This window comes from Mesorhizobium sp. B2-7-3, assembly GCF_006440715.1.
Classification (GTDB): domain Bacteria; phylum Pseudomonadota; class Alphaproteobacteria; order Rhizobiales; family Rhizobiaceae; genus Mesorhizobium; species Mesorhizobium australicum.
Window position 1 is genome coordinate 114,537 of sequence record NZ_VFTY01000005.1, and the last position, 110,578, is coordinate 225,114.

Annotated in this window: 109 protein-coding genes, 2 other RNA genes and 2 pseudogenes (1 of these 113 running past the window's edge); 68 read left to right on the forward strand and 45 right to left on the reverse strand. The window is 63.8% G+C overall.

The genetic code is table 11. From position 1 onward, the window contains the following. Positions 1–264: the 5' portion of a lytic murein transglycosylase gene (locus FJW04_RS13085; protein ID WP_140714555.1), read on the reverse strand. It extends 915 nt beyond the left edge of the window; the window shows 264 of its 1,179 coding nt (coding positions 1–264); its start codon is at positions 262–264; its stop codon lies beyond the left edge, outside the window. A 345-nt stretch (positions 265–609) separates the two neighbouring features. Next, complete coding sequence (locus FJW04_RS13090) at positions 610–1,410, reverse strand: GH25 family lysozyme (protein ID WP_140714557.1); 801 nt, start codon at positions 1,408–1,410, stop codon at positions 610–612. Positions 1,411–1,699: 289 nt separating this feature from the next. Between FJW04_RS13090 and FJW04_RS13095 the strand changes: the two genes are divergently transcribed. Beyond that, positions 1,700–3,079, forward strand: a complete 1,380-nt coding sequence (locus FJW04_RS13095) for a serine hydrolase (protein ID WP_140714559.1) — start codon at positions 1,700–1,702, stop codon at positions 3,077–3,079. A gap of 28 nt (positions 3,080–3,107) precedes the next feature. On the opposite strand, the gene FJW04_RS13100 is transcribed toward FJW04_RS13095, so the two are convergent. The 5 genes from FJW04_RS13100 to FJW04_RS13120 all read right to left on the reverse strand — a co-directional run bounded on the left by FJW04_RS13100 (position 3,108) and on the right by FJW04_RS13120 (position 9,528). Beyond that, positions 3,108–3,416: a HigA family addiction module antitoxin gene (locus FJW04_RS13100; RefSeq protein WP_015317189.1), complete on the reverse strand. Its 309-nt coding sequence runs from the start codon at positions 3,414–3,416 to the stop codon at positions 3,108–3,110. Between the two features lie 8 nt (positions 3,417–3,424). Further along, positions 3,425–3,721, reverse strand: a complete 297-nt coding sequence (locus FJW04_RS13105; protein WP_140615608.1) for a type II toxin-antitoxin system RelE/ParE family toxin — start codon at positions 3,719–3,721, stop codon at positions 3,425–3,427. A gap of 163 nt (positions 3,722–3,884) precedes the next feature. Further along, positions 3,885–4,550, reverse strand: a complete 666-nt coding sequence (locus tag FJW04_RS13110; RefSeq protein ID WP_140714561.1) for a class I SAM-dependent methyltransferase — start codon at positions 4,548–4,550, stop codon at positions 3,885–3,887. Further along, a complete protein-coding gene (locus FJW04_RS13115) occupies positions 4,547–5,845 on the reverse strand; it encodes a DUF3419 family protein (RefSeq protein ID WP_140714563.1) in 1,299 nt (432 codons plus the stop codon). The genes FJW04_RS13110 and FJW04_RS13115 overlap by 4 nt, the downstream gene beginning before the upstream one ends. A 32-nt stretch (positions 5,846–5,877) precedes the next feature. After that, positions 5,878–9,528: a hydantoinase B/oxoprolinase family protein gene (locus FJW04_RS13120; protein WP_140714565.1), complete on the reverse strand. Its 3,651-nt coding sequence runs from the start codon at positions 9,526–9,528 to the stop codon at positions 5,878–5,880. Positions 9,529–9,711: 183 nt separating this feature from the next. Here FJW04_RS13120 and FJW04_RS13125 point away from each other — a divergent pair, with 183 nt between their 5' ends. From FJW04_RS13125 to FJW04_RS30555, 8 genes are all read left to right on the forward strand, one after another. Beyond that, a complete protein-coding gene (locus FJW04_RS13125) occupies positions 9,712–9,924 on the forward strand; it encodes a hypothetical protein (protein WP_015317194.1) in 213 nt (70 codons plus the stop codon). A 160-nt stretch (positions 9,925–10,084) separates the two neighbouring features. Then, positions 10,085–10,804 carry a DnaJ family molecular chaperone gene (locus FJW04_RS13130; RefSeq protein WP_041163805.1) on the forward strand — a complete coding sequence of 240 codons (720 nt, stop codon included), beginning with the start codon at positions 10,085–10,087 and terminating at the stop codon, positions 10,802–10,804. Next, the gene (locus tag FJW04_RS13135; protein WP_140714567.1) at positions 10,801–11,556 is read left to right on the forward strand and encodes an N-acetylmuramoyl-L-alanine amidase; all 756 of its coding nucleotides are present in this window, start codon (positions 10,801–10,803) and stop codon (positions 11,554–11,556) included. Before FJW04_RS13130 ends, FJW04_RS13135 begins: the two co-directional genes overlap by 4 nt. Before the next feature lie 212 nt (positions 11,557–11,768). Beyond that, positions 11,769–12,506 carry a transglycosylase SLT domain-containing protein gene (locus FJW04_RS13140; protein ID WP_140615616.1) on the forward strand — a complete coding sequence of 246 codons (738 nt, stop codon included), beginning with the start codon at positions 11,769–11,771 and terminating at the stop codon, positions 12,504–12,506. A 64-nt stretch (positions 12,507–12,570) separates the two neighbouring features. Then, an RNA gene (rnpB, locus tag FJW04_RS13145) (RNase P RNA component class A) lies at positions 12,571–12,970 on the forward strand. 179 nt (positions 12,971–13,149) lie between these two features. Continuing rightward, positions 13,150–13,425: a type II toxin-antitoxin system ParD family antitoxin gene (locus FJW04_RS13150; RefSeq protein ID WP_140615618.1), complete on the forward strand. Its 276-nt coding sequence runs from the start codon at positions 13,150–13,152 to the stop codon at positions 13,423–13,425. Further along, positions 13,422–13,565 (forward strand): type II toxin-antitoxin system RelE/ParE family toxin, encoded by a 144-nt coding sequence (locus FJW04_RS30550; protein WP_263485734.1) that lies wholly within the window; start codon positions 13,422–13,424, stop codon positions 13,563–13,565. Before FJW04_RS13150 ends, FJW04_RS30550 begins: the two co-directional genes overlap by 4 nt. Positions 13,566–13,617: 52 nt before the next feature. After that, positions 13,618–13,725 carry a hypothetical protein gene (locus FJW04_RS30555; protein ID WP_281405543.1) on the forward strand — a complete coding sequence of 36 codons (108 nt, stop codon included), beginning with the start codon at positions 13,618–13,620 and terminating at the stop codon, positions 13,723–13,725. A gap of 115 nt (positions 13,726–13,840) precedes the next feature. Here the strand turns inward: FJW04_RS30555 and FJW04_RS13160 are convergent, their stop codons facing one another. Continuing rightward, positions 13,841–14,956 (reverse strand): cystathionine gamma-lyase, encoded by a 1,116-nt coding sequence (locus tag FJW04_RS13160; protein ID WP_140714569.1) that lies wholly within the window; start codon positions 14,954–14,956, stop codon positions 13,841–13,843. A gap of 408 nt (positions 14,957–15,364) precedes the next feature. On the opposite strand from FJW04_RS13160, the gene mraZ reads away from it, so the two are divergent. The 21 genes from mraZ to FJW04_RS13265 all read left to right on the forward strand — a co-directional run bounded on the left by mraZ (position 15,365) and on the right by FJW04_RS13265 (position 41,586). Continuing rightward, entirely contained in the window at positions 15,365–15,838 is a 474-nt protein-coding gene (gene mraZ, locus FJW04_RS13165; RefSeq protein WP_140714571.1) for a division/cell wall cluster transcriptional repressor MraZ, read from the forward strand. Continuing rightward, complete coding sequence (gene rsmH, locus FJW04_RS13170) at positions 15,835–16,851, forward strand: 16S rRNA (cytosine(1402)-N(4))-methyltransferase RsmH (protein WP_140714573.1); 1,017 nt, start codon at positions 15,835–15,837, stop codon at positions 16,849–16,851. The genes mraZ and rsmH overlap by 4 nt, the downstream gene beginning before the upstream one ends. A 4-nt stretch (positions 16,852–16,855) precedes the next feature. Next, entirely contained in the window at positions 16,856–17,251 is a 396-nt protein-coding gene (locus FJW04_RS13175; RefSeq protein WP_140714575.1) for a hypothetical protein, read from the forward strand. After that, positions 17,248–18,972, forward strand: coding sequence for a penicillin-binding protein 2 (locus tag FJW04_RS13180; protein WP_015317204.1), 1,725 nt, complete (start codon positions 17,248–17,250; stop codon positions 18,970–18,972). The genes FJW04_RS13175 and FJW04_RS13180 overlap by 4 nt, the downstream gene beginning before the upstream one ends. Positions 18,973–19,026: 54 nt before the next feature. Continuing rightward, a complete protein-coding gene (locus FJW04_RS13185) occupies positions 19,027–20,481 on the forward strand; it encodes a UDP-N-acetylmuramoyl-L-alanyl-D-glutamate--2,6-diaminopimelate ligase (protein ID WP_140714577.1) in 1,455 nt (484 codons plus the stop codon). Next, complete coding sequence (locus FJW04_RS13190; protein ID WP_140714579.1) at positions 20,478–21,959, forward strand: UDP-N-acetylmuramoylalanyl-D-glutamyl-2,6-diaminopimelate--D-alanyl-D-alanine ligase; 1,482 nt, start codon at positions 20,478–20,480, stop codon at positions 21,957–21,959. Before FJW04_RS13185 ends, FJW04_RS13190 begins: the two co-directional genes overlap by 4 nt. 17 nt (positions 21,960–21,976) lie before the next feature. After that, positions 21,977–23,059, forward strand: coding sequence for a phospho-N-acetylmuramoyl-pentapeptide-transferase (gene mraY / locus FJW04_RS13195; protein WP_015317207.1), 1,083 nt, complete (start codon positions 21,977–21,979; stop codon positions 23,057–23,059). 8 nt (positions 23,060–23,067) lie between these two features. Beyond that, the gene (murD, locus tag FJW04_RS13200) at positions 23,068–24,468 is read left to right on the forward strand and encodes a UDP-N-acetylmuramoyl-L-alanine--D-glutamate ligase (protein ID WP_140660917.1); all 1,401 of its coding nucleotides are present in this window, start codon (positions 23,068–23,070) and stop codon (positions 24,466–24,468) included. Continuing rightward, the gene (gene ftsW / locus FJW04_RS13205) at positions 24,468–25,619 is read left to right on the forward strand and encodes a putative lipid II flippase FtsW (protein WP_015317209.1); all 1,152 of its coding nucleotides are present in this window, start codon (positions 24,468–24,470) and stop codon (positions 25,617–25,619) included. Before murD ends, ftsW begins: the two co-directional genes overlap by 1 nt. A 1-nt stretch (position 25,620) precedes the next feature. Then, positions 25,621–26,748 carry an undecaprenyldiphospho-muramoylpentapeptide beta-N-acetylglucosaminyltransferase gene (murG, locus tag FJW04_RS13210; protein WP_140660918.1) on the forward strand — a complete coding sequence of 376 codons (1,128 nt, stop codon included), beginning with the start codon at positions 25,621–25,623 and terminating at the stop codon, positions 26,746–26,748. Then, positions 26,745–28,145, forward strand: a complete 1,401-nt coding sequence (murC, locus tag FJW04_RS13215) for a UDP-N-acetylmuramate--L-alanine ligase (RefSeq protein WP_015317211.1) — start codon at positions 26,745–26,747, stop codon at positions 28,143–28,145. Before murG ends, murC begins: the two co-directional genes overlap by 4 nt. Beyond that, on the forward strand, positions 28,142–29,107 hold the full coding sequence (gene murB, locus FJW04_RS13220) for a UDP-N-acetylmuramate dehydrogenase (RefSeq protein WP_140714581.1): 966 nt from the start codon (positions 28,142–28,144) through the stop codon (positions 29,105–29,107). Before murC ends, murB begins: the two co-directional genes overlap by 4 nt. Positions 29,108–29,408: 301 nt before the next feature. After that, positions 29,409–30,335, forward strand: coding sequence for a D-alanine--D-alanine ligase (locus tag FJW04_RS13225; RefSeq protein ID WP_015317213.1), 927 nt, complete (start codon positions 29,409–29,411; stop codon positions 30,333–30,335). Continuing rightward, positions 30,323–31,264, forward strand: coding sequence for a cell division protein FtsQ/DivIB (locus tag FJW04_RS13230; protein WP_140714583.1), 942 nt, complete (start codon positions 30,323–30,325; stop codon positions 31,262–31,264). The genes FJW04_RS13225 and FJW04_RS13230 overlap by 13 nt, the downstream gene beginning before the upstream one ends. Then, on the forward strand, positions 31,261–32,568 hold the full coding sequence (gene ftsA / locus FJW04_RS13235) for a cell division protein FtsA (protein WP_015317215.1): 1,308 nt from the start codon (positions 31,261–31,263) through the stop codon (positions 32,566–32,568). The genes FJW04_RS13230 and ftsA overlap by 4 nt, the downstream gene beginning before the upstream one ends. Before the next feature lie 66 nt (positions 32,569–32,634). Then, a complete protein-coding gene (gene ftsZ / locus FJW04_RS13240; RefSeq protein WP_140714585.1) occupies positions 32,635–34,320 on the forward strand; it encodes a cell division protein FtsZ in 1,686 nt (561 codons plus the stop codon). A 279-nt stretch (positions 34,321–34,599) separates the two neighbouring features. Next, on the forward strand, positions 34,600–35,550 hold the full coding sequence (gene lpxC, locus FJW04_RS13245; protein ID WP_140714587.1) for a UDP-3-O-acyl-N-acetylglucosamine deacetylase: 951 nt from the start codon (positions 34,600–34,602) through the stop codon (positions 35,548–35,550). Positions 35,551–35,812: 262 nt separating this feature from the next. Then, positions 35,813–36,682 carry an outer membrane protein assembly factor BamD gene (locus tag FJW04_RS13250; RefSeq protein WP_015317218.1) on the forward strand — a complete coding sequence of 290 codons (870 nt, stop codon included), beginning with the start codon at positions 35,813–35,815 and terminating at the stop codon, positions 36,680–36,682. Between the two features lie 184 nt (positions 36,683–36,866). Beyond that, positions 36,867–38,540 (forward strand): DNA repair protein RecN, encoded by a 1,674-nt coding sequence (recN, locus tag FJW04_RS13255; RefSeq protein WP_140714589.1) that lies wholly within the window; start codon positions 36,867–36,869, stop codon positions 38,538–38,540. Positions 38,541–38,692: 152 nt separating this feature from the next. Continuing rightward, positions 38,693–40,897, forward strand: a complete 2,205-nt coding sequence (gene ligA / locus FJW04_RS13260) for an NAD-dependent DNA ligase LigA (protein ID WP_140714591.1) — start codon at positions 38,693–38,695, stop codon at positions 40,895–40,897. Beyond that, positions 40,894–41,586 carry a TIGR02453 family protein gene (locus FJW04_RS13265; RefSeq protein ID WP_246673818.1) on the forward strand — a complete coding sequence of 231 codons (693 nt, stop codon included), beginning with the start codon at positions 40,894–40,896 and terminating at the stop codon, positions 41,584–41,586. The genes ligA and FJW04_RS13265 overlap by 4 nt, the downstream gene beginning before the upstream one ends. A 26-nt stretch (positions 41,587–41,612) precedes the next feature. Here FJW04_RS13265 and FJW04_RS13270 read toward each other — a convergent pair whose 3' ends face one another. Further along, entirely contained in the window at positions 41,613–42,371 is a 759-nt protein-coding gene (locus FJW04_RS13270) for an SDR family oxidoreductase (protein WP_140615645.1), read from the reverse strand. A gap of 161 nt (positions 42,372–42,532) precedes the next feature. Between FJW04_RS13270 and FJW04_RS13275 the strand changes: the two genes are divergently transcribed. Both FJW04_RS13275 and FJW04_RS13280 read left to right on the forward strand, forming a co-directional pair. Then, the gene (locus tag FJW04_RS13275; protein WP_140615647.1) at positions 42,533–43,261 is read left to right on the forward strand and encodes an AzlC family ABC transporter permease; all 729 of its coding nucleotides are present in this window, start codon (positions 42,533–42,535) and stop codon (positions 43,259–43,261) included. Beyond that, positions 43,258–43,554 carry an AzlD family protein gene (locus FJW04_RS13280; RefSeq protein ID WP_023769676.1) on the forward strand — a complete coding sequence of 99 codons (297 nt, stop codon included), beginning with the start codon at positions 43,258–43,260 and terminating at the stop codon, positions 43,552–43,554. Before FJW04_RS13275 ends, FJW04_RS13280 begins: the two co-directional genes overlap by 4 nt. 138 nt (positions 43,555–43,692) lie before the next feature. Here FJW04_RS13280 and FJW04_RS13285 read toward each other — a convergent pair whose 3' ends face one another. The 3 genes from FJW04_RS13285 to FJW04_RS13295 form a co-directional block, all read right to left on the reverse strand. Next, entirely contained in the window at positions 43,693–45,537 is a 1,845-nt protein-coding gene (locus FJW04_RS13285) for an aminopeptidase P family protein (protein WP_140714593.1), read from the reverse strand. Positions 45,538–45,753: 216 nt separating this feature from the next. Further along, positions 45,754–46,626: a 50S ribosomal protein L11 methyltransferase gene (locus FJW04_RS13290; protein ID WP_140714595.1), complete on the reverse strand. Its 873-nt coding sequence runs from the start codon at positions 46,624–46,626 to the stop codon at positions 45,754–45,756. Between the two features lie 11 nt (positions 46,627–46,637). Next, positions 46,638–47,216 (reverse strand): SCO family protein, encoded by a 579-nt coding sequence (locus tag FJW04_RS13295; RefSeq protein ID WP_140714597.1) that lies wholly within the window; start codon positions 47,214–47,216, stop codon positions 46,638–46,640. Positions 47,217–47,474: 258 nt separating this feature from the next. Here FJW04_RS13295 and FJW04_RS13300 point away from each other — a divergent pair, with 258 nt between their 5' ends. The 3 genes from FJW04_RS13300 to FJW04_RS13310 all read left to right on the forward strand — a co-directional run bounded on the left by FJW04_RS13300 (position 47,475) and on the right by FJW04_RS13310 (position 49,394). Beyond that, entirely contained in the window at positions 47,475–47,966 is a 492-nt protein-coding gene (locus tag FJW04_RS13300) for a CreA family protein (RefSeq protein WP_181172942.1), read from the forward strand. Positions 47,967–48,050: 84 nt separating this feature from the next. After that, complete coding sequence (locus FJW04_RS13305; RefSeq protein WP_140615655.1) at positions 48,051–48,692, forward strand: DapH/DapD/GlmU-related protein; 642 nt, start codon at positions 48,051–48,053, stop codon at positions 48,690–48,692. A gap of 258 nt (positions 48,693–48,950) precedes the next feature. After that, entirely contained in the window at positions 48,951–49,394 is a 444-nt protein-coding gene (locus FJW04_RS13310) for a low affinity iron permease family protein (protein WP_181166289.1), read from the forward strand. Positions 49,395–49,470: 76 nt separating this feature from the next. Here the strand turns inward: FJW04_RS13310 and FJW04_RS13315 are convergent, their stop codons facing one another. Then, entirely contained in the window at positions 49,471–50,337 is an 867-nt protein-coding gene (locus FJW04_RS13315) for an SDR family NAD(P)-dependent oxidoreductase (RefSeq protein WP_140714601.1), read from the reverse strand. Positions 50,338–50,472: 135 nt separating this feature from the next. On the opposite strand from FJW04_RS13315, the gene FJW04_RS13320 reads away from it, so the two are divergent. Next, the gene (locus FJW04_RS13320) at positions 50,473–50,754 is read left to right on the forward strand and encodes a hypothetical protein (protein ID WP_140714603.1); all 282 of its coding nucleotides are present in this window, start codon (positions 50,473–50,475) and stop codon (positions 50,752–50,754) included. Between the two features lie 57 nt (positions 50,755–50,811). On the opposite strand, the gene FJW04_RS13325 is transcribed toward FJW04_RS13320, so the two are convergent. From FJW04_RS13325 to FJW04_RS30285, 3 genes are all read right to left on the reverse strand, one after another. After that, the gene (locus FJW04_RS13325; protein ID WP_140615661.1) at positions 50,812–51,387 is read right to left on the reverse strand and encodes a TMEM175 family protein; all 576 of its coding nucleotides are present in this window, start codon (positions 51,385–51,387) and stop codon (positions 50,812–50,814) included. A gap of 183 nt (positions 51,388–51,570) precedes the next feature. Next, positions 51,571–52,470: a hypothetical protein gene (locus FJW04_RS13330; protein WP_181172930.1), complete on the reverse strand. Its 900-nt coding sequence runs from the start codon at positions 52,468–52,470 to the stop codon at positions 51,571–51,573. After that, the gene (locus FJW04_RS30285; protein WP_140714607.1) at positions 52,425–52,652 is read right to left on the reverse strand and encodes a DUF6471 domain-containing protein; all 228 of its coding nucleotides are present in this window, start codon (positions 52,650–52,652) and stop codon (positions 52,425–52,427) included. Before FJW04_RS30285 ends, FJW04_RS13330 begins: the two co-directional genes overlap by 46 nt. A gap of 129 nt (positions 52,653–52,781) precedes the next feature. Between FJW04_RS30285 and FJW04_RS13340 the strand changes: the two genes are divergently transcribed. Next, on the forward strand, positions 52,782–53,990 hold the full coding sequence (locus FJW04_RS13340) for an MFS transporter (RefSeq protein ID WP_140714609.1): 1,209 nt from the start codon (positions 52,782–52,784) through the stop codon (positions 53,988–53,990). Between the two features lie 46 nt (positions 53,991–54,036). On the opposite strand, the gene FJW04_RS13345 is transcribed toward FJW04_RS13340, so the two are convergent. The 3 genes from FJW04_RS13345 to FJW04_RS13355 all read right to left on the reverse strand — a co-directional run bounded on the left by FJW04_RS13345 (position 54,037) and on the right by FJW04_RS13355 (position 57,332). After that, positions 54,037–55,497, reverse strand: a complete 1,461-nt coding sequence (locus tag FJW04_RS13345) for an MATE family efflux transporter (protein WP_246673820.1) — start codon at positions 55,495–55,497, stop codon at positions 54,037–54,039. 194 nt (positions 55,498–55,691) lie between these two features. Beyond that, a complete protein-coding gene (locus FJW04_RS30560; RefSeq protein WP_281405542.1) occupies positions 55,692–55,823 on the reverse strand; it encodes a hypothetical protein in 132 nt (43 codons plus the stop codon). Positions 55,824–55,862: 39 nt separating this feature from the next. Further along, a complete protein-coding gene (locus FJW04_RS13355) occupies positions 55,863–57,332 on the reverse strand; it encodes an esterase-like activity of phytase family protein (protein ID WP_140714614.1) in 1,470 nt (489 codons plus the stop codon). Positions 57,333–57,610: 278 nt separating this feature from the next. Between FJW04_RS13355 and FJW04_RS13360 the strand changes: the two genes are divergently transcribed. The 3 genes from FJW04_RS13360 to FJW04_RS13370 all read left to right on the forward strand — a co-directional run bounded on the left by FJW04_RS13360 (position 57,611) and on the right by FJW04_RS13370 (position 59,837). Then, positions 57,611–57,832 carry a glycine cleavage T C-terminal barrel domain-containing protein gene (locus tag FJW04_RS13360; protein ID WP_246673821.1) on the forward strand — a complete coding sequence of 74 codons (222 nt, stop codon included), beginning with the start codon at positions 57,611–57,613 and terminating at the stop codon, positions 57,830–57,832. 13 nt (positions 57,833–57,845) lie between these two features. After that, the gene (locus FJW04_RS13365; protein ID WP_140714616.1) at positions 57,846–59,399 is read left to right on the forward strand and encodes a trimethylamine methyltransferase family protein; all 1,554 of its coding nucleotides are present in this window, start codon (positions 57,846–57,848) and stop codon (positions 59,397–59,399) included. A gap of 123 nt (positions 59,400–59,522) precedes the next feature. Beyond that, on the forward strand, positions 59,523–59,837 hold the full coding sequence (locus tag FJW04_RS13370; RefSeq protein ID WP_140661187.1) for a hypothetical protein: 315 nt from the start codon (positions 59,523–59,525) through the stop codon (positions 59,835–59,837). Between the two features lie 31 nt (positions 59,838–59,868). Here FJW04_RS13370 and FJW04_RS13375 read toward each other — a convergent pair whose 3' ends face one another. Continuing rightward, a complete protein-coding gene (locus FJW04_RS13375; protein ID WP_140714618.1) occupies positions 59,869–62,640 on the reverse strand; it encodes a UvrD-helicase domain-containing protein in 2,772 nt (923 codons plus the stop codon). A gap of 256 nt (positions 62,641–62,896) precedes the next feature. Between FJW04_RS13375 and FJW04_RS13380 the strand changes: the two genes are divergently transcribed. Continuing rightward, on the forward strand, positions 62,897–65,212 hold the full coding sequence (locus FJW04_RS13380) for a glucose/quinate/shikimate family membrane-bound PQQ-dependent dehydrogenase (RefSeq protein WP_140714620.1): 2,316 nt from the start codon (positions 62,897–62,899) through the stop codon (positions 65,210–65,212). A gap of 34 nt (positions 65,213–65,246) precedes the next feature. Here FJW04_RS13380 and FJW04_RS13385 read toward each other — a convergent pair whose 3' ends face one another. After that, positions 65,247–65,681 (reverse strand): hypothetical protein, encoded by a 435-nt coding sequence (locus FJW04_RS13385; RefSeq protein WP_015317242.1) that lies wholly within the window; start codon positions 65,679–65,681, stop codon positions 65,247–65,249. Between the two features lie 9 nt (positions 65,682–65,690). Further along, positions 65,691–65,846: a hypothetical protein gene (locus FJW04_RS29930; RefSeq protein WP_181171173.1), complete on the reverse strand. Its 156-nt coding sequence runs from the start codon at positions 65,844–65,846 to the stop codon at positions 65,691–65,693. Between the two features lie 254 nt (positions 65,847–66,100). Between FJW04_RS29930 and FJW04_RS13390 the strand changes: the two genes are divergently transcribed. Further along, positions 66,101–66,988: a dienelactone hydrolase family protein gene (locus tag FJW04_RS13390; protein ID WP_140714622.1), complete on the forward strand. Its 888-nt coding sequence runs from the start codon at positions 66,101–66,103 to the stop codon at positions 66,986–66,988. Positions 66,989–66,997: 9 nt separating this feature from the next. Here the strand turns inward: FJW04_RS13390 and FJW04_RS13395 are convergent, their stop codons facing one another. The 3 genes from FJW04_RS13395 to FJW04_RS13405 form a co-directional block, all read right to left on the reverse strand. Continuing rightward, a complete protein-coding gene (locus FJW04_RS13395) occupies positions 66,998–67,444 on the reverse strand; it encodes a response regulator (protein ID WP_015317245.1) in 447 nt (148 codons plus the stop codon). Beyond that, positions 67,441–68,547 (reverse strand): histidine kinase dimerization/phosphoacceptor domain -containing protein, encoded by a 1,107-nt coding sequence (locus FJW04_RS13400; protein WP_181172931.1) that lies wholly within the window; start codon positions 68,545–68,547, stop codon positions 67,441–67,443. Before FJW04_RS13400 ends, FJW04_RS13395 begins: the two co-directional genes overlap by 4 nt. 185 nt (positions 68,548–68,732) lie before the next feature. Then, entirely contained in the window at positions 68,733–69,656 is a 924-nt protein-coding gene (locus FJW04_RS13405) for an EamA family transporter (RefSeq protein ID WP_140714626.1), read from the reverse strand. 89 nt (positions 69,657–69,745) lie between these two features. Here FJW04_RS13405 and FJW04_RS13410 point away from each other — a divergent pair, with 89 nt between their 5' ends. Beyond that, positions 69,746–70,225 carry an Lrp/AsnC family transcriptional regulator gene (locus tag FJW04_RS13410; RefSeq protein WP_140615683.1) on the forward strand — a complete coding sequence of 160 codons (480 nt, stop codon included), beginning with the start codon at positions 69,746–69,748 and terminating at the stop codon, positions 70,223–70,225. On the opposite strand, the gene FJW04_RS13415 is transcribed toward FJW04_RS13410, so the two are convergent. Together FJW04_RS13415 and FJW04_RS13420 are read right to left on the reverse strand one after the other, a co-directional pair. Then, on the reverse strand, positions 70,222–70,419 hold the full coding sequence (locus FJW04_RS13415; RefSeq protein WP_015317249.1) for a hypothetical protein: 198 nt from the start codon (positions 70,417–70,419) through the stop codon (positions 70,222–70,224). The two genes, FJW04_RS13410 and FJW04_RS13415, sit on opposite strands and share 4 nt — an antisense overlap. Positions 70,420–70,655: 236 nt before the next feature. Further along, a complete protein-coding gene (locus FJW04_RS13420; protein ID WP_140714628.1) occupies positions 70,656–71,135 on the reverse strand; it encodes a thioesterase family protein in 480 nt (159 codons plus the stop codon). Between the two features lie 161 nt (positions 71,136–71,296). On the opposite strand from FJW04_RS13420, the gene FJW04_RS13425 reads away from it, so the two are divergent. Beyond that, the gene (locus tag FJW04_RS13425) at positions 71,297–72,712 is read left to right on the forward strand and encodes an FAD-linked oxidase C-terminal domain-containing protein (RefSeq protein WP_140714630.1); all 1,416 of its coding nucleotides are present in this window, start codon (positions 71,297–71,299) and stop codon (positions 72,710–72,712) included. Positions 72,713–72,759: 47 nt separating this feature from the next. After that, positions 72,760–73,029, forward strand: a pseudogene (locus FJW04_RS13430) (hypothetical protein); the annotation flags it as partial. A 19-nt stretch (positions 73,030–73,048) separates the two neighbouring features. On the opposite strand, the gene FJW04_RS13435 reads toward FJW04_RS13430, so the two are convergent. Further along, a complete protein-coding gene (locus FJW04_RS13435; RefSeq protein WP_140714632.1) occupies positions 73,049–74,035 on the reverse strand; it encodes a Dyp-type peroxidase in 987 nt (328 codons plus the stop codon). Between the two features lie 132 nt (positions 74,036–74,167). Between FJW04_RS13435 and FJW04_RS13440 the strand changes: the two genes are divergently transcribed. Then, positions 74,168–78,196 carry an AsmA family protein gene (locus FJW04_RS13440; RefSeq protein WP_140714634.1) on the forward strand — a complete coding sequence of 1,343 codons (4,029 nt, stop codon included), beginning with the start codon at positions 74,168–74,170 and terminating at the stop codon, positions 78,194–78,196. 9 nt (positions 78,197–78,205) lie between these two features. Here the strand turns inward: FJW04_RS13440 and FJW04_RS13445 are convergent, their stop codons facing one another. The 3 genes from FJW04_RS13445 to FJW04_RS13455 all read right to left on the reverse strand — a co-directional run bounded on the left by FJW04_RS13445 (position 78,206) and on the right by FJW04_RS13455 (position 79,996). Then, on the reverse strand, positions 78,206–79,123 hold the full coding sequence (locus FJW04_RS13445; protein WP_140714636.1) for a sigma-70 family RNA polymerase sigma factor: 918 nt from the start codon (positions 79,121–79,123) through the stop codon (positions 78,206–78,208). A 33-nt stretch (positions 79,124–79,156) separates the two neighbouring features. Continuing rightward, the gene (locus FJW04_RS13450; protein WP_140714638.1) at positions 79,157–79,462 is read right to left on the reverse strand and encodes a hypothetical protein; all 306 of its coding nucleotides are present in this window, start codon (positions 79,460–79,462) and stop codon (positions 79,157–79,159) included. Positions 79,463–79,567: 105 nt separating this feature from the next. Then, the gene (locus tag FJW04_RS13455; RefSeq protein WP_181172932.1) at positions 79,568–79,996 is read right to left on the reverse strand and encodes a helix-turn-helix domain-containing protein; all 429 of its coding nucleotides are present in this window, start codon (positions 79,994–79,996) and stop codon (positions 79,568–79,570) included. A 157-nt stretch (positions 79,997–80,153) separates the two neighbouring features. Here FJW04_RS13455 and FJW04_RS13460 point away from each other — a divergent pair, with 157 nt between their 5' ends. Then, positions 80,154–81,950, forward strand: a complete 1,797-nt coding sequence (locus FJW04_RS13460; RefSeq protein ID WP_140714640.1) for a chloride channel protein — start codon at positions 80,154–80,156, stop codon at positions 81,948–81,950. A 2-nt stretch (positions 81,951–81,952) separates the two neighbouring features. Here FJW04_RS13460 and FJW04_RS13465 read toward each other — a convergent pair whose 3' ends face one another. The 4 genes from FJW04_RS13465 to FJW04_RS13480 all read right to left on the reverse strand — a co-directional run bounded on the left by FJW04_RS13465 (position 81,953) and on the right by FJW04_RS13480 (position 83,755). After that, positions 81,953–82,177 carry a ribbon-helix-helix domain-containing protein gene (locus FJW04_RS13465; protein WP_015317259.1) on the reverse strand — a complete coding sequence of 75 codons (225 nt, stop codon included), beginning with the start codon at positions 82,175–82,177 and terminating at the stop codon, positions 81,953–81,955. Then, positions 82,174–82,371 (reverse strand): DUF4169 family protein, encoded by a 198-nt coding sequence (locus FJW04_RS13470; protein WP_140714642.1) that lies wholly within the window; start codon positions 82,369–82,371, stop codon positions 82,174–82,176. The genes FJW04_RS13465 and FJW04_RS13470 overlap by 4 nt, the downstream gene beginning before the upstream one ends. A gap of 11 nt (positions 82,372–82,382) precedes the next feature. Beyond that, a complete protein-coding gene (locus tag FJW04_RS13475) occupies positions 82,383–82,919 on the reverse strand; it encodes an SspB family protein (RefSeq protein ID WP_140714644.1) in 537 nt (178 codons plus the stop codon). Between the two features lie 146 nt (positions 82,920–83,065). Further along, a complete protein-coding gene (locus tag FJW04_RS13480) occupies positions 83,066–83,755 on the reverse strand; it encodes a TetR/AcrR family transcriptional regulator (RefSeq protein ID WP_140714646.1) in 690 nt (229 codons plus the stop codon). A 184-nt stretch (positions 83,756–83,939) separates the two neighbouring features. On the opposite strand from FJW04_RS13480, the gene FJW04_RS13485 reads away from it, so the two are divergent. Beyond that, on the forward strand, positions 83,940–85,145 hold the full coding sequence (locus FJW04_RS13485; protein ID WP_140714648.1) for a multidrug effflux MFS transporter: 1,206 nt from the start codon (positions 83,940–83,942) through the stop codon (positions 85,143–85,145). Positions 85,146–85,249: 104 nt separating this feature from the next. On the opposite strand, the gene FJW04_RS13490 is transcribed toward FJW04_RS13485, so the two are convergent. The 3 genes and pseudogenes from FJW04_RS13490 to ssrA form a co-directional block, all read right to left on the reverse strand. Further along, entirely contained in the window at positions 85,250–85,687 is a 438-nt protein-coding gene (locus tag FJW04_RS13490) for a VOC family protein (RefSeq protein ID WP_015317264.1), read from the reverse strand. A gap of 89 nt (positions 85,688–85,776) precedes the next feature. After that, positions 85,777–86,351, reverse strand: a pseudogene (locus tag FJW04_RS13495) (AAA family ATPase). A 95-nt stretch (positions 86,352–86,446) separates the two neighbouring features. Further along, positions 86,447–86,807, reverse strand: a transfer-messenger RNA (tmRNA) gene (gene ssrA / locus FJW04_RS13500). 168 nt (positions 86,808–86,975) lie between these two features. Between ssrA and FJW04_RS13505 the strand changes: the two genes are divergently transcribed. After that, on the forward strand, positions 86,976–87,287 hold the full coding sequence (locus tag FJW04_RS13505; protein WP_015317265.1) for a DUF2853 family protein: 312 nt from the start codon (positions 86,976–86,978) through the stop codon (positions 87,285–87,287). Positions 87,288–87,460: 173 nt separating this feature from the next. Then, positions 87,461–88,255 carry a thymidylate synthase gene (locus FJW04_RS13510; protein ID WP_140714944.1) on the forward strand — a complete coding sequence of 265 codons (795 nt, stop codon included), beginning with the start codon at positions 87,461–87,463 and terminating at the stop codon, positions 88,253–88,255. 11 nt (positions 88,256–88,266) lie between these two features. Here the strand turns inward: FJW04_RS13510 and FJW04_RS13515 are convergent, their stop codons facing one another. Further along, entirely contained in the window at positions 88,267–88,476 is a 210-nt protein-coding gene (locus FJW04_RS13515) for a molybdopterin-binding protein (RefSeq protein ID WP_140714650.1), read from the reverse strand. Positions 88,477–88,629: 153 nt separating this feature from the next. On the opposite strand from FJW04_RS13515, the gene modA reads away from it, so the two are divergent. The 4 genes from modA (at position 88,630) to FJW04_RS13535 (ending at position 91,685) form a co-directional block, all read left to right on the forward strand. Then, on the forward strand, positions 88,630–89,415 hold the full coding sequence (gene modA / locus FJW04_RS13520; RefSeq protein ID WP_140714652.1) for a molybdate ABC transporter substrate-binding protein: 786 nt from the start codon (positions 88,630–88,632) through the stop codon (positions 89,413–89,415). A gap of 41 nt (positions 89,416–89,456) precedes the next feature. Continuing rightward, positions 89,457–90,161 (forward strand): molybdate ABC transporter permease subunit, encoded by a 705-nt coding sequence (modB, locus tag FJW04_RS13525; RefSeq protein ID WP_140714654.1) that lies wholly within the window; start codon positions 89,457–89,459, stop codon positions 90,159–90,161. Beyond that, the gene (gene modC, locus FJW04_RS13530) at positions 90,158–91,270 is read left to right on the forward strand and encodes a molybdenum ABC transporter ATP-binding protein (protein ID WP_140714656.1); all 1,113 of its coding nucleotides are present in this window, start codon (positions 90,158–90,160) and stop codon (positions 91,268–91,270) included. The genes modB and modC overlap by 4 nt, the downstream gene beginning before the upstream one ends. 73 nt (positions 91,271–91,343) lie before the next feature. Next, positions 91,344–91,685: a winged helix-turn-helix domain-containing protein gene (locus FJW04_RS13535; RefSeq protein ID WP_140615713.1), complete on the forward strand. Its 342-nt coding sequence runs from the start codon at positions 91,344–91,346 to the stop codon at positions 91,683–91,685. A gap of 108 nt (positions 91,686–91,793) precedes the next feature. Here the strand turns inward: FJW04_RS13535 and cobF are convergent, their stop codons facing one another. Further along, complete coding sequence (cobF, locus tag FJW04_RS13540) at positions 91,794–92,555, reverse strand: precorrin-6A synthase (deacetylating) (RefSeq protein ID WP_140714658.1); 762 nt, start codon at positions 92,553–92,555, stop codon at positions 91,794–91,796. A 181-nt stretch (positions 92,556–92,736) separates the two neighbouring features. Here cobF and FJW04_RS13545 point away from each other — a divergent pair, with 181 nt between their 5' ends. The 6 genes from FJW04_RS13545 (at position 92,737) to FJW04_RS13570 (ending at position 98,656) form a co-directional block, all read left to right on the forward strand. Continuing rightward, positions 92,737–93,750: a DUF4424 domain-containing protein gene (locus tag FJW04_RS13545; RefSeq protein WP_140714660.1), complete on the forward strand. Its 1,014-nt coding sequence runs from the start codon at positions 92,737–92,739 to the stop codon at positions 93,748–93,750. Between the two features lie 195 nt (positions 93,751–93,945). Continuing rightward, a complete protein-coding gene (locus FJW04_RS13550; protein ID WP_140714662.1) occupies positions 93,946–94,596 on the forward strand; it encodes a dihydrofolate reductase in 651 nt (216 codons plus the stop codon). Positions 94,597–94,712: 116 nt separating this feature from the next. Continuing rightward, the gene (hflK, locus tag FJW04_RS13555; protein WP_140660953.1) at positions 94,713–95,828 is read left to right on the forward strand and encodes an FtsH protease activity modulator HflK; all 1,116 of its coding nucleotides are present in this window, start codon (positions 94,713–94,715) and stop codon (positions 95,826–95,828) included. Continuing rightward, on the forward strand, positions 95,828–96,799 hold the full coding sequence (locus FJW04_RS13560) for a protease modulator HflC (protein ID WP_140714664.1): 972 nt from the start codon (positions 95,828–95,830) through the stop codon (positions 96,797–96,799). The genes hflK and FJW04_RS13560 overlap by 1 nt, the downstream gene beginning before the upstream one ends. A 6-nt stretch (positions 96,800–96,805) precedes the next feature. After that, a complete protein-coding gene (locus FJW04_RS13565; RefSeq protein ID WP_015317277.1) occupies positions 96,806–96,994 on the forward strand; it encodes a DUF2065 domain-containing protein in 189 nt (62 codons plus the stop codon). A 144-nt stretch (positions 96,995–97,138) separates the two neighbouring features. Then, complete coding sequence (locus tag FJW04_RS13570) at positions 97,139–98,656, forward strand: DegQ family serine endoprotease (protein WP_140714666.1); 1,518 nt, start codon at positions 97,139–97,141, stop codon at positions 98,654–98,656. 41 nt (positions 98,657–98,697) lie between these two features. Here the strand turns inward: FJW04_RS13570 and FJW04_RS13575 are convergent, their stop codons facing one another. Both FJW04_RS13575 and serB read right to left on the reverse strand, forming a co-directional pair. After that, positions 98,698–99,270: a GNAT family N-acetyltransferase gene (locus FJW04_RS13575; protein WP_140714668.1), complete on the reverse strand. Its 573-nt coding sequence runs from the start codon at positions 99,268–99,270 to the stop codon at positions 98,698–98,700. Next, positions 99,267–100,154: a phosphoserine phosphatase SerB gene (gene serB / locus FJW04_RS13580; protein WP_140714670.1), complete on the reverse strand. Its 888-nt coding sequence runs from the start codon at positions 100,152–100,154 to the stop codon at positions 99,267–99,269. Before serB ends, FJW04_RS13575 begins: the two co-directional genes overlap by 4 nt. On the opposite strand from serB, the gene miaA reads away from it, so the two are divergent. Then, positions 100,144–101,109: a tRNA (adenosine(37)-N6)-dimethylallyltransferase MiaA gene (gene miaA / locus FJW04_RS13585; RefSeq protein ID WP_140714672.1), complete on the forward strand. Its 966-nt coding sequence runs from the start codon at positions 100,144–100,146 to the stop codon at positions 101,107–101,109. The genes serB and miaA overlap by 11 nt on opposite strands. Positions 101,110–101,214: 105 nt before the next feature. Continuing rightward, positions 101,215–102,009 (forward strand): GGDEF domain-containing protein, encoded by a 795-nt coding sequence (locus tag FJW04_RS13590; protein ID WP_140660958.1) that lies wholly within the window; start codon positions 101,215–101,217, stop codon positions 102,007–102,009. 253 nt (positions 102,010–102,262) lie between these two features. Here FJW04_RS13590 and FJW04_RS13595 read toward each other — a convergent pair whose 3' ends face one another. Further along, complete coding sequence (locus tag FJW04_RS13595) at positions 102,263–104,086, reverse strand: ATP-binding protein (protein WP_140714674.1); 1,824 nt, start codon at positions 104,084–104,086, stop codon at positions 102,263–102,265. Positions 104,087–104,240: 154 nt separating this feature from the next. Here FJW04_RS13595 and FJW04_RS13600 point away from each other — a divergent pair, with 154 nt between their 5' ends. From FJW04_RS13600 to FJW04_RS13610, 3 genes are read left to right on the forward strand one after another with little or no spacing between them, the layout of a single operon-like run. Beyond that, positions 104,241–104,804: an XRE family transcriptional regulator gene (locus tag FJW04_RS13600; protein WP_140714676.1), complete on the forward strand. Its 564-nt coding sequence runs from the start codon at positions 104,241–104,243 to the stop codon at positions 104,802–104,804. Between the two features lie 4 nt (positions 104,805–104,808). Further along, positions 104,809–105,117 carry a hypothetical protein gene (locus FJW04_RS13605; RefSeq protein ID WP_140615734.1) on the forward strand — a complete coding sequence of 103 codons (309 nt, stop codon included), beginning with the start codon at positions 104,809–104,811 and terminating at the stop codon, positions 105,115–105,117. A 41-nt stretch (positions 105,118–105,158) separates the two neighbouring features. After that, entirely contained in the window at positions 105,159–105,689 is a 531-nt protein-coding gene (locus FJW04_RS13610; protein WP_015317286.1) for a GNAT family N-acetyltransferase, read from the forward strand. A 10-nt stretch (positions 105,690–105,699) separates the two neighbouring features. On the opposite strand, the gene FJW04_RS13615 is transcribed toward FJW04_RS13610, so the two are convergent. Then, positions 105,700–106,581, reverse strand: a complete 882-nt coding sequence (locus tag FJW04_RS13615; RefSeq protein ID WP_140714678.1) for a LysR substrate-binding domain-containing protein — start codon at positions 106,579–106,581, stop codon at positions 105,700–105,702. 118 nt (positions 106,582–106,699) lie between these two features. Here FJW04_RS13615 and FJW04_RS13620 point away from each other — a divergent pair, with 118 nt between their 5' ends. From FJW04_RS13620 to FJW04_RS13630, 3 genes are read left to right on the forward strand one after another with little or no spacing between them, the layout of a single operon-like run. Continuing rightward, entirely contained in the window at positions 106,700–107,851 is a 1,152-nt protein-coding gene (locus tag FJW04_RS13620; RefSeq protein WP_140714680.1) for a gamma-butyrobetaine dioxygenase, read from the forward strand. Continuing rightward, positions 107,848–108,432 carry an HD domain-containing protein gene (locus FJW04_RS13625; RefSeq protein WP_015317289.1) on the forward strand — a complete coding sequence of 195 codons (585 nt, stop codon included), beginning with the start codon at positions 107,848–107,850 and terminating at the stop codon, positions 108,430–108,432. The genes FJW04_RS13620 and FJW04_RS13625 overlap by 4 nt, the downstream gene beginning before the upstream one ends. 28 nt (positions 108,433–108,460) lie before the next feature. Next, positions 108,461–108,655, forward strand: coding sequence for a hypothetical protein (locus FJW04_RS13630; RefSeq protein WP_140714681.1), 195 nt, complete (start codon positions 108,461–108,463; stop codon positions 108,653–108,655). Here FJW04_RS13630 and FJW04_RS13635 read toward each other — a convergent pair. Continuing rightward, the gene (locus tag FJW04_RS13635; protein WP_140714683.1) at positions 108,643–110,451 is read right to left on the reverse strand and encodes an NAD(P)/FAD-dependent oxidoreductase; all 1,809 of its coding nucleotides are present in this window, start codon (positions 110,449–110,451) and stop codon (positions 108,643–108,645) included. The genes FJW04_RS13630 and FJW04_RS13635 overlap by 13 nt on opposite strands. Between the last annotated feature and the right edge of the window lie 127 nt (positions 110,452–110,578).

The window sequence follows — 110,578 nt, forward strand, 5'->3', positions numbered from 1 at the left end:
CCGGTAGGCCGAGATCATGCGGTTGGAAAACTGGACGAAGGTTTGCGTGAAGACGCCCTGCGCACGGTCGCGCGCCAGAGCCCTCTCGTCGATCCTGGCGTCCTCCAGCGCATCAAGACCGACCGCGCCGACACCGGCAGCCTTGGCTTCCGCCGCCACACCCTGCTTCCAGGTTTCAAAATCGCCGCCGCATTCCTGCGCCATCGCCGGCAAGGCCGTGGCGCACAAGAACAGCGCCGCGAGGGCTTGGGAACGCAGTCGCATCAGCTTCCTTTCGAAACGAGAGGGCATTGTCGTGCCTGAAAGCGCAACGCCCTGAATTACCAGCGGTTGCACCCTTTAGCGCTGGCTGTGTCGAAAGCAGGCGGCAGGCCCGGTGTCAACGGCTGATCTGTCGCAATCACTATTCCCGCGGCTTGCTGCCGTTGTCACGGTGTCAACGGGTGATCTGCCGCAACCCCCATTCCCGCGGCCTCGCTGCCGTTGTCACGGTGTCAACGGGTCTTCTGCCGCAACCACCTTTCCCGCGGCTTCGCTGCCGTTGCCACGGCGTCAACGGGTGATCTGCCGCAACCCCCATTCCCGCGGCTTGCTGCCGTTGCCACGGCGTCAACGGGTGTTCTGCCGCAGCCACTTGTTCCAGGCGGATTCCGAGCCGTTGAAGACGTTGATGTCGGACTTGCCGGTCATGCCGGGAACGATGCCGGTTCCGGTGTACTGCCAGAAGGTGAAAGGGTGGCCACCATATTTCTCGCGCGGGTGTCCGGCGACGGAGCGCAGCCAGTAGGGATAGCCGCGGAAGGTCGACAGTTCATTGTCGTCGAAGAAGTCGACCGAGGTGTAGATGATCGGCTTCTTGCCGTAATGCCGCTCCACGATTTCGAGGAAGGTGGTCATCTCCGCGCGCACCGTGGCGGCGTCGGGGCGCAGCCGGCAGGTCGGCGAGTTCGGGTTCCATTCCATGTCGAGAACCGGCGGCATGGCGGAGCGGTCGACGGGGACATTCTGGATGAACCAGCGCGCCTGGGTGGCTGCCGGAGTGCAGAAATAGAAGAAATGATAGGCCGCGCGTGGAATCCCATTGGCTTTCGTGCGCGCCCAGTGCTCGCTGAAATACTCATCGAAACGGTCACCGCCTTCCGTTGCCTTGATGAAAGCGAAGGAGATGCCGCTGGCCTTGGCCGCCGGCCAATCGACCGAGGTCTGGTATTTGGACACGTCGGTACCATGGACGGCATAGTTCCACGGCGCACCGCTGTCCCACTCATGCGGCTTTGAATCGGCAAAGCGCGGCGCGCGCACGGCCACCGTCGGACTGCTCGACGCGGACGGCGACAGCGGCGAGAGATCGTCCACGGTCGAGCAGGCGCCGAGCAGCGTCAGCATGAAAAGGGCCGCAAGACGGCGCATCCGCAACTTCCAAGCCGGAATCAGCCGGTCGCTGATGGGTCTGTGCACTGATGGCCGAAGCTGGTCTGGCCCCCTCCAGGCGATCGCCCCACGCATCGCCTGGCATATTCGTTTTTCGTGCATGTCGTTGTCCCAAAACCGCTGAGCGCTTTTGGCCGACATGCACCCCTGTGATCGCCGATCATGGTTGATATCTGGTTTATGGCGGTCGACAAGAGGCCCGATTTTGCGGAAGCAATGGCGGCAATTCGATGACATAAACGTCAGGCGAATGCCTGGGAGGCAATGGATGCGGTTCGTCGTCAAGATCGTCAAATGGCTGCTTGGCCTGATCGTGCTGGCTATCGCCGCGCTGTTTGCCTGGCTCTATATCGCGCCGCCGGAACTGATCCGCGTCGGCTCGGGCTATTCGGCCAAGATCGTCTGCTCCAACGTCTTCATCGCCGGCCGCGACGCCAACGAGGTGCTGGCCGTCGATGTGCAGGCGCCGGGCCACCCGCTGCTGCGCTTGATGCGGGTTTCGGTCGACAAGAACCGGGGGACGGTTTCGGCCGGCCTGCTCGGCTTCCTCGGCAAGAGCGAGGCGGTTGCCCGCGACGGGTTGGGCTGCGCCTCCGTCCCCGACGGCGATGTCGGCAAGGCGCGGCGCACGGCAATCCATGCCTCGCCATCGCCGACCAATCAGGACGCGCTGTGGCCTGAGGGCGAGCGAGTCGATGCCTCGCAGAAGCCCGAGGTCTCGAAGATTGTCGGGGACGCCGCGCTGGCCGGCACCGGCATGCGCGCGATCGTGGTGATCAAGAACGGCCGCGTCGTCGCCGAACGCTACGGCGACGGTTTTTCGGCCAAGACGCCGCTGCTCGGCTGGTCGATGACCAAGACAGTAAATGCCGCTATCGTCGGCACGCTGGTCAAGGATGGGAAGATGACGGTCGACAACAAGGGCCTGTTCACGCCGTGGAAGGCCGACGGCCGCGCCGCGATCAGCCTTGCCGACATGATGGCGATGTCGAGCGGGCTGGAGTTCAACGAGGATTATGGCGACGTCGCCGACGTCACGCGCATGCTCTATCTCGAACCTGACATGGCGGGCTTTGCCGCAACCAAACCCCTCACCGGTGAGGTCGGCAAGACGTTTTCCTATTCGAGTGGCACGGCGGTGATGCTGTCGCGCCTCTGGCAGGACGCGATCGGCGACAAGGCCAAGGCATTGACGTGGCCGCGCATGGCGCTGTTCGAGCCGCTCGGCATGCGTAGCGCGGTGCTCGAGACCGACGAGCAGGGCACTTTCGTCGGCTCGTCCTATCTCTACGCCACAGCGCATGACTGGGCCCGCTTCGGCCAGTTCCTGCTGCAGGGCGGTGTATGGAACGGCAACCAAATCCTGCCGGCCGGCTTCGTGGAATGGATGCGCGAGCCGGCATCCGCCTCGAAGGTCTACGGCAAGGGCCAGTTATGGATCGAAGCGCCGGGCGACGAGGAAAACCCCGGCGCCGGCGTCGCGGCCGGGCTGCCGAAGGACACTTACTGGATGGAGGGCCATGACGGACAGACCGTCGCCATCATTCCGTCTGAGCAATTGGTGGTGGTGCGGCTCGGGCTAACGCCGGCCACGTTCAACTACCGCCCGCAAGCAATGGTGGGGGCGCTCGTGAAGGCGCTGCATTAAGCGGCAGTCGGTTGCTGTAGAGTTTCTTCTAGGCTGCGGTCGCCAAAGGCTTGGCGCGATCAATCCGCGCCCGCTCCTCGGGTGAATTCATGACCTGCCAAAGATCGCTGCGGCGCTGCACGTTGAGCCAGAAATCCGGGCTGTTGCCAAAGACCCGCGCCAGAATGAGCGCGGTCGCGGCCGTCACGTTGCGGCGGTCGTTGCACAATTCGTTGACATGCTTGCGCTGAACCCCCATCGCTTCCGCCAAAGCAGCCTGTGTCAGGCCAAGTGGTTGCATAAATTCTTCCGTGAGGATTTCACCCACCGTTGCCGGCTTGCGTGTGGTCATCAACATGTGTCGTCTCATCTGTAGCTATGATCGTCGAGATGGATATCCGACGCTTCACCACGGCCGCCATTCCACCGAAAGATCAGCCGCCATTGGTTGTTGACGCGGATTGAGTGGAAGCCATCGAGACTACCACGCAACTTTTCGAAGTGATTGCTCGGCGGTACGCGCAAATCCTGATCGGTCGTCGCGTCATCGATCATCTGGAGCTTGCGGAACAACCGGCCTTCAAGATCGGACGGAATGTTGCGGGAATGGATGTCTTCCACGAAAAAGGCTCGCAGCCATCCGTCCCGAAACCCGACGATCACTTTCTATCTCCAGCATGGAGATAGTGTACCACCCTTTGGGTCATTCTGCAATCGCGAAGGGCGAACCCTGCTGATCGCGTTCACCGGATTGACCTTGGAATTGGAGCGTTGGGCCGCCGATGGCGAAAGCGCGCCGGGTTCTACGGCTGTTTTGTCTGCGATGTCAGGTGCCGAGCTTGATCACAGCCAGCCAGGAATAACCGTGATAAAGCGTGCGGAAACGGAAGGTTGCGCCGGTTCGCTCGGCTTCCGATTCCAGAACGTCGCGCAGGGATTCACGCGGCGTGACGTGGAATTTTTTCAGCCAGCCGCGCAGCAAGGTGCGGAACCAGCCTGGCAGACCTTCCTGCTGGCCGAAATCGACGACGTGCAGCGAGCCCATCGGGGCCAGCGCGGCAAGTGCTGCCGATACCGTCTTCTCCCAGCCCGGGATCATCGACAGCGAATAGGATACGAAGACGCGGTCGAAGCTGCCTTGGCCAAACAGCGCCTTCGCGTTGAAATCCGTGGCATCGCCCCTTGCCAGCATGACGCGATCAGAGAGGCCTTCGCGGGCAACCGCGGCGCCTGCCGTCTCCAGCATTTCGGCCGAAATATCGAGGCCGAAGAAGCGCGCGTCTGGATAGGCGCGGGCGGCGAGGATGATGTTGCGGCCGGTGCCGCAGCCGAGTTCCAGTACGGTGCCGCCCGATGGCACGTCCAGTCCCGATATCAGCTTGTCGCGGCCGAGCAGGTAGTATTTGCGGGTCAGGTCGTAGATGTGGCGCTGCCAGCGGTAGACGCCGTCCATCAGTTCGGCGTGGCTGGCCGGCAGCTCCGTCGTGCTCATGCGGCGCGCTTCACATAGAGGTGGAAGCCGCCATAGATGGCCGAGCGGTCGCGGGCCGAGAATTCGCGCGAGGCCTCGTTCTGGTAATCCCACTGGTCGAGAAGCGAGGTGGAAACGCGGCCCGGCAGCAGGCTGGGCTCGGCAGCGGTGCGGAAAATGACGCGCGCCCCAGTGGAGGCGGAGCGGGTGATTTCCGACCACAGTGCATTGAGCTGGTCATCGGTCATCCAGTCCTGCGCGTCGAGCAGGATGAAGCGGTCGACGGCGCCGGCATCCTTGCCGGCGAGGAATTCGATCAGGTTGGCGTGATGGATGGCGACGCGGTCGACATTGCCGCGGATGGTCTCGTAATTGTGCTTTTCCAGATAGGCGGGCAGGGCGGCCTCGCCTGGTTCCGGGTAGCGGCGAGCAAAGGCCTGCCAGGCGAAGTAATTGTTTTCCAAGGGGAAGTCGCAGGCAAGCTTTTCCAAGCGGGCCTTAAGCACGCTGGCCATGGTGCCGTCGCCGGAGGTGATCAGCGAATCATACTGCGCCGGCGGAATGCCGAGACCGAACAGCGAGGCTTTTCGCGAGGTCGCCCATTTCAGAAGTTTCCTGTCGAAGACCGGCGCCAGCTCCTCGTTGAAGAAGCGGCGCTGTTCGCCGATATTCCTGGCTTCCATCATGCGGGCCGGGTTGACGCCGAAGAACTTCGCCGTGCGATGGCCCATGGCGATGAACAGGCCAAGCAGGCCGGTCTGGTAGAAATTGCGGTCGAAGACACCAATGCGTCGGCGGCCGCGCAAGTTGCGGTGTTCCCAATAGTGGCGGCTGACCGGGTCGAGATGCGGCGCGATGAAACGGTCGTAAGCTTCCGAATTGTGACTGGTGTCGGCGGCGCCGAAGAAGCGGAACAGGTCGCCCTGCGAGGGCAGGCGGCGCACCGCTTCCAGCTTCATGCGGTTCAGCGCGATGTGGGCGGCGTTAAGGTCGACAGCGTCGATCCGTGCCGGCGAGCGGGTAAGGTAAGCCAGGATGTTGCATCCGCCCGAGGCGATGGTGACGATCCGATGGCCCTGGCCAAGCTGCATCGCGTCCATGTCGACGTCAGGGTCTTCCCAGATCTGCGGATAGACAAGGCCGGAAAACAGGAAGGCGAACAGCCGCTCGGAAATGCCGGCTTTCGAAAGCGCGCGGTTCTGGTAGACCGCTTTTCCAACTTCCTTGCCGCGGCGAAAAACCAGGTCCGAGGAGACGTCCGTCATGGCAAAGTGATTCCCCATTTGCTTTGCCGCAAGCGGGTACCGCAGGGTCATGACAGGCCGGTGACAGCCTGTTGACGTCTCCCTTACAGCTTGCCAAACCCGCCCGGCGTCGGCGTCGTCACGATCACCGCCTCGCCAGCGTCGAGCACGGTCTGGTCGCAGGCCTTCAGCACCTCGACCGTGCCGTCGTTGCGGCGGACCTTGGTCGAGCCGACTTCGCCGTCGTCGCCGCCATCCAGCCCCCGTGGCGGGCGGTTGCGGTGCGAGGACAGGATGGCGCATTCCATTTTCTCGAGGAAGCGGATGGTGCGTTTGGTGCCGTCGCCAGCGTTCCATTTGCCCTTGCCGCCCGAGCCTTCGCGGATGTGAAAATCCTCCAGCACCACGGGAAAGCGCAGTTCAAGCACCTCCGGATCGGTTAGGCGCGAATTGGTCATATGGGTGTGCACGCCGGAGGTGCCGGCAAAGCCGCGGCCGGAGTTCATATGGCCGGCCGGCGAGCCGGAACAGATGGTCTCGTAATATTGGTACTTCTTGTTGCCGAAAGTCAGGTTGTTCATCGTGCCCTGCGCATTGGCCATCGCGCCCATGGCGCCGAACAGCGCATTGGTTACGTGCTGCGAGGTCTCGACATTGCCGGCGACGACGGCGGCAGGATAGGTGGGCTTCAGCATACAGCCGTCGGGAATGACGATGTTGATCGGCCTGAGGCAGCCGGCATTCATCGGGATCATGTCCTCGACCATGACGCGGAAGGCGTAGAGCACGGCCGCGCGCGCCACCGGCTCAGGGGCGTTGAAATTGTTCTTCATGACAGGCGACGTGCCGGTGAAGTCGACGGTCGCCTCGCGCCTTTGGCGATCGACCGTGATCTTCACCTTGATGACCTGGCCGGTATCGGTCGGATATTCATATTCCGACGTGTCCGGCAGCCGCTCCAGCACCCGGCGCACGCTCTCGGCGGCATTGTCCTGGACATGGCCCATATAGGCCTCGACGACATCAAGCCCGAAATGGGAGACCATCTTGCGCAGTTCGGCGACACCCTTCTCGTTGGCGGCAATCTGTGCCTTGAGATCGGCGATGTTCTGGTGCGGATTGCGGGCGGGGTAGCGATGGTCGGTGAGCAGCGTATGCAGCTCCGTCTCGCGGAATTTTCCGCGGTCGACGATGCGGAAATTGTCGAACAGAACGCCTTCCTCGTCGACCGTGGTGGCGAGCGGCGTCATCGAGCCCGGGGCGGTGCCGCCAATGTCGGCATGGTGGCCGCGCGAGGCCGCCCAGAAGAGGATGTTTTTCCTGATGTCGTCGAACACCGGTGTCACCACGGTGATGTCGGGCAGATGCGTGCCGCCATTATAGGGGGCATTCAAGGCAAAGACGTCGCCGGGGTGGATGTCGCCGGAGTTCAGCCGGATGATGGTTTCGACCGAACGGTCCATGGAGCCGAGATGCACCGGCATGTGCGGCGCATTGGCGACCAGCGCCCCGGTGTGGTCGAAGACGGCGCAGGAAAAATCCAGCCTTTCCTTGATGTTGACGGAATAGGCGGTGTTCTGCAGCGTCACGCCCATTTGCTCGGCGATCGACATGAAGAGATTGTTGAAGACTTCGAGCATCACCGGATCGGCTTGCGTGCCCAGGGCAGCGGCGCGCGCTTTCTTTTCCGTGCGGCGTATAACGACGTGATCGAGGTTGGTGATTTCGGCCCGCCAGCCCGGCTCGACGACGATGGTCTGGTTTGGCTCGATGATCAAGGCGGGGCCGGCGACCAGATTGGACGGTCCGAGGGTCTCGCGACGGTAGACGCCAGCTTCATGCCACTGGCCTTCCGTGTAGATTAGCCGGGTCTCGGAAGCGGCTGGATGGACCCTTGCCGGTCCGGCAGGCGCATGGGCCTCGGCGCTGGTCTGGCCGGTTTCGGTACCCTCGACGCCGACGGTCTCGACCATCATCGGCTTGTCGTCGTAGACGAAACCGAATTGCGCTTTGTGGGCGATTTCGAAATCGCGCTTTGCTTGGAAAATCGAGTCGTTCTCAAAACTTACCGGCAGCGTCGTATCGGTGCCGTCATAGCGAATGTGCAGCACCGGCCTGGTGGCAACCGCGTCCTCGGCGATGCCTTGCGCCGCCAGTTCCGCGATCACGGCCTTTTTCAAGGTGGCGATGAGGCCGCCAATCTCCGTTCTGGACTCTTCGGCGAGCGGCTTGAGCAGCGCCTGCTGGCGCGAGGCGAACAAGGAGGCCAGGCCGATGCCATAGGCCGAAAGCAGGCCGGAGAAGGGATGGATCAGCACGGCCTCCATGCCAAGCGCGTCCGCGACCAGGCACGCGTGCTGTCCGCCGGCGCCGCCGAAGCAGTTCAGGAGGTATTCGGTGACGTCGTAGCCGCGCTGTACGGAAATCTTCTTGATCGCATTGGCCATGTTCTCGACCGCGATGGTGACGAAGCCCTCAGCGACCGATTCGGGCGGCCGGCCATCGCCGATCTCGGTGGCAAGTGCCGCGAATTTCGCATGCACGGTTTCCGCGTCGAGCGGCGCGTCCTGGCCGGAACCGAAGATCGACGGGAAGAAGTCGGGCTGCAGCTTGCCGAGCATCACATTGGCATCGGTCACCGCCAACGGGCCGCCGCGCCGGTAGGCGGCGGGGCCGGGATTGGCGCCCGCGGAGTCTGGTCCGACGCGGAAACGGCCGGGCTCGTAGTGCAGGATCGAGCCGCCACCGGCGGCGACCGTGTGGATGCGCATCATCGGCGCGCGGACGCGCACACCGGCGACTTCGGTGTCGAAGGCCCGTTCATACTCGCCGTCATAGTGGGCGACGTCGGTGGACGTGCCGCCCATGTCGAAGCCGATGACCTTGTCGAAACCGGCGAGCTTCGCCGTCTCGACCATGCCGACCACGCCGCCGGCCGGGCCCGACAGCAATGCGTCCTTGCCCTGGAACATGTCGGCGGCGGTGAGCCCGCCAGAAGACATCATGAACATCAGGCGAGGGGATTCGTTGTTTTTTCCCGCCGCACCCGGTTCTCCCGCCACCCCCAGTTCTCCCGCCACCCTTTGCACATAGCGCGACAGGATCGGCGACAGATAGGCGTCGACCACCGCGGTGTCGCCGCGGCCGACCAGCTTGATCAGCGGCGAGACCTCGTGGCTGACCGAGACCTGTCCGAAACCAAGCTTGCGGCAGACCTTGGCCACGGCCTTCTCGTGATCGGGATATTTCCAGGCATGCATGAAGACGATCGCCACGGCGTCGATACCATCGGCTTTCGCTTGTTCTATGGCCGGCCGGCAGGCTGATATGTCGAGCAGCCGCTCGACGCGGCCGTCGGCGAGCACGCGCTCGTCGACCTCGATGACGCGCTCATAGAGCTGTTCGGGAAGGATGATCTCCTTGGCGAAGATGTCCGGTCGCGCCTGGTACGCAATCCCTAACGCATCGCGAAACCCCTTGGTGATGAGCAACAACACGCGGTCGCCCTTGCGCTCCAGGAGGGCATTGGTGGCCACGGTCGTGCCCATCTTGATGTCGCCGATCAGGCTGGACGGGATCGCGGCGGCCGCTTCAAGGTCGAGCAGGTCGCGGATACCCTGAATGGCCGCATCGGCATAGGCTTCAGGATTCTCCGACAGCAATTTGCGCGGATGCAGCCCGCCTTGCGGGTCACGGCCGATAATATCGGTGAAGGTGCCGCCGCGATCGATCCAGAAATCCCATTTCGCGGTCATGCGGCTGTCTCCGGTATTCGTTTTCGTTATCGTTGTTAAAGCGCCCAAGCGCCGGCAGCAATGTCGCCTGCATGCCATTGATGTTACAGGCGGAAACGCAACGTTATGAAACCCATGGCCGTCCGGGGCATTTCTCCTTCGACCGTTCACCGCAACGTGAACGTGTGTTGAAGGAGAGACGTAATGAAAAAGCTCATTCTTGCTTCGGTGTCCGCCCTGGCCCTGCTGGGCGTTGCCGCCTGCAGCGACAGTGGCACAGGCACTGACAACACCACCACGCAGAGCACCAATCCGCCGGCTGCCGAGCAGCCGATGAAGCCCGCGGCCCCGGCCGATAATTCGACCAAGCCTGCCGAGCCGGCTCCGGCAACGCCCGCTCCTGCGCCCGCGCAGTAGTTTGTAAGCAGTAGGTGTCTTGGGAGGAAGGCCGGCTTCATGCCGGCCTTTCTCGTGGAGACCGCGCTCGGGACCGTGGATCGTCGGTGGCCACGGACCCGATAGAGAGTGGCCGTTATTGGCTTGATAGCGGGGACCGGTTGGCTCTATGAAGCTGGCCATGTCGATTTGGGACCGCCTCGGCGACTTCATCACGCGCGTTTCGTCTTCGACCACGTCAGGCGTCGCCGACGTGGTCGAAGCTGTGCGCACGGTTTTCTCCGGCGATGCCGACCTGCGCCGCCGCGTCGCCTTCTCGGTGGCGATGATCGCGCTGTCGGCCAAGATGGCCAAGGCCGACGGTATCGTCACCCAGGATGAGGTGCGCGCCTTCCAGGAAATCTTCGAAGTGCCGCCGAAGGAGACGCGCAACGTCGCGCGGCTGTTCGATCTGGCCCAGCGGGACGTCGCCGGTTTCGAGACCTACGCCGAGCGCATGGCGCAGCTCTGCGGCTCCGGGCACTCCAATTGCGTGATGCTGGAAGACATACTCGACGGCCTGTTCCACATCGCCAAGGCCGATGGGTTGGTGCATGAGCGCGAAGGCATCTTCCTGCACCGTATCGCCGAGATCTTCCGCATTGACGAAACGCATTACGAATCGATCATGGCACGGCACGTCAATCTTGGTGCCGGCGACCCCTATGTCGTCCTCGGCATCGAGCGGGGCAAGCCGTTCGAGGAGGTCAGGAAACGCTATCGCAAGCTGGTGTCGGACAACCACCCGGATCGGCTGATCGCGCGCGGGCTGCCGCAGGAATTCATCAAGATCGCGACGACCAGGGTCGCGGCGATCAACGCCGCCTACGAGATGATCGAGCGGGGCCTGCGGCACGCATGAGCGGCTTCCTGCCCGACGAGCCGAGCGCCGAGGTCAGGGTATCGCCGAATTTCGGGCCAAGGCGCGACTCGCAGAAGCCCGACATGATTGTGCTGCACTACACGGGCATGGCAACCGGGGCCGCGGCCGAAGCCTGGCTGTGCGCTCCGGCGAGTGAAGTCTCGTCGCATTATCTCGTCCATGAGAATGGTCACGTCGTGCAGATGGTGCGGGAAAGCGATCGCGCGTGGCACGCCGGCCAGAGTTCCTGGTTCGGACGCACCGACATCAATTCCTGCTCGATCAGCATCGAAATCGTCAATCCCGGCCATTCACTGGGCTATCCCGGCTTTCCGAAACGTCAGATCACGGCGGTCATCGAGCTGTGCAAGGGGATTGTCACGCGGCACGCGATCACCCCCCAGCGGGTGTTGGCGCACTCCGACGTGGCGCCGGGGCGCAAGATCGATCCCGGCGAGAAGTTCCCATGGGCCGCGCTGTTTAAGGCCGGTGTCGGCCATCTCGTGCCGGCCGCTCCCGTCAGGCGCGGAGCCGCGCTGAAGTCCGGTGACCGCGGTGCCGATGTGGAGACGCTGCAGTCGATGCTGTCGCTTTATGGCTATGGCGTCGAGATATCGGGCATTTTCGACGACCGGACACGAATTGTCGTTGAGGCCTTTCAACGGCATTTTCGACCGCGCCGGATCGACGGCGCCGCCGACGGCTCGACGATGCGCACGCTGCAGAAACTGCTTGCTTCCGCGAGGAATTGACCTCAGGTCAAGAGCGGGTCCAAGTAATCCTCGCTGGTCATAAAGTTACAAACTGTCACTGAAAGTGACTTGCCTCGCCTTCATTGGCGCCAAATCGGACTTCAAAGGGCGTTTCGTACAGTTTGTCGGACGTCCATCCCCCCGGGTGTTCCGATATTGATCAAGCGATGCCACGCGAAGATCTTCGCGTGGCCCCAACAGAACAGGATCACATGCAGAAATTGACCGTTTTAACGGCAGCTCTTGCTGCCGGGGTAATGAGTTTTGCCTTCAGTGCGGCCGACGCCGCGCCGTTAAGCCCACGGGCCGACCAGGGCCTCGTCGCGGCATCCGCCAAAGGCAAGGCCATTTCGGCCAAAAGCAACAAGACGACGAAGCAGGTTTCCGCGAAAGTGGAAAAGGCAAGCTGGGCCAAGGCAAGTGGGACCAAGGCAAGTAAGACCGGGGCAGGGAAATCCTCCGCCAAGAGGCAGACAAAGCGCGGCCGCAAAACCGTGGACATGACGACGACAGCATCGATCGGTCTCGGCAACGTCGCTGCGGCGACCGCGGCGGTGACGAGCGGTGGCCAGTATTCCGCGATTGTCGGCCGCTACGCGGCGACCTACGGGGTTCCGGTGTCGCTGGCCCAGGCCGTGATCAAGATCGAAAGCAACTACCGGCCGAACATGGTCGGCGGCGCCGGCGAGATCGGACTGATGCAGATCAAGCCGGCAACCGCGCGCATGATGGGTTACAGCGGGTCGGCCAAGGGCCTGTTCGATCCCGACACCAACATCAAATACGGCATGAAGTACCTCGCCATGGCGCGCGACCTCGGCGGCGGCACGACCTGCGGCACCATCCTGAAATACAATGCCGGCCATGGCGCCACCCGCATGAACCCGGTTTCGGCGGCCTATTGCAGCAAGGTCAAGGTCCAGTTGGCGGCTGTCGGCGCACCGGCTTGACAAGAACCGGGCACGACGGCTTTTTCGGTTGCGTTTTGCGGTGTGAACCCCTTTATACGCCCTGCCAGCTGGCCGGGCGGCCGCACCCGCAAACGCCGAAAGGCCGCGGGTGAGGAAAGTCCGGGCTCCATGGAAACACGGTGCCGGTTAATGGCCGGCGGGGGCGACCCCAGGGAAAGTGCCACAGAAAGCAAACCGCCACGACTTTGTCGGGGTAAGGGTGAAAGGGTGGGGTAAGAGCCCACCGCGCGACTGGCAACAGGAGCGGCACGGTAAACCCCACCGGGAGCAAGACCGAATAGGGGCGGTGCGAGGGGAAACCCTCGAGGGCTGTTTCCGGCCCACCGTCCGGGTAGGTTGCGTGAGGTGCATGGCAACATGCGCCCAAGATGAATGGCCGCCACGTTCTCGCCTCGCAAGGGGCGAGGGCCATACAAAACCCGGCTTACAGGCCAGCTGGCAGTTTCTCTCCACGACATCTGGGATAAAGCCTTTGGTATCAGAAGGTTACGCCCATGGGCGCAGCTTCTGATTCAAAGGCACGGGGCTGATTTGCCCCGCCACAAGACAGAGATATCCGCCGACTTTCTTGAAATTGGTGCGATTAAATCGTACCGTCACGGCTCATCATCAGGAGCCTATCATGGGTCAGGTCGACAAACGCAGCATCACGCTTTCGCCGGAATTGGCTCAGGCGGTCGACGATGTGGTCGCGGCTGGAGAATACGCCTCGGCGAGCGAGGTGATCCGCGATGCGTTGAGGCAATGGAAGGACCGCCGCGACCTGATGGGCTACACGGTTGAGGAACTGCGCAAGCTGGTGCAGGAGGGGATCGACAGCGGGCCTGGTCGGTTTGCCTCGATGGACGAAATCAAGGCGGAGGCCCGCAGGCGTCTGCGATCTGACGACGCGGCATGAAGTTGCTGCCAATCGACCGCAGCGCTCGTGCGGAAGAGGATTTGGTTGCGATCTGGCTTCATATTGCGGGCAACAACGAGGCAGCAGCGGACCGGTTGCTTGATCGTTTAGCGGCAAGATGGCAGCAATTGTCGACTTAATCCCTTCTCAGGTGCGCCACGCGACGACATTGCGCCGGGTATCCGCCATCTGATTGTCGGCGAATATCTCACCTTGTACCGGGTCGGCGGTGATGCGATCGAAGTTCTTCGCGTGCTGCATGGTCGGCGCAACATCGAAGCCAATGACCTCGGCTCCTAAGCAATCCAGGAGAAGCGCTAGCGCTTTCCCTTGCGGAATCGCGTAATTGCGTAAAACAAGGAGTTAGGGCGGTTCGGCGATCCCATCAAACGCTGACCCGCTCGTGGTCGATTTGTCAGTCGCTGATCCTGTCCAGCGAGGCCTCGATCGCCTTCCAGAGTTCTTCCACCGGCTCACAACCGACCGACAGGCGAACGAAGCCGGCCGGAACCGCGTCGCCTCGCTTCAAGCGCCGCTCGGCCGAGGTGTGGACGCCGCCGAAGGAGGTTGCGGCCTGCATCAGGTCGCAATTGTTGATGAAATCCTCGGCTTTCTGCTCGGAAGCGAGTTCGAAGGAGATGAGGAAGCCGAAGCGCTCCATCTGGGCGCGGGCAAGATTGTGCGAGGGATCGCCTTCCAGGCCGGGATAGCGCAGGCCGTTGATCGCCCGATGGCCTTGCAGGCGCCGCGCGATCACTTCCGCCGACGAACACATGCGGTCGAAGCGCACATCCAATGTTTCCAGGCCGCGATGCACCAGCCAGGCTTCGAACGGCCCGGGGATGCTGCCCGAGACCTCGCGCCAGCCGGTCACGGCGGCGATGATATCCGCATTGCGGCTGGCAACATGTCCGAACAGCACGTCGGAATGGCCATTGGGTGCCTTGGTGTCGGCGGCGACAACGATATCGGCGCCGTGATCGAGAGGACGCTGGCCGAAGGGCGTCATCGTCGTGTTGTCGACCACCAGCAGCGCGCCGGCCTTGTGGACGGCTTCGGCGACAGCGGCGATATCGCAGATGTCCAGCCCCGGATTGGCCGGCGTTTCGACGAAGGCCAGGCGATAGCCCGCAAAACCGCCGTCAAGGAAAGTCGATGTCGGCCGGACATCGTAGGAGACGCCGAGCGGTTTCAGGAAGCGATCAGCCAGCGCCCTGGTGGTGTGATAACCGTCCGAAGGCAGCAGGACATGGTCGCCGGCCTTGAGCACGGCAAAGAATGCCGCCGAGATCGCTGCCATACCCGAGGGAAAACCGACGCAGGGCGCGTCTTCCAAATGGGACAACATGTGTTCGACGGCATCCCAGGTCGGGTTGCTGAAACGGCCGTACTGGTTGAAGCCGGTGGCATCGCCCGGTGCATGGAAGATGGCGGCCATGGTCAGTGGCAGGGGAATGGAATCGCCCATGGCAAACCCGCTGCGACGCAAATGGGGAAGGGCCGCAGCGCGCGATTTGGCAGTTTCAGACATCGAGTTTCAAATCCCTTGGCGATCAGTGAGATGGGGGAGACGCTATGCCCGGCCGCGGCTCGCGGCAAGGCGCCTCCAGTTGGACCAGCGAGGCTCTAAACGGTTCGTTAGGCTTAATAGACCATAAAGACGAGACGTGCCGTCAAAGCCTTCTCGTCGCCGTGATGCGCATGTTTGTGAAGCCCTATTCCCGTTGACGCCCATAGTGCCCCATGGTATCCCATTTCGACATCAAAGCCTTCGTTCCGCGTCAGGGTAAAGCGTACGCCAATCGGGCAGCCGCGGCGGCTGCGCGTTTGCCGTTTTTTGCCCCTGTGGACGAGGTTGGTGCGGGGCGGGCGCAGCGCTGCGGTGGCGCGTGCGACACGATGAAGAGGGGTGCGGCCGCGCAGGCGGCTGCAACGTGTGATGGACCGGTTTCTGTCGAACACGGTGAGCAGGATCGATGCGAAGGGGCGGGTGTCCGTTCCGGCGCATTTCCGTGCCGTGGTGCAGAAGCGCGGCTATTCGGAACTCTATGCACTGCGGTGCCTGGATCTGCCGGCGATGGATGTCGGCGGGCTCGATCTGCTCGATCGCTACGAGCAACGCATCGCGCGGGAAGACCCGTTCCTGCAGGCTGCGGACGACATGTCGTTCTTCTGCCATGGCGACGGAGCGTTCCTGAAACTCGACCAGGACGGCCGCATCACCATGACCGATTTCATTCGCGAACATGCCGGCATTTCCGCGGAGGTGGCCTTTGTCGGGCGCGGCAATTTCTTTCAGATCTGGGAGCCGGGACGGCTTGCGACCTACGGCGCGCAGGCGCGGGCCAGGCTTTTGCAGCTTCGGCAGGGCACGAAGACTCACGAGGCCAAGGCTGGGGAGCGACCGGAATGACGGTGGGCCACGGCGATGATATCAACGCCGTTGGCGGATCGGTCCGCCACATTCCGGTCCTCCTTGGCGAAGTGCTGGAAGCGCTGGCGCCGGCGGAGGGCGACATCGTCATCGACGGCACGTTCGGCGCCGGCGGCTATACCAAGGCCATCCTGGCGGCGGGCGCGTCCGTGATTGCCATCGACCGCGATCCGGATGCCATCGCGGCCGGCCGCGACATCGAGGCGCAATCCGGCGGCCGGCTGAAGCTGGTGCAGGCGCCGTTCTCGACGCTCGACGAACACGTCGAAAGCGTTGATGGCGTCGTGCTCGACATCGGCGTTTCCTCCATGCAGCTCGACCAGGCCGAGCGCGGCTTTTCCTTCCGCAACGACGGACCGCTCGACATGCGCATGGCGCAGGCGGGCCTGAGTGCTGCCGATGTCGTCAACAGTTTCAAGCCGGGCGACCTTGCCCGCATCTTCGGCTTCCTCGGCGAAGAGCGTCACGCCGGCCGCATCGCCCGCATGATCGAGGCGCGCCGGGAAAAACGCCCATTCGAGCGCACGCTCGAACTCGCCGATGCGATCGAAACGCATATTGGACGCGCGCCGAAGGACAAGATCCATCCGGCGACCCGCGTCTTCCAGGCGCTGCGCATCTTCGTCAATGACGAGCTCGGCGAACTGGCCAGGGCGCTGTTCGCGGCCGAACGCGCGCTGAAGCCTGGTGGACGGCTCGCCGTGGTGACGTTCCATTCGCTGGAAGACCGCATCGTCAAGCGCTTCATCGCCGACCGCGCCGACACCATGACCGGCTCGCGCCACATGCCGGAGGCGCAGGCGCGCACCGCGACATTCCGCAAGGCTGGTGGCGGGGTGACCGCAGGCGATGCCGAGGTTGCGGCCAACCCACGCGCCCGCTCGGCCAGGTTGCGTGCCGCGATCCGCACCGAGGCTCCGGCGCGCGGCGACGATTTTTCGATTTTCGGCCTTCCAAAACTTCCCGGCATCGACCGGCCGGGGGAGAGGTAAGCACGTGTTTCGTACCAGCGACATTGTCCTGATCGCCGTCATGGTTTCGGCGGCCGCCCTGACCTACAAGGCCAAGCGCGAGGCCGAGGACCAGTTGACGGCCGTGCAGAAGATCCATGCCGAGATCCGTTACGAGGAGGACACGATCGACCTGCTCAAGGCCGACTGGAGCCTGCTCACCCAGCCGTCGCGCCTGCAGAAGCTGGCCGAACTCTATAAGTCGCAGCTCGCGCTGGAGCCGGTCAGTGCCCGCCAGATCGTGGGCCTGGGCGACCTGCCGGCCAAGGCCCTCGATATCCAGGACATCCTGAACGGGCGCCAGGGCGCGATGGCCGACAATTCCGATAAGGCGCCTTCAGGCGACAAGGATCCCGTCGTGACCGGAGACATCGCCCAATGATCGGCAAACTGCTGAAGCGCTTCGCGTCGGTGAGGCGCGCCAGGACGGGCGAGGACAGATCGATCGTGGTCGAAGGCGCCCGCAAGGCGACAGGCGGCAAGGGCAAGGCGCGCATCGTGATGACGATGGCCGTGTTCTTCGGCATCTTCTCGACCATATCCGGGCGGCTGGTCTATCTCGGTTTCCAGACACCCGACCTGTCGGGCGGGCCGCAGAGCCGGGTGACCGCCTCGCGGCCCGACATTGTCGACCGCAACGGCGAAGTGCTGGCCACCGACATCAAGACGGCGTCGCTGTTCGCCGAGCCGCGCCGCATCGTCGATGCCGACGAGGCGATCGAGAAGCTGTCGACGGTGCTGCCCGAAATCGACTACGAGCAGACCTATCACAAGCTGAAGAGCGGCGCCGGCTTCGTCTGGCTGCAGCGGCAGCTGACGCCCAAGCAGCAGGCCGACATCATGCAGCTCGGCATTCCCGGTTTTGGCTTCCGCACCGAAAAGCGCCGTTTCTATCCAAGCGGCGAAACCTCGTCCTACGTTGTCGGCCTGACCAACATCGACAACCAGGGCATCTCCGGCATGGAGAAATATATCGATGAGCAGGGCTTGAGCGACCTGCAGGCGTCGGGCCTGGCGGTGGCGAAGGATCTCAGGCCGGTGAAGCTTTCGATCGACCTGCGCGTCCAGCATGTGGTGCGCGACGAGATCGCCGCCGGCCTGGAACGCTATCGCGCCATGGGCGCAGGCGCGGTCGTGCTCAACGTCAAGACCGGCGAAGTGGTGGCCATGGCCTCGGTGCCGGATTTCGATCCGAACAATCCCTACAATGCGCAGGACAAGGACCGGCTCAACCGGATGTCGGCGGGGCTCTATGAAATGGGCTCGACGTTCAAAAGCTTCACCTCGGCCATGGCGCTCGATTCCGGCAAGGCGACGATGTCGAGCCGCTTCGACGCTTCGCATCCAATCCGCGTCGGCCACCAGGCCATTCACGATTTCCACGGCAAGAACCGCGTGCTGTCGTTGCCGGAGGTGTTCCTCTATTCGTCCAACATCGGATCGGCCAGGGAAGCAGAGCTGGTCGGCATCGAGGCGCACCGCGAATTCCTGCACCGCCTCGGCATTCTGGAGAAGATGCAGACCGAACTGCCCGAAGTCGCCCGCCCGACCGAGCCGAAAGTCTGGAAGCAGGTCAATTCGTTCACCATCGCCTTCGGCCATGGCGTGTCGACGACGCCGCTGCAAGCGGCTGTCGGCTGCGCGGCGCTGGTCAATGGCGGCTTCCTGATGCAGCCGACATTCCTGGTCCGCAGCCAGGAGGACGCGATGGCGGCGGCCAAGAAAGTGGTTACCGAAAAGACCGTCGAGGGCATGCGCTACCTCTATTCGCTCAACGCCGAGAAGGGTTCGGCCAGAAACGCCCGCGTTCCCGGCTACCGCGTCGGCGGCAAGACCGGAACGGCCGAGAAGGTCATCAACGGCCGTTACTCGAAGGAGTTGAATTTCAACACCTTCGTCGCCGCCTTCCCGATGGACGATCCGCAATATCTGGTGTTCACGATCGCCGATGCCCCGCATCCGGAAAAGCCCGGGATGACCGACGTCGCCGCCAACAATGCTGGGGTTATGGCCGGCAATATCATCAGGCGTTCAGCGGCCATGCTTGGCGTGAAGCCAGATTTCAGCCATGAAAATGGTGCAACGCTGGTTTCCTATCAGTGATTCTTAGGGCGCGCCGGCAACTGCGCGCTATTTTGTTGCGGTGAACGGGACTCGATGAAGCTCAAAGATCTAGCCGGTATCCTGCCAGTCGAAGGAACAGCTTCCGCCGATCTGGAGGTTACCGGCATCTCGTCCGATTCCCGCCAGGTAAAACCGGGCGTCGTCTTTTTCGCGCTTGCCGGAACCAAGGCCGATGGCGCGAGCTACGCCGCCGACGCGGCCCGGCGTGGCGCCGCCATGATCGTCCTGGGCAAAGGCAGCGCCCTTACCGATTTGCCGGTTCCGGTGCTGGCGGTCGATGATCCGCGCCTGGCACTGGCGTTGAGTGCCGCCCGCTACTTCGGCAAACAGCCGCAAACCATGGTCGCGGTTACCGGCACCAGCGGCAAGACGTCGGTTGCCGCCTTCACCAGGCAGATATGGGAGCAGGCGGGATACGCCGCCGCCTCGATCGGCACCACTGGCGTGGTCGCGCCCGGCCGCAACGAATATGGTTCGCTGACGACACCCGATCCGGTCGCCCTGCACCGGTTGCTCAGGGAATTGGCCGATGCCGGCGTTACCCACGCCTCGATGGAGGCCTCCAGCCACGGGCTCGACCAGCGCCGCCTCGATGGGGTGAAGCTCTCGGCCGGGGGCTTCACCAATCTCGGCCGCGACCACATGGATTACCATCCGACGATCGAGGATTATCATCGCGCCAAATTGCGCCTGTTCGACACGCTGCTGCCGAAGGGCGCACCCGCCATCGTCTTCGCCGACGATCCGTGGTCGGAACCGACGATAAAGGCGGCGCGGGCCGCCGGGCTCGACGTGCTGACGGTTGGCCGCCATGGCGATTTCCTCAGGCTGAAGCGGGTCGAGCATGAGCGTCATCGCCAGCGTGCCGAGGTCGAGGCCGACGGTGTGATCCACGAGATCGACCTGCCGCTCGCCGGCGATTTCCAGATCGCGAATGCGCTGGTTTCGGCGGGGCTGGCCATTTCCACTGGAACGCCTGTCGCCAAAGCCTTGGCGGCATTGGAGAAATTGAAAGGGGCGCCGGGCCGGCTCGATCTCGTCGGCACCACGGCGAGCGGCGCGCCGGTCTATGTCGATTACGCGCACAAGCCCGATGCGCTGGAGAACGTGCTGGCCTCGGTGCGTCCGTTCACCACCGGCCGTGTCATGGTCGTCTTCGGCTGTGGTGGCGACCGCGACCGTGGCAAACGACCGATCATGGGCGAGATCGCGACACGGCTTGCAGATGTCGTCATCGTCACCGACGACAATCCGCGCTCGGAAGTGCCCGAAACCATCCGCGCCGCCATTCTTGGGGCCGCGCCCGGCGCCATGGAGATCGGCGACCGGCGCAAGGCTATCCACGAGGCTGTCGGCATGCTGCATGCCGGCGATACGCTGATCGTGGCCGGCAAGGGTCATGAGGAAGGCCAGACGATCGGCTCGGAAACGCTGCATTTCTCCGACCACGAGGAAGTGCGCGCCGCGCTCCGGGAGCATGCCGCATGAGCTTGCAGTGGACGTCGGAAGCGCTGGTTGCCGCCACGGACGGGCGGCCGCTCGGCCCCATGCCCGAAGGCATATCGGGCATTTCGATCGACAGCCGCAGCCTGCAGCCGGGCGATGCTTTCTTTGCCATCAAGGGCGAGGCGATGGACGGCCATGACTTCGTCACCGCGGCCATCAAGGCCGGCGCCGGCGTGCTGGTGGTGGCCGAAGGCAAGCTGCCCTCACTTGGCCGGTTGACCGCGCCGATCATCGTCGTCGACGACGTCCTGGTTGCGCTGGAAAAGCTCGGTGTCGCGGCGCGCGCCCGCTCGCAAGCCAAGATCATCGCGGTGACCGGCTCGGCGGGCAAGACCACGACCAAGGAGGCGCTGCGCCACGTGCTTTCGGCTGTCGGCAAGGTGCATGCCTCGGCGCAGTCCTTCAACAACCATTGGGGCGTGCCGCTGACCTTGGCGCGCATGCCCGCCGATTGCGATTATGCCGTGTTCGAGATCGGCATGAACCATCCCGATGAGATCCGGCCGCTGGTGAAGATGGTGCGGCCGCATGTCGCCATCGTCACCATGATCGCGGCCGCGCATCTTGGCTTCTTCCGCAACCTGGACGAGATCGCCAAGGCCAAGGCCGAGATTTTCGAGGGCCTGGAGCCCGATGGTGCCGCCGTCCTCAACCGCGACGATGCGCGTTTCAAGCTGCTGTACAAGATGGCACAGGCTGCCAGCGTCGAGCATATCCATGGCTTCGGCGAGAATGCGCGCTCGACCTTCAAGCTGGTCAAGTGCGAGTTGCATGCCGACCATTCCGACATCGCCGCCAGGATCAGCGGCCACGATATCATCGCCCGTATCGGCGCGCCCGGCCGGCACATGGTGCAGAACGTGCTGGCGGTGCTTGGCGCCGCCCATCTGGTTGGCGCCGATCTCGACAAGGTTGCATTGGCGCTGGCCGATCTCTCGGCCGAGCGCGGGCGCGGCAAGCGCCACGTGCTGCGGCATCCCGGGGGGCCGATTTCGGGCCGGGCCGGGGGCCCGATTTCGAGCCAGGCCGGTGGCTCGATCACGCTGATCGACGAGAGCTACAACGCCAATCCTGCCTCGATGGCGGCCGCGATGGCGCTGCTCAACGCGACGCCGGTAACGGGCGAGGGCAGGCGCATCGCCGTGCTTGGCGACATGCTCGAGCTCGGCGATCACTCGGCCAAGCTGCACGCCGCTCTTGCCGATCTCATCGTCGGCACCGGCACGCGGACGGTCTTTCTCGGCGGCCCGGAAATGCGGTCGCTGGCGGAAGCGCTGCCGGACGATATCAGGACGGAATACCGCGCCGGCGTCGAGGAGTTGAAGCCGGTGCTGCTCGCCGCGCTGAAGCCGGGCGACGTGGTGATGATCAAATCGTCGAAGGGCATCGGTTTTGCAAAACTGGTCGATGCGCTGCTGGGCAAATTCCCGGCTGAAACGACAACAAGCAACCAGACCTAGTCGGGGGACGAAAGCGCATGTTCACACTGCTGGTCGATTTCGCGGACAAGGTCTCTGTCTTCAATGTCTTCCGCTACATCACGTTCCGCACCGGCGGGGCGCTGATCACCTCCGCCCTGATCGTCTTCATCTTCGGGCCGACCATCATCAATTCGCTGCGGCTCAGGCAAGGCAAGGGCCAACCGATCCGCGCCGACGGGCCGCAGACCCATTTCAAGAAGGCAGGCACGCCGACCATGGGCGGACTGATGATCCTGTCCGGCATCATCGGCTCGTCGCTTTTATGGGCGAACCTGTCCAGCATCTATGTTTGGGTGGTGCTTTTGGTGACACTCGGCTTCGGCTCGATCGGCTTTTACGACGACTATCTGAAGGTGACGAAGCAGTCGCATCTCGGCTTCTCCGGCAAGGCGCGGCTTGCGCTGGAATTCGTTATCGCCGGCATCGCCGCCTGGGCGATCATGCACAATGGCCAGGCGCCCTTCTCGTCGTCGCTGACATTCCCCTTCGCCAAGGAATTCATCATCAACCTCGGCTGGTTCTTCATTCCATTCTCCTGCTTCGTCATCGTCGGCGCCGGCAATGCGGTGAACCTGACCGATGGCCTCGACGGCCTGGCGATCGTGCCGATCATGATCGCGGCGGCGTCCTTCGGCGTCATCGCCTATCTCTCGGGCAACGCGGTTTTCGCCGAATATCTGCAGATCCATTTCGTGCCCGGCACTGGTGAACTGGCGGTCGTGCTTGGCGCGGTCATCGGCGCCGGCCTCGGCTTCCTGTGGTTCAACGCGCCGCCCGCGGCGATCTTCATGGGCGACACCGGATCGCTGGCCATGGGCGGCCTGATCGGCACGGTCGCGGTCGCCACCAAGCACGAGATCGTGCTCGTCATCGTCGGCGGCCTGTTCGTGGTCGAGATTCTCTCGGTCATCATCCAGGTCGGCTACTTCAAGATGACCGGCAAGCGCGTGTTCCTGATGGCGCCGATCCACCATCATTTCGAAAAGCTCGGCTGGACCGAAAGCCAGGTGGTGATCCGCTTCTGGATCATCGCCGTCATCCTGGCGCTGGTCGGTCTTTCCACCCTCAAGCTCAGATAGGCCGCCACTTGATCCCCGCCGCATCCTTCGCTGGCAAGCGTGTATCGCTCTTCGGGCTCGGCGGCTCGGGGATCGCCACGGCGCGCGCGCTGATCGAGGGCGGCGCCGAGGTGCTGGCCTGGGACGACAATCCCGGCAGCGTCGCCAAGGCGGCCGCCACCGGCATCGCCACCGGCGATCTGCGTGGCGCCGACTGGGCCGGTTTTTCCGCCTTCGTGCTGTCACCCGGCGTGCCGCTGACCCATCCCAAGCCGCACTGGACCGTGGAGTTGGCGCGCGGGGCCGGCGTCGAGGTCATCGGCGATATCGAGCTGTTCTGCAGGGAACGGACGCAGCGTGCGCCGGATGCTCCCTTCATCGCCATCACCGGCACCAACGGCAAGTCGACGACGACGGCGCTGACGGCGCATATCCTTCAAGCCTCCGGGCGCGACACGCAGATGGGTGGCAATATCGGCCGTGCGGTGATGACGCTCGATCCGCCGAAGCCTGGCCGGCATTATGTAGTCGAATGCTCGTCCTACCAGATCGACCTTGCGCCCTCGATCAATCCTACGGCCGGCATCCTGCTCAATCTGACGCCCGACCATCTCGACCGCCACGGCACCATGCAGCACTACGCTTCGATCAAGGAGCGACTGGTGGCGGGCAGCGAGACGGCGATCATCGGCATCGACGATTCCTGGTGCGCGCAGATCGCCGATCGGCTGGAGCGGGCAGGGCGGCAGGTCGTCCGCATTTCCAAGCGCCTGCCGCTGACCGACGGCTATTTCGCCGACGGCACCAATCTGATGGAAGCCGTGCACGGCCGCTACAGCCGGGTAGCCTTCCTCGAAGGCATTGGCTCGCTGCGTGGTCAGCACAATGCGCAAAACGCGTTGGCCGCCGTCGCCGCTTGCCTCAAGGTCGGGCTCAACCTTGGCGAGATCCAGTCTGGGCTGGAAAGCTTCCCGGGTCTGGCGCACCGCATGGAGCAGGTTGGCCGCAAGGACCATGTGCTGTTCGTCAACGATTCCAAGGCGACCAATGCCGATGCCGCCGCACCCGCGCTGTCCAGCTTCAATCGCATCTACTGGATCGCCGGCGGCCTGCCCAAGGAAGGCGGCATCGAGCCGCTACGCGGTTTCTTCCCGCGCATCGCCAAGGCTTATCTGATCGGCGAGGCGGCGCCCGCCTTTTCGGCGACGCTCGGCGAGGCCGTGCCCTACGAGATCTCGGGCACGCTGGCGGCAGCGGTGGAGCATGCCGCGCATGACGCGGCCAAGGACGACAGTGGCGAGGCGGTGGTGCTGTTGTCGCCGGCCTGCGCCAGTTTCGACCAGTTCAAGAATTTCGAGGTCCGCGGCGAAGCCTTCAGGCAAGCTGCGAGCGCTATGGATGGCGTCAAACCCATCGGAGGGGCACGATAATGCAGAGCCGTCTCGACAAAAGTCCGGTCGCAACCTGGTGGTGGACCATCGATCGCTGGTTCCTGGCGGCGTTCCTGTCGCTGATGGGGCTCGGCATCGTGTTGTCCTTCGCGGCAAGTCCCGCGGTGGCCGAACGCATCGGCCTCGACAGTTTCCATTTCGCCACCCGGCAGATCATCTTCACCGTGCCTGCGCTCGGCGTGATGCTGGCGGTCTCGTTCCTGGATTCCAGGCAGATCCGGCGCATGTCGCTGATCATGCTGTGCCTGATGCTGGTGCTGATGGTGGCGGTGCTCTATGTCGGCGTCGAGGTGAAGGGCGCGCGCCGCTGGGTGTCGCTCGCCGGCCTGTCCATCCAGCCGTCCGAGTTCCTGAAGCCAGCCTTCGTCATCATGTGCGCGTGGCTGTTCGCCGAGCACAAGCGCCAGCCCGACATTCCGGGCAATCTGTTCGCCATGCTGCTCCTGGTGCTGGTCGTGTCGCTGCTGGTGGCGCAGCCGGACCTCGGCCAGACCATGCTGACCACCGGCACCTGGGGCATCATGTTCTTCATGGCGGGGCTGCCATGGCTTTGGATCATCGTGCTGGGCGCTGCCGGCGTCGGCGGCGTCTTCGCCGCCTATACGGTGTTTCCGCACGTCGCGCTGCGCATCGACAAATTCCTCACCGGCGAAGGCGACACGTTCCAGGTCGACATGGGCCGCGATGCGCTGATCAATGGCGGCTGGTTCGGCGTTGGGCCGGGCGAGGGCACGGTCAAGCGGGTCATCCCCGACAGCCATGCCGACTTCGTCTTCTCGGTCGCGGGCGAAGAATTTGGGCTGATCATGTGTTTCTTCATCATGTCGATCTTCGCCTTCATCGTGCTGCGCGGTCTCAACACGGCGCTCAAGGAGCATGACGACTTCACCCGTTATGCGGTCGGCGGTCTGGTCACCGTGTTCGGCCTGCAGGCCGTCATCAACATGTGCGTCAACCTGCAGCTGGTGCCGGCGAAGGGCATGACGCTGCCCTTCATCTCCTACGGCGGCTCCTCGCAGATCGCCATCGCCATCTCGATGGGGATGGTGCTGGCGCTGACGCGCAAGCGGCCGGAAAAGCGCAAGCAGATGGGCTTTACCCTGCCGCAGCGCGCCATGCCGGCGGAGTGACATGGCCAGAGGCGTTATCCTTCTCGCGGCGGGCGGAACCGGCGGACATCTGTTTCCAGCCGAAGCGCTGGCGCATGAACTCCTCGATCGCGGCTGGGCGGTGCATCTGGCGACCGACACCCGGGCCGAACGGTTTGCCGCCCATTTTCCTGCGGCGGCCGTCCATCCGATCCAGTCGGCGACGTTAGGCTCGAAAAATCCCTTCGCCCTGCTCGGCGCCTTCTGGAAAATCTGGAGCGGCGTGCGTCAGGCCTCCGCCATCATCGGCAGGGTCAAGCCGGAGGCCGTGGTCGGCTTTGGCGGCTATCCGACCTTGCCGCCGCTCTACGCGGCGACGCGGCGCAAGGTGCCGACGCTGATCCACGAGCAGAACGCGGTGATGGGGCGCGCCAACCGGGCGCTGGCCGGCCGTGTCGACGCGATCGCCGGCGGCTTCCTGCCGCAGGATGAAAGCGCGGCCGGCGCCAAGACTGTGACGACCGGCAATCCGGTCCGGCCGGCTGTGCTCGAAGCGGCCAGGACGCCTTACGCGGCTTCAACCGGGGATGAGCCTTTCCGCCTGCTGGTGTTCGGCGGCAGCCAGGGCGCACAGTTCTTTTCCGATGCCATGCCAGGGGCCATCGCGCTGCTTTCCGACGCACAGCGCAAGCGCCTTGTCGTGACCCAACAAGCTCGCGCGGACGACGTGGCGCGGGTGAAGGCGGCCTATGCCGCGCTCGGCGTCGCCGTCGAGGTCTCGCCGTTCTTCACCGACATGGCGGCGCGCATAGCGGCGGCGCATCTTGTAATCTCTCGTTCCGGCGCCTCGACCGTGTCGGAAATCGCCGTCATCGGCCGGCCGGCGCTGCTGGTGCCCTATCCCTTCGCGCTCGACCACGACCAGGCGGCCAATGCAGCCGCCCTTGCGGCCGCCGGCGGTGGCGAAGTGCATGTGCAATCCTCGCTTTCGCCCGAGCGCATCGCGGCACTGCTCGGCGCCCTGATAGACCAACCGGAGCGGCTGGCGACGATGGCTGCCGCGGCCAAGTCGGTCGGCAGGCCCGACGCGGCGCGGTTGCTCGCCGACCTCACAGAGGCTATTGCGTCCCGCAAAACAGTATCGGATTTCAGGAAGGGGACGCACCCATGAAGATGCCGCAGACCATCGGCCTCGTGCATTTCATTGGCATTGGCGGCATCGGCATGAGCGGCATCGCCGAGGTGCTGCACAATCTCGGCTACAAGGTGCAGGGGTCCGACCAGGCCGACAGCGCCAATGTGCAGCGGCTGCGCGACAAGGGCATCGAATGCTTCGTCGGCCACAAGGCGGAGAATCTCGGTGACGCCGAGGTCATCGTCGTCTCGACGGCGATCAAGAAGTCGAATCCGGAGCTGAAGGCGGCGCGTGAAAAGCTGTTGCCGATCGTGCGCCGCGCGGAGATGCTGGCCGAGCTGATGCGTTTCCGCCAGGCGGTGGCGATCGGCGGCACGCATGGCAAGACGACGACGACCTCGATGGTGGCGACGCTGCTGGAGGCCGGCGGGCTCGACCCGACCGTCATCAATGGCGGCATCATCAATGCCTACGGCACCAATGCCCGCATGGGCGATGGCGAGTGGATGGTGGTCGAAGCCGACGAAAGCGACGGCACCTTCCTTAAGCTGCCGGCCGACATCGCCGTCGTCACCAACATCGACCCCGAGCATCTCGATCATTACGGCAATTTCGACAATGTGCGCGAAGCGTTCCGCCAGTTCGTCGAGAACGTGCCTTTCTATGGCTTTGGGGTGATGTGCACCGATCACCCGGAAGTGCAGGCGCTGGTCGGGCGCATCGAGGATCGGCGTGTCATCACCTATGGCGAGAACGCACAGGCCGATGTGCGCTTCACCAACCATCGCATGGCGGGGGCGACCTCGGAGTTCGACGTGATCATCCGCGACCGCAAGGGGCGCGGCCAGACGGCGATTTCGGGCCTGCGCCTGCCGATGCCCGGCCGCCACAATGTTTCCAACGCGACCGCCGCGATCGCGGTCGCGCACGAACTCGGCCTGTCGGCCGAGGCGATCAAGAAAGGCCTTTCGTCCTTCGCGGGCGTCAAGCGCCGTTTCACCCACACCGGTTCCTGGAACGGTGTCGACGTGTTCGACGATTACGGCCACCACCCGGTCGAAATCTCGGCGGTGCTGAAGGCGGCGCGCAGCGCCACCAACGGGCGTGTTATCGCCATTGCCCAGCCGCACCGCTTCACCCGGTTGCATGATCTGTTCAACGAGTTCTCCGCCTGCTTCAACGACGCCGACACGGTGATGGTCGCCCCGGTCTATGCCGCCGGCGAAGAGCCGATGGACGGCGTGACATCGGACGCGCTGGTGTCGCGTATCCGAGCCGGCGGTCATCGGGACGCCCGCTACATCGAGGGGCCGGCCGACATCGCGCCCGTCATCCGCGACATCGCCAAGCCCGGCGACTTCGTCGTCTTTCTCGGCGCCGGCAATATCACTCAGTGGGCCTATGCGCTGCCGAAGGAGCTTGCCGCCCCATGATGAACGGCCAGGCCCTGATCGACAGACTTGGCGACCGGCTAGCCGGCCTGCGCGGCCGCATCACGCCGAATGCCGAGATGGACAAGATCACCTGGTTCCGGGCTGGCGGCCTTGCCGAGGCGCTGTTCCAGCCTGCGGACGAGGAGGATCTGTCGGCCTTCCTCAGAGCCGTTCCCGAAGAGATACCCCTGACCATCGTTGGCGTCGGTTCGAACCTTCTGGTCCGCGACGGCGGCATTCCGGGTTTCGTTATCAGGCTTTCGGCCAAGGGCTTTGGCGAGGCCGAAGTCGTTTCCCCGATCAGGATCAAGGCAGGTGCCGCCACGCCAGACAAGCGCATGGCGGCGGTGGCGCTCGAGGCCGGCATTGGCGGCTTCCATTTCTATCACGGCATTCCAGGCGCTATCGGCGGCGCGCTCAGGATGAATGCCGGCGCCAACGGCGTCGAGACGCGCGAGCGCGTCGTCGAGGTGCGGGCGCTCGACCGCGCGGGCAACGCCCAAACGCTGAGCAATGCCGAGATGGGCTATGCCTACCGCCATTCGGCGGCGCCCGCCGGGCTGATCTTCACTTCGGCCGTTTTCGAAGGCTTTGTCGAGGACAGGGCGGTGATCAAGGCGGCGATGGATGCGGTGCAGAACCATCGCGAGACCGTGCAGCCGATCCGCGAGAAGACGGGCGGCTCGACCTTCAAGAATCCGGAAGGCACGTCGGCCTGGAAGGAGATCGACAAGGCGGGTTGCCGCGGGCTGATGATCGGCGGTGCGCAGATGTCGCCGATGCACTGCAACTTTATGATCAACACCGGAACGGCGACCGGCTACGACCTCGAATATCTCGGCGAGACGGTGCGCGCGCGGGTGCTCGAGCATTCCGGCATCCGGTTGCAGTGGGAGATCAAGCGCATCGGCAATTTCCGTTCCGGATATGCCGTCCAGGAGTTCCTCGGCCAGCTTCTCTAGCGCCTCTTGAAGTTCACGTGATGCGTGAACTTCAACCGGATCGAAATGCCGTGAAATCGTTGCCGCAAAGACTCAGCGACACGGTTTTCGCATCCATTTTCTCAGAAAGTGAATCTCTCGGAATCATAAGTGCTTGCCAGTGAATCAACTCTCTGATTCTCTGCCCTGAAGCGTTTCCTGATTTGAGTCGTTCGACGCGTTTTCAGCGTTTTCCGTCTGGGGGGCAACCTGCCGGGAGACTCAGACTCAATGTTGCGGAAATCTTGTGTTTTTGGTCCGCGGTGAGAGGGGATGACGGGGAATGAAAAGCAAGCATGTGGCCGTATTGCTGGGAGGTTTCTCGTCCGAGCGGCCCGTGTCTCTGTCTTCCGGAAAGGCCTGTGCCGATGCGCTGGAGCAGGAGGGTTACCAGGTCACCCGCGTCGATGTCGGGCGCGATGTCGGCTCGGTGCTTGCCGAGCTCAAGCCTGACGTCGCCTTCAATGCGCTGCATGGGCCTTTTGGTGAGGACGGTACCATCCAGGGCATCCTCGAATATCTCGGCATTCCCTACAGCCATTCCGGCGTGCTCGCCTCGGCGCTTGCCATGAACAAGGAGCAGGCGAAGAAGATCGTCAAATCGGTCGGCGTCCCCGTTGCCGAATCGAAGGTCTCCAATCGGTTCTCCATCCAGAACAAGCATCCGATGAAGCCGCCCTATGTGGTCAAGCCGGTCAGCGAGGGGTCGAGCTTTGGCGTCGTCATCGTGTCGGAGGGGCAGTCGCACCCGCCGCAGGTGATCGGGTCGTCCGAATGGAAATATGGCGATACCGTCATGGTCGAGCGCTACATCCATGGGCGCGAGCTGACCTGCGCCGTCATGGGCGATGTGGCGCTTGGCGTCTGCGAGATCATCCCGACGGGCCATTCCTTCTACGACTATGATTCAAAATATGTCGCGGGCGGATCAAAACACGAATGCCCCGCAAAAGTTTCACCGAATATTTACCAAAAAATACAGACACTGGCGCTCAAGGCTCACCAAGCTGTCGGCTGTCGGGGCGTTTCCCGGTCGGACTTCCGTTATGACGATCGTCACTCCGAAAATGGCGAGGTTGTATGGCTCGAGGTCAACACTCAGCCGGGCATGACGCCGACGTCTCTGGTGCCTGAAATTGCCGCCCATGCCGGGCATTCGTTTGGTGAATTGTTGAGTTGGATGGTGGAGGACGCTTCGTGTCTGCGTTGAAATGGGGACAGGGTAAGGTGAGGGGCGCGGCCGGGCCGTCGCTGTTCGGCCTGCCATTGTCGTTGGACCATTTCGTTCTGCCGCGCGTGCTTCGCCGCCCGGTACGCATCCTGACGCGCCTGGGCGATGGCGAATTCCAGGCACCGCGCTTCTCCGCCGCGATCATGTCGTCGGTGCTGCTGGCCTCGAGTGGCGCCTATGGCGCCTACCTCGGCGGTCACGCCGACGGCATCATTCAAAGCATCACCGCCCGCACCGGCTTCGCGGTCGACCAGGTCAAGGTGGTCGGCAACCGTCAGACTTCGGAGATCGACATTCTCGACAGGCTGGAACTCGATGGCTGGACGTCGCTGATCGGCTTCGACGCCGAGGCCGCGCGGGAGCGTATCGCCACCTTGCCCTGGATCCAGGTTGCCGCGGTGCGCAAGGTCTATCCGCACACGCTGGAAGTGCGCGTCGAGGAGCGTGCGGCTTTCGCGCTCTGGCAGCAGGGCAACGACCTTTCCGTCATCGAGAAGGATGGCGCCGTCATCGCGCCGTTCTCGGGCGGCAAGCAGGTGCTCCTGCCGCTGTTGATCGGCACCGGCGCGCCCGCCAAGGCGCCCGATTTCCTGGCCAGGATCGAACACTATCCCGACCTCGCCGGCCGCATCATAGGCTATGTCCGTGTTGGCGAACGGCGCTGGGACCTGAAGCTGGACAACGGCATCACCATCAAGTTGCCCGAGGATGACGAGGACCAGGCGCTCGCCGAACTCGTCAAGATGGACCATGACAAGGGGCTGTTGTCGCGCGACATCGCCGCCGTCGACATGCGCCTGACAGACCGGCTGGTCGTGGAGCTGACGCCGCAGGCGGCGACGCAGCGCGAAGCCGCGCTCAACGAGAAGCCGAAAACCCTCAAGCGCAAGCCGGAGACGAAGATATGAGCTGGCTTGGCGGTTCTGGCGATGCCTCGTCGCGCCGGTCGGGCACCCTGACGGTGCTGGATGTCGGCTCGAACAAGGTCTGCTGCATGGTGGCCAAGCTGAAGCCGAACGATGACGGCAAGCTCCTGCGCGGCCGCTCGCATCGCATCCAGGTCATCGGCATCGGCCACCAGAAATCGCAAGGCGTGAAGTCCGGCGTCATCGTCGATCTCGACCGAGCCGAGCATGCCATTCGCCTCTCCGTCGACGCCGCCGAACGCATGGCCGGGCTGACGGTCGATTCGCTGATCGTCAACATGACCGCCGGCCGGCTGAAGAGCGAAAGCTTCTCGGCGACCATCAATCTTGGCGGCCACGAGGCCGACGAAGCCGACATCAAGCGCGTGCTCGGCGCCGGTGCCAAGCAGGCGCTGAAGGCCGAGCGCGAGGTGGTCCATTCGCTGCCCGTCGGCTTCTCGCTCGATGCCGAGCGTGGCGTGCGCGATCCGCGTGGCATGGTGGGCGACACGCTTGGCGTCGACATGCATGTGCTGACGGGCGATGCGGCGCCGATGCGCAATCTGGAGCTCTCCATCAACCGCTCGCATTTGTCGGTCGAGCGCATGGTGGCGACGCCCTATGCCAGCGGGCTGGCGGCACTGGTCGACGACGAGCTGGAACTCGGAGCCGCCTGCATCGACATGGGCGGCGGCACGACGACGATCTCGGTGTTTTCGGAAGGCAAGTTCGTCCATGGCGACGCCATCGCCATCGGCGGTAACCATGTGACGCTCGACATGGCCAAGGGACTTTCGACCTCGCTCGACGCCGCCGAACGGCTGAAGGTGATGCACGGCTCGGCGCTGCCGGGCAGCGCCGACGACCGCGACCTGGTCTCGATCCAGCCGATCGGCGACGATGGCGACGTGCCGCTGCAGATCCCGCGTTCGGTGATGACGCGCATCGTGCGCGCCCGCATCGACGAGACGCTCGAACTCCTGCGCGACCGGTTGAACAAGTCCGGCTACGGCAATGCGGTCGGCAAGCGGGTCGTGCTCACCGGCGGCGCCAGCCAGCTGGCCGGCCTGCCGGAAGCGGCGCGCCGCATCCTGGGGCGCAATGTACGCATCGGTCGCCCGCTCGGCGTGGCGGGCCTGCCCGAAGCGGCGAAGGGCCCTGCTTTCTCGGCCGCGGTCGGGCTTCTGATCTATCCGCAGATGGCGAGCTTCGAGAGCCATCCGGCGAAAGGCATTTCCGGTCTCAGAATGACCGGAACGGGTGGAAAACTGCATCGCATGAGTCAGTGGTTGAGAGACAGTTTCTAATTGACGGGGACAGCCCCATAGGCGGCCGCGGCGGCGAAGCGGCGTGAAAGGCAAAGGACGGAGACAATGACCATCAATCTGCAGAAGCCGGACATCACCGAGCTTAAGCCGCGCATCACCGTGTTCGGTGTGGGCGGCGGCGGCGGCAATGCCGTGAACAACATGATCACCGCCGGACTGCGCGGTGTCGAGTTCGTCGTGGCCAACACCGACGCGCAGGCGCTGACCATGTCGAAGGCCTCTCGGCTGATCCAGCTTGGCGCGCATGTCACCGAGGGGCTCGGTGCCGGATCGCAGCCGGAAGTCGGCCGCGCGGCGGCGGAAGAGTGCATCGACGAGATTCTCGACCATCTCACCAACACCCATATGTGCTTCGTCACCGCCGGCATGGGCGGCGGCACCGGTACGGGTGCTGCTCCGGTCGTTGCCCGCGCAGCGCGCGAGAAGGGCATTCTCACTGTCGGCGTCGTCACCAAGCCGTTCCACTTCGAAGGCCAGCGCCGCATGAAGACGGCCGACTTCGGCATCGAGGAGCTGCAGAAATGCGTCGACACCTTGATCGTCATCCCCAACCAGAACCTGTTCCGGCTGGCCAATGACAAGACCACCTTCGCCGACGCCTTCGCGATGGCGGACCAGGTGCTCTACTCCGGTGTGGCCTGCATCACCGACCTGATGGTCAAGGAAGGCCTGATCAACCTCGACTTCGCCGACGTGCGTTCGGTGATGCGCGAGATGGGCAAGGCGATGATGGGCACCGGCGAGGCTTCGGGCGAGGGCCGCGCGATGGCGGCGGCGGAAGCCGCGATCGCCAACCCGCTGCTCGACGAGACCTCGATGAAGGGCGCCAAGGGCTTGCTGATCTCGATCACCGGCGGCCGCGACCTGACCCTGTTCGAAGTCGACGAAGCGGCGACCCGCATCCGCGAGGAAGTCGACCAGGACGCCAACATCATCCTGGGCGCCACGTTCGACGAGGAACTCGAAGGCGTCATCCGCGTCTCGGTGGTCGCCACCGGCATCGACAAGTCGGCGGCCGAAATCGCCGCCGCGCCGATCTCGATCCGGGCCGCCCCGCCGAAGCAGGCTGCCCGGCCGGCCGTCGCTCCTGTGGAAAGCCGCCCGGCACCGGTCCAGCAGACGGTGTATGAGCCACGCGCCGCCGATCCGGTCGCCGAAGCCATCCAGTTGGCCGAAGCCAATGCCGCGGCCATGGCGCAGGCTCGTCCGGTTCCGGTCGCCCATGCGGACGATTTCCGCCCGCAGAGCAAGATCTTCCAGGCGCCGCCCGCACAACCGCAGCCGATGGTGCAGCCGGTCGTCCAGCAGATGATGCAGCCGGCTCCGCAGCCGCGCGAAATGCTGCGTGAAGTCCAGCAGCCGGTGGCGATGGCGCCGCAGCGCATGCCGCGCGTCGAGGACTTTCCGCCGGTCGTCAAGGCGGAGGTCGACGCCAAGAGCCGTCCGGCCGACCACGAAAACAGCGGCCCGATGGGCCTCCTGAAGCGCTTGACCAATGGCCTGACCCGCCGCGAGGAGGAGCCCGCACGGCTGCAGCCGGCGCAGCCGCGCGAGCCCAAGCTGCGCCAGGCGGCACCGGAAGTGCGCCGCCTCGCCAGCCAGGACGCCCAGCTTTACGCGCCGCGGCGCGGCCAGCTGGACGATCAGGGCCGCCTGACGCCGCAGACCAGGGCGACTCAGGACGACGATCAGCTGGAGATTCCAGCGTTCCTGCGCCGCCAGGCCAACTGAGCGGTTAACGGACTGTAACAATTGTTAACAGGCAGGCAAGAAATGCTTGCCTGCTAACGTTTAAAATACCGCACAATCAACGGGTTATGGCATCGTACATGTTCCAGTTCGCGGTTACAAAGAGTAAGAAACCGTGATTTGGAGTCTCCTTGCCGGGACATTATCTTCGCTGCCTACCATAGTCGGTTTGCCGGGATTTCGGGGGAAGTCGCCCTGCCTGCCGATTTAACAAGAGCCGCGCCCTCGGGCTGGAGAAGCGGACCTAGGCATTACGGGCTCATGGGGATTGTCTTGCACGACCACCAGACGACAGTGAAGACGCGCGCGTCGCTTACAGGCACCGGCGTTCACAGCGGCAAAGAAGTTTCCATCAGTTTCCTGCCCGCGGATGCCGATACCGGCATCGTGTTCGCGCTCCTCAATGGAGACGGGCAGGGCCGTGAGTTCCGCGCCCTGTTTTCCGAGATCGGCGCCACCGACCTTTGCACCATGCTTGGCGATCCTTCGGGCGAGCACATCGCCACGGTCGAGCACATCATGGCCGCCCTGTTCGGGCTCGGCATCGACAATGTCATCATCGAGATCGACGGCCACGAGGTCCCAATCCTCGACGGCAGCGCCATGGCGTTCGTCGAAGCCATAGACCAGGCCGGCATCGAGACGCTGGCCGTCAAGCGGCGCTATATCAGGGTGGTCAAGCCGGTCCGCATCGAGAACGGCGCCTCCTGGGCGGAGTTCAGGCCCTATGACGGCACCCGTTTCGAGGTCGAGATCGATTTCGAAAGCCCGGCGATCGGCCGTCAGCTCTTCGCATCGGACATCAACGCAGATATTTTCCGCCGCGACATCGCGCGGGCCCGCACCTTCGGCTTCATGAAGGACGTCGAGCGGCTGTGGGCCGCCGGCTATGCTCTGGGATCCTCGCTGGAAAATTCCCTAGTGATCGGTGACGACAACCGCGTCATCAATATGGGCGGGCTGCGCTATCCCAACGAGTTCGTGCGCCACAAGACGCTCGACGCCATGGGCGACCTGGCGCTGGCCGGCGCGCGCTTCATCGGTTGTTTCCGCTCCTATCGCGGCGGCCATCGGCTGAACGCCGCCGCACTGCGGCGCCTGCTGTCGGACCGCACCGCCTTCGAGATCGTCGAGACGACACGCCGTGAGCGTGGTCGCGCCGCCGAGATGAACGCCGTCAATGCGCCTCTCTATGCGCCCTGGATGATCTGATTTTCTTAATCTTTTTCGGATTCCATGGCGGTATGGGTGTTGCATGAATGCATCATCCATCGGCGAAATTGCGTAGATTTTCACGCCACGGTCCGCCGCCACAAAAATGCGCGATTGGCTGGACATAGCGTTGCCGGGCAAGGCGGTTATGGTTTATGGCTGCTGCCGTCGATTAGTGCATGTCGCTCAAAGGTGGGGACCAGTTTTGGGACAACTGCATGCAACGAGCATTAAAATAACGCCGAAAGGGCGCAATCCAATCATGTTCTTCAAGCGAGTCGGTCAATCGAAAGCGCCGCAGCGGTCTGTTTTCCTGGCGCTTTCGGTGGTTGTTCCATCGCTCTTTCTGGCGGCTTGCATGTCGTCGGAAAAAGACATCGACCTGTCGACCTATGTCGATCAGACCGAACCGGCCGACGTTCTCTACAATCAGGGCCTGGCCAATCTGAACGCCGGCCGCCTGGACGAGGCAAGCAAGAAATTCGACGCGGTCGACCGCCAGCACCCCTATTCGGAATGGGCCCGCAAATCGATGGTGATGGGCGCGTTCGCCGACTATCGAAAGGGCAGCTACGACGATGCGATCCAGTCGGCGAAGCGGTACCTGGCGCTCTATCCGTCCACGGATGACGCGGCCTATGCCCAGTACATCATTGGTCTGAGCTACTATCGCCAGATCAAGGATGTGACGCAGGACCAGAAGGAAGCACGCCAGACCCTGCAGACGATGCAGGACCTGGTGACGCGCTGGCCGACGTCGGAATATGTCGACGATGCCAAGGAAAAGATCCGCTTCGCCAACGACCAGCTCGCGGGCAAGGAAATGCAGATCGGCCGCTATTATCTGGAGCGCCGCGAGTACATCGCCGCCGTCAAACGCTTCCGCACCGTGGTCGAAAACTATTCCAACACCCGCCATGTCGAGGAAGCGCTCGCGCGCCTTACCGAAAGCTATTACGCGTTGGGCTTGACCTCGGAGGCCCAGACGGCGGCCGCGGTGCTCGGTACCAACTATCCCGACAGTTCGTGGTACAAGGATTCCTACAAGCTGCTGCAGAGCAACGGGCTGGCGCCGCGTGAAAATGCCGGGTCGTGGATATCCAAGGCCGGGAAGCTGATCACCGGCGCCTGACCGCGGAGCCTCCGAGCGAAGCGCGCAGCGCGCTTTTTCGGATTGATCCGAAGCTCAAACAAAAAGATAGTGCGGCGCTGCGACTCCAACTGTCGGGTGCCGCTTTATCCTTTTGTTTTTCGTGCCTGTCGTTATCCCGAAACCGGGTCCACTTTTGGGCGGCATGCAATAGGTCCGGTTTCTCATGCTTTCCAGACTGTCGATCCGCGATATCGTCCTGATCGAAAAGCTGGACATCGACTTCCAGCCGGGCCTTTCCGTGCTGACCGGCGAAACCGGCGCCGGCAAGTCCATCCTGCTCGATGCCCTGTCGCTGGCGCTCGGCGCGCGCGGCGATGCCTCGCTGGTGCGCCACGGCGCGTCCCAGGGCCAGGTCATTGCCGTGTTCGATGTTCCGCGCAACCATCCGGTGCGCGCGCTGCTCGCCGAAAACGCCATCGAGGATGATGGCGACGTCATCCTGCGGCGCGTGCAGACGGCGGACGGCCGGACCCGTGTGTTCGTCAACGACCAGCCTTCCTCCGTGACGCTGATGCGCGATGTCGGCCGCGCGCTGGTCGAGATCCACGGCCAGCATGACGAGCGCGCCTTGGTCGATCCCGGCGCGCATCGCGATGTGCTCGATGCTTTCGGCGGCCATCTCGGCGCCGTCCGCTCGACCGGCGAGGCATGGCGGCACTGGCGCGCCGCCCAGCAGGAACTGACGCGCCATCGCGCCAAGGTGGAAGCCGCCGCGCGCGAAGCCGACTATCTGCGCGCCGCGGTTGCCGAACTGACCAAGCTCGATCCGCAGCCCGGCGAAGAAACCGAACTTGCCGAGCTGCGTGCCCACATGATGCGCGCCGAGAAGATCGCTTCCGAAATTCACGACGCGCAGGATGTGCTGTCGGGCCCGTCCTCGCCCTTGCCGCAACTGGCCAGCCTGCTGAGACGGCTGCAGCGCAAGGCGACGGAGGCGCCCGGCCTGCTCGAGGACGTGGTGAAGTCGCTGGACGAAGCCATGCTGTCTCTCGACGCGGCGCAGTCGGGCGTCGAGGCCGCGCTTCGTGCCACGGAGTATGATCCGCAGCGGCTGGAGAAAGCCGAGGAACGTCTGTTTTCGCTGCGCGCGGCGTCACGCAAGCACAGCGTCGCCGTCGACGACCTGGCGCAGCTGCGCGACACGATGGTTGCCGATCTCGCCGATCTCGACGCCGGCGAAGAACGCCTGCACGGCTTGGAAAAGCAGGCGGCCGCCGCGCGCGAAGCCTATGACATCGCCGCCGCACAGCTGTCCTCGCTTCGCCATGCCGCGGCGGTCGGTCTGACCAAGGCGGTGATGGCCGAACTGCCGGCGCTGAAGCTCGAACGCGCGGCCTTTATCGTCGAGATGAAGAGCGAGGCCGAGGCGCGCATGGAAGAGGGCATCGACCAGATCGAGTTCTGGGTGCGCACCAATCCTGGCACGCGGCCCGGGCCGATGATGAAGGTTGCCTCCGGCGGCGAGCTTTCGCGCTTTCTCCTGGCGTTAAAGGTGGCGCTGGCCGACCGTGGCTCGGCGCCGACATTGGTTTTCGACGAAATCGACACCGGGGTGGGCGGCGCTGTCGCCGACGCCATCGGCCAGCGGCTGGCGCGGCTGTCGAAGCGCGTCCAGGTGCTTTCCGTCACCCATGCGCCGCAAGTGGCGGCGCGCGCGGCAACACATTTCCTGATCTCCAAATCGGGCAGCACCGACCGTGTCGCGACCGGAATTGCCGAGATGGACAGGACGGCGCGGCAGGAGGAGATCGCCCGCATGCTGGCTGGCGCCACGATCACCGACGAGGCGCGCGCCGCCGCCGAGCGGCTGCTGCGCGAGAATACAAACGCGGCATGAGACGATCCGGCGTCATGAGACGATCAGGCGTCATGGGGCGAGTCAGGATATGGCTCCATCCTGCTGTTCAGGAATGATCTTTTCCGAAAACCGGTTCCCACCTTTCAAGATCATGCTCTATTGTGACGCGCCACCGTTCAGGGACAAAAAGCATGGCCGAAAAACCTGTCGATTCGCTCAGCGAAAGCGAGGCTGAAGCCGAACTCCAGCGCCTTGCCGAGGAGATCGCCGGTCATGACCGGCGCTACCATGCCGAGGACGCGCCCACGATCACGGACGCCGAGTATGACGCGCTGCGGCGGCGCAATCTTGCCATCGAGGAGCGCTTTCCCGGGCTGGTGCGTGGGGATTCGCCCTCGCTCAGGGTGGGTGCCGCCCCGGCGGAAGGCTTCACCAAGGTGCGCCATGCCGTGCCGATGCTCAGCCTCGCCAAGGCCTATACCGACGCCGACGTCACCGATTTCATCGAGCGCGGCCGGCGCTTCTTCGACCGCGACAAGGACCTCGACATTGCCTTCACCGCCGAACCGAAGATCGACGGGCTGTCGGCTTCGCTGCGTTACGAAAAGGGCGTGTTCGTGCAAGGCGCGACGCGCGGCGACGGCGCTGTCGGCGAGGACATCACCGCCAACCTCAGGACCATCGCCGACATTCCCGCCAAGCTGAAGGGTTCAGGCTGGCCCGAGACCATCGAGATCCGCGGCGAGGTCTATATGACCTATGCCGAATTCGAGGCGCTCAAGGCGCGCTCGGCGGCTGTGGGGGGCCAGGATTACGTCAATCCGCGCAACACGGCGGCCGGGTCGCTGCGCCAGAAGGATCCATCCGTCACCGCCAGCCGCAACCTCAAATTCTTTGCCTACGCGTGGGGTTACACGACGGCGGATCCGGCACCAACGCAGTATGAAGCGGTGCAGAAATTCGCCGATTGGGGCTTCAAGATCAGCCCGCTGATGGTGCGGGCGAAATCGGTCGAGGAACTGGTCGCGCATTATCACCTGATCGAGGAGCAACGCTCGTCGCTCGGTTATGACATAGACGGGGTCGTCTACAAGGTCGACCAGCTGGAGCTGCAGCGCCGCTGGGGTTTCGTCACCGGTGAGCCGCGCTGGGCCGTCGCGCACAAATTCCCGGCCGAACAGGCGATGACGACCGTGCAGAGGATCGACATCCAGGTCGGCCGAACCGGCACGCTGGCGCCGGTCGCGCGGCTTGCGCCGGTGACGGTCGGCGGCGTGGTGGTGGAGAACGTCACGCTGCACAATGAAGATTATATCAAGGGCCTGGACAGCACCGGCCAGCCGATCCGCGACGGCATCGACGTGCGCATCGGCGACACGGTGGTGATCCAGCGGGCAGGGGACGTCATCCCGCAGATCGTCAGCGTCGTCATCGACAAGCGTCCGCCCGATGCCGTGCCGTACGAATTCCCGCACTCTTGCCCGATCTGCGGCTCGCCGGCGACGCGCGAGATCAACGAGAAGACCGGCAAGGAGGATTCGCGCCGCCGCTGCACGGGCGAACTGATCTGCCCGGCGCAGGCCGTGGAGGGGCTGCGCCACTTCGTGTCGCGCGGCGCCCTGGATATCGAAGGCCTGGGCGCGGAGAACATCGACACGTTTTTCAATGCGGGTTTGATCAAGACAGCCGCCGACATCTTCACGCTCAGGGAGCGCCGCCCCGCCGTGACCAAGGCGCTGGCCGAGCGGCGCGAGGAGCAGGCCAGGCAACGCGAGGCCGCATCCGGCAAGACCCGCAAGAATGTGCGCAGCGTCGAGGACCGCAATTACGAAGGCCTCGACAAATTGTTCGCGGCCATCGATTCGCGCCGCGAGCCGGAGCTCGACCGCTTCATCTTCGCGCTCGGCATCCGCCATATAGGCGAGACAACGGCCGCCGTGCTTGCGCGAACATTCTCGACCATCGAGGAGCTTATCCGCGTCGGCAAGGAGACGGCGGCGGCGGAGGATCCGCATTCGGTCTTCCCGTCGATCAACGGCATTGGCGATACGGTGATCGATGCGCTGCGCGATTTCTTCGGCAACGAGCGCAATGACGAGGTGCTCGAGAAGTTGCTGCAACAGGTCAAGCCGAAGCCCTATATCGTCACCGTCTCGGCCGACAGCGAAGTCGCCGGCAAGACGATTGTCTTTACCGGTTCGCTGGAAAAGATGACCCGTTCCGAAGCCAAGGCGATGGCCGAACGTCTCGGCGCCAAGGTGGCCGGTTCGGTTTCGGCCAAGACCGATCTTTTGGTGGCGGGACCGGGTGCGGGCTCAAAGCTCAAGCTTGCCAGCGAACTCGGCGTCGAGGTCATAGACGAGGACACCTGGCTGCAGCGGGTCGGCAAGTCGTGACGGACGGAACGTTCAAAGGGTTTGGTCCGAAAGCCATGCCGTTCTTCAAGGCGCTGGATTTCCACCAGAGCCGCGAATGGTTTGCGGAGAACCGCGCGCTTTTCGACAGCGATCTGCATGGGCCGATCGGCGATCTGGTCGAGGTCCTTACGGAGCGGTTCGCAACGGCGGGGCTTGGTCTGCGCGGCGACCGCAAGAAATCGCTGTTCCGCATCAATCGCGACGTCCGCTTTGCCAAGGACAAACGTCCCTACAACAGGCATGTTTCGGCCATTCTGTCACCAGACGGCAGCAAGACAGGCCTGGGCGTCTTCTACGTGCATATCGGGCTCGAGCGCTGCTTTGCCGACGTGGCCTGGTGGAACCCTGAGCCGCCGCTCTTGCTGGCGATGCGCAGGGCGATCACCGATCGGCCCGGCGAATTCCGCAAGCTGCTTTCAACGTTGAAGAAAAACGGCCTTGAATTCGAAACCGAAGGCCGCATGAAGCGGGCGCCGCGCGGTTTTGAGCAGATCGCGGACGCCGATCTCGCGGAGGCCGTGCGCAACCGGCATTTCGTCGTCCAGCGTGTCATCAATCCGACCGAAATTCACGCGCCGGCGCTGGTCGACGAGCTTGTCGAGTTTACATTACGCGCCAAGCCGCTGCTCGACTGGGGCAGGGCGATCCAGGGCAAGGTGACCGGTTAGTTTTCCGATCCGTTGGACAGGGCGGGCTACATCCGCATCAGGAGACCCCCATCGACGGCCAGCTCTATTCCGGTGATGTAGCTTGCCGCGTCGGAAAGCAGGAAGAGCGCGGCGTTGGCCATGTCCTGCGGCGTGCCGATGCGGCCGAGCGGTGTGTAGTCGGCGACGGCGGCGCGCTTCTCCTCGGTGTCCCAACGCGCCTGCAGCGGCGTCAGCGCCATGCCCGGGCAGATGGCGTTGGAGCGGATGCGCTCGCCGGCCAACTGCATGGCGAGCGACTTCGACAGCGCGCAGACGCCGGCCTTCGACGCCTGGTAGGCATCCTGTGGCTTCGGATCGCCGCGATACCACTGGATGGTCGAGAAATGCACCATGGCGCCGCCACGCCCGCCGGCGCGCATTTGCGGAACAACCGCGCGCGCCGTGTGCACGAAGGATTTCAGGTTGATGTTGAAGACCTGGTCCCAGACGTCGAGGTCCATCTCGAGAGCCGACTTGTCGCGGCCGAACCAGAGCACGCCTGCGACATTGGCGAGATAGTCGATACCGCCGCGTTCGCGGCCCGCAGCGCCGATGGTCCGTTCAACAAAGCCGGCGTCGGTGAGGTCGCCCTGGGCGAAGGTCAGCCGGTCGTCATAGGCGGCGAGCGCTGTCGGGCGTGGCTTGACGTCGATGGCGGTGACCGACGCGCCGGCATCGAGCAACGCCAGCGTGATCGCCTCGCCCATGCCGCCACCGGCCCCGGTGACGACTGCGTGCCTGCCGGTGAAATCATAAGCAATCATTAGAATCCCCCTCGTGTATTTCTGCCAAATGCCTGCCGGGCGACAATAGGATATCGCGTGAATCCTAACAGGGATCATTTCCGCTGATCGTTTGGCTCAAGCGAATTCGTGTGACAAGCCGGGCAGTGCTTCCTACATCAGCCCTCTGACCGGGGAGAGACATGTCGGCGCAAGCAATTTCCGAGAACGGCGTGAAAAGCGATTTCTGGCAAGGCGTACGGCTCTCCATGCCGGTCGTGGTGGCGGCGGCGCCATTCGGGCTGCTGTTCGGCGCGATCGCCGTCGACAACGGCTTTTCCGTTTTCGAAGCCTTCCTGATGAGCGCGCTGATCTTCGGCGGCGCCAGCCAGATGGTCGGCATAGAACTGTTCGGCCAGCATGTCGCGCCGTGGCTGATCGTGCTGTCGATCTTCGCCGTCAATTTCCGCCACGTGCTCTATTCCGCCGGCATTGGCCGGCGCATCGCGCACTGGTCCGGGGTGCAGCAGGCGCTCGGTTTCTTCATCCTCACCGATCCGCAATTCGCCGTCGCCGAGGCCAGGGCCCAGTCGGGCCAGACCGTCGGCTTTGCCTGGTATCTGGGACTTGGGCTGCCGGTCTATGTATTCTGGACCATCGAAAGCGCGCTCGGCGCGCTGTTTGGAAAGCTCATTCCCGATCCCCATGCCCTGGGCATCGATTTCCTGCTGCCGATCTATTTCCTTGGCCTGGTGATGGGCTTCCGCAAGCGGCCGCTGTGGCTGCCGGTGGTCGTCGCCAGTGCCTGCGCCTCGATCATCGCCTACAAGACAGTGGGTTCGCCCTGGCACGTTTCGATCGGCGCCATCGCCGGTGTGTTGCTCGCCGTCGTCCTGCCGCCGCATCACAGCGGTGTGGAGACAAGGCCATGAGCACGACCTTCTGGATCATCATCGCCGGCGCCATCGCCACCTATCTCACCCGTATTGGCGGGCATCTGGTCATCTCGCGTTTCGATCACATCCATCCGCGCGTCGAGGCCGGGCTCAACGCCGTGCCTGCGGCGGTGCTGACGACGCTGGTGGCGCCGGCGGCGCTCGGCGCGGGCCCGGCGGAGTGGGCAGCGCTGGTCGTCTCCGCGCTGGTGGCGCTGCGTGGCGGGCTGATGGCGATGTTTCTGGCGGGCGCGGCTGTATTGATCGTAGCGCGCCAGTTCGTCGGGTAGGGCGTATCGATATCCAGGTGATTCCGGCCCGCAGACGGCCGATACCTGCGCTTCGGTGCTCCAATCCGGTTCTCCGTATCAACCGTTTTCGAACCGGCCTGGCCTGAACCTCGACACGCCCTTCAGCGCTTCAGAAAATCAAATCTTCGCGTCGTGCGGCAGCGGTGCCGTTGCCTTTTCGAGCCAGGCCAGCGTTTCGCCGTCGAGCATCGGACCGATCTCGGCCAGCACGCGGGCGTGGTAAGAGTCGAGCCAGTGCAATTCGTCTCGCGTCAGCAGATCCGATCGCACCAGCCTGACGTCGATCGGGGCCAGCGTCAGCGTCTCGAAACCGTGCATGGCGATGTCGCCGCCCTCGATCTGTTCGGCCGGCGTCACCAGGATGAGGTTCTCGATGCGGATGCCGTAGGCGCCTTCCTTGTAGTAGCCGGGTTCGTTCGACAGCATCATGCCTTCGAGCAGCTTTTCGGTGCCGGTGCGGGCGATGCGCTGCGGACCCTCATGGACGGCCAGGTATGAGCCGACACCATGGCCGGTGCCATGGGCGAAGTCGCAGCCATGCCTCCACAGCGCCATGCGGGCGACGGCGTCGATCTCCGAGCCGCGCGTGCCGGCGGGGAAGCGCAGCGTGGAAATGCCGATCATGCCTTTCAGCACCAGCGTGAAGCGCTCGCGCATCTCTTCGGTCGGCTGGCCGATCGGCACGGTGCGGGTGATGTCTGTCGTGCCGTCCTGGTATTGCGCGCCGGAATCGAGCAGGAACAGCTCACCGGCCTGGAGCTTGCGGCTGGTGGTGCGCGAGACGCGGTAATGCATGATGGCGCCGTTCGGGCCGGCGCCCGAAATGGTGTCGAAAGAGACGTCGCGCAGCGGCATCTGCGTTTCCTCGCCGGTCTGCCGGCGGGTTTCTTCGAGCCTGGTGACAACCGCGATTTCGTCGAGTGAGCCGGGTTTCTGGCGCTCCAGCCAGCACAACAGCTTGGCCACCGCCGCGCCGTCGCGGCGATGCGCGGCGCGCGAGCCGTTGATCTCGGCCTGGTTCTTGGTGGCGCGCGGAATGCGGGCAGGGTCGGGCGCGGCAATCACCGTGCCGCCATTGTCCTCGACCAGCGTGCGCAGCCGGTCGGCGGCCAGCACCGGATCGAGCGCGATTTTCGCGCCGCTTTTCGCAAGTGCGGCGATCGCCGCTTCGAATTCGCCGGGCTCATGCGGATCGGCGAGCTGGGTGAGGTAGGCCGCCACCTGGCGCGAGAACTTGCGCCGATCGATGAAAAGCTGGTGCGACCCGTCGGCGGCGAGTATGGCGAAGCCGAGCGCCAGCGGCGTGTGCGGCACGTCACCGCCACGGATGTTGAAGGCCCAGGCGATGGATGATGGGTCGGTCAGCACCGCATGGGTGGCGCCGTCCTTGCCGATCGCCGTCGCCAGCCGCGCCAGCTTGTCCTTGGCGAGTTCGCCGGCAAAGCCGATCGGATGAAGCTCGATCGGGGTCACGGGTGCGGCGGGCTGATCCTTCCAGATGATGTCGATCGGGTTCCTGTCGAGCGGCACCAGCACCGCGCCGGTCTTGTCGGCGGAGGCCTGCAGCGCCTTGACCTCGCCGATGGTGTGCAGCCAGGGATCGAAGCCCAGCCGCGCCCCCTTGCCGATGTTGTCCTTGAGCCAGACGGCGGGCGGATTGTCGACCAGGCTTTCGATCGAAAAGATGCCGAGATCGACCTCATTGCGCACCTGCAGCGTGTAGCGCCCGTCGACAAAGACGAAGGCACGGTCGCGCAGCACGATGGCGACGCCGGCCGAGCCGCTGAAGCCGGTCAGCCATTTCAGCCGTGCCGACCGGTCGGCGACGTATTCGCCCTGGTGCTCGTCAGCGCGCGGAACGATGAAGCCATCGAGGCCATTGGCGCCCAGCCACTGGCGCAGCAGCGCCACGCGCGGCTTGCCGACCGCCGGATCGCCCGCGGAATCGAAGCTCTGGAACATGATGGGCCTCCTTGGTATCCGCTCGACCGTAATCTATGGGCCTGGAAAGCGGAATCGATTTTCCGGCTGGTGCAAATTGCTACAGCGTCCGCCGGGTGACAACCAAATGAGGCTGGTCCAGCCATGGATAAAGGGGCGGCGGCGGCATTCTCTTGCCGACACGCATCGAAGTCCAGCAACCGGGACCGTTGAGGGCCGGCCACCGCCTTGCCGGCCTCAACGCTTGAGATGGATCGTCACCCAGCCTTCGCGGTGCAAGGTACTGACGTGGCGGAAATTCTGGCCGACATAGGCCGAGATCACAGCGTCGCGCTGGCGGTCGAGAATGCCTGACAGCACGATCGAGCCGCCAAGCGTGACATGCCCTGCCATTTGCGGTGCCAGCCGCATCAGCGGCCGCGCCAATATGTTGGCGACGATGAGGTCGAAGGGCGCGCGCCTGGCAAAGATCGGGTGGTGAAAGCCAGGCGCGGTCACCGTCTCGATCAGGCCTTTGACGTGATTCAGACGCGCATTGGCGGCGGCAACCTTGACCGCGACCGGATCGATGTCGGTGGCCAGCACCGGAATATGCGCCAGCTTGGCAACGGCGATCGCCAGCACCGCGCTGCCGGTACCGAGGTCGAGCGCGTTGCGCGGGTGCTCGCGCCGCACGACTTTCTCCAGCATTTCGAGGCAGCCCGCGGTGGTGCCATGATGGCCGGTGCCGAAGGCAAGGCCCGCCTCGATCTCGATGGCGAGTTCGCCGCTGTGGCGCTTCCTGCTGTCATGCGCGCCGTGGACGAAGAAACGGCCGGCGCGCACCGGCTTCAACCCTTCCAGGGACCGTGCCACCCAGTCGATGTCGGGCAACGCCTCGCGCTGGACCGGTCTCGACAAAGCCAGGCCGGCGAGAACATCCTTCAGCCGCGCCTCGACCGCTTCGACGTCGCCATCGGCGTAGAGCGAGACCTCGTGGATGTCGGCGTCTTCATCGACCTCCAGCACGGCGATCGGCAGGCCCTCATCCTCGAAGGCTGTTTCGAGCGCCGCGAAGATGCGCTCGGCCTCGATCTTTCCGGTGGTGAAATGGAGCCGCGTCTGGGTCATGTGAATTCTTGTCAGCCCTTCGCGGCGAGGCGCTTCAGCTTCTCCACGGCGGTGCTGGCATTCTCGCCATAGGCGATCGTGCCCGCGAAGTCGCCCTTGGCGTTGAGCAGCAGCACCGAGGCGGTGTGGTCCATGGTGTAGTCGCCGTCGCCGGTATCGACCTTCTTCCAATAGATGCCGAACGCCTTGGCCATGGCATGGACCTTGTCCGGATCGCCGGTAATGCCGGTGATGCGGTCGGAGAAATTGCTGACATAGGCGTTCATCACCGGCGGCGTATCGCGCTCCGGATCGACCGATACGAAATAGGCATGCAGGTTCTTGCCGTCGTCGCCGAGCGTCTTCAGCCAGCCGGAGAGTTCGAACAGCGTGGTCGGGCAAACTTCGGGGCAGTGGGTGAAGCCGAAAAAGACGACGCTGGGCTGGCCCCGGAAAGCGGCTTCGGTGATCGGTGCGCCTTTCTGGTCGACCAGGGTAAAGGGCGCGCCGAACGGTTCGCCGCCATAGTGACCGCGATACCAGTCGAAAGTCAGCCAGCCGATGCCGGCCGCCATCAGAATGAGAATGCCGACCAGGATAGAACGCATCATCAAAAAAGTCCGTCCGTAATGTCACGGCGCGCCGGCCAGAACCATGCACCCGTTGTAGGCCACAGTCTTAGCGGTTCGACGGGGTACACGCAAAGATGCCGCGTTGACGCAACCGGCTGTGGCGGATGCCTGCGGTTTGATCCGACCTTCCGGCTTGCAATGTGCCAGCCTTGGCCCCACCTGAGACCCCGGCAACTCGAACCGCAGGAGGATTCTTTGCCGGGATTGACTGGGCCAGGATTGATAGGACGAGGCTTGATTGGGCGAAAACTGATCGGCGGTGCTTTGGCCGCGTGTGTCGTGCTTGCCGCCGGTAGCGCCATTGCCGAGGAAGTTGGCAAGGTCGGCGTCGACTGGATCGGCAACGACATCATCGTCGAGGCGATCAAGGATCCGAAAGTGGAGGGCGTGACCTGCCACGTTTCCTATTTCGATCGCAGTGTCATCGACCGCTTGCACAAGGGCAACTGGTTCGAGGATCCCAGCGATTCCTCGATCTCCTGCCGTCAGACCGGTCCGATCACCATCGGGGATATTGATATGAGCGAAGGCGGCGAGGAGGTTTTCAAACAAGGCATCAGCCTGATCTGGAAGAAGCAGGTGGTGAACCGCATCTACGACAAGGCCAACGAGACCTTGATCTATCTGTCGCATTCGCGCCAAGTCCAGAACGGCTCGGCCAAGATGTCGGTTACGACGGTGCCGCTCTATGGCCAGAACGTGGTGTGGAGCAACGGCAAGCCGAAATAGGCGGGTCGAACTCTACCCTGTCCTGTTCTGGCTGGCGATTGGCCCCGCTTGCGGGACCAATCGCTCTGACGTAAAGCCGCCGGCATGGACCGTTCTGAAGATCTCGTTGCGAAAGATCCCGAGCCGCGCATTCATCCAACCGCTGAGATGAAGGGCTGCAAGCTTGGCCGCTACGCCGCGATCGGCGAACGCGTCGTGCTGCGCGAGGTCATCGTCGGCGATTTCTCCTATTTCGAACGCCATGCCGAGGCGATCTACACGACGATCGGCAAATTCTGCTCGATCGCCGCCAACAGCCGCATCAATGCGCTGGAGCATCCGATCGAGCGGCTGACCCAGCACAAGGTCAGCTATCGGCCGAACGAGTATTTCCGCTGGCTGGGCGTCGATGCCGCGTTCCGCGAGCGGCGGCGGTCGAAGGCCGTGACCATCGGCCATGATGTGTGGATCGGCCATGGCGCGGTCATCTTGCCTGGGATCGCCATCGGCAATGGCGCCGTCGTCGGCGCCAATGCGGTGGTGACGCGGGACGTGCCGTCCTACACGATCGTTGCCGGCGTGCCGGCGAAGCCGCTCAAGCAGCGCTTTGCCCCTGAAATAGCGGCACGCATCGAAGCTCTCGCCTGGTGGGACTGGCCCGTCGAGAAACTCGCCAGGGCGGTTCCCGACATGCAGGCAATGCCGATCGAGGCTTTCCTCGACCGCTGGGAAAACGACGCCGTCTGACGGAATGAAACCCCTTCCGCCATGCGGGGGTGGCGCAGCGGAAGGGGCTGGAGGTAAACCGCTGTGAAGCGGAAGGAACAGGCTCTTTGCCTGCACGGCTACAATGACCTTAAACCGATAAGGTGTGTTTTGTTCCAGATGCGCGCTTTGCGTGCATTCGATTGCGTGGGTCGTATTTTTTACCGGCGGGAACCCGAAATGGCTGCTGGTTGTTTCTTCCGGCGGACCGCATGACGCGGCGCTGTTTTGAGGGACCTCATGATCGAGAAGCTTTTCACCAAATTCGCCAACCAGATCGCCCATCTCACCGGACTACCGCTGACATTTGCGGTGTGTTGCCTGATCGTTATCGTCTGGGCGGTGAGTGGGCCGTTCTTCAATTTTTCCGACACCTGGCAGCTGGTGATCAACACCGGAACCACGATCATCACCTTCCTGATGGTGTTTCTCATCCAAAACACCCAGAATCGGGACGGCGCCGCGATCCAGGCCAAGCTCGACGAGTTGATACGGGTGAGCGAGGCCAAAAACACCTTCATCGGCATCGAGCACCTGACTGAAGCCGAGGTCCAGGAGATCCGCGCCAAATGCGAGGTCGCGGCGAAGCGGCATGACGACAAAGTCGCGACCATGGCCGCAAAGAAAGTCGTGGCGGCAAAACGCAAACCGAAAAAAGAGGTGGCACGAAGCGCCGGCGGCTGAACCCGCGGTCAATCCCGAGTGTTCCGCCGGTGTTCGAGTTATGTGATCCGCACCGCAGCCAATGTTCGGGACATGCTCATCGCTTCATGAACGCCGCGAATGCATCCTTGTGGTCGGGGTGCCAGCGCGACAGGGCAGGGCGGTTTTCGATGATGTCGCCGATCGCCCAGGCCATGCGCTTTTCGTCCATGGGTCGCGCCGCCTCATTGTCGGGACACAGGATATAGAAGTCGCCCTCGACCAGCGATTCCAGCATGAAATCAACCACCTGTTCGCCTGTCCACGCTCCGGCCGGCTTTTCGGTCGCGCCTTCGGTGAGGCCGGTATAGGTGAAGCCGGGGATGAGCAGATGCGCCGACAGGCGGGCGCCGGGTTCATTGCGCAGCGCATGCGCCAAGCCCTCGGTAAAGGTTTTCACGCCAGCCTTGGAAACGTTGTAGGCGAGGTTGCCGGGCGGTGTGGTGATGCCTTGCTTGGAGCCGGTGTTGACGATCAGGCCCGGCTTGGCCGACGCCAGCATGCGCGGCGCGAAAGCTTCGACGCCATGCACCACGCCCCAGAAATTGACGTCGAGCAGCCGCTTCCAGCCGTCGCGGTTTTCCCAGGGCTTTCCGGGGTTGTCGCCGACACCGGCATTGTTCATCAGCAGCGAGACCTCGCCGAAGGCGCCGAATGCCCGGTCGGCGAGGCGATCGACCTCATCGGCCTTCGAAACGTCCGATGCGACGGCAAGCACGGCGTCGTCACCGGCAATCGCGGAGACGGCCCGCGCGGCATCGTCGAGGCGCGGCCCGCCAATGTCGGCCAGCACGATCTTCATGCCCATCAGCGCCAGCCGTTTGGCCGCGGCAAGGCCGATGCCGCTGGCGGCGCCGGTAATGACGGCGGTGTTGCTAGGGGCAAGCGCTGGCAGGGCGGTCTGGATCTCGGTGTCGGCGATCATCGGCGATGGTTTCCTTTTTTTGATGGCGCCGAACTTAGCGCCGGAACGGGCCTGCGCAAGCCTCCGTCGGGCTTGTCGGGTTGACCGGCCCGGTCGGGGCTGCGCATGCTACCACGCCAAAAAGGAGATTTCCGATTGACGGATTGGGTTGCAATTCTGAAGGAACAGACCGCCACCGGCGACCGGATGGGGCGCGAGGTGCCGCAGATGCTGGCCAACCCCGATATCAGCGAAGCCCAGGTGAAGACTCTGTTTTCGGCGCTCGAGCAACAGGCCGAGTTCGTCGAGAAACTGCGCATGGCGCTGGAAAAGTTCGGCCATGATTTCTCGATCATCAAGGCGGCGGAGCGGCTGGAAGAGCGCTATGCCGATCTGACCGCTTCCGTGGCGGAAAAGCTGAAGGCGATGCGCGGTTAGGCAATTCCACGAAACGTGTGAAGCGGTTTGCCCTGCCGGATTGCGTCAGGCAGATGGCTATTTTTCGATCACCCGCGCAAAGCGCGTGTCCGGCACCAGCCAGATCAGGGCGACGGCGACATAGAGCGCCACGCCGATCCACCGGTCGAGGAAGGTCAGCCCAACGGCCGCTATGTAGACGGCGAGCGAAATCCTTCCCTTGCGATCGCGGCCGATTGCCTTGGCGAATGCGGTGTCCGGCCCATGCAGCCGATGCAGCGCAATGACCAGGATGCTGTAGGCGGTCGCACACATTACAAGGTCAAAACCATAGACCGCGACCGGAACCGCGGCGAAATGGTTCTCGCCCATGAAGGCGGTCGTCACCGGCATCAGGGACAACCAGAACAGCAGATGCAGGTTCGCCCACAGCACGCGGCCGTCGACACGCTGCACGGTATGGAACATGTTGTGCAGATTGTTCCAGTAGATGCCGACATTGATGAACGAAAGCACGTAGCACAGGAAGACCGGCCACTGCGGCAGCAGCGCCGAAAAATCCTCGCCTTCCGGTACCTTCAGGTCCAGCACCATGATGGTGATGATGATCGCCACCACGCCGTCGGTGAATGCCTCGACCCTGCCTTTGCCCATGATCACCACCTCGGTCCGCGACGAATTGCCGAAAGATAGTAAATCGTTAGCGGATGTTGGCATGCCGATAAACGGCGTACGCAAAATTCCTCAACTATATCAGGGGAAACTTCCGGTCTTATGTAGCAAACGCACCAAGCGCTGAAGCCGTGCTGTGATCGCGCGCGCGGCGTTGCCGCGATGCTAGTTGGATTCATTTCCCTCTTGGGTAAGGTGAAAGCCTTCGCCGTCGATAACGCCGTCTTCGTCAACGTCGAGCCTGAACCGGTATTCCGTCCATCGGTTCGGCTTGTTGGAAAAGGCGTCGCGGTAGTGCAGTTTCCCGAACACGTACAAATCGGTTTCGATTTCCCTGTTCTTATTAAGTTCAAGCATCGGTTTTCGTCTTGCCCACTCGCCCATGCTTATCAGGAGAGTCGACGTCATATCCTGTGTGGGGGCGAGATCCATTTTGCCGACCAGCAGGCGAGCGCCACGAACCTGGCGGCGCGGTTTCCGGCCGGATTTCCGGTCTTGGAAATCGTAGTCGCAGATGTTCGTCAAATCGTAGGCAGGCGTCTGACCGAAGTTTTTAAATTTGATACGGATGTTTGGCATCCATTCGCTGCCAGTCTGAATGATTTCGATGGATTGCACGGCCAGATAGGCCCGCAGTTGGGCTTCATTAGAGCGACCAGCGATGTCGTTGGCCGTGCGGGCCTGTTCGACCGCAGCGGTATTGGCGTTGAGGGTGCGCCAGATAAAGAAAATACCTATGACGGTGAAAACGACGCCAGCCCACGAAGCCCAATGCATTCCTGTGGTGTCTTCAGCGACCGATTGCTGGGCTGCGAGATCACACCAATCAGGCTGGGCGTTCTGGCCATTGTCGGGTGGCTGGGCTTCTGGCTTGCCGGTAAAGGGATGGACACTGGCGGCAGCAAAGGGGCTGTCTGGATATTGCTGGGCGCAACGCTGTGCATAGTAGGAACTTTGATGTTTGCTGGTGGTGTATGACTGCCCTAGCGCCCCAAAGAGCAACAGGCCGATAATCGTGGCTATCCATCCAAACGTAACGTAGTCGTGCCTACCGCCGTCAGGCATTGAAGCAAAAACGCTGCACTAAAGCCCCCTCGGCTTATTTTGTTGTTCAAATTACGCTCGGTTTCGTGAATGTCCATAGTTGCCAGTTTTTCGGCGAGCTGTGCATATGTCAGGCCCTTTCGCTTCAATTCGGCTTTCAGGAGGTTCTTGGCCCGCCGCTCCCTCCGCTGGCCCCGAGCCATTTTTTGCGATCATCGGCTTGCCGGCCGGGCAATGCCCACCGTGGTGTCAGGAGCCTGGCCGTCCACCGGAACGTCGGCGGTGAGGACGCGTTAACGTCGCGACCCCTGAACCTGGTGACGAGGTTGGCCATGGCCTTTCGCGATCTGACGCAAACTCAGAACGAAGCCGGCAGCGACGTCCTCGCGATCCCGACTGTCGCGGCGATGATCGCGGTGCTGTTTGCCGGCAGCACGGTGCTGACGCCTCTCTATATCGTCTACAAGCAGCAATTCGGCTTTTCGCAAATCACCTTGACGCTGATCTACGCGGTCTATGTCGTCGGCAATCTCGGCGCCCTGCTGGTGTTCGGCAGCGTTTCGGATGTCGTCGGGCGCCGGCCGGCGGCGCTTGCAGCCATGATCGTCGCCGTCATCAGCGCGGTTGTGTTCCTGTTTGCCGGCAATGTCGCGTCGCTCGATGTTGCGCGGATCCTGAGCGGACTTGGCATCGGCGTGGGCGCCGGGACGGGAACCGCGTGGATCGCCGAGCTTCTTCCAGAGGCCGGCAGGTCGCGCGCCAGCGTCATCGCCACCAGCACCAACTTTCTCGGCCTCGGTTTCGGGGCGCTTGTTTCGGGGCTGCTGGCCCAATACGAGCCGTGGCCATTGCGTCTGGTCTTCATTGTCTACCTGGCGACGCTCGCGGTGGTGACGATCATGGTCTGGCGCACGCGCGAAACGGTGATGAAGCCAGGCGGCCTTGGCAAGGTCTCCATGCGGCCGCGGCTTTCCGTGCCGGCGCAGATCCGTTCGCGCTTCGTGGCGCCGGCGGTGACCGGCTTTGGCGCGATGGCGCTGGTCGGCTTCTATGCGGCGGTGGCGCCGAGCATCCTGGCGCAGCAACTGCATGAGGCCAACCACGCCGTGGCCGGTGCGCTGTTCTTCGAACTGGCGATGGTCGCGGCAATCAGCATCGTGGCGCTGGCGCGGATGGGGAGCAGCAAGGCGATGCTGGCCGCGCTGGCCTTGATGATCCCAAGCACCATGCTTGTGGTGGCGGCGCAGATGCTGGCCTCGATTGCGCTGATGATCGCGGCGACGGCCTGCTGCGGCGTGGCGGCAGCGCTCGGCTATCGCGGCGGCCTGCAAGTGGTGAACGAGATCGCGCCGCGGGATCGCCGCGCCGAGGTCGTGTCCAGTTTCTTCGTCTGCTGCTTTGTCGGCAACGCCTTGCCTGTCATCGGCATCGGCGTCGTGTCGACTTATGCCAGTGCTGTCGTCGCGAGCCTGGCCTTCGCGGCCATGATCATCGCGTTCGCGCTGGTGGCGCTCGCCTTCGGGCTCGGACAGAGGCGCTGAGACCGCCGCGCCAGCCCGGCAAGGCACGCCGGCAAGGCGGGCGGCATCAGCCGTTCGGCGTTTCAGGCGCCATGTTCGCGCGCTGGCGCGGCATGCCAAGGCCGGTGTCGGGCGGTTCGCCGGCAGCCGGCCTGTTCTCGATCATGTGCAAGCTGCGCCAGCCGCCGAAGCGGTAGTAGATCGCGGCCAGGATCAGAGAGGTGATCGAACCGGCCGGAAAACTCCACCACAGCGCTTCCTCGCCGATCACGCCGCGCATGTAATAGGCAAAGCCGGTGCGCACGACGAGCACCGAGATGACCAGGATGATCAGCGGCGGCATCACGGCACCCGTGGCGCGCACCGTGGCGAACAGCACGATGGTGATGCCGAACAGGATGAACGACCAGGACGCGGCCGTGTTGATATGGGCGGCGATATCGATCGCCGCGCTGTCGCTGCTCAGGAACAGGCTCAGGATCGAACGGTCGAAGACCCATAGCAGCGCGACGAGGGCGCCGGTCAGGACAAGGTTGAAACCGACGCCGGAGGCGGCGATGCGGCCGATCCGGTCCCAGCGACCGGCGCCGACATTCTGCGCCGCCATGGAAGAGACCGCGGCGCCGATGGCGAGCGCCGGCATCTGGATGTAGGTCCAGAGCTGCGCGGCGATGCCGTAGGCGGCGGCGACCTGCGAACCATAGGAGTTGACGATGCCCATCACCGTCAGGGCGGCCGCCGAGATGACGATCATCTGCAGGCCCATCGGCACGCCCTTGAAGACGACGATGCGCAGCAGCGCCGGATCCGGGCGCAGCAGGACGAGATTGGCGCCGGCCAGCCGCAACGGATGCTTGCGCGCGTAGAGCACGACGAGGATGGCGACGACGCTCACGGTCTGGCCGATCAGCGTCGAGGTGGCGGAACCGGCGATGCCGAGTTCAGGAAACGGGCCGATGCCGCGGATGAGCAGGGGATTGAGCACGATGTCGAGCACGACCGCCAGCGCCATGAAGATGAAGGGGGTGCGTGAATCGCCCGCACCGCGCAGCACGGTCATGACGAAGGACAGAAGGTTCATCATCGGCACGGCGACGAAGATGATGCGCAGGTAGGAGCGTGCGAGCGGCAAGGCGTCGGCCGGCGTGCCGAGCGCGCCCAGGATGGCATCGACCCAGATCCAGCCGCAGACCGCGAACACCACCGAAACGAGGAAGAAGAAGGTGGCGCTGGTGCCGACGATGCGGCGCGCCTCGGGCAGGTCGCGGGCGCCGACCGACTGCGCCACCAGGATTGTGGCCGCCATGCCGATGCCGAACACCGTGCCGAGGATCAGGAACAGGACGAGGTTGGCGTTGGACGTCGCGGTCAGCGCCGACTCGCCGAGGAAGCGGCCCACCCAGACGGCGTTGACCGAGCCGTTCAGCGATTGCAGCACGTTGGAGCCGAGCACCGGCAAGGCGAAGAGCAGCAGCGTGCGCGGGATCGGGCCGCTGGTCAGGTCGCCGGTACGCCGGCGTGCGGGCATTTTTTCGTCCATGGCGGCCAACCTGGCAAATGTGACTCTGGCCCGCGACGATACCGCAGGCCGGACCGAGATGCACCCTGCGCCGAGGCGCAGTGACCGTCGATCGGTCAGGCTCGCCGGAACGGAATTCGATCGGCAAGAACGCGTCGTCCGGCTGCGTGCGCTTATGAACCAGGACGTCATCGACCTCCCGCTCAGGTCTTGGTGCGGCCCAACCTGTCGGCCGCCGGCAAGATCATCGCCGTGTCGAGCAGGACGGCCGAGCCGATCGATGCCGGTGTGCCGAAGGACGCGGAATTCCTGAAGTAGGCCTTCACGACCTGCACAGGCGGACGCGCCAGGCGCGCCCGCTTGAGCAGTGATCCTTACTTCTTGCCGAGACCCGGCAGCGTGACCTGATAGACCAGGAACATGGTGTCGACATCGGCGCCGTCATCGGCCTTGTAAGGCGCGCCGACCTGGAAGCCGTCCTGGGCGAGGAAGTCATTGTCGTTGCCGACGAACAGGAAATAGTCGTCGGGCAGCTTCGGATCGAGGACGCTGGCCAACGACATGGCTTCCCACTTCTCCGAAAGCTCGTTGTGGTCCTTCGCGCCGCCATTGTGCAGGCCGAAGTGGCCAAGCGCGGTGGCGTCGTTGATGTCGATGAACGGCGTCAGCTTGGCCGGCGTCACCGAGGGATCAAGCACGCCCTTGGGGGCGACCGGCTTGTCGGCCGCATCGAAGGCGCCGCCCGCGATGTCGGTCGCGCCGGAGACGTCGACGATGTTGATCTGGCGGTAGAGCGAAGCGTCACCCTTCTTCAGGCCCTGGCCGTTGCCGCTGTCGCGCGCCAGCATCAGGAAGGATGTGTCCGAAAGCGCCACGATCTCGCTCTGCGCGGCGATTTTGGTCTTGCCCTTGGCATCCTTGAACACCGGCAGCGGCACGACATATTCATGCGCGAGCTTCAGATGGGCGAGGTCGGAGGCATCATAGACCAGCGCCCGCGTGTTCTGCCGTGTCGAGGGTGAATCGCCGCCATCCTGGCGCGGCGCCGACTGCAGCACGGCGATGAGAAACTTGCCGTCCGGCGTCATCGCCATGCCTTCGAGGCCCTGATTGTTCTGGCGCCCGGTTTCGGGATCCTTCGGATCAGGGTCGGCGGCGCCCGGCCCGGGATTGTCGGAGGAGAAGTTCGGCGCTCCCTTGCGCATCGGCACGAGAGCCGCCGGCGGCTGGGTCGCCGACATCAGGCGGCCTTGCGCGGAGAACCTGTAGATGTTTGGGCCGTACTCGTCGGAGATGAACATCGAGCCGTCCGGCAGCCGCACGATGGCTTCATTGTCGAGCGCGAGCTTGCCATTGGTGGCGACGGGCAGCATCGGCATGTCGCCGGCCGCGGCGCGTACGTCCGACAGCGGATCGAGGCCGGTGGCATCGGCGCCCGTGTCGTCTGTGAGAAGCATGGTGTCGGCAAGCGTCGCCTTGACGCCCGTCTGCTCCTGGCCGGCGGCGGGAGCAGCGCCCGGCGCGACAGGCGTGAACTCGATGGTGATGGTGTTGAGGCGCGGCCGGTAGTCGGTGGTGCCGGCGACATTGTAGCCACGGTCGGGCAGTAGCCAGAGCGATCCCTTGTAGGTGCCGGCATCATGTGTCCAGCCCGAAATGTCGATCGCCATGCCCGAGCCCGAGCCGAAGGTCTCGCCGAACTTGTCGCGCTGGTCGGCCGGGATGCGGCCGACGCCGACAAGGCCCTTGTTGATGTAAGCCACGCCATCGGCAAGCGCCGGGGTGAGGGCGGTGAACAAGGCCAGCGCGACGCCGAGCGAGGCGGTTCGGTACAGGTGTTTCATGGACAATCCTCTTTATGACGAAGCACGCCGGAGCGGCCGAAGGAAAAATGAAAAAGAGGGTGCCGCATCGATGATGCCGCGCGCGCCTCCCCGAAAGCGATCTAAGGCGTCAACATGATGCTTGCGTGACAGTGGGCGACACGGGTCAGCCGGTATCTCCATGTGCTGATAAAAAACGCTGGAGAGCGGGAATTGGTGACCTCCATGGAGCGTCCCTGGCATAATAGGCACTTATGTCTAGTACGGATATGATGCCGGCTTCGAACTGACCGGGAGGGTTGAAGCCGCACTGTCGCGCCGTGGTCATCGGGGGCGGCGTTGTCGGCGCCTCGGACGGATTTGGCTACACGATCGGCAAGAGCGTCGCGCTGGCGTTGGTGGACGACGGTTTCGCCGGGGAGGGGATGGCGCTTTGCGTGCACATTGTCGGCGTCGAACGGACGGCGCGGGTCATCGCGGCCTCGCCCTACGGTCCCCAGGGCAGGGCGATGCGGCAATGAGGAGGAGTTTCTGATGGTCGATGACGCTGCACGGGATACCAGGCGCGAACGCCGGCGCGGACGCATGGGCGAGGCAGGCAGCGAATCGAGCCGCAAGCCCAATTACCGGTCGCTGAAGAATCCATTCCTGCCGCAGCCGATCTTTTCCGACGACCAGGTGGCGTCGATCCACGACACGGCGCTGCGCGTGCTGGAAGAATTGGGCATCAAGGTGCTGCTGCCCGAGGCGCGCGAGGTGCTCGCCCGCGCCGGCGCCCTGGTCGACCCCGACACCGATATGGTGCGCATCGGTCGCGACATGGTGGCGGCAGCCTTAGCCTCGGCGCCGCGATCGATCCACGCTTATGCCGGAGCGCGCGATCGCGACCTGTCGCTCGAACTGGGCTCGATGACGTTCCTGGCGGGCTCCGGCGCGCCCAATGTCACCGATCTCGAGCGCGGCCGGCGGCCCGGGACGCTGGTCGCCTTCGAGGAGTTGATCAAGCTGGTGCAGCATTTCGACGTCTTGCACATGCTGGGGCCGTGCATCGAACCGCAGGACATCGACAATCGTTTCCGCCACTATGCCGTCAACCGGGCGCAGCTGACTCTGTCGGACAAATTTCCGTTCGTGTTCGCGCGTGGCACGCCGCAGGTCGATGACAGTTTCGAGATGATCAGGCTGGCGCGCGGGCTGTCCGAGGACGAGTTCCGCTCGGGCGCGCATTGCTACACCGTCATCAACACCAACTCGCCGCGCCAGCTCGACATTCCGATGGCGCAAGGCATCATCGATTTCGCCAAGGCGGGCCAGGTCCTGATCATCACGCCGTTCTGCCTGGCGGGTGCGATGGCGCCGATCACCGTGGCCGGCGCGCTGACCTTGCAGCATGCCGAAGCGCTGGCCGGGCTGACGCTGGCGCAGATCGTGCGGCCGGGCGCGCCGGTGGTCTATGGTTCCTTCTCCTCCAATGTCGACATGAAATCGGGCGCACCGGCCTTCGGCACGCCGGAGCACGTGAAGGCGACACTGGGCGCAGGCCAATTGGCGCGCTTCACCGGTCTGCCCTGGCGCTCGGGCGGCGGCAGCGCGGCCAATATTTCGGACGCGCAGGCCGCGCACGAGACGCAGTTCGCGCTATGGGGCTCGGTGCTGTCGGGCGCCACCGTCTGCATCCACGCGGCCGGCTGGCTGGAAGGGGGCTTGAGCGTTTCCCTGGAAAAGCTGGTCACCGACATCGAGGCGCTGCAGACGGTCGCGGAACTTTGTGCGGCGACCCCCGGCGACGACGACGCAATAGGCTTCGAGGCGATCGCCGAAGTGCAGCCGGGCGGCCACTTCTTCTCCGCCGGCCACACCATGGCGCGCTACCGCACCGCCTTCTACGAGCCGCTGGTGGCCGACTGGTCGAATTTCGGCAACTGGACGCAAAGCGGCTCGAAGACCGCGACCGAACGCGCCACCGGCATCTGGAAGCGCATCCTTGCCGATTTCGAGCCGTCGGCCGCGGCGGCCGCCACGTCAGGCGTGCTCGACGCGTTCATCGCGCGGCGCACGGAAGAGGGCGGCGCTGCGCCAGTGTCGTGAGATAGTTCGCGGATCCATCATCCCGAATTGTGGCCGTGATCCCGGAACCCGTGGCGCGTCCCGCGCATTCATGGACGCGGGCCAATGCCTGGCTCCATCCGCGAGCCTTTGAGGGAGGACGACATGGGTTTCGACCAGTACCACGAACCGCCGGAAGAACTGTCGCAGGAAGTGCGGACCTTTGCCCGCATGATCACCTCGCTGATCGAGGAGGCGGAAGCGATCAGCTGGTACGAACAGCGCATGTCGGTCGAGAAGAACCCGCAGGCCAAGGCGATCATGAAGAACGCGCAGAGCGAGGAGTTCAAGCATTTCGGCATGGACCTCGAATTCCTGCTGCGCCAGAAGACGGATTGGCGCGTGGAACTGAAGGAAATCCTGTTTACGACGGGGGATATCGTGAAGGCCGGGGAGAAGGGCGAGAAGAAGGTGGATTGAGGCGGGACGTCAGCCTTCGAGGCTGGCAGCCTCACACTGGCAGCACAAACCCGTCCAGCACCCGCTTCTGGCCGGCCTTGTCGAAGTCGATGGTCAGCTTGTTGCCCTCGATGGCTGAAATATTGCCGTTGCCGAATTTCTGGTGGAAGACGCGGTCGCCGACGCTAAAGGCGGACGGCGTGTCGGAGACGGATTTGGCGACCAGTTCACCGTCGATGGTGCGGCCCTTGACGCTGGTGCGGCCGGCGCCGTAGCCGGAGTCTGTTTCACCATAGCCGATGCGTTCGACCTGATGGCCCGAACGCGTGCCCCAGTTGCGGTCGGTAGCCTCGGTGCGGTTGGCCTGCGCACGCTGCCAACCCGGCGTCGAATAGGTGTTGGAGAAGGCGCCGGATTTTTCCCCGCCGCCCGAAGTGCCGCCGATATTGTCGAAGCGCGAAGCGCCATAGGGGTTCTGTCTTCCTGCCCCCTGGCCGCCGCCGCGGCCGGATGCGAACGAGCCGCCGCCATAGGGATTGCCGTAGCCGCCATAGGAGTTGCCGGCTTCGGCGACCTCGACATGGGCTTCCGGCAGTTCCTCGAGAAAGCGCGACGGGATGGTCGATTGCCAGAGCCCGTGGATGAGGCGGTTGGAGACGAACCAGATATGCAGGTTCTTCTTGGCCCGCGTCAGCCCGACATAGGCGAGACGCCGCTCTTCCTCCAGCCCGGAGCGGCCGCCTTCGTCGAGCGCGCGCTGATGGGGAAAGAGACCTTCCTCCCAACCGGGCAGGAAGACGGTCTCGAATTCGAGGCCCTTGGCCGAGTGCAGCGTCATGATGGAAACGGCATCGAGCCCGGCATTCTGCTCGGCATCCATGACCAGCGCGACATGTTCGAGGAAGGAGCGCAGCGATTCGTACTCCTCCATCGAACGGATCAGTTCCTTCAGGTTCTCAAGCCGCCCGGGGGCTTCCGCCGAGCGGTCGTTCTTCCACATGTCGGTGTAGCCGCTCTCCTCGAGAATGGTCTCGGCGAGTTCGGTGTGCGGCGTGGTTTCCAGCGCCTTTTGCCAGCGTTCGAAATTGGCCGCGACCTCGCGCAGCGCGGCGCGCGGTTTCGGCTTCAGCTCGTCGCTTTCCGCCAGTGTACCCGCCGCCTCCAGCATCGGGATGCGCAAGGCGCGCGCGGTGTCGTGGATCTGGCGGATGGTCGCTTCGCCCAAGCCGCGCTTGGGCACATTGACGATGCGCTCGAAGGCGAGGTCGTCGGTGCTGTTGGCGACGACGCGGAAGAAGGCCAGCGCGTCGCGGATTTCCATGCGCTCGTAAAAACGCGGACCGCCGATGACGCGGTAGTTAAGGCCGAGCGTGATGAAGCGGTCCTCGAAGGCGCGCATCTGAAAGGACGCGCGGACCAGGATCGCCATATCGTTCAAATTGTGCTTCTGGCGCTGGTAGGCCTCGATGGTCTCGCCGATGGCGCGGGCTTCCTCCTCCGAATCCCAGGCGGCGTGGACGTTGACCTTGCCGTCCTCGGGATCGTTGCGGTCGGTGAACAGCGTCTTGCCGAAACGGCCCTCATTGTAGGCGATGAGATGGGAGGCGGCGCCCAGTATGTGCGCGGTCGAGCGGTAGTTGCGCTCCAGCCGGATGATGGTGGCGCCCGGAAAATCCTTGTCGAAGCGCAGGATGTTGTCGACCTCGGCGCCGCGCCAGCCATAGATCGACTGGTCGTCATCGCCGACGCAGCAGATATTGACTTTGTTTTCGCTCACGGGCTGTTCCGCGCCTGCCGGCGTGGGCCCTCCGCGGGGGCCTCGCAACGGCTCGGACGCCCGGTCGGGCTTGCGGCCTTCGGCCGAAACTGCTGATTCGTCCTCTGGAGTTGCGGGTCTATAGCCACCCGCTTCCGTTCCATCCGAAACACCGGAAAAACTTGGAACGCGCCCACCCGGAGAACCACTTCGTGCTGGTTGTGATCCGCTCGGCCTCTGCGCCAGAAGCCGCAGCCACATGTATTGGGCGGTGTTGGTGTCCTGGTACTCGTCGACGAGGATGTATTTGAACCGCCGGTGATAGTCCTTCAGCACATCGGGATTGGCGCGGAGGATGCGGATCGGGTGGCAGAGCAGATCGCCGAAATCGCAGGCGTTCAGCGTCTGCAGCCGCTCCTGATAGGACTTGTAGAGCTCGCGGCCCTTGCCGTTGGCGAAGCTGCGCGCATCGCCCTCGGCGATGTCGGCCGGACCCTGGCCCTTGTTCTTCCAGCCGTCGATCATCTGGGCGAACTGTTTCGCGGGCCAGCGCTTGTCGTCCAGGCCCTCGGCCTGGATCAGCTGCTTGATCAAGCGCACGACGTCGTCGGTGTCGAGGATGGTGAAGTCGGACCTCAGCCCGGCAAGCTCGGCGTGGCGGCGCAGCAGCTTCACCCCGATCGAGTGGAAGGTGCCGAGCCACGGCATGCCCTCGACATTGCCTTCGCCGATTAGGATGCCGATGCGCTGCTTCATCTCGCGCGCGGCCTTGTTGGTGAAAGTGACGGCCAGGATCTGCGAGGGGAAGGCCCTGCCGGTGGCAAGGATGTGGGCGATGCGGGTGGTCAGCACACGGGTCTTGCCGGTGCCGGCGCCGGCCAGCACCAGAACAGGGCCTTCGGTGGTCTCCACCGCCAGCCGCTGCTCGGGATTCAAGCCCCTGAGATAGTCGGGCGCATTGTTTTGGCCGCCGCGGGCAGCCATGGCGCGCGCGGCAATGCCCGACGGGGCCGTGGGCCGCGCATTGGGTTCGTCGAAAAAGGGCATGTCTTCGGAAAAGCCGGACATCTCCCCCGAATGTAGTGATTCGGGAGGGAAAGACCAGAACTGTCTACGTTTTGTTCCGGTAAAGTGCCCGATACGGCGGCTTCACCGATATGGGAACCGCCGTTGTGGAACAATCCCAGGCGGAACGAGGTTGCTGCCCGCGGGCTCGCGACCTACGCTTGACAGGCGCCGCCGTCAGGAGAAAGTTGCACGAGCAACACGCAATGCCGGGTTGCCCTAGCCCGCCCATGCGCGCAACAGTCGAAGGAGTATCATCTTGGCTGTCACCATCACCTCCCTCATTCTCTTCCTCATAGGCCTGGCGCTTGGCGCCGGCGGCATCTGGTTGGCTTCGCTGGGCGGCAGTTGGTACTACATCATCGTCGGTCTCGCCTTCCTGGTCGCCGCCTGGCTGCTCTACCGGCGCCGTGCCACGGCGCTCTGGCTCTACGCGGCGATCGTGCTCGGCACGCTGGCCTGGGCGGTCTGGGAAACCGGCTTCGACTGGTGGGAGCTCGGCCCGCGCGGCGGCATCATCGTGCTGGTGGCGTTGTGGCTGCTGACGCCGTGGGCGCGGCGCGGCCTTGCCGGTCCGGACGGACGAGCCCCTTTGATCCTTGCCGTGCTGGCTTCGCTGGCGGTGGCCGGCTATTCGATGACCACGGACCCGAAGGATATCGGCGGTGCGCTCGACACCGACAAGGTGATCCCCAACGCCAATCTCGGCGGCGATGTGCCTGCGGGCGAATGGCACTATTACGGGCGCACGCAGTTCGGCCAGCGCTATTCGCCGCTCGACCAGATCACGCCGGAAAACGTCGCCAACCTGAAGCCGGCCTGGACCTATCGCACCGGCGACGTCAAGGGCCCCGACGATGTCGGCGAGACCACCTATCAGGTGACACCGCTCAAAGTGGGCGACACGCTCTATATCTGCACGCCGCACAACTTCGCCATCGCCGTCGATGCGGCGACCGGCAAGGAGAAGTGGCGCTACGATCCCAAGATCAAGCTCGACAAGGACCGCCAGCACCAGACCTGCCGGGGCGTTTCCTATTATGCCGATGCGGCGGGCGCCGCCGGCCAGCCCTGCGCGGCGCGCGTCTACTTGCCGACCTCGGATGCGCGGCTGATCGCGCTCGACGCCGCCAACGGGCAGGTTTGCCCGGCCTTCGCCGAGGGCGGCACGCTCAATCTGTTGACCGGCATGCCGTATCCGAAGTCGGGCTACTACTACTCGACCTCGGCGCCGCTGATCGCCGGCGGCAAGATCATCGTCGGCGGCGCGGTCAACGACAATTATTCGACGCAGGAGCCGTCCGGCGTCATCCGCGCCTATGATGCGAGCAGCGGCAAATTGCTGTGGAACTGGGATTCCGGCAATCCGGACCAGACGACGCCGCTGGCGGCCGGCCAGACCTACACCGCCAACTCGCCCAACATGTGGTCGACGCCGAGCGCCGACGAGAAGCTCGGCCTGCTCTACGTGCCGCTCGGCAACCAGACGCCGGACCAGCTCGGCATGGGCCGCAGTGCCAATGTCGAGAAATTCTCCTCCTCGATCACCGCGCTGGACCTCAACACCGGGCAGTTGAAATGGGTGCGCCAGACCGTGCACCATGACCTCTGGGACATGGACGTGCCGGCGCAGCCGAGCCTGGTCGACATCACCAAGGCCGACGGCTCCGTGGTGCCCGCGCTGGTCGGGCCGACCAAGCAAGGGGACCTCTATGTGCTCGACCGGCGCACCGGCGAGCCGGTGATTGCGGTCAAGGAAGTGCCGGCGCCCGGCGGCGCCATCGAGGGCGACCACACATCGCCGACGCAGCCCGCGTCGGACCTTTCCTTCAACCCGCCGCCGCTGACCGAGCATGATATGTGGGGCATCACCATGTTCGACCAGCTGGCGTGCCGCATCGCGCTTCACAAATTGCGCTATGAAGGCCGCTACACGCCGCCCTCGCTGCAGGGATCGCTGGTTTATCCCGGCAATTTCGGCACGTTCAACTGGGGTGGCGTGGCGGTCGATCCGGTGCGGCAAGTGATGTTCGGGATGCCGACCTATCTTGCCTTCACGTCGCGGCTGGTGCCGCGCGCCGACGTGCCGCCGCCGGGCGACACCAAGGGCAGCGAGCAGGGGTTGAACCGCAATGACGGCGCGCCCTATGCGGTGGTGATGGGACCGTTCCTGTCGCCACTCGGCATTCCCTGCCAGGCGCCGCCCTGGGGCTACGTCGCGGGCGTCGATCTTCGCACCGGCGCGATTGCCTACAAGCACCGCAACGGCACCGTCTACGACATGACGCCGCTGCCGTTGCCGTTCAAGGTCGGGGTGCCCGGCATTGGCGGGCCGATGATCACCGCCGGCGGTGTCGCCTTCCTGGGTGCCGCGGTCGACGACTATCTGCGCGCCTACGAGCTGACGTCAGGCAAGCAGCTCTGGCAGGCGCGGCTGCCGGCCGGAGGGCAATCGACGCCGATGACCTACACCGTCGCGGACGGACGCCAGTTCGTGGTCATCGTCGCCGGCGGCCACGGCTCGGTGGGCACCAAGCCGGGCGATTACGTGATGGCCTACGCGCTGCCGAAGTAGGCAGGCGGGGTTACCGGGTCGGGCGAGCCGACGATCAGCCGAGCCCCAGATGGCTCTTTAGGCTCGGCACCGAGCCAAGCACTTGGTTGGTCAGATCGGGGCCCGCGGCCGCCTCGGCCTGCTGGACAAGCGTCTCGCCAGCCTTCTGGATCTGCGCCAAGTCGAGGCCGGAGGCCTTGAGCGCCGCGAGGCCGTTGACCAGCGCGCCGGCCTTTTCGCCGAGAACGCCGCCAAGCGCGCCCTGCAGCGACGACAGGAAGCCGCCACCGCCGCCGGCCGGGGCGGCCATGACGTCATATTTCTGCGCCAGCGCATCGGCGCCCGGAATCTTGGCGAAGAAGGAGGAGGCGCTGGTGCCTTCGGCCTCGTGCTCGAGCACCGAGAAAATGGTGCCGACGACCTTTTCGGTCGTGGCCTGGTCGAGACCGGCCTTCTGCGAGACGGTGTTCACGATGTCCTGAACGTCCATGACTTCACCTCAACTTTGGGTTTTCAAGTTCGCGGGCTGGCGCTTGCGGCTGCGGACCCTGACCATGGACTTGCGGCTTGCCGCGACAACGGCCGCGCGCATCGCCAGAACGGCCGCCACTGCTGCCACGAAGGCGGTTGCCAGGATCGGCGAGGGCATGGTCATCGGCATTGTTCCTTTCAGATCGGACCTATAGGACCGTGACCGCCGAGGGCGGCCGGCCAGCCAGTTTCCCCCACTATTGTGGCAGCGCCATCAAGATTTGTCACCGATGACAAAAACGTGATGATCCTCGGCCGACCGACCGACCGACGGCCGCGAGGCAGCGAGATGTCACGCTCCGGTGACTGGACGATGAGAGGCTCGCCCCTATCTTGCGACCGGCAAGGACACCGCAGTCGACGAGATCGGGGAAGCCCATGGCCGACGTCACCACCAAACCCGTCATCACTCAGGCGATGATCGATGCCTATGACGAATACACGCATCTGACACTGGATCGCCGCCGCTTCATGGAGCAACTGACCAGGCTTGCCGGATCGGGCGCGGCGGCCGCCGCGATCGCGCCGATGCTGGCGGCGAACTCGGCCCAGGCGGCGATCGTCGCCGACAACGATGCCCGCGTGAAGGGTGAGGACATCACCTATCCCGGCAGCGGCGGCGAGATGAAGGGCTATCTGGTCAGGCCTGCGGACCAGGCCGGCAAGCTCGGCACGGTCATCGTCATCCATGAAAACAGGGGACTCAACCCGCATATCCGCGACGTCGCCCGGCGCGTGGCGCTGGAAGGGTTCGTGGCGCTCGCGCCGGATTTCCTGTCGCCGCTCGGCGGCACGCCCACTGACGAGGACAAGGCGCGCGACATGTTCGGGAAACTCGACCCGGCGCAGACCGTGGCCAATGGCGTGGCGACGGTCGCCTTCCTCAAGGGCGACAGGGACGGCAATGGCAAGGTCGGCGCCATCGGCTTCTGCTGGGGCGGCGGTACGGCCAACATGCTGGCCGTCAATGCGCCCGACCTTGCCGCGAGCGTCGCCTATTACGGCATGCAGCCGAAGGCCGCCGACGTCTCGAAGATCAAGGCCGCGTTGCTGCTGCACTATGCCGGCCTCGACGAGCGCACCAATGCCGGCATCGATGCGTTCAAGAAGGAACTCGATGCCGCGCATGTCGAATACACGGTCTATGTCTATGAAGGCGCCAACCATGCCTTCAACAACGACACCTCGGCAGCGCGCTACGACAAGAAGGCGGCCGACCTCGCCTGGGGCAGGACGATCGCCTTCCTCAGGCAGAAGCTGGCATGACCATCGCCTTCAGGCCGCCGGCGCCCAGATCGTCTTGAAGGCCGGCGACAGGGTGAAGCCCGCCGGGCGCTCCGATTTCGGCGGCGGGCGCCGCACGCCTTCCTGCAAATAGCGCAGGGCAGAGGTCAGCCCGTTCATCGTGTAGGGCTTGGCGATGACGCCGATCGCACCGGCGAAGTGGTCGGGGATGCGCTTCGGGTTGGCGGTCATGAAAATGACCATCGAGTTCTTTCTGTCGCCAATATATTCGGCGACGTCGATGCCGGTCGGGCCGTCGGTGAGATGGATGTCGACAAAGGCGATATCGGCCTGCGTGGTATCGACCATGTCCTTTGCTTCGGCGAGCGATGTTGCCCAGCCGACGACGCTGTGCCCGGCGTCCTCGACCAGGCTCTCCAACTCCATGGCCAGCAGCGCCTCGTCCTCGACGATCAGGACCTTGAGCGGTTCAATCATGACAGGTTCCCTTTGTGCTGTGGTCCATTGGGCATCGAGATGACAACGCGAGTGCCGGGACCGGCATCGCGCCACTCGATGTCGGCACGCAATTGGCGGGCAAGCGACTTGATCAGCCGCATGCCGAAGGAGGCGTCGCCATTGGCGCCCGCCATGCCGACGCCGTCATCCGAGACCTCGATATTCAAATGGCCGTCCGGCTGGCTCATCTTGATGCCGATGCTGCCCGATCTCGTGCCGTCGGGCCTTTCCTTGAAGGCATGCTTGAGCGCGTTGGTGACGAGTTCGTTGACCATCAGCGCCACCGGCGTCGCCTTCTCGGCCGGGACGACGACGGGCTCGAGATCGAGTGTCGGGTTAATTTCCGAACGTCCCGAAGCAGTCAGCAGGTCGGAGATGAGATCCTTGGCGAAGTCGGAAACATCGAACTTGCTGACATCCTTGGACTGGTAGAGCCGGCGGTGCACGGTGCTGAGCGCCTCTATGCGCTCCAACATCGTGCCAAGCGAGCGCTTGAGGTTCGCGTCGGAGACGGTGCGGCTCTGCATGAGGATAAGCGAGGAGATCATCTGCAGATTGTTCTTCACCCGATGATCGACCTCATGCAGCAGCGTGGTCTGCGCCTCAAGTGCCGCTTCGAGCTCAGCCGTGCGTTCCTTGACGGCCTTTTCGAAACGTTCCTTGTCCGCGGTGATGCGATTTTCCCAGAGCTTCCGGTCGGAAACATCGAGTTGCGAGGCGAAGAAGAACTGGATTTCGCCTTTGTCGTTGGAGACCGGGCTTATGTAGAGCGCGTTCCAGAAGGTCGACCCGTCCTTGCGGTAATTCAGGATATCGACACTGATGTCGGTTTCATCGGCGATCGCGGCGCGTATCTGAGCGATCGCTTCCTTGTCGCTCTCCGGCCCCTGCAGGAAGCGGCAGTTCTTGCCGAGAACCTCGTGGCGCTCATAACCCGTCAGGCGCAGGAAGGCGTCGTTTGCAAAGACGATCGGATTGTCCTGCCGGCGCGGATCGGTAATGATCATCGACATGCGCGTGGCGCGGATGGCCGCCGCGAAGGGGTCGCCCTTGCCGTGCTCGACATGAAGGTCGTCGGTCATATGCCATGCGTCCGCCGGCTCCCTGGTCCGTTTCCGTTCCATAGCGTCGCTCCAAGCCATTTTTCGCGGGAGACAACGGCTCAAAGTAGAATTTGGTTTCAATCTCGGCTGGCCTGTTGCAGTTCGTCGCAGGCGGGAACCGATGGAGGCTTTCCGCAACCGACCGCGAGGAAGGGGTTTCCCGGCTAGCCAGCCGAGGCCGGCCTGTGAAGCGCGACGCCGGCCACGACCAGCGCGATGCCGAGGCAATCGGACGGACCGGGTACCTGGCGCAGCACGACGACGCCGATCAGCGTTGCGGTGACCGGCAGCAGCGACAGCATCAGCGCGAAACTCGCACGCGGCAACCGCGCCATGGCGAGCTGGTCGCATACGTATGGAATGACCGACGAGCAGATGCCGACGCCGATGGCGGCGACGAGCAGCGGCGGCGACAAAAAGGCGGACAGGGCGTCGGCGAAGCCAACGGGCAGCACGACGACGAAAGCGACCGCCATGGCCGCACCCAGGCCGGCGATGCCGTCGCCGGCGCCCGCGCGGGCGACACGGTGTCCAAGCACGATGTAGCCGACAAAGAGCGCGCCGTTGAGGAAAGCCCAGACCAGCCCGACCGGGTCGGTTGACCATTTGACGTGGATCAGCAGCAAGGTGCCGGTGACAGCGACGGCAAGAGCGGCCAGATTGCGGGCGCTTCTGAGGCCGGCGAGCGCGACGCCGATGGTGCCGGCGAATTCGATCGCCGCCACCAGCGAGATCGGCAGGCGGTCGAGCGCCAGGTAGAACGAACAGTTCATCACCGCCAGGCAAGCACCGAAGGCAACGAGCAGGAGCCGCGTCGGAGGATCGGCGCTGGCGAAGGTTCGCCATGGGCGGGTCAATGGCGCGAAGACCAGCGCCGCGGTGGCTATGCGCAGCCAGGCCATGCCGAGCACGCCGACTTGCGCAAAAAGCAGCACGGCGAAGGCCGGGCCGAGATAATGAAAGACAGCGCTGACAGCGAACCAGATATGAGGCGGCAATCTTGTCGCGAGCCCGGCGAGCGCGGGGCCGGCAAAGGCCGGGGTGGCAGCGGCAGGGCTGGTATGCGGGGCTTGCCTCTGGTCATCCATGGGATCAGTATTGTAGCCAATCCTCCCTATTCATATGGATGATGACCAGCTTGACCAATCATTCCTTTCCCGGAGGCAAGGAGTTTTCCATGAAACGCCTTCGAAACGAAAATGCCGACATCGACGCGGCCGACATGAAGATCCTGCGCCTGCTGGAAGAGGACGCGCGCATCAGCACCGCGGAGCTGGCCCGTTCCGTCGGCCTGTCTGCGCCGAGCGTGGCGGAGCGCATCAAGCGGCTGCAGGAGAACGGCGTGATCGAGGCCTATTGCGTCAGGATCAACCCGGCGGCGCTTGGCCTGAAACTGTCGGCGTGGCTGCGCATCCGGCCGGTGCCTGGGCAATTGTCAGTCGTGGCCGAGATCATCCGTGAGTTGCCGGAGATCGCACAATGCGACCGGGTGACCGGAGAGGACTGTTTCATCGCGCTGGCGCATGTCGGCTCGGTCGCCGAACTCGAACGGGTGATCGACCGCATCATCCCCTATGCGATGACCAACACGGCGATCATCCAGTCGTCGCCGGTGATCGCGCGCTCGCCGCTGGCGGCGATCAGGCAACGGCGCTAAGCGTGGCCGCGCTTCAGGCGGGCGCGCTTCAGGATGCTGCGCCAGCGGATCATGTCGAACGGGATCGGTTCGTTGTTGTTGGCGATGTGAAAGATCTCGTTGTCGACATTCTTGAGCGAACGCCAGAAATCGTAGTCCGATATGCGCGGATCGGCCGCCAGCCTGTCCACCTCGACCTTGATGTCGGTTTTCATGCAGTTCCTCGAACCGGCTTCGCCGCGCCGCCCGCTAAAACAACCCTGTGCGGACGTTTTCGACCGCTCCGCTGAGTCGTTCAACGGCTCAGATGGCTTGTTCCCGTTAAATCCTCAGTAAGGTTAATGCGGGTGCGAGGTGGCTTCAAGCACGCGTGCCAGCCGATTTGAGGAACCCGGCGATTTTGGATCGCGGGTGTGGCTTTGAGGCCAGACCCGGTCGCCTGGGCTTCGCCCTATTTGCGCTTGATGCCGATCGAACGGCCGGCGCGCTCGGGCATCGGGAGCACGGAGTGGGCGGCGCGCATGGCTTCGATCCTGGCCAGTACATCGGCGGGAAAGGGCGCCACCTTCGGCCCCGACATGTCGACATGCAGCGACAAGGTCTCGGACGTGGCGGCGAGCCAGCCGTCGACATGTCGGATTTCCTGATAGGCTCGCAGCCGCTTCTCGTCATGGTCGATGAGCTGGAAGGAGACCGCGACCTTGTGGTCGAGATGCAGTTCCCTGACGTAGCAGACATGGACCTCGGCGGTGTAGATGGTGAGCCGCCGCTCTTTCACATAGTCCAGCCCCATGCCCATCGCCTCGAAGGCCTCGTCCGAGCAGCGGTCGAACAGCACGTTGTAATAGGCCATGTTGAGATGGCCGTTATAGTCGATCCAGTCCTTCTCGATGTCCATGGGCCTGGAGACGAAGGGGGCGGGAATGGACATCGAAACTTCCTTGTTCTGGTGCTGGACAGAGTAGCCGGTGAGTGTCTTTACATTCTGACGCAATTTCGGATGGAAAACCGCTTCACACTTTTCCTGAAATTGCTTTAGGCATCCATACTCGCTTAACAAGCGTGGGCGCTGGTCCATTCGCGGAGGAATTCATGGCTCTGAGCGACCTCAATCCGGTCGAACGCAACGAGGAAGGCATCGCGGCGGTGCTCGGCATCCTCAAGCAGCGGCTGGGCGAGCGCTTCCAGACCGGACAGGCCATCCGCTCGCAGCACGCGCATACGACCACCTATATTCCGACGCAGGCGCCCGACGGCGTCGCTTTCCCGGAGACGACGGCCGAGGTGCAGGAAATCGTGCGTGCCTGTGCCGCACACCGTGTGCCGGTGATCGCGTTCGGCGTCGGCTCGTCGCTCGAAGGCCACACCAATGCGCCGGGTGGAGGCATTTCGGTCGATACGTCGCGGATGAACCGCATTCTTTCGGTCAATCCGCAGGATCTCGACTGCACGGTGGAGCCCGGCGTCACGCGCGAGGATTTGAACCGGCACCTGCGCGACACCGGCCTGTTCTTTCCGATCGATCCGGGCGCCAATGCCTCGCTCGGCGGCATGGCGGCGACGCGGGCGTCCGGCACCAATGCGGTGCGCTACGGCACGATGCGCGAGAACGTGCTGTCGCTGACCGCCGTCATGGCCGACGGCGAGATGGTGACGACCGGCAAGCGGGCGAAAAAGAGCTCGGCCGGTTATGATTTGACCCGGCTGCTGGTCGGCTCCGAGGGCACGCTGGGCATCATCACAGCACTGACCTTGAAGCTGCAAGGCATTCCGCAGGCGATCTCGGGCGGCGTCTGTCCCTTCCCGAGCGTCGAAGCTGCCTGCAACGCCGTCATCGCGACGATCCAGATGGGCATTCCGGTGGCGCGCATCGAACTGGTCAACGCGCTGCAGATGCGGGCGATGAAGAACTATTCCAAGCTCGATTATCCCGAGAGCCCGTGCCTGTTCGTCGAGTTTCATGGCAGCGACGCCGGCGTTGCCGAACAGGCCGAGACCTTTGGGGCGATCGCGGAAGACAATGGCGGCGGGCCGTTCCTGTGGACCAGCGTTGCCGAGGAACGCACCAAATTGTGGAAGGCCAGGCACGACGCCTACTGGGCGTCGCTGACCTTGCGGCCGGGCGCCAAGGGGCTGTCGACCGATGTCTGCGTACCGATCTCGCGCTTTGCCGAATGCGTCATGGAAACCGAGGCCGACATTGCCGAGATGGGACTTATCGCGCCCATCGTCGGCCATGCCGGAGACGGCAATTTCCACGTGCTGGTGCTGATGGATGTCAACGATCCCAAGGAAATCGCGCTGTCGGAAAAATTCGTGGCACGGCTCAACATGCGGGCGATCGCCATGGAGGGTACCTGCACCGGCGAGCACGGCATCGGGCAAGGCAAGATCGGGTTCCTGCGCCACGAACTCGGCCATGGCGTCGACATCATGCGCACGATCAAGCAGGCGCTCGATCCGCAAAGCATCATGAATCCGGGCAAGATCCTGCCTGACGCGGGCTAAGCGCATCGCGAACAGCGCGTCTTGACCGCGCCGCCATTCGGGTCGAGGCGGTGCTGGCCATGGCGATGCGGCGGCTGAACGGCGAGGCCGAACGGCGCCGCCAACTGGCGGCTCGCACTTCGCTGGTCGACAATGCGCGCAAGGCGCTGGCCTTGAAGCAGAAAGCTCCGGACGGTCCCACGCACAATTCGCGCACCGCCCACGAGGGCATGCGGGCCGTGGCCAACCAGAAGGTTCCAAATCTTGTTCGGCCGGCCGAACTCGGCCGCCAGCGCAAGGCGGCCAATGTGGCGCAGGCGAAACGCGACGCACGCTAAGGGGCCGTCAACCGCCGCTCTACCCTGCAGCGGAAAGCTGCTCCCGGGCGTCCTGCGCAAGCGTCTGCAGCATGGGGCGGGTCGGGGCGAAGAAGGTCGTGCCGGTGTGCGGCGTGGAGACATCGAGCAGCCGGTCGTAGGCGCCGGGCGGGTCGCCGACATACATGCGCTGCAGCATTTTCTCCGTGACCCAGAGATATCTGCTGTAGCCGATGAAGTAGGTGCCGAATTCGTTCTGCCCGGGCCTGCCGAACGGCATGTTGTCACGCAATATGTCGTGTTCGTTGCCGTCGGCATCGACCACGGTGGCCAGCGACTTGTGCGATTTGCGCGGCGCGTCGTCATCGTCGATTTCGATGTTGTCGATCTTGGTGCGGCCGATGATCGCCTCCTGCTCGGGCGTGGGAATGCGCGCCCAGGCCTGCATGTCGTGCAGATATTTCTGGACCACGACATAGCTGCCGCCGGCGAAATCGGCATCCTCGTCACCGACCAGCGCCGAGGCGGGCAAATCGAGGCCGGCCGGGTTGGCGGTGCCGTCGACGAAGCCGAGCAGGTCGCGGGCGTCGAAATAGCGAAAGCCGATCACTTCGTCGACGACGCTGACGCCGGGACCAAGCCTGTCGAGCAGGATACGCTCGAATTCGAAGCACATGTCGGGCCGCTCGGCGCGGATGTGAAAGAGCAGGTCGCCCGGTGTCGTTGGCGCCGAATGGACCGCGCCCTTGATCGGCGCGAACGGCTTCAGTTCCAGCGGCCGCCGGCCGGGGCTGAGCCGGTCCCAGAGATCGCGGCCGATGCCGGCGATGCAGGACAGGCGCCCGCCGAGATCGCGGAATCCGACAGTCTTGACCAGATCGTCGAGTTCGCCGAGCACGGAACAAACCCTGGCCAGAGCCGGCTGATCGCCGGCGACGATGCCGACAAGGAAAATCGCCGACTGCGATAGCGGGGCATCGACACTCTGCGCATCGATCGGCACGCGATCCCAGTTCTTGCCCGACATCCGAGAATCTCCGCTTTTCCCGGATTTGTTTCAGATCGTCCGACATGACGCAACACGGGATGAATTGCCTCTTTATCGACACGCGGATGCGGGTAGAGTGCGGCGGAATTGCAATCAACCTGTTCGGAGCTGATGCTCGCACGCCTGTTCGTGATCTTCGGTGGCCTGTTCGTGCTGGTGCTGCTTGCGGCGCTGGTGGTGCCGCATTTTATCGACTGGACTGGCTACCGCGCCGAGTTCGAGCGCGAGGCAAGCGCCATCCTCGGCCGCAAGGTAACCGTGCAGGGCGACGCCACGGCAAGGCTGCTGCCGTTTCCCTCGGTGACCTTTTCCAAAGTCGCCGTCGCCGGTGGCCCCGACGGTCAGCCGGCCATGACCGTCGAGACGTTTTCGATGGACGCGGAACTGGCACCCTTCCTGCGCGGCGAGGTGCTGATCTTCGACATGCGGCTGGTGCGGCCGAAGGCGACCATCGACATCGCCGCCGACGGAACCGTCGATTGGGCCATGCGCCCGTCCTCGCCCTTCGACCCCGGCCAGGTCTCGATCGAGAAACTGACTGTGACGGAAGGGCAGATTGAACTGCGCCACGCCGCCGGCGGCCGCAGCCACATCTTTTCGGAGATCAACTCGACCATTTCGGCCAAGTCGCTGGCCGGTCCGTGGCGCATGGATGGCACGTTGCGGCTGGACGGGTTGCGGACCACGGTCGCGGCGTCGACCGGCAAGGCCGAACCCTCCGGGCAGATGCGGTTACGGGTGAAGGCGGATCCCAACGCCTATCCGCTGGTCATCGAGACCGACGGCAATGCCGGCATCGTCAACGGTGCCGCCGTCTATTCCGGCCAGTTCAAGATTTCGGGCGCGGACAAGGATAGCGCGGGCAAGAATTCAGCCGAGTTGCGCGGCACGGACGGCGAGACGGTGAAGGTCAGCACCGGCAAGTCCGATCCAGGCTTCCGGCTGAACGGCAAGTTCTCGCTCGACCACCAGAAGCTTGGCGTCGACGAATTCCGTTTCGAGACCGGTCCGCTCGACAATCCCTACACCGCCGATGGCAAGGCCTCGGTCGATCTTGGCCAGAAACCGAGCTTCGCCATCGAGGCCAATGGCGCGCAGGTTCAGTTCGACGAGGCGGTGGGTGCCCAGGCGGGTACGGGCCTGACGCTGGATCAGCGCATCGCCGGGCTGGAGCAGGCGCTGCTCGATCTGCCGAAGCCGACCATTCCCGGCACGGTCGAGGTCAAGTTGCCGGCGGTGGTGGCCGGCGACACGACGGTGCGCGATGTTCATCTTTCGGCCGAGCCGGTCGGTGACGGGTGGTCGGTGAAATCGCTGGCCGCGACCTTGCCCGGCCGCACCAAGCTGGAAGCCGATGGCAAGGTCATGCTCAACGTGCAGGGCCATTTCGGCTTCACCGGCTCATTGCTGCTGGCCGTGGCGCAACCCTCGGGTTTTGCCGCCTGGCTGTCGAAGGATGTCGACGAGGCGATCCGCCGTCTGCCTGCCGCCGGTTTCAAGGCCAAGGTCGATCTCTCGGAAAATCATCAATCCTTCAGCGATCTCGAACTGATCCTCGGCAAGGCGAAGTTTTCCGGCCGCATCGATTCCAGCCAGCCCGAAGACGCAAAGCCATCGGTGCTGATGCGGCTCGAGGGCGGCGATCTCGATGTCGATGGGCTGGCGGCCTTCGCCTCGATCTTCGTCAGTGACAAGGGTGCCAACCGTTTTGCCGACAGCGACCTCGATTTCCAGATCAAGGCCGGCCCTGTCAGCGCCGGCGGCTTGACCGCCGACACGGTCGATACCGCGCTCAGGCTGCGCGACGGGCTGCTCGAAATCGACCGGCTGTCTGTCGGCGGACTGGCCGGTTCTTCGATCAGCGCCACCGGCCGCATCAAGGATTTTCCTGCGAGCCCGACCGGCAAGCTCGACGCCTCGGTGGTGGCAGTCGACCTCAAACCGCTGATCGATGTCGCAGCACGGCACTATCCGGACAATGCCGTGCTGAAGGGGCTCGCAGACCGCGCCGCAGCCTATCCCGACTTGTTCCAGGACGCGCGCGTCGACCTCGTGGCCAGTGCCGCCGACAATGGCGACGGCACCACGGGCCTGGCGGTGAGCGGGCAAGGCAAGGCCGGCGGCTCGTCCTTTTCGGCGTCGCTGTCGGGAAAGGGCGCGGTGGACAGGCTTGCCGACGCGCCAGTGACACTGACTTTCAACGCCAGGAACGCGGACGCAACCGCCTTGCTCGCGCTCTACGGCCTGCCGGCGCTGCCGCTCGGCATGCTGGGTGAAGCAAGCACCGACATCCAGGCCAAGGGTACGCTTTCCGGCGGCCTGGCGACGAGCTTCAGCCTTGCCGGCAATGACTTCAAGGCCGGCTTCGAGGGGGTGGTCGCCGACACGCCGCAAGGCCCGACGGCCAAGGGCAAGATCAACCTCGACGCCTCCGACATCGAGCCGTGGCTGATGACGACGGGCATCGGCCTGCCCGGCATGGGCGCCGGCATGTCGACATCGCTGGCCGCGCAGGCCGATTACGGCAATGGCCTGCTGGTGCTCTCCGGGCTCAGCGGCGCCATCAACGAGGCGGCTGTGTCCGGCGACATCAACCTCGATGTCAAGCAGGGGGTCGACGGCAAGGACGGCGTGCCGCATCTGGCTGGGGCGCTGGCGCTCGACGAACTCGACCTCGATCCGATGGCGGTGGCGCTGTTTGGCGATTCCGCTTTTCTCGTGGACAAGAACGGGTCCGACAAGAGTGACAATGCCGACAAGAATAACAGGGCCGACAAGAATGACAGGGCCGACAAGAATGACAGGGCCGACAAGAATGACAAATCCGGCGCGTGGCCGTCGGCGCCGTTCAGCCAGAAGTCCAGCCTGCCGTTCACGGCCGATCTCGACCTGACCACGGCTTCGCTGACCGTCGGCCCGCTCGCCACCGCCTATGACGCGGCCCTCTCGCTCAAGCTCGACCCGGAAGGCATTCGGGTCACCGATCTCAAGGCCAAATTCCTCGGCGGGGCGCTCTCCGGCCTGTTCGAGCTGAAGAACAATGACGGCACGGGGCTTTTCACCGGTCAGATGAAATTGGCGGGTGCCGATCTGGCTGATGTCTTGCCGGATGCGGGCATCGGCGGCAGCGGCGATTTCTCGACGACGCTGTCGACCAGCGGCAAATCCGTCGACGCGATGATTGCCGCTCTATCGGGATCCGGCACGGCGACGCTGAAGGGCTTGCGGATCGCCGGCGTCAATCCTGACGCGTTCGGCGCATTCCTGGCCAAGGCGGATGCGATCGGACGCGATATCGACGCCGCCAAGACGGCTGGCTTCGCGCCTGACATCGCCGCCGACGGCAGCTTCGCCGCCGGGAATGCCGAGGTCGCCTTCACGATTGCCGGCGGCACGCTCAGGGCGCCGCCGATCAGTCTTGAAAACCCGGCGGCGACCTTGTCGGCCGACATCACGGCGGACCTCAACGCCAGCACGGTTTCCACCAAGGGCGCGATCACCTATCGGCCTGGCGACGAAGCGCTGGTCGGCTCCGAGCCGGCCGTGAATTTCACCGCCGAGGGGCGGTTCGGCGCCGTGAAACGGCAGTTCGACAGCGAGCCGCTGGCGCAATTCCTGACCCAGCGTGCGCTGGAAAAAGAACAGCAGCGCGTCGAGGCGATGCAGGCCGCGCTGCTGGAGAAACAGCGGCTGCGACGCGAAGTGCGCTATTACGCGGCCCTTCAGGATGCCCGCGACAAGGCCGCCGAGGAGCTGCGCCAACAAGAGGAAGCGGCGCGCCTGAAAGCCGAGGCCGACGCCAAGGCGAAAGCGGAGGCCGACGCTCAGGCCAAGGCCGAAGCGGATGCCAAGGCAAAGGCCGACGCGGAAGCAAAAGCCAAGGCGGATGCCGAGGCCAAGGCGGCGGCGGAACAGCAGGCAGCGGACGAGGCGGCCAAGGCGCAGGCCGAGCAGAAGCGCCAGAAGGCGGAGGAGGCGATGCGCATTGCCTCCCAGGAAAAAGCCAGGCTCGAAGCCGAGCGCAAGGCGGCGCAACAGGCACCCAAGGCCGAGCAGGTGCCCGCCAACGACAATCCGCCTCCAGCCAAGCCGAAAGCCAATCCATTCACGGTCGACAATCTGTTGAAGTCACTGCAGTAGGCAGCAGGGCTAGGCTTTCCGGTTGGTCACCCGCCGGGCAATCGTCTCAAGAACGAACGTTTCGGCGCCGTCGGCGACGTATCTGGCGTGGCGGAAATCGCGGATGGCGGCAAGCTTGCCGCCCTGCCAACCCAGCAGGATGAAGTATGCCGGCGCTGCCGTCGGGTCGTTGGGATCGCGCACGAGGATTGCCGGACGGTCCTCGACGAAACCGGACTGGAAATGCCAGTCCCGCACCCGGGAATAATTGCCGAAATAGGTGGCCACCTCCTTGCGGCCGTTGAGCCTTGCCCTGGCCACCAGTTCCAGCCGCACTTCGTCGGCCAGCATGTCTCGCACGGCGTCGAAGTCGCGGGCGTTGAAGCGATCGACATAGGCGTCGAGCAACAGGCGCTCCGATGCACTCAGCCTGGGAACAGGACGATCGTCCTGTTCGTCGGCGAGCTCACGCAGCCGGCCACGGCCACGATGCAGCGCTGCCTTGATCGCGGGGATGCTGGTGTCGAGCATGGTGCTGATTTCCCGCAGCGAATAGCCCAGCACATCCATCATGATGACGCTGCTTCGCTGCGCGACGGGAAGGCGCATGAAACTGTGCAATCCGGCTGCCGCGGCCTGCCGGTCGGCGATGGAATTTGCCGGGTCGGCGATCATGTCCGGCTCCTCCTCGGAGAAAGTCTTCTCACGGGCGCGGCGGCGCAAAAAGTCGAGCGCCGCATTGTGCGCGATGCGAAACAGCCAGCCTTCGGGATTGGCGATCGGGACGGTGCCGGCCAAGGCCTCGAACGCCTTGGCCAGCGCCTCCTGCACGACATCCTCGCCATCGACGACCGAGCCTGTCATCCGGGCGCAGTAGCGATGCAGTTTGGGGCGCAATTCGCCGAACAAGCGGTCGAAAGGCTCTGGGATCTCGCCTGGATTGTTCATGCACCGGCCGTTCTTGACATGGTTCTATTCAGGCTACTCGTCCAGCATCCGATAATGGCCCACCACTGTCATCACGTCACGATGCGGAGGGTCGACGCAGCGATCCCTGATGCCACTCTGAAAAGCCTGGAAGGCGGCAAGTCCTGTGATGAGGTCGGCATGCCCGTCGGTTTCGGTCTCGACGAGATGGACGAAAGTGCCATCGGCGGAGCGCCAGGTCATGTAGCGAACACCTTCCGGCGATTTGCCGCGCAGTTCCTCGAACACTGCCTTGACCAGGCGCTCGTTCTCGTCAGCCCGGTCAGGCTTCGTCTTGTAGCGTATCAAATGGCGTTTCATCGCATCGGCTCCCTTGGCTGTCGCCTGTCCAAGACGCCGCGGCCAGGCCAAAGGATTCGAATTCCGGAAAAATAGTTCGGTATCGGCCCGCAGAGATGCTGGACGTCAATCCTGGCTCCGGTCGAGCAGGCGCCGCAGCATGGGTTCGATGCGCGAGAGCTCGTCGAGATGCGCGGCCGACAGTTCGGCCAGGCAATCGTCGGCGCGTTCGGTCAGCCGCAGCAGCACGCGGCGGTGGTCGTCCTTGTCCTGGTCGCGTGCGACCAGTCCTGCCTCGCCGAGACGGTTGACCAGTTCGACGGCGCTGTGGTGACGGATGCGCAGGCGTTCCGCCAGGTCGCCGACCGTCACCGGCCCGCCGCCGGGATATCCCTTGATCGCCAGCAGCGCCTGGTGCTGGCGCGGGGTCAGGCCGGCGTCCTCGGCCTTCACCTGGCTGAATTCTAGGAAGCGGCGGATGAGGTAGCGGAACTCGGACAGCCGCTGGTAGTCGGATTGCCTGATGGCGGGGCGTGATGTCTTGGGCTGCGTCATATCGGAGATGTCTTCGTTTTCCGGTGAAAGCTCAAACGAAATTTCAAGCGAAAGCCGCTTGAATAGATATATCGTGTTACGATACCGACAACCGGCTGGCCACTTCGACCGTGCCGCAGAACCCCAGACACGGCCGCCGCCAGGAAGCAAAGCCACCATGAAGACCCATAACTCCAATCCCGATCATCTCCGGGATTTCACCACGGATGCCCGAGTGCTGCTCGTCGCCGCGATAGCGGTGGTGGTGGCGACCGCCGGGCTGTTTGCCGGCATCGCGCTTCTGAAGCTGATCCGGCTCGCCACCAACATCGCCTATTTCGGCCAGTTCTCGCTTGCCGAGCTGAAGCTGCAGGATACGCCGCTCGGGCTTGCCGCCGTCATCGTTCCGGTCATCGGCGCGCTGATCATCGGCCTGATGGCGCGCTATGGCAGCGAGAAGATCCGCGGCCACGGCATTCCCGAGGCCATCGAGGCGATCCTGCTTGGGCGCTCCAAGCTCGACGCCAAGGTGGCGATCCTGAAACCGTTGTCGTCGGCGATCTCGATCGGCTCCGGCGGGCCGTTCGGCGCCGAGGGTCCGATCATCATGACTGGCGGCGCCATCGGCTCATTGATCGCGCAGATGCTGCCGGTCTCGGACAACGAGCGCAAGACATTGCTGGTGGCGGGAGCGGCGGCCGGCATGACCACCGTGTTCGGCACGCCGATCGCAGCCATCATGCTGGCGGTCGAATTGTTGCTGTTCGAATGGACGCCACGCAGCTTCATTCCCGTCGCGGTGGCGGCCATCGTGGCCGAGGTGGAGCGCACCATGCTGCACATGCCAGGGCCGATCTTTCCGTTCGCGGGCAACATGGCGGTTTCCTTCGTCGGCCTTGGCGGCTGGGTGCTGGTCGGCATCTGCGCCGGCCTGTTGTCCGGGCTGCTGACGCAGATGGTCTATGCCTGCGAGGACGGCTTCCAGAAGCTGCCGATCCACTGGATGTGGTGGCCGATGCTCGGCGGCCTGGTGGTCGGCATAGGCGGCTTGATCGACCCACGAGCGCTCGGCGTCGGCTATGACAACATCGCCGACATGCTGGACGGCCGCACGATCGCCACCGCGGCGCTGCTGCTGCTGGTGGTCAAGGCCATCATCTGGTCGGTTGCGCTCGGCTCGGGAACTTCGGGCGGCGTGCTGGCGCCGCTGTTGATCATGGGTGGCGCGATGGGGGCGGTGCTTGCCGGCATCCTGCCGGCGGCGGACCCGGGCTTCTGGGCACTGCTGGCCATGGCCGCCACCATGGGCGGCACGATGCGCGCGCCGCTGACAGCCACGTTCTTCGCCGTCGAGCTGACCGGCAACACGCATGTGCTGGTGCCGCTGATCGCGGCTTGTGCCGCGGCGTACGCGGTCACCGTGCTGCTGATGAAGCGTTCGATCCTGACCGAGAAGATCGCCAGGCGGGGGCACCATCTGGTTCGCGAATATCGCGTCGACCCCTTCGCGCTGACCAGGGTGCGCGAGGTGATGACGGCGCAGGTCGAGAGCGTGCCGGCGACGATGACGCTGCATGGTGCGGCCGCCTTCCTGACCGCGCCGGAAACCCGGCATCCGAGTTTTCCCGTGGTCGATGAAAACAGGCAGGTGCTTGGCCTCATCGATCCGCCGGCGATCCTGCGCTGGCGCCGTGCCGGCAAGCACCGGACGACGACACTCGGCGAGCTGCTGGCTGGAAGCAAGGTGACGCTGGCCCATCCCGACGAATATCTGGAAGGCTTGTCGGACAAATTGCTGACCGCCAATGTCTCGCATCTGCCGGTCGTGGCGCGTGAGGATGGAAGGTTGGTCGGCTATGTCGGCTGGAAGGATCTGATGCGCGTGCGCTCGCGCAAGCAGGCCGAGGAACGTGAGCGCTCCACCTTACTGGGCTTCGGACGCGGGAAAAAGGCGGACCCGGTTGAGGGTGCGTAAGTTCAGGCGCTCGTCGCGCGCTTCGCCCACTCCAGGACATGCAGCCTGAGCGCCGAGGACAGGTTGGTGTCACGGGGCCGGGTCTCGTCGATTTCGGCGACAAGGGCGGCGAGCGTCAGCTTCCTGGTCGCCGCGATGGCGACGAGATCGTCATAGAAGGGCTTTTCGAGGGAATAGCTGGTGCGATGGCCGCGAATGGTCACCGAGCGTTTTTCGACGGCGCTCATCGATCGTGAGGCTGGGCGGGCTTTTCGCGATGATGGCCCGCGACAAACCTTTCGCTCTTGTCGGCGATCAGGCGGTGGCGTTCCTTTTCGGCCTTGGTGCGACCGTGCAAGGCGCGATTCCGGCTAGCGGTTTGTGCCTTGTCGTCCCGCGCCCTCTGCTTGCGAGCCTGGCGGAGATTGACGATGTCGGCCACGGACTGCGAGCCTATTTCTTGCGGAAGGCGTCGAGCGAGACTACTTCGGCGCCCTTGGTGCCGGCATCCGCGGCGGTTGCCTTCTTCTCCGCTTCGGCGGCGGCCTTCTTCTCGGCCTTCGGCTTCTTCTCTGAGACGATGGTCAGCGGCTCGGGCACCGGTGCCGCCGGTTCCTCGTCGGGCTGCGCATCGGTCTTGACGTCGAATTCGAGCTCGAAATTGACCGACGGGTCGTAGAAGCCGCGCACGGCCGAGAACGGGATTTCCAGTTTCTCCGGCACGTCGGAGAAGGAGAGACCGACCTCGAACCCGGTGTCGGTCACCTTCAGGTCCCAATACTGGAACTGGATGACGATGGTCATCTGCTCGGGATAGCGCTCGCGCAGCCGCGATGAGACGCGCACGCCCGGCGCGCCGGTCAGGAAGGTGATGAAGAAATGATGGTTGCCGGGGAGGCCGGTGCGCGCGACCTCTGCCAGGACCTTGCGCATGACGCCGCGCAACGCCTCCTGGGCCAGAATGTCGTAGCGGATATGGTCGTCGGCCATGAGGTGGTCGGGTTCCGTTGAATCGTCCGCATAGCTGTAATCAAGCTTGGGCGCGGCGTAAACCTGATATAGACCGCCGCCGCGCCGAAGCGAGGACTATTGCAAACGATTTGATCGGCAAGGCGGCTTGGCGGCAACGCCAAATGTTATGCGTTAGCCAGCGCAGCGTGTCTTTTGAGGCTGGTCGGGGAAGGGCGCTTGCCGAAAGCGCGCAGGAAGGTGCGCACGCCGTTTGTCGCCGATTGCACCACCTCGTCCTCGCCTGGCGTGCCGCCAAGCATGAAGGTGGTCTGCAATTCGGCATTGACGAGGCCGAGGAACTGGCGCGCCGCGACGTCGGGATCGTCGATCGTGAGATAGCCGCCATAGGCGAGGCGGGCGAAGCGGGCGGCGATCGCCGGCCACGTCCTGCCGGGTCCCTGTTCGCGCCATTCGGCAAAGAGCTCGGGATAGCGCTCGCCCTCGGTCTGGATCAGCTTGCGCAGGAATTTTCCGTCCCGGTTGCAGATGCAGTTCTGGTTCAGGCGCACGGCAAAACCGATCAGGTCGGCCTCGAGATCCCCAGGCTGATCGGGGAAGGTGGCGATGGTGGCGAAAATGCCGGCGTTGCAGCGCTCGGTCAGGTCGCGCACCACCGCGATGAACAGTTTTTCCTTGTCGCCATGGTGGTTGTAGACCGTCTGGCGCGACACCCCGGCCTCAACCGCGATCAGGTCGATATTGGCGCCGGAGAAGCCTTCGCGGCAGAACACGCCGGCAGCGGCGTCGACGATCGACAGGCGCTTGGCCTCGTGGCCGCGTGGCGGGAAAGTGTCAGGAGAAACGCCCGGTCTCATGAAAATCTATATAGAGGTGATTGACGATTTAGACAAGACTGTCTAAATTTGTGGACACGATATAGCGGGATTTCGCTCCGGAGACGAATAAATTTGCTCCAAGAGTAGGAAACCCACGGGATGGAACGTCCTAGGGTCAGACGTCGCCTGGCGGCGGCAACCAGATTCGAAAGAAGCCAATATCATGAGCCCCAAATTCCTCCGCATCGCGGTCGTGCTCGGCCTGCTGTCCGCCATCGGCCCGTTCGCCATCGACATGTATCTGCCCGCTTTGCCGTCGATCGGCACCGATCTGCATGCCGGCACCGCCGCCGTGCAGATGAGCCTTTTGATCTTCTTCCTGTCGATGGGCTTCGGCCAGATCGTCGTCGGGCCGATCTCAGACATGGTAGGCCGCAAGCTGCCGCTCTATGGCGGCCTGGCGCTGTTCATGGCCGGCGGCATCGGCTCGGCAATGGCGCCGACCATCGAGTGGCTGATCGCCTTCCGCTTCCTGCAGGGGCTTGGCGCCAGCGCCGGAATGGCCATTCCGCGCGCCATCGTGCGCGACCTGCACACCGGCAATGAGGCCGCCAAGCTGATGTCGCTGCTGATGCTGGTGTTTTCGGTGTCGCCGATCCTGGCGCCGCTGACCGGCAGCCAGATCATTGAGAATTTCGGCTGGCGCGCCGTGTTCTGGACCGTGACCGGCGCGGCGGTGCTTGCCACCATCCTGCTCGCGACCTCGCTCAAGGAGACACGGCCGGCGGAAGAACGCGTCGGGTCCTCCTTCGGTACCGCTCTTGCCGGCTACCGCTTCCTGATGGGCGACCGTAATTTCCTCGGCCTGGTGGCGATCGCCGGCTTCGGCATTGCGAGCTTCTTCGTCTATCTGTCGAGTTCGTCCTTCATCCTGATCGACCATTACGGGCTGTCGCCTTCGGTCTACAGCGTCTTCTTCTCGATCAACGCGGTTGCCTTCATCGGCATGTCGCAGTTGACGGGCCTGCTTTCCGAACGGTTCGGACTGAAGCGCGTGGTGTGGGTGGCGGTGACCGGCTACGCGACGACGATGGTTGTGCTGTTCGCGATCATGGTGACGGGCGTCGATCGGCTTGACGTGATGGCGGCCCTGCTGTTCGTCGGCTACGGCTTCCTCGGCTTGGTCATCCCGACCACATCGGTGCTGGCCATGGAAGAGCATGGCGAGATCGCCGGCACGGCGTCGGCGCTGATGGGCACGCTGCACTTCGCCATCGGCGCGCTCGCCATGGGCGTCGCCGGTGTGTTCTTCGACGGCACGCCGCTGCCGATGGTCGCCGGCATCACGCTCTGCGCGGTGGTCTCGTTCGCACTGGCGAAAGTCACGCTTGGCCGTTCGCGCGAAGCGGTCGAAGCGCCGGCGGAGTAAGCACCTTTTCCAATAACCAGGGGAGGCCGGGTCGATCCCGGCCTTTTTTGTGTTGAAGCCGGCGTTTGCCCCCGGGTTGAAGACCGCGCTCTGGCTGCTGACGCTCAGCTGAGTTCCTGGGCGAGGCCGATGAGAAGCCCTTCAGGCCCACGGATGTAGCAGAGCCGGTACACGTCCTTGTACTCGACCACTTCGCCTACGAGTTGCGCGCCGCGCGTGCGGAGCCTTTCAAGCGTGTCGTCGATGTCGTCCACGGTGAACATGACGCGGAGATAGCCCAGGGCGTTGACGGGGGCGGTCCGGTGATCCGCGACGACAGGCGGCGCGAGGAAGCGTGACAGCTCCAGCCGGCTGTGGCCGTCCGGCGTGCGCATCATGGCAATCTCGACATGCTGGTCGCCCAGTCCGGTGACGCGTCCGGCCCATTCTCCTTCGACCATGGCTCGCCCTTCGAGCTCGAGGCCGAGTTCGCGAAAGAAATCGATCGTCCCTCCGAGGTCTTCGACGACGATTCCTACATTGTCCATCCGCTTGAGCGCCATGTTTCCGATCTCCAGGGGGTGTGGTTTCAGTTTACAAGGTATCGCCTGGTCCAACAACGCACAGGAAAGGCCGGACCCGTCCGACCTCTTTATGTCCGCGATGTCAGCGGCAATCCAGCAGCGTCGAGGAGGAAGCGTACACGCTCTTCGACTGGCGCAGGCGGCAAGGTCACCAATTCGTAGCCGAGTTCGGCATAGACGCCGGCCACGGACTGGCAAGTGCGCTCGGCCTCGTCCAGCGTTTGCTTGCGTTCTTCGTCCTGGGTGAAGATCTCCGGCCATGGCGGGGCGACGAAGACGCGACGCGCATAGCGGAATTTCGTGGCGGCATTGGTGAGGTGATCCGGCACCGGCAGGCCGCAGAGCCTGAGATAGCCGATCGTGTCCGGCACGCCGCGATCGAAGAAGACCGGACCGGCCAGCTCGCGGGCCGCACGGTACGAGCGCATTTCCCACGACAGCATCAGTTCGGCGAACAATGCGCGATCGCTCCAGGGCAGGGGGGGCCACCAATGGCGGATTGGTCGCGAATGATGCCGCGCCCGGCCTCGGCGGATGTCGCAAAGCCCGCCTGCCGCAAGGCTTCGATCAAGGTGGTCTTGCTGGAGCCGGGGCCGCCGGTCAGCACGAAGAATCGATCGGAATTGTTTTGCATTTTGTCCATGGAGAAAGGGCACGCAACGCAGCGGCTTCGCAGCCGTGGACGTGCGAAGTCTTGACGGCAGGAACCGTTGTGCGTCACGCAAAATGAAAGGGGAGAGTGGAGGTTTCTGTTGCCAGGTACCTCCGAACCCCGCCTAGAAGTGCGAACCCCTAGGGCTTGATTTGAAGCTATCGCACTGCATTAAGCAGCGAGACGTGCTTCCGCATAGTTGTCGTTGGCAACTATAAGTTTAGCCCGATGACGGTGGTACAATGCCGGGCAAAAGTACGATCTTTACACCTTCGTCGATCCTATTTCGCCCCCAGCAAAAACCGCTCTGTCCTCAACAGCGGCTTTTGGTGGAGGCGCCGGGTACCGCCCCCGGGTCCGAACGGCTTATTTCATCGCCCATTTATCGCCATAGTCGGTCAAGCCGACAAAACGAATATAGGGGGGCTTGCGCGGAAATGAAAGGCCGCAATGGTGCTTTGTCCCTGTGTCAAATCGCGACGCCAAGGGTTGACTTGGGCGCGGTCTCAACCGAAGCTTTGCGGGCGGTGAGGAGTTACCGACCTAGCGCACAAGTTGCGAAGCGCGCCACAGCCCTCATCGATCGGATCCGTGGCGCCGACGAGGGGAATTCTGATGGCCGACTATCTTGCGGATGTGAAGAAATATGACGCCGCGGCAAGCGCCGATGCGGTCGAAAAAATAGTCAAGCACCTGGGCATTGCGCTGAGGAACCGCGATTCCTCGCTGGTGTCCTGCACGGATCCGAAGGAATTGGCGCGGGTCAAGGAGAGCTGGGTGGCCAAGAAGCTCGGCGTCAGCGACGGGGCGAAAGCCGACGCCGCGATCGAGAAGACCTGCAAGGCGATGCACGCCGACAACACCAAGAACCGCGTGACCTTCTACTATCTGGTGGCCAAGGACCTGGGCAAGCTCGGCTCTCTCTGAGACCTTTGGTTACTCATTCTGGCGGCCGGCTGGCGATTTCCGCGCTTCCGGTTCGCCGGGGAGGATTCTTGGCAGGCTTCGTTCCCTGCTGAATGGGGACGATCTCAGACAAGCGTGGCGTCGGCGCCTATATGCGCTATGATCGACGAATTCCCGAATCGAGCCCGGAACCGATGCGCCAGTATCTCGACCTCCTGCAGCATGTGCTGGACAACGGCGCCGATCGCGGCGACCGCACCGGCACCGGCACGCGCTCCGTCTTCGGCTACCAGATGCGCTTCGATCTGGCTCGCGGCTTTCCGGTCACCACCACCAAGAAGCTGCATCTGAAGTCGATCATCCATGAACTCCTCTGGTTCATGGCCGGCGACACCAACATCAAGTACCTGACCGACCACGGCGTTTCAATCTGGGATGAATGGGCCGACGAGAATGGCGATCTCGGCCCGGTCTACGGCAGGCAGTGGCGATCCTGGCCAGACGGCCATGGCGGCTCGATCGACCAGATCGCCAATCTTCTCAAGGAGATCCGCCGCAATCCTCAATCGCGGCGGCTGATCGTCTCGGCCTGGAATCCCGCCGAGGTGGAAGCCATGGCGCTGCCGCCTTGCCACTGCCTTTTCCAGTTCTACGTGTCCGAGGGCCGGCTTTCCTGCCAGCTCTACCAGCGCTCCGCCGACATCTTCCTCGGCGTGCCGTTCAACATCGCGTCCTACGCGCTGCTGACGCTGATGGTGGCGCAGGTGACCGGGCTGAAGCCGGGCGATTTCGTCCACACGCTTGGCGACGCGCATCTCTACTCGAACCATTTCGAGCAAGCGCGCGAACAGTTGCGCCGCACGCCAAGGACCCTGCCGACGATGTGGATCAATCCTGAGGTGAAGGACCTTTTCGCCTTCCGCTTCGAGGATTTCCGGCTGGAAAACTACGTCGCCGACGCGTCGATCAAGGCGCCCATCGCGGTCTGAGCCGCGGCTTTTCAGTCGATGCCGACCATCACGTCCGAGGCCTTGACCACGGCGTAGGCCTGCTTGCCCTTTTCGAGCTTGAGGTCGGCGACAGCTTCATTGGTGATCGAGGCGGTGACGATGATGCCGCCGCCGATGTCGATGCGGACATGCGAGGTGGTGGCTCCCTTGACGATTTCGGTGATCGTTCCCTCGAGCACGTTGCGGGCGCTGATCTTCATTGCAGTTCCTTTCGCGGCGGCGGTCTTATCAGAACAATCATGCAGCGCCGGATCGAGTTTCAGCCGGCCGGGCCTTCCCTTGTTATATCCATGCGGATATATCGGTCTCCAGGCTTCGAGCCAACCGGAATTTGAACCCAGGGAGAGTTTTCGATGACACGCAAAGGTTTCGGGTTGAGAGCGATCGGCTTTGCGGCGACATTGATGGCGGCAATGCCGGCAGCGCACGCGGAAGACAAGGTCGTGGTGTTCGCGGCGGCCAGTCTCAAGGACGCGCTCGATGCGGTGAACAAGGCCTGCGAAGCCGATGTCGGCGAGGCCGCGACCGTTTCCTATGCCGCGAGTTCGGCATTGGCCAAGCAGATCGAGGGTGGGGCGCCGGCCGATGTCTTCATCTCGGCCGATCTCGACTGGATGAAATATCTCTCCGACAAGAAGCTGACCAAGCCCGACACGGAAGTGAAGCTGCTGGGCAACGAGATCGTGCTGGTGGCGCCGAAGGATTCGACGGTCGAAACCAAGATCGAGAAAGGCTTTGACCTCGCCAAGCTGGTCGGCGACGGCAAGCTTGCCATGGGCGACTTCAAGGCCGTGCCGGCCGGCAAGTACGGCAAGGCGGCGCTTGAATCGCTCGGCGTCTGGTCCTCGGTCGAGGGCAAGGTGGCGCAGGCCGAGAATGTCCGTGCGGCGCTGAAGCTGGTTTCAACTAGTGAGGCCGCCCTCGGCATCGTCTATGCCACCGACGCGCACGCCGAAAAGGGCGTCAAGGTGGTCGGCACCTTCCCCGAGGATTCACATCCGCCGATCATCTATCCGGTTGCCCAGACCGCCGATTCGAAGGACAAGGATACGCCGGCCTTCCTGAAGTGCCTGCAGTCCGCCAAGGCCGGCGCGCTCTTTAGGGAACAGGGTTTTACCGTGCTCACGCCCAGCAACTGAGTCGGCGAGCAACTGAGTTCGAAAAGGCCCGATACCGCACTATGAGCTGGCTGCTGGACCTCACTCCCGACGAATGGAATGCGGTCCGGCTGTCCATCAAGGTGGCGACGGTGGCGATGCTCGCCAGCCTGCCGCCGGGCATAGCGATCGCGCTGCTGCTTGCCCGGGGGCAATTCTGGGGCAAGACGCTGCTCAACGGGGTGGTGCACCTGCCGCTGATCCTGCCGCCTGTGGTGACCGGCTATCTCTTGCTTTTGACGTTCGGCAAACGCGGCCCGGCCGGGGCCTTCCTCGCCGAACAATTCGGCATCGTCTTCTCGTTTCGCTGGACGGGTGCCGCCCTTGCCTGCGGTGTCATGGGCTTTCCCCTGATGGTGCGGGCGATCCGGCTGTCGATCGAGGCGGTGGATCGCAAGATGGAGGCGGCGGCGGGAACGCTCGGCGCCAACCCGCTGTGGGTGTTCGGCACCATCACGCTGCCGCTGATCCTGCCCGGGCTGATCGCCGGCGCCATCCTGTCCTTCGCCAAGGCGATGGGCGAGTTCGGCGCGACGATCACTTTCGTCTCCAACATTCCTGGCGAGACTCAGACGCTGCCGTCGGCGATCTACACTTTTACCCAGGTGCCGGGCGGCGACGAAGGGGCGCTGCGGCTGACGCTGATTTCGATCATCATCTCGATGGCGGCATTGGTCGCATCGGAAGTGCTGGCGCGGCGGGTCGGGCGGCGGATGGACATCGAATGAGCGTCCTTGTCGACATCGGCCACCGGCTTGGCGATTTCGCCATCGATGCCCGCTTCGAGAGCGCCGGACGGCTGACAGCGCTGTTCGGGCCGTCCGGTTCCGGCAAGACGACGCTGATCAACATGATTGCCGGGCTGATCCGGCCGGACAAGGGGCGCATCGAGATCGATGGCCGCGTGCTGGTCGACACTGGTGCCGGCATTTTCGTGCCAAGGCACAAACGCCGCATCGGCATGGTGTTCCAGGATGCGCGCCTGTTTCCGCATATGAGCGTGATGAGCAATCTGCGCTACGGCCGCTGGTTCACGCCGGCGGCGGAACGCTATGCGGACATGGACGCCGTTGTAGAATTGCTGGGCATCGGCCCGCTGCTTGGGCGACGACCGGCAAAACTCTCGGGCGGCGAGAAGCAGCGCGTGGCGATCGGCAGGGCGCTGCTGGCCAGCCCCAGACTGCTGCTCATGGACGAGCCGCTGGCCTCGCTCGACGAAGCGCGCAAGGCCGAGATCCTGCCCTATATCGAGCGGCTGCGCGACGAAACGAAGATCCCGATCGTCTATGTCAGCCATTCGGTCGCCGAGGTGGCGCGGCTGGCGAGCGACGTGGTGATGCTGGCGCGGGGCAAGGTCACGGCTAGCGGCCCGACCGACGCTGTCATGCAAAGGCTCGACCTGTTGCCGGTGGAAGAGCGCGGCGAGGGCGGCGCCGTGCTGGACACGAAGGTGCTGCGTCACGAGGAGGCTTTTGGGATGACCGTGCTCGGCTCGGCCGCCGGCGAGATCCGCGTGCCGCGTCTTGGGATGAAGGCCGGGGCTCCCGTGCGTATCCGCATTCGCGCTCGCGACGTGATGATCGCCGCGGAGAAACCGACGGGCCTCAGTGCCCTCAACATCCTGCCCGGCACGATCGTCGCGATCAGTCCCGGCGAGGGGCCGACGGTCGAAATCGGCATCGACTGCAATGGGGCAACGGTGCTCGCCCGCATCACGGAACAGTCGCGGCAGGCGCTGAAGCTGCGGCTCGGCGGCAAGGTTTTCGCGGTGGTCAAGACCGTGAGCTTCGATCGGGGAAATACCGGCGCCGGTCTGCCGCTCGACGTCGATGGCTGACAGCGGCGGTGATCGGCGCTATATTGTTTTGGAATAACGGTCGCCGAAGCTGAGCGGTCGCGGAGGAGCAACAATGCCGTCGCTGAGCTTGCGGATAAATCTCGATCCGGACGGACGGATCGGTCCTGGCAAGATCGAGCTTCTGGAGCACATCGCCACCTTCGGTTCGATCTCGGCCGCCGCGCGCGGCATGGCGATGTCCTACAAGCACGCCTGGGACCTGGTCGAGGACATGAACCGGGTGTTCGGCAAGCCGCTGGTGGCGGCGCAGACCGGTGGCCGCAAGGGCGGCGGCGCGCAACTGACGACCGTCGGCCTGGCCGTGGTCAGCCGTTTTCGCGCCATCGAGCGCGCGGCGAGTGCGGCCGCGGCGACGCATATGGACGCGTTGCAGTCGGAGATTGAGGCGGGATAGGGGAGTAGTGAGTAGGGAGTAGGGAGTAGTGAGTAGTGAGTAGTGAGTAGTGAGTAGTGTAGTGAGTACAGCCTAGTCCCTACTGACTACTGACTACTCACTATTCCACTACTCCGGCTTTCGCAGCAAATACGTATCCATGATCCAGCCTTTCTTCCGGCGGGCTTCGTCGCGGCGCTTTTCGATCTCGGCGCCGACATCGCCAAGGCGGCCGGAGATGATGATCTCGTCGGGCGTGCCGAGATAGGCGCCCCATTGGATGAAAAGGTCCCGGTCTGCCAGCGTGTTGAAGGCGCATTTGCCGTCGAGCATGACGACGGCGCTGCCGGCATTGTCCGGCATGCCTTCCTCGGTCAGGCGGCGGCCGGTGGTGATCAGCACGGGATCGCCGATGCGGTTCAGCGCCGTTTTGTGGCTGGCTGCCAGCGCCTGGACGGCCGTTATGCCGGGGATGACTTCCAGGTCGAACGCAACATTGCCCCTCAGGCGCACGCGCTCGAGAATGCGCAATGCGCTGTCATAGAGCGAAGGATCGCCCCAGATCAGGAAGGCGCCGCAGCCACCCCCGGAGATCTCGTCGCGGATCAGTGCCTCGTAGATGGCGGCGATGGCTTCATGCCAGTCGTCGACGGTCGAGCGATAGGAAGAGGTTGGTTCGGCGCGCACCGGCACGTCGAACTCGACCCTGCGTGAGGTCGGGTTGGTGACGAAGCGGTCGCAGATGCCGCGCCGCAGGTTGGCAAGGTCGGTCTTGTCGGTGCCCTTGTCGGGAATAAACAGGACGTCCGCCCTGTTCAGGCCTGCTATGGCCTGGACGGTCATGTGGTCGGGATTGCCGGCGCCGATGCCGATGACGAGAAGCTTGCGCATGGCGCGAACTCCTGCCCCATCGGAACCTGTTAGTCCAGACCGCCTGCGTGTCCAGACCGCTTGCGTGTCCAGACCGCCTGCGCGTCCAGACCGGCCACGCACGTCCAGCAAGCGGAAGGGCTTTGAAACGCCGCATTGAAACGGCTAGGGTCATCCAGGCATTCCAGCCGAGGGGGCTTCGATGTTGCGATCTGTTCTGGCTTTAGCGTTGGCGCTTTCAGCGGCGCCTGCAATGGCCAATGATTCGGTTGCCGAGCTTGGCACCGGCGGCCTGATCCTATCGCGCAGCGATGCCGTGGCGATGCAAAGCGAGGATCTTTTCATCTCGCCCGAAAAGGTGACGGTGGACTACGTCTTCCACAACAACACCGACAAGGATGTCGACGCGATCGTCGCCTTCCCGATGCCCGACATTTCCGGCGATCCCGAAGAGATGCCGGCGATCCCGGAAAACCAGAGCGATAATTTCCTCGGCTTCGAGGTGACGATCGACGGCGTCGCGGCCAAGCCCCAACTCGAGCAGAAGGTGCTCGCGCTCGGCATCGACATCGGCGCCGACCTCAAGGCGCAGAACGTGCCCTTCAACCCGTTCGGCGACGCGGCCAAGGCGGCGCTGGCGAAGCTGCCGCAAGGGGTTGCTGACGACTGGGTCAACCGCGGCATCATCATCGGGGATTCCACAGCCGACAGTGGCCAAAAACCGGTCTATTCGCCGTTCTGGCAATTGCGCTCGACCTATTGGTGGCGCGCGGCCTTTCCGGCCAACAAGGACGTTCACGTCTCGCACCGCTACAAGCCCAGCGTGGGCGGCACATCCTCGGTCAGTTTCTTCAATGAAGGCCAGTTCCAGAACTCATACGCGGCCTACAAGAGCCGCTACTGCATGGACGACACATTCGAGAATGCGGTGCGCAAGGCGGCGAAGGACAATCCGGACGGCTACCCCAAATTCTACGAAAGCCGCATCGCCTATATCCTGACCACCGGCGGCAACTGGGCTGCGGGCACCATCGGCAAGTTCAAGCTGACCGTCGACAAGGGCAATCCGAAAGCCCTGGTCTCGTTCTGCGGCGACAAGGTCAAAAAGGTCGGGCCGACGCGTTTCGAGATGAAGGCGAACGATTTCTATCCCGAGCACGACATCGACATCCTCCTGCTCGTCCCGTCGGACAGCAATGGCGGGGATGCAAACTGATGCATGTCGCGATCTATGTCGCCATTGCCGAGAACGGCGTGATCGGGCGCACTGAATCCAGTTGCGGCGCTTCGTCACTGGCGCGATCAGAATTGATAGGACATAGAGGTCCAATCTCATCGAAGTTGACGGCGTTTTCCCTGGCCTACGACTATTGAGTGTGGGGACCAGTCATTGGTAGCGAAAAGAGTTCAAATGCCTTCCGCGACGTCAATCGTTGCAAGGAGTTACCCCGACCATGTCATTGGGATCGAGAACAAATTACCTTGGCACCTAAGCACTGACCTTCGGTACTTTAGGCAAAGAACCGAAGGACATGCAATAATCATGGGCAGGCGAACGTTCGAGTCGATCGGCCGGCCACTTCCTAAGCGCGAGAATATAGTTCTTTCCCGTACATCCTTGCCGGATGCCCGCGGTATAAAGTGGGCTAAAGATATTGAGACGGCTCTCCTGCTGGCAGATGTTTATTCAATTTGCAATTTTAGAAAACAGTTTTTTGTAATTGGTGGCGAGCGAATATATGGAGAATTTCGCAAATATATTAATAAAGTTTATTTAACAGAAGTATTTGCGAGGATCAATGGAGATGCCAAATTCGATTGGGAGTTTGATAGATCTCATTGGAGGTATTTTAAAGAGCGGGAATACCCTCGATCTGACGCTGACGATCATCCATTTAGGATTACAACTCTACTTAGGCTAAAGCCAGAGCATCGATACGAGACGACGGATAATTTGTTGCGGGCGGATCCTGAGGTGGCTTCTTTCTTGGATAAATATTCGTCTATGATCGCTCATTCGGAGATGCATTCCGCTGAGGAGGAGCAATTGTCGCTGTTCTAACTGTCCGAGAAAGTCGCATCGCGTTGAAAGCGCGCCGTGGCGTCCCTATAGAAGAACGACACTGGATTTGCGCCGTAACCGCGGCGCTTGAGGGAATTCCAAGCGAAAGGACATTCATGCCCTGGAACGACAAAGGTGGCGGAGGCGGCGGCCCGTGGGGTGGCGGCGGTAACAATCAGGGACCCTGGGGGCAGGGACCGAAGGGGCCAAGCGGCCCGCAGGGGTCGCCTCCCGACCTCGAGGACATCATTCGCCGTGGCCAGGATCGGCTGCGGCGCGCGCTGCCCGGCGGCGGTGGCGCCAGTCCGGCGGTGTTCGGCCTGATTGCCGCGGTGCTGGTTGTTCTGTGGGCCTTCCAGGCGGTCTATACTGTGCAGCCCGACGAGGTCGCGGTCGAACTGCGCTTCGGCAAGCCGAAGGCCGAGCTTTCCCAGCCAGGCCTGCATTTCCACTGGTGGCCCCTCGAGACCGTCGAGACGGCGAAGATTTCAGAGCAGCTCGTCGACATTGGCGGCGGCAACACCAGCGGCAACGGGCTGATGCTCTCGGGCGACCAGAACATCGTCAATGTGCAGTTCTCCGTGGCCTACCAGGTCTCCGATCCCCGCGCTTACCTGTTCGACGTCTCCGACCCGGACGGCATGCTGCGGCAGGTTGCCGAGAGCGCCATGCGCGAAGCCGTCGGCCGCCGGCCGGCGCAGGACATTTTCCGCGACGATCGCCAGGGCATCGCGGCCTCGGTGCGCGAGATCATCCAGACGACGCTGGACGGCTACAAGGCCGGTCTCAACGTTAACGCCGTCTCCATCGAGGATGCGGCACCGCCACGCGAGGTGGCAGATGCGTTCGACGAGGTGCAGCGCGCCGAGCAGGACGAGGACAAGTTCGTCGAGCAGGCCAATCAGTATTCCAACCAGAAACTCGGCCAGGCACGCGGCGAGGCGGCCCAGGTCCGCGAAGACGCGGCCGCCTACAAAAACCGTGTGGTGCAGGAAGCCGAAGGTGAGGCGCAGCGCTTCATCTCGGTCTACGACGAATATGCCAAAGCCCCCGATGTCACGCGCAAGCGCCTTTATCTGGAAACCATGGAGAGGGTTCTGAAGGACTCGAGCAAGGTCATCGTCGAGCAGGGCAACGGACAGGGTGTCGTGCCTTATCTGCCGCTGCCCGCATTGCAGCCGAAACCGCCAGCACCGGCCGCGCCCGCCGCGAACACGGGAGGTACCAAGTGATGGCCAACCGTCTTCCCATCGTCGTCGCCGTGGCGGCGGTCGTCCTGTTCCTGATCTATTCCTCGGTCTTCGTGGTCAATGCGCGCCAGCAGGCGCTGGTGCTCCGCTTCGGTGAGATCGTCGACGTCAAGAGCGAGCCCGGCATCTACTTCAAGGCGCCGTTCTCGTTCTTCGACGCCGATACGGTGCAACTGATCGAAAACAGGGTGCTGCGCTTCGACCTCGACAACATCCGCGTCCAGGTCTCCGGCGGCAAGTTCTATGAGGTCGATGCCTTCATCGCCTATCGCATCTCGGATCCGCGCGTCTTCCGGGCCGCCGTGTCCGGTCAGATCGAACTGGCCGAAGCGCGGCTCAGGACGCGTCTCGACGCTGCCCTGCGCCGCGTCTACGGTCTGCGCGATTTCGAGGCCGCGCTTTCCGAAGAGCGTGCCGTGATGATGCGCGAAGTGCGCGATCAGCTCAGGCCCGACGCCACGTCGCTCGGCTTGCAGATCGAGGATGTTCGCATCCGCCGCACCGACCTGACGGCCGAAGTTTCACAGCAGACCTACGACCGCATGAAGGCGGAACGCCTGGCGGAGGCTGCGCGGCTGCGGGCACGCGGCAACGAAGCGGCACAGCGCATCACGGCGCGCGCCGATCGTGAAGTGGTCGAGATCGTTGCCGAAGCGCAGAAGGAGTCCGAGATCCTGCGCGGTGAGGGCGAGGCGCAGCGCAGCGCCACCTTCGCCGATGCCTACAAGCGCGATCCCGCCTTCTTCGACTTCTACCGGTCGATGAATGCCTATGGCACCGCGCTGGACAATACCGGGACGACCATGGTGCTGTCGCCGAGTTCGGAGTTTTTCCGCTACTTCCGCGATCCCGACGGCAAGGAAGGACCGGCGAAACCGACGGCGCCGGCTGCGCCGGCAGCGCCGGCAGCGGCACCTGCCGCGCCGACGACACAACCCAGCACCGGCCAGTAACGGCCGGTGCAGGATTTCTTCGCGGCGATAGGCCTGGTCCTCGTCATAGAGGGCCTGGTCTACGGCGGCTTTCCCCGCCTGGCGAAGAAGCTCGCGGGCGAAGTGCTGTCGATGCCGGAGAATGCGTTGCGGATTGGCGGGCTGGCGGCGATCGCCATTGGTGTCGGCGTCGTCTGGCTGGTGCGGGGCGTGTAGAGGCGGCGGTTTGCGGAATAACGCTCGATTTACACTCCGCCGATAGTCATAGCCGCAAACGTGCCGTATTTCTTGCCATCATGGCGCGACACGGCGTTTTCGTCGAAGCGCTTTTCTCTTTTAGAAATGCCGGGAGGCTTCTCGATGACATCCAACACCCTTTTGGACGCGGCTCGACGGACATTGGTCGCGGGCGCGGCAGCGCTGGTCCTGGGCGCCGTCGCCGTTTCGTCCTTCGTGGCCCCGACATTCGCCGCCGACGGACCGGCCTCGGTCGCCGACCTGGCGCAAGGGGTGCTTGGCGCGGTGGTCAATATCTCGACATCACAAACGGTGAAGGGCACGGAAGGGCCGGGCGCGGTGCCGATGCCGCAACTGCCCGAAGGCTCGCCGTTCCAGGATTTCTTCGACGATTTCTTCAAGAATCGCGGTGGCGAAAAGGATGGCGGCTCGCAGAAGGTGCAGTCGCTCGGTTCGGGTTTCGTCATCGACGCCGAACAAGGCATCGTCGTCACCAACAACCACGTGATCGCCGATGCCGACGACATCGAGGTCAATTTCTCCGATGGCGTGACCTTGAAGGCGACGCTGGTCGGCACCGACACCAAGACCGACGTCGCGGTGCTGAAGGTCGATCCGAAAGGCCACAAGCTGACAGCGGTGAAATTCGGCGATTCCACCAAGATGCGCGTCGGCGACTGGGTGATGGCGGTCGGCAATCCGTTCGGCCTCGGCGGCACGGTCACGGTCGGCATCGTCTCGGCGCGCAACCGCGATATCAATTCAGGCCCCTATGACGACTTCATCCAGACCGACGCCGCGATCAACCGCGGCAATTCGGGCGGACCGCTGTTCAACAGCGCCGGTGAGGTCATCGGCATGAACACGGCGATCATTTCGCCGTCCGGCGGTTCGATCGGCATCGGCTTCTCCATTCCCTCGCAGCTCGCCTCTGGCGTCGTCGAGCAGTTGCGCCAATATGGCGAGACGCGGCGCGGCTGGCTCGGCGTGCGCATCCAGCCGGTGACCGACGACATCGCCGAAAGCCTCGGCATGGCGACCGCCAAGGGCGCGCTGGTGGCCGGCGTCATCAAGGGCGGACCAGTCGACAACGGCACCATCCAGGCCGGCGACGTCATCATCAAGTTCGACGGCAAGGACATCCATGAAATGCGCGACCTGCCGCGCGTCGTCGCCGAAAGCCCGGTGGGCAAGGCCGTCGACGTGCTGATCGTGCGCAAGGGTGTCGAGCAGACGGTGAAGGTGACGCTCGGCCGGCTCGAGGATGGCGAGAAGCTGGCCAGCGGCGAGAATGGCAATACCGACCAGGACAAGGGCGCTGACAAGGCTCCGGCCGTCTCGACCGCCTCGGTGCTTGGCATGACGGTCGGTGAACTCAACGACGAGACGCGCAAGAAGTTCAGCATCGCCGGCGATGTCTCCGGCGTCGTCATCACCGACGTGGCCAAGGACTCCGCCGCCGCGGAACGCGGTATCCAGCCTGGCGAGGTGATCACCGAGATCGCGCAGGAGTCGGTCGCCACGCCCAAGGACGTCATGGACCGGATCGGCGCGCTGAAGGAGCAGGGCCGCAAGAACGCGCTCTTGATGCTGGCGTCGAAGACCGGTGAGTTGCGCTTCGTTACGATCCGGATGGATTGATCCAGTACGCCGGCAGAAATCTGATTTTGATGGAAGGGCGGTTAGAGAGCCGCCCTTTTTCTTGCCTGCCAGTCCTCGCGCGACAGCCGGTAGAGCACATGCCGCTTGAGCGCGGGATGGCTGTCCGGAATGCTGGGGTGGTCGAAATCGCTCGATGGGTCGGCGGTCATGCCGAGGCGTTTCATAACGGCGGTCGAGCGGTGGTTTTCCGCCACGGCGAAGGAAACGATCTCGTCGACGGCCAGTGTCTCGAAGCCGTAGGCCAGCCATGCCTCCGAGGCCTCGGTGACATAGCCCTTGCCCCAGAATTCGGGAGCCAACCGCCAGCCGATCTCGATTGTGTCGGCCGGCAGCGATGGCACATCATCGGTCGCGAGGAGGCCGACGAAACCGATGCATTCGCCGGTCGCGGCAATCTCGGCCGCGGCGAAGCCGTAGCCGTCCTCATCGACCCAGGCGCGGAACTCATCCATCTTGGCGTCAGCGGCGGCACGGTCGCGGCGAAACGGGAAGAACTCCATCACGCGATCATCGGAATTGATGCGATGGAACAATTCGCGGTCGCGATCCTCCCAATTGCGCAGGATCAGGCGTTCGGTGCGGATTGGCTTCATTGGACGAATTCTTCCTGCCGGTAGCCCTGCAGATAGAGCAATGCGGTGAGGTCGGAATGGTCGATCCGGACTTTTGCCTGAGCCGCGACGGAAGGCTTGGCATGCAGCGCGACACCGGTTCCGGCCAGGCGGATCATGTCGAGATCGTTGGCGCCGTCGCCGACGGCGATGGCATCGGCCGGCGTCAGGCCAAGACGTGCACAGATTTCGAGCAGCGCCTCGGCCTTGGCGGCGCGGCCGAGGATCGGCTCGCCGACCAGCCCGGTGAAGCGTCCGTCCTGGTCGAGAAGGCGGTTGGCGCGGTCTTCCTGAAAGCCAAGCATCGCAGCGATGCGCGTGGTGAAAACCTCGAAACCGCCCGAGACGAGCGCCGTCCAGGCGCCGTTGGCGCGCATGGTCTGGACCAGCGAGCGGCCGCCCGAGGCCAAGGTCAGCCGATTGGCGACGATATGGTCGACGACGGCGGCTTCGAGCCCCTTGAGCAGTGCCACACGCTCGCGCAGCGCCGGCTCGAAGGCGATCTCGCCGTTCATCGACCGTGCGGTGATCGCCGCGACATGATCCTTGACGCCGATCTCGTCGGCCAGCTCGTCGATGCACTCCTGGTCGATCATGGTCGAATCCATGTCGGCGAGAAGGATTTTCTTGCGGCGTGTTTCAGCCTGCTGGATAATCACGTCGACGGGCTCAGCGGCCACCGCGGCACGAAGGCTCGCGGTCGTTTCATCAGCCTGCGCCGCTGGCGGCAGGGCAATGTCACAGGCAATGCCTTCGGCCAGCCACACGACGGAGCTTGCGCCCACCGACCGTGAGGCCATATTCGCAAGCGATGGCGACAGAGCGCGATCGGCGGGACGGGAAACAAGCGTGGCAATGAGCGGCATCGAGAATTCCGGCACGGACGCGGGCGAAGGCCGCGTGAAGAACGCGATCCTGATAGCCGGACCGACCGCCAGCGGCAAGTCGGCGCTGGCGCTTGAACTGGCCGAACGCACAGGCGGCGTCATCGTCAACACCGATTCCATGCAGGGCTATGCGGTTCTCGACGTGCTGACGGCCCGGCCGCAGGCGGCCGAACTCGCACGAGCGCCGCATTGTCTCTATGGGCATGTCCATCCCGGCACCGCCTACTCGACCGGCGCCTGGCTGCGCGACGTCATGAAACTCATTGATGACGGGACGCTCTCGCGGCGGCCAATCTTCGTCGGTGGCACCGGCCTCTACTTTCGTGCGCTGGCTGAAGGGATTTCGGAAATGCCTGATATTCCACAACGGATACGCGACCGCTGGCGCTACGAATTGAAGGAGCAAGGCGCGGTCAAGCTGCATGCCTTGCTGCTGCGCGAGGATTCGAGCGTCGCCATGCAGTTGAAGCCAACCGACAGCCAGCGCATCGTGCGGGCGCTCGAGGTGCTCGACGCCTCCGGCCGGTCGATCCTGGACTGGCAGGCAGAGCGCGGCCTGCCGCTCATCGACAGGCCGAGCGCGCATTTCCTGGTCGTCGAGCCGGATCGGGCAGCATTGGTTGACCGCATCGAAAGGCGTTTCGACCAGATGCTGGACAAGGGCGCGCTGGAGGAAGTCAAGCAGCTTGCGGCCCTTCGTCTGGATCCAGACCTGCCGGCGATGAAGGCGATCGGGGTCCGCGAGCTCCAGGCCGCGATCTCAGGGCAGTCGAGCTTTCCCGAGGCGATCGAGCGCGCCAAGATAGCGACAAGGCAATATGCCAAGCGGCAGGCTACCTGGTTTCGCCATCAGTTGGGGCCGGAATGGCAGAGACTTCGCCCCGGTGACGATCTCGAAACCACGATCCAAACACTTGTTGCTAATGCAACTTAAAAAGTTGCCCCTGAGGGAAGGGTTCTCGCCGAAGTTGTCGGAATTAACGCTCCGTAAGTCGGTCCCTGCGATAAGGTCATGGGGTATTTTTCCATCGGGGAGCAGATGCGTTTCCACAAAGCGGAATCCGCTTTTTTCGTCTTTATCTTCGTGATCCTGGCTGCTGGCCTGGTGACCCTGCACGCCTATGGGCAACTGCAATCCTTCGCCACGGAACTCCATACGGCCTCCGGCCTCGACAAGGTCATCTACCTCAACAAGCTTCTGTTCGCGACCGGCGTACTGCTCGCCACCGCGCTGTTTTTCGGCATCTTCTTCATCTATCCGCTGATCCGCAAGCAGGCGACCGAAGAGGGCAAGCTGCGCGCCATGACGGTGTCGCTCAGCGCCCGCTCCGAAACGCTCGAGCATGCCGCCCTGACCGACGGCCTGACCGGCATGCAGAACCGGCGCTATTTCGACGACGCGCTGAAGGAATATCTCGAGGAGTTCCGGCGCATCGAAAAGCCGGTCGGGCTGATGATCCTCGATCTCGACCATTTCAAGCAGGTCAACGACACGCACGGCCACGATGTCGGCGACGAGGTGCTCAAGGCTGTCGCCAGATGCCTCAGGGACATGACACGTTTCCACGATGTGGTGGCGCGCCTGGGTGGTGAGGAGTTCGCCGTGGTCACGCCCAACATGGAGGCGGACCTTCTGGCCAAATTCGCCGAGCGCATCCGCAAGGCGATCGCCAACATGTCGATCCTCTCCGGCAACAATGTCCGGCTCAAGATCACCACCAGCGTCGGGCTTGCCGTCTGGGATCGCAAGGAAACGGCCGAGGAATTCTACCGCCGCGCCGACCGCCAGCTCTACGAAGCCAAAAGGCAAGGCCGCAACCGCGTCTGCGCCTAAAATCCCATCCCTGAATTCGTGATGCCGGCCGTTTGCTGCCGACTTCTGCGCTTCCGGCCTTCGCCGGCCAAAGCACTTATGAGACGTTGCGCTTTAAGGCTGCGGCCGGCGAAGGCCGATGCTCGCGGACCAAAACACCAATCGGCTCAGCCTGACCACCTCCCTGACGGGATTTACCCAAGCTTTCCGACGAAGACGGGATAGGCCGCTTGCACGGATTCTCAGGACTATTCATGGAGGCGTGACGCTCAGCTCAATCGTTCTGCGGGCGCAGGCCGAAGGTCGCGGGTTTGAGGCCGTAGCGTGTGTCGAAATCTTCGTCCGACTGCACGCGCGCCGCCGCCGGCGCTTTGCGGTAGTCGGGGTCGCCGGCCTGCCGGCCGGAATCGACCACCTCGGCGAAAGCCATCGCCTGGCTCTGCGGTTTCGGCACGTTGCGCAGCCGCTCCACGATCGCCACAAGGTCGACCTCGCCGGCCTTGGACGTCACGTCTTCCTCGCGCTTGGCCGTGCCTGGAAGCAGGTGAGCGGGCAATCTTTCGAATTTCAGCCGCATGGTCGTCGCTACGCCTTCGCCGAAGGCGATCGCTTCGCGCTGGCCCATGGAGGACAGGAAAGCGAGCGTGGAGGCGGAAGAGTCTGCGATCGCCGAGCGGATGATCGCCTGGTCCTGCTCGTTGGCGAGCCGCATGGCGAAGAAGGTCGAGCACTGCGAAAGAATGGTCGGGTCCAGCTCGCCGGGGCGCTGGGTGACGACGCCGAGATAGCAGCCATATTTGCGGCCTTCCTTGGCGATGCGCGACAGCGCGTGCCGGGTCGGCGCGAAGCCGAGACGCGCATCGGCGGGCATGTAGCGGTGCGCTTCCTCGCATAGGAACAACAGCTGCAGCTTGCCTTCGCTCCACAGAGCAAGGTCGAAGGCCAGACGCGCCAGCACCGAGCAGACGGAATTGACCACTTCCGACGGCATGCCGGCCATCTCGAAGCAGGTCACCGGACGGCCATGATGCGGCACGCGGAAGATGTTGCCGATCGTCTCGTGGATGGTGTCCTCGATCAGGCGCGAATTGAACATGAAGCGGTAGCGCGGATCGGCCGCCGCCGATTCGATGCGTGTCTTGAGCGATTTGAGGGTCGGACGATCGGTCTTGCTTTCGAGCATGCCCATGCGCTCGTCGATCTGCTTGAGCAGGTCGGCGATGCGGTAGGGCACCGGCGTATCGGCGGTCAGCGCATCGCTGCCGCGCCTGAGGTAGGCGCCTGAACCGGGGTTGCGATAGAGATTCTTGGCGAGCGGAATGAGGTCGCGAAGGGCATCGATCTCTTCCGGCACCGTCTCGCGTCCGCGAAACAGCACTTCGGCGAATTCCTCCAGCGTGAACATCCAAAACGGCAGGTCGAGCGTCTTGGAATCGACCCTGACGCAATATTCGGGCAGCGAGGCCGCGAACTCGTTGTGCGGATCGAGGATCAGGATGCGCAGGTCCGGTCGCGCCGCGATCGACTTGCGCAGCAGCAGCGACACCGCTGTCGACTTGCCGACGCCGGTCGTGCCGACAATGGCGAAGTGGCGCGCCAGCGTGTCATCGATGGCGATGTTGGCGGCGATCGCCTCGTCCTGCGCCAGCGAGCCGATGGTGATCGAATGGCGGCCGGCCAGGTCATAGACCGCCTGCAGGTCGCGGGTGCGGATGCGGTGCGCGACGGCGCCGATATGCGGATAGATGGTGATGCCGCGGTCGAAGATCGGCCTGGCCCCGGTTTCGGCGCCGTCACGGACTTCGCCGATCAGTTCGATGCTGACCTCGATGGCGTTCTTGCCGTCACTGTTCCAGGCCAGATCCGACTTGCCGATCGCGTAGACCAGGCCGACGGTTCGCGTCGTGCCAAGATTGATCGAGATCATCTTGCCGACCGTCCACAGGCCGGTGATCGCGCCATCGGCGTCGTCGGCATAGGCGCTGATGGTGGCGCGCGCACCGTCGCATTGCACGACATTGCCCAGGATGCGCTGGTCGGCTGTGCGGCGCTCCTGCGATGTCGGTTCTCCGACTGAAGCTTCGCGTTCGACATACATGGACAGGCCAATCCTCATTTCCCTTGAGGCCGTACCCTACAGGAACGGGGTTAAGGTCGGATGAGGTCGGATGGTGTAGAGACGATTAAGGTCCTGGTGAAAATTGCTTTGAAATGGCTCTTCACGCGCCTATTGATTTCGTTATAATGAACGAATGGATGATATAGCGAACGACATTTCCTCGACCATCGGCAGGCGTATCCATACCGAAAGGACCATGCGGGACTGGTCGCTGGCCGAGCTCGCCGAACACTCCGGTGTTTCCAAGGCAATGCTGAGCACGATCGAGCGCGGCATGACCAGCCCGACGGCGGCACTTCTGGTGCGCATAGCGGCGGCTTTCGGCATGACGCTCTCGACCCTCATCGCGCGGGCGGAATTGCAGGGCGGCGGGCTGCTGCGCGCGGCCGGCCAACCAGTGTGGCGCGACCCCGACACAGGCTATGTCAGGCGGCATTTGTCGCCGGCCTGCGACATGCCGCTCGAACTGATCAAGGTCCATCTGCCGGCGGGCGCGAAGGTCAGCTTGCCGGCGGCTTCCTACGCCTTCATCAAGCAGCAGATCTGGCTGATCTCGGGAAAACTCGAATTCACCGAGGGTGACCAGGTGCACAGGCTCGAACCGGGCGACTGCCTGGCGCTCGGAGCGCCGTCGGATTGCACCTTTCATGCGCTGGAGCCGGGCGCCGACTATCTCGTCGCCCTGGTCAGGAGCTGACGTCATGGCACGACGGCCAAAGCGCTCCCACAATGGGGGGCCGCCTCTTGACGACTACAAGGGGCCGCCATGGGGCAAGGGCGATCCATACATCTTCCTGGCCTGGCAGGCCGCGCACGCCAAGGCATGGAAGGCGCCGAGCCGCGAAGTCATGCTGATGCGGATGGACAAGGCCGAACGGCTGGGCCTGACCTATGAGGAGTACACGCTCGAGATCCTGGAGCGCGGTCGGCATCTCAAGGAAGAAGACACCGAACGCATCGGCGCCATCAAGGCCGCGCGCAAGCGGCGGCGTGTGCGCCATCTCGACTGAAGCGGCGCTGTCGACCCATCAATCGTTCCAGAGGACCAGGTATGAACGTCATAGAAATCGGGCCGTTGACCGCAAGCCGGGAAACACTCGCACAGCTGACCGATCTGCTGGTCGAAACGGTTGCCGCCGGCGGATCGGTCAGCTTCATGCATCCGCTGGCGTTGGATGTTGCCAGCGCGTTCTGGGAGACGTCGCTGGCCGCGGCGGCACGAGGGCAAAGAATGGTGCTTGGGGCATGGGACGGCGGCGCTCTGGTCGGCACCGTCACCCTGCTGCTCGACTGTCCGCCCAATCAGCCGCATCGGGCCGAGATCGCCAAGCTGATGACATCGGTCGGGCAGCGGGGCAGGGGTGTCGGGACGCGCCTGATGCGAGCCGCCGAACGCCTCGCGGCGGAGAAGGGGCGCACGCTGCTGGTTCTGGATACGGCGAGCGAAGAGGGTGCTTCGGGACTTTATGAGAAGCTCGGCTTCACCTTGGCCGGCGAAGTGCCGGACTATGCGCTGAAGCCGCATGGCGGGCTGACGGGCACGCTGATCTACTGGAAGCGCATCGGCACAGCGTCGCGGTAACGCCAGTCACTCATGCCTTCCCGGCGAGGCGCTTCAGCAGCCAATGGCGGAAATCCTGCTCCGCGCTGGTCAGGTGCGCGGTCGACGGCCTCGTCAGGAAATGCCCTGACGTGCTGGGCAGCTCAAAAACGGAAAGCCGGACCAGCGCTCCGCCGTCGAGCGCCGCGTCGATTAGGGGCCGCGACCCAAGGAGGACGCCGGCACCGGCGCTCGCCGCATGCATGGCGGCGACGAAACTGTCGAAGCGATGCGAGCGCCGGGGATGGCCGGCCAATCCGGCCGCCGCGAACCATTCCGCCCACATCTCGCGCGCGCCGGCCACCAGAAGCAGCGGCAGCGATGTCCAGTCGGCGGCACTGGCCAAGGCCGGGCTTGCCACCGGCACAAGCCGCTCGGCGGTCAGCCTCTCGGCCTCGCGTCCGGGAAAGGATCCGTTGCCGAAACGGATGTCGAGCGCCGAGCCTGGCAAATCGTAGTCGGTCGGGCGATGGATCGTCACCAGATCAAGCTGGATGCGCGGCAGCGCCTCGGCGAGGTCGGGCAGCGCCGGAACCAGCGCCAGCAGCGCAAACGAGATCGGCACCCGGAGCGAGACGGTCTGGACGGCGCGCGGTTCGAACAGTTCCGTGGTGCTGCTGCCAATGGTGGCGAAGGCCGACTGGATGTGGGGCAGGTAGGCGGCACCTTCCGGCGACAGCGCGACCCCACGCGCCAGCCGCGAGAACAGACGCGTCTTCAGCCTTTCCTCGAGCAGCCGGATGTGCTGACTGACGGCCGCCTGGGTCAGGCCGAGTTCGGTTGCCGCCGCGGTGAAGTTCGACAGCCGTGCCGCAGCCTCGAAACTGCGCAGCCAGTCGAGTGGAGGGAGGGTAGGGACGGTTCGCCGAGCCATCATCAAATCGATGCCATTGACCAAAAAATGATAATTGGAATTATGCCTTTTGGAAGGTCAACATGCAATCCAAACCACGGCACCAACCGTGGGCAACAAGGCGACAGGACGGATTTCCATGCTCACCCACGTGCTGGTTGGCGATGAAGGCAGAACAATCGAACTTGGTTGGACAGACGGCAAGCGTACCCGCTTCCACGCCGTCTGGCTGCGCGACAACGCGCTTGACGACAAGACGCGCAGCGCCGGCAATGGCCAACGCCTGATCACCATCCTCGACATTCCGGCGAAGACGAGAATTGGCGCTGCCGCCATCAAGGCCGGAGCGCTGGAGATCAGCTTCGAGCCGGAGGGAAAAACGGTCAGCTTTCCCGCCCAATGGCTGCGTGCGAACGCCTATGATCGCGACGAGACACGCCAGCCTGGTTGGACAGGCGATGTCATCCAGCGCTGGACCAGGGCGACGATGCAGAACGCGGTGCCGCGCGCCAGCTATCCGGCGGCCCTGCATGGCCGCGGTGTCCTGCGCGAATGGCTTTCGGCGGTGAGGACTTATGGTTTTGCGGTGATGGACGGGCTGCCGGCCGAATCCGGGGCGCTGTGCAAGGTGTCCGACCTGTTCGGCTATGTCAGGGAGACCAATTACGGGCGCTGGTTCGAAGTGCGCGCCGAGGTCAACCCGAACAATCTCGCCTACACCAATCTGGGCCTGCAGGCGCATACCGACAATCCCTATCGCGATCCGGTGCCGACGCTGCAGATCCTGTCCTGCATCGAGAACACGGTGGAGGGCGGTGAATCCAGCGTCGTCGACGGCTTTGCCGTCGCGGCCGCTCTTCAAACGGAAAATCCCGAAGGTTTTCGGCTGTTGAGTTCCCATGCGGCGCGGTTCGAATATGCGGGGTCGTCCGGCGTGCGGCTGCAGGCGAAGCGCCCGATGATCGAGCTTGGACCCGACGGCGAACTGATCTGCATCCGCTTCAACAACCGTTCGCTGGCGCCGACCGTCGACGTGCCGTTCGTCGAGATGGGCGCTTACTATGCCGCCTACCGCCGCTTCGCCGAGCTGATCGAGGATCCATCCTTCGAAGTCACCTTCAAGCTTGAGCCCGGCCAGGCCTTCATCGTCGACAACACCCGCGTCATGCATGCCCGCAAGGCGTTTTCCGGCACCGGCAAGCGCTGGCTGCAGGGATGCTACGCCGACAAGGACGGCCTGTTGTCGACGCTCGCGGCGATCGAACACGGCTTCAAGGAGGCCGCGGAATGATCGGCCAGGATCTGAACGCGGACACCATCGTCGAATTCATCGCCGACATTTTTGAGCGCCGGGGCGCCGAATCCTATCTCGGCGAGCCGGTGACGATGTCCGAGCATATGCTGCAAGGGGCTTGGCTGGCGGAACAGGATGGAGCCCCAGACGTGCTGGTGGCCGCCGCGCTGCTGCACGACATCGGCCATTACACCAGCGAGTTCGGCACCTATTCGCCTGACGATGTCGAGGACAAGCACCATGACGAGGCCGGCGGCGAAGTGCTGGCGCCGTTCTTCCCGCCTGTCATCGTCGAGTGCGTCCGGCTGCACGTTGCCGCCAAGCGCTATCTCTGCGCCGCCGACCCGACCTATTTCTCCAGGCTGTCGCCGGCTTCGGTTCATACCTTGTCGCTGCAGGGCGGACCGATGAGTGCCGACGAGGTGGCTGCGTTCCGCGAGAACCCGTTCCATGAGGAAGCGGTGCGGGTTCGCATCTGGGACGAGGGCGGCAAGGTCGCCAACATGCGGACGCGGGCGTTTCGCGACTATGTGCCGTTGCTGCAGCGCGTCGTGCACGACTTCGCCAATCGGCCCTGACGAGACCAATGATCAGGAGGAGACAGCCATGTCCTTCTGCTTCGACGGCGAAAGCGCGGTGGCGGCATACCGGCCCTGCCGCGAGCGTTTGGCTGACGAGGGCGTTTTCACGCCATCGCCGACCAGCCCCAGCGGCGAAACTTCCGCTGCCGCCTTGTTCGACGTCGCCGACGCGGGACAGGTTCACCGTGTCGATGCGGGAGAAGCTGACTATCCCTTGTGATGGACCTGCTGCAGCCCGTAGACTGGTGTCGGCAAGCCAACCTGCCGGGCTTTGAGCTGCAGCGCCAGATATTGCGAATAGTGGCGTGACTGATGGAGGTTGCCGCCATGGAACCACAGCGCCTCCTGCTGGGTCGGCTTCCACATGTTGCGCTGCTCGCCTTCCCAGGGGCCGGGATCCTTGGCGGTGTTGGAGCCAAGGCCCCAGACCTTGCCGACCTTGTCGGCCACCTCCTGCGAGATGAGGTCCGCCGCCCATCCGTTCATCGAGCCGTAGCCTGTGGCGTAGATCACGAGATCGGCCGGCAATTCGGTGCCATCGGCGAATTTGACGCCGGTTTGCGTCAATTCCCGCACCGCCGCACCTGGTCCGCTCTTGAGCTTGATCGAGCCGTCTATGACCAGGTCGCAGGCGCCGACATCGATGTAGTAACCCGAACCCCGGCGCAGATACTTCATGAACAGGCCTGAGCCGTCATCGCCCCAGTCGAGCAGGAAGCCGGCCTTTTCCAGGTCCGCGTAGAACTTCGCGTCGCGTTCCTTCATCTGCTGGTAAAGCGGGATCTGGAACTCGTGCAGGATGCGATAGGGCAGGGAGGCGAAGATCAGGTCGGCCTTGCGCGTCGTCATGCCGTTCTCCACCGCCTGCTCGGAATAGAGTGCGCTGAGTCCGATATCCATCAACGTGTCGGATTTGACGATATGGGTGGAGGAGCGCTGCACCATGGTGACGTCCGCGCCACCCTCCCAGAGAGCCGCGCAGATGTCGTGGGCGGAGTTGTTGGAGCCGATGACCACGACCTTCTTGCCGCGATATTTGTCGGGGCCGGGATGGGTCGAGGAATGCTGCTGCTCGCCCTTGAAGATGTCCTGGCCCTTGTGTTTCGGCCAGTTCGCCTTGCCGGACATGCCGGTGGCCAACACCAACTGCTTCGGCTTGAGCACGATCTCTTCGCCGTCACGTTCGGCCACGACGGTCCATTCCTTGGCGTTGTCGTCGTATTTCGCGGATTTAGCCGAGGTGGAGGACCAGTAGTTCAGCTCCATCACCTTCGTGTACATCTCCAGCCAGTCGCCGATCTTGTCCTTCGGGGCGAAGACCGGCCAGTTCTTGGGGAAGTCGATATAGGGCAGATGGTCGTACCAGACCGGATCGTGCAGGCAGAGCGACTTGTAGCGCTTGCGCCAGGAATCGCCGGGACGCTCGTTCTTCTCGATGATGATGGCCGATACGCCGAGCTGTCGCAGGCGCGCGCCGAGCGCAATGCCGCCCTGGCCACCGCCGATGATCACGACATAAGGCTGCTTGCCGCGGCCGAGTTCGGCGATCTCGTCGTCACGCTCCTCGCGCCAGGATTTCCTGTCCTTGCCGTGACCGTGCTTGGCGCCGAGCGGCCGATTGAAACCGGCCTTCTCCTCATGGCCCTTGAGTTCGGCCATGCTGGTGAGCAAGGTCCAGATCAGGTCGCCCTTGAACCGCACCAGGCCGAAGCCGCGCGCCACCTCGGTCTCGAAGGTGATCCAGGCGGTGGTGACGCCGTCCGCCTCGGTCGCCTCCTCGCCTTCGGCCACCTTCCAGTCGCTCGGCCGGGTTCCAGCCAGCGTCGCTTTCAGCATGTCGCGGATCTGCTCCTGGCCCTCCATCGTCCTGAGATTCCAGGTGAAGGTGACGAGGTCGCGCCAGTAGCAATCCGCCTGGAAACAGTTGACCGCCGCGTCGATGTCGCCGGTCTCCAGCGCCTTGCCAAGCTTGTCGAGCAGTGCCTGCGCCTTCGTGGTGGGTGTTCTCTCGAGCATGGTTTCTCCTCCGGTTGTCGGTTTCCAACAACGCCTGTTCAGGCTTCCACTGGAACAGCAAGCGGCCGGCCAGGACCTCCCTGCCTGGGGATGGGACTCCCATTCGCCGGCAACGCGTCTCCTCCCA

What these genes read in the sequence shown, in the direction of transcription:
- FJW04_RS13090 (WP_140714557.1), bottom strand. Translation starts at nt 1,410, where the DNA reads ATGCGCCGTCTTGCGGCCCTTTTCATGCTGACGCTGCTCGGCGCCTGC.
- FJW04_RS13095 (WP_140714559.1), top strand. Translation starts at nt 1,700, where the DNA reads ATGCGGTTCGTCGTCAAGATCGTCAAATGGCTGCTTGGCCTGATCGTG.
- FJW04_RS13100 (WP_015317189.1), bottom strand. Translation starts at nt 3,416, where the DNA reads ATGTTGATGACCACACGCAAGCCGGCAACGGTGGGTGAAATCCTCACG.
- FJW04_RS13110 (WP_140714561.1), bottom strand. Translation starts at nt 4,550, where the DNA reads ATGAGCACGACGGAGCTGCCGGCCAGCCACGCCGAACTGATGGACGGC.
- FJW04_RS13115 (WP_140714563.1), bottom strand. Translation starts at nt 5,845, where the DNA reads ATGACCCTGCGGTACCCGCTTGCGGCAAAGCAAATGGGGAATCACTTT.
- FJW04_RS13120 (WP_140714565.1), bottom strand. Translation starts at nt 9,528, where the DNA reads ATGACCGCGAAATGGGATTTCTGGATCGATCGCGGCGGCACCTTCACC.
- FJW04_RS13125 (WP_015317194.1), top strand. Translation starts at nt 9,712, where the DNA reads ATGAAAAAGCTCATTCTTGCTTCGGTGTCCGCCCTGGCCCTGCTGGGC.
- FJW04_RS13130 (WP_041163805.1), top strand. Translation starts at nt 10,085, where the DNA reads ATGTCGATTTGGGACCGCCTCGGCGACTTCATCACGCGCGTTTCGTCT.
- FJW04_RS13135 (WP_140714567.1), top strand. Translation starts at nt 10,801, where the DNA reads ATGAGCGGCTTCCTGCCCGACGAGCCGAGCGCCGAGGTCAGGGTATCG.
- FJW04_RS13140 (WP_140615616.1), top strand. Translation starts at nt 11,769, where the DNA reads ATGCAGAAATTGACCGTTTTAACGGCAGCTCTTGCTGCCGGGGTAATG.
- FJW04_RS13150 (WP_140615618.1), top strand. Translation starts at nt 13,150, where the DNA reads ATGGGTCAGGTCGACAAACGCAGCATCACGCTTTCGCCGGAATTGGCT.
- FJW04_RS30550 (WP_263485734.1), top strand. Translation starts at nt 13,422, where the DNA reads ATGAAGTTGCTGCCAATCGACCGCAGCGCTCGTGCGGAAGAGGATTTG.
- FJW04_RS13160 (WP_140714569.1), bottom strand. Translation starts at nt 14,956, where the DNA reads ATGTCTGAAACTGCCAAATCGCGCGCTGCGGCCCTTCCCCATTTGCGT.
- mraZ (WP_140714571.1), top strand. Translation starts at nt 15,365, where the DNA reads ATGGACCGGTTTCTGTCGAACACGGTGAGCAGGATCGATGCGAAGGGG.
- rsmH (WP_140714573.1), top strand. Translation starts at nt 15,835, where the DNA reads ATGACGGTGGGCCACGGCGATGATATCAACGCCGTTGGCGGATCGGTC.
- FJW04_RS13180 (WP_015317204.1), top strand. Translation starts at nt 17,248, where the DNA reads ATGATCGGCAAACTGCTGAAGCGCTTCGCGTCGGTGAGGCGCGCCAGG.
- FJW04_RS13185 (WP_140714577.1), top strand. Translation starts at nt 19,027, where the DNA reads ATGAAGCTCAAAGATCTAGCCGGTATCCTGCCAGTCGAAGGAACAGCT.
- FJW04_RS13190 (WP_140714579.1), top strand. Translation starts at nt 20,478, where the DNA reads ATGAGCTTGCAGTGGACGTCGGAAGCGCTGGTTGCCGCCACGGACGGG.
- mraY (WP_015317207.1), top strand. Translation starts at nt 21,977, where the DNA reads ATGTTCACACTGCTGGTCGATTTCGCGGACAAGGTCTCTGTCTTCAAT.
- ftsW (WP_015317209.1), top strand. Translation starts at nt 24,468, where the DNA reads ATGCAGAGCCGTCTCGACAAAAGTCCGGTCGCAACCTGGTGGTGGACC.
- murG (WP_140660918.1), top strand. Translation starts at nt 25,621, where the DNA reads ATGGCCAGAGGCGTTATCCTTCTCGCGGCGGGCGGAACCGGCGGACAT.
- murC (WP_015317211.1), top strand. Translation starts at nt 26,745, where the DNA reads ATGAAGATGCCGCAGACCATCGGCCTCGTGCATTTCATTGGCATTGGC.
- murB (WP_140714581.1), top strand. Translation starts at nt 28,142, where the DNA reads ATGATGAACGGCCAGGCCCTGATCGACAGACTTGGCGACCGGCTAGCC.
- FJW04_RS13225 (WP_015317213.1), top strand. Translation starts at nt 29,409, where the DNA reads ATGAAAAGCAAGCATGTGGCCGTATTGCTGGGAGGTTTCTCGTCCGAG.
- ftsA (WP_015317215.1), top strand. Translation starts at nt 31,261, where the DNA reads ATGAGCTGGCTTGGCGGTTCTGGCGATGCCTCGTCGCGCCGGTCGGGC.
- ftsZ (WP_140714585.1), top strand. Translation starts at nt 32,635, where the DNA reads ATGACCATCAATCTGCAGAAGCCGGACATCACCGAGCTTAAGCCGCGC.
- lpxC (WP_140714587.1), top strand. Translation starts at nt 34,600, where the DNA reads ATGGGGATTGTCTTGCACGACCACCAGACGACAGTGAAGACGCGCGCG.
- FJW04_RS13250 (WP_015317218.1), top strand. Translation starts at nt 35,813, where the DNA reads ATGTTCTTCAAGCGAGTCGGTCAATCGAAAGCGCCGCAGCGGTCTGTT.
- recN (WP_140714589.1), top strand. Translation starts at nt 36,867, where the DNA reads ATGCTTTCCAGACTGTCGATCCGCGATATCGTCCTGATCGAAAAGCTG.
- ligA (WP_140714591.1), top strand. Translation starts at nt 38,693, where the DNA reads ATGGCCGAAAAACCTGTCGATTCGCTCAGCGAAAGCGAGGCTGAAGCC.
- FJW04_RS13270 (WP_140615645.1), bottom strand. Translation starts at nt 42,371, where the DNA reads ATGATTGCTTATGATTTCACCGGCAGGCACGCAGTCGTCACCGGGGCC.
- FJW04_RS13275 (WP_140615647.1), top strand. Translation starts at nt 42,533, where the DNA reads ATGTCGGCGCAAGCAATTTCCGAGAACGGCGTGAAAAGCGATTTCTGG.
- FJW04_RS13280 (WP_023769676.1), top strand. Translation starts at nt 43,258, where the DNA reads ATGAGCACGACCTTCTGGATCATCATCGCCGGCGCCATCGCCACCTAT.
- FJW04_RS13285 (WP_140714593.1), bottom strand. Translation starts at nt 45,537, where the DNA reads ATGTTCCAGAGCTTCGATTCCGCGGGCGATCCGGCGGTCGGCAAGCCG.
- FJW04_RS13290 (WP_140714595.1), bottom strand. Translation starts at nt 46,626, where the DNA reads ATGACCCAGACGCGGCTCCATTTCACCACCGGAAAGATCGAGGCCGAG.
- FJW04_RS13295 (WP_140714597.1), bottom strand. Translation starts at nt 47,216, where the DNA reads ATGATGCGTTCTATCCTGGTCGGCATTCTCATTCTGATGGCGGCCGGC.
- FJW04_RS13305 (WP_140615655.1), top strand. Translation starts at nt 48,051, where the DNA reads ATGGACCGTTCTGAAGATCTCGTTGCGAAAGATCCCGAGCCGCGCATT.
- FJW04_RS13310 (WP_181166289.1), top strand. Translation starts at nt 48,951, where the DNA reads ATGATCGAGAAGCTTTTCACCAAATTCGCCAACCAGATCGCCCATCTC.
- FJW04_RS13315 (WP_140714601.1), bottom strand. Translation starts at nt 50,337, where the DNA reads ATGATCGCCGACACCGAGATCCAGACCGCCCTGCCAGCGCTTGCCCCT.
- FJW04_RS13325 (WP_140615661.1), bottom strand. Translation starts at nt 51,387, where the DNA reads ATGGGCAAAGGCAGGGTCGAGGCATTCACCGACGGCGTGGTGGCGATC.
- FJW04_RS13330 (WP_181172930.1), bottom strand. Translation starts at nt 52,470, where the DNA reads ATGCCTGACGGCGGTAGGCACGACTACGTTACGTTTGGATGGATAGCC.
- FJW04_RS30285 (WP_140714607.1), bottom strand. Translation starts at nt 52,652, where the DNA reads ATGGCTCGGGGCCAGCGGAGGGAGCGGCGGGCCAAGAACCTCCTGAAA.
- FJW04_RS13340 (WP_140714609.1), top strand. Translation starts at nt 52,782, where the DNA reads ATGGCCTTTCGCGATCTGACGCAAACTCAGAACGAAGCCGGCAGCGAC.
- FJW04_RS13345 (WP_246673820.1), bottom strand. Translation starts at nt 55,497, where the DNA reads ATGCCCGCACGCCGGCGTACCGGCGACCTGACCAGCGGCCCGATCCCG.
- FJW04_RS13355 (WP_140714614.1), bottom strand. Translation starts at nt 57,332, where the DNA reads ATGAAACACCTGTACCGAACCGCCTCGCTCGGCGTCGCGCTGGCCTTG.
- FJW04_RS13365 (WP_140714616.1), top strand. Translation starts at nt 57,846, where the DNA reads ATGGTCGATGACGCTGCACGGGATACCAGGCGCGAACGCCGGCGCGGA.
- FJW04_RS13370 (WP_140661187.1), top strand. Translation starts at nt 59,523, where the DNA reads ATGGGTTTCGACCAGTACCACGAACCGCCGGAAGAACTGTCGCAGGAA.
- FJW04_RS13375 (WP_140714618.1), bottom strand. Translation starts at nt 62,640, where the DNA reads ATGTCCGGCTTTTCCGAAGACATGCCCTTTTTCGACGAACCCAATGCG.
- FJW04_RS13385 (WP_015317242.1), bottom strand. Translation starts at nt 65,681, where the DNA reads ATGGACGTTCAGGACATCGTGAACACCGTCTCGCAGAAGGCCGGTCTC.
- FJW04_RS29930 (WP_181171173.1), bottom strand. Translation starts at nt 65,846, where the DNA reads ATGACCATGCCCTCGCCGATCCTGGCAACCGCCTTCGTGGCAGCAGTG.
- FJW04_RS13390 (WP_140714622.1), top strand. Translation starts at nt 66,101, where the DNA reads ATGGCCGACGTCACCACCAAACCCGTCATCACTCAGGCGATGATCGAT.
- FJW04_RS13395 (WP_015317245.1), bottom strand. Translation starts at nt 67,444, where the DNA reads ATGATTGAACCGCTCAAGGTCCTGATCGTCGAGGACGAGGCGCTGCTG.
- FJW04_RS13400 (WP_181172931.1), bottom strand. Translation starts at nt 68,547, where the DNA reads ATGACCGACGACCTTCATGTCGAGCACGGCAAGGGCGACCCCTTCGCG.
- FJW04_RS13405 (WP_140714626.1), bottom strand. Translation starts at nt 69,656, where the DNA reads ATGGATGACCAGAGGCAAGCCCCGCATACCAGCCCTGCCGCTGCCACC.
- FJW04_RS13410 (WP_140615683.1), top strand. Translation starts at nt 69,746, where the DNA reads ATGAAACGCCTTCGAAACGAAAATGCCGACATCGACGCGGCCGACATG.
- FJW04_RS13415 (WP_015317249.1), bottom strand. Translation starts at nt 70,419, where the DNA reads ATGAAAACCGACATCAAGGTCGAGGTGGACAGGCTGGCGGCCGATCCG.
- FJW04_RS13420 (WP_140714628.1), bottom strand. Translation starts at nt 71,135, where the DNA reads ATGTCCATTCCCGCCCCCTTCGTCTCCAGGCCCATGGACATCGAGAAG.
- FJW04_RS13425 (WP_140714630.1), top strand. Translation starts at nt 71,297, where the DNA reads ATGGCTCTGAGCGACCTCAATCCGGTCGAACGCAACGAGGAAGGCATC.
- FJW04_RS13435 (WP_140714632.1), bottom strand. Translation starts at nt 74,035, where the DNA reads ATGTCGGGCAAGAACTGGGATCGCGTGCCGATCGATGCGCAGAGTGTC.
- FJW04_RS13440 (WP_140714634.1), top strand. Translation starts at nt 74,168, where the DNA reads ATGCTCGCACGCCTGTTCGTGATCTTCGGTGGCCTGTTCGTGCTGGTG.
- FJW04_RS13445 (WP_140714636.1), bottom strand. Translation starts at nt 79,123, where the DNA reads ATGAACAATCCAGGCGAGATCCCAGAGCCTTTCGACCGCTTGTTCGGC.
- FJW04_RS13450 (WP_140714638.1), bottom strand. Translation starts at nt 79,462, where the DNA reads ATGAAACGCCATTTGATACGCTACAAGACGAAGCCTGACCGGGCTGAC.
- FJW04_RS13455 (WP_181172932.1), bottom strand. Translation starts at nt 79,996, where the DNA reads ATGACGCAGCCCAAGACATCACGCCCCGCCATCAGGCAATCCGACTAC.
- FJW04_RS13460 (WP_140714640.1), top strand. Translation starts at nt 80,154, where the DNA reads ATGAAGACCCATAACTCCAATCCCGATCATCTCCGGGATTTCACCACG.
- FJW04_RS13465 (WP_015317259.1), bottom strand. Translation starts at nt 82,177, where the DNA reads ATGAGCGCCGTCGAAAAACGCTCGGTGACCATTCGCGGCCATCGCACC.
- FJW04_RS13475 (WP_140714644.1), bottom strand. Translation starts at nt 82,919, where the DNA reads ATGGCCGACGACCATATCCGCTACGACATTCTGGCCCAGGAGGCGTTG.
- FJW04_RS13480 (WP_140714646.1), bottom strand. Translation starts at nt 83,755, where the DNA reads ATGAGACCGGGCGTTTCTCCTGACACTTTCCCGCCACGCGGCCACGAG.
- FJW04_RS13485 (WP_140714648.1), top strand. Translation starts at nt 83,940, where the DNA reads ATGAGCCCCAAATTCCTCCGCATCGCGGTCGTGCTCGGCCTGCTGTCC.
- FJW04_RS13490 (WP_015317264.1), bottom strand. Translation starts at nt 85,687, where the DNA reads ATGGCGCTCAAGCGGATGGACAATGTAGGAATCGTCGTCGAAGACCTC.
- FJW04_RS13505 (WP_015317265.1), top strand. Translation starts at nt 86,976, where the DNA reads ATGGCCGACTATCTTGCGGATGTGAAGAAATATGACGCCGCGGCAAGC.
- FJW04_RS13510 (WP_140714944.1), top strand. Translation starts at nt 87,461, where the DNA reads ATGCGCCAGTATCTCGACCTCCTGCAGCATGTGCTGGACAACGGCGCC.
- FJW04_RS13515 (WP_140714650.1), bottom strand. Translation starts at nt 88,476, where the DNA reads ATGAAGATCAGCGCCCGCAACGTGCTCGAGGGAACGATCACCGAAATC.
- modA (WP_140714652.1), top strand. Translation starts at nt 88,630, where the DNA reads ATGACACGCAAAGGTTTCGGGTTGAGAGCGATCGGCTTTGCGGCGACA.
- modB (WP_140714654.1), top strand. Translation starts at nt 89,457, where the DNA reads ATGAGCTGGCTGCTGGACCTCACTCCCGACGAATGGAATGCGGTCCGG.
- modC (WP_140714656.1), top strand. Translation starts at nt 90,158, where the DNA reads ATGAGCGTCCTTGTCGACATCGGCCACCGGCTTGGCGATTTCGCCATC.
- FJW04_RS13535 (WP_140615713.1), top strand. Translation starts at nt 91,344, where the DNA reads ATGCCGTCGCTGAGCTTGCGGATAAATCTCGATCCGGACGGACGGATC.
- cobF (WP_140714658.1), bottom strand. Translation starts at nt 92,555, where the DNA reads ATGCGCAAGCTTCTCGTCATCGGCATCGGCGCCGGCAATCCCGACCAC.
- FJW04_RS13545 (WP_140714660.1), top strand. Translation starts at nt 92,737, where the DNA reads ATGTTGCGATCTGTTCTGGCTTTAGCGTTGGCGCTTTCAGCGGCGCCT.
- FJW04_RS13550 (WP_140714662.1), top strand. Translation starts at nt 93,946, where the DNA reads ATGCCTTCCGCGACGTCAATCGTTGCAAGGAGTTACCCCGACCATGTC.
- hflK (WP_140660953.1), top strand. Translation starts at nt 94,713, where the DNA reads ATGCCCTGGAACGACAAAGGTGGCGGAGGCGGCGGCCCGTGGGGTGGC.
- FJW04_RS13560 (WP_140714664.1), top strand. Translation starts at nt 95,828, where the DNA reads ATGGCCAACCGTCTTCCCATCGTCGTCGCCGTGGCGGCGGTCGTCCTG.
- FJW04_RS13570 (WP_140714666.1), top strand. Translation starts at nt 97,139, where the DNA reads ATGACATCCAACACCCTTTTGGACGCGGCTCGACGGACATTGGTCGCG.
- FJW04_RS13575 (WP_140714668.1), bottom strand. Translation starts at nt 99,270, where the DNA reads ATGAAGCCAATCCGCACCGAACGCCTGATCCTGCGCAATTGGGAGGAT.
- miaA (WP_140714672.1), top strand. Translation starts at nt 100,144, where the DNA reads ATGAGCGGCATCGAGAATTCCGGCACGGACGCGGGCGAAGGCCGCGTG.
- serB (WP_140714670.1), bottom strand. Translation starts at nt 100,154, where the DNA reads ATGCCGCTCATTGCCACGCTTGTTTCCCGTCCCGCCGATCGCGCTCTG.
- FJW04_RS13590 (WP_140660958.1), top strand. Translation starts at nt 101,215, where the DNA reads ATGCGTTTCCACAAAGCGGAATCCGCTTTTTTCGTCTTTATCTTCGTG.
- FJW04_RS13595 (WP_140714674.1), bottom strand. Translation starts at nt 104,086, where the DNA reads ATGTATGTCGAACGCGAAGCTTCAGTCGGAGAACCGACATCGCAGGAG.
- FJW04_RS13600 (WP_140714676.1), top strand. Translation starts at nt 104,241, where the DNA reads ATGGATGATATAGCGAACGACATTTCCTCGACCATCGGCAGGCGTATC.
- FJW04_RS13605 (WP_140615734.1), top strand. Translation starts at nt 104,809, where the DNA reads ATGGCACGACGGCCAAAGCGCTCCCACAATGGGGGGCCGCCTCTTGAC.
- FJW04_RS13610 (WP_015317286.1), top strand. Translation starts at nt 105,159, where the DNA reads ATGAACGTCATAGAAATCGGGCCGTTGACCGCAAGCCGGGAAACACTC.
- FJW04_RS13615 (WP_140714678.1), bottom strand. Translation starts at nt 106,581, where the DNA reads ATGGCTCGGCGAACCGTCCCTACCCTCCCTCCACTCGACTGGCTGCGC.
- FJW04_RS13620 (WP_140714680.1), top strand. Translation starts at nt 106,700, where the DNA reads ATGCTCACCCACGTGCTGGTTGGCGATGAAGGCAGAACAATCGAACTT.
- FJW04_RS13625 (WP_015317289.1), top strand. Translation starts at nt 107,848, where the DNA reads ATGATCGGCCAGGATCTGAACGCGGACACCATCGTCGAATTCATCGCC.
- FJW04_RS13630 (WP_140714681.1), top strand. Translation starts at nt 108,461, where the DNA reads ATGTCCTTCTGCTTCGACGGCGAAAGCGCGGTGGCGGCATACCGGCCC.
- FJW04_RS13635 (WP_140714683.1), bottom strand. Translation starts at nt 110,451, where the DNA reads ATGCTCGAGAGAACACCCACCACGAAGGCGCAGGCACTGCTCGACAAG.